Origin of the sequence: Winslowiella toletana, assembly GCF_032164335.1 — a bacterium.
GTDB lineage: Bacteria > Pseudomonadota > Gammaproteobacteria > Enterobacterales > Enterobacteriaceae > Erwinia > Erwinia toletana_A.
In genome coordinates, this window is the sequence record NZ_CP134152.1 from 2,299,618 (window position 1) to 2,414,960 (window position 115,343).

At 51.9% G+C, this 115,343-nt stretch carries 106 protein-coding genes (1 of these 106 running past the window's edge); 59 read left to right on the top strand and 47 right to left on the bottom strand.

Annotated elements, in window-relative coordinates:
• Positions 1 to 22 precede the first annotated feature (22 nt).
• The 6 genes from RIN69_RS10870 to RIN69_RS10895 are packed head-to-tail and all read left to right on the top strand — an operon-like array spanning position 23 to position 6,350.
• Positions 23 to 1,003: a TIM barrel protein gene (locus RIN69_RS10870; RefSeq protein WP_313857377.1), complete on the top strand. Its 981-nt coding sequence runs from the start codon at positions 23 to 25 to the stop codon at positions 1,001 to 1,003.
• A gap of 56 nt (positions 1,004 to 1,059) precedes the next feature.
• The gene (locus tag RIN69_RS10875; RefSeq protein WP_313857379.1) at positions 1,060 to 2,100 is read left to right on the top strand and encodes a sugar ABC transporter substrate-binding protein; all 1,041 of its coding nucleotides are present in this window, start codon (positions 1,060 to 1,062) and stop codon (positions 2,098 to 2,100) included.
• A gap of 19 nt (positions 2,101 to 2,119) precedes the next feature.
• Complete coding sequence (locus tag RIN69_RS10880) at positions 2,120 to 3,613, top strand: sugar ABC transporter ATP-binding protein (protein ID WP_313857380.1); 1,494 nt, start codon at positions 2,120 to 2,122, stop codon at positions 3,611 to 3,613.
• Positions 3,614 to 3,656: 43 nt separating this feature from the next.
• Entirely contained in the window at positions 3,657 to 4,628 is a 972-nt protein-coding gene (locus tag RIN69_RS10885; RefSeq protein WP_313857382.1) for an ABC transporter permease, read from the top strand.
• Positions 4,628 to 5,485: a MurR/RpiR family transcriptional regulator gene (locus RIN69_RS10890; protein ID WP_313857383.1), complete on the top strand. Its 858-nt coding sequence runs from the start codon at positions 4,628 to 4,630 to the stop codon at positions 5,483 to 5,485. The genes RIN69_RS10885 and RIN69_RS10890 overlap by 1 nt, the downstream gene beginning before the upstream one ends.
• A 1-nt stretch (position 5,486) precedes the next feature.
• The gene (locus RIN69_RS10895) at positions 5,487 to 6,350 is read left to right on the top strand and encodes a ribokinase (RefSeq protein WP_313857384.1); all 864 of its coding nucleotides are present in this window, start codon (positions 5,487 to 5,489) and stop codon (positions 6,348 to 6,350) included.
• On the opposite strand, the gene RIN69_RS10900 is transcribed toward RIN69_RS10895, so the two are convergent.
• Entirely contained in the window at positions 6,333 to 8,096 is a 1,764-nt protein-coding gene (locus tag RIN69_RS10900) for a lysophospholipid acyltransferase family protein (RefSeq protein ID WP_313857385.1), read from the bottom strand. The two genes, RIN69_RS10895 and RIN69_RS10900, sit on opposite strands and share 18 nt — an antisense overlap.
• Positions 8,097 to 8,376: 280 nt before the next feature.
• Between RIN69_RS10900 and RIN69_RS10905 the strand changes: the two genes are divergently transcribed.
• On the top strand, positions 8,377 to 8,943 hold the full coding sequence (locus RIN69_RS10905) for an NADPH-dependent FMN reductase (RefSeq protein WP_313857386.1): 567 nt from the start codon (positions 8,377 to 8,379) through the stop codon (positions 8,941 to 8,943).
• A gap of 270 nt (positions 8,944 to 9,213) precedes the next feature.
• Entirely contained in the window at positions 9,214 to 10,725 is a 1,512-nt protein-coding gene (locus RIN69_RS10910) for a sugar porter family MFS transporter (RefSeq protein ID WP_313857387.1), read from the top strand.
• 64 nt (positions 10,726 to 10,789) lie between these two features.
• Here the strand turns inward: RIN69_RS10910 and RIN69_RS10915 are convergent, their stop codons facing one another.
• The 4 genes from RIN69_RS10915 to dtpA all read right to left on the bottom strand — a co-directional run bounded on the left by RIN69_RS10915 (position 10,790) and on the right by dtpA (position 15,211).
• On the bottom strand, positions 10,790 to 11,602 hold the full coding sequence (locus RIN69_RS10915; protein WP_313857389.1) for a Cof-type HAD-IIB family hydrolase: 813 nt from the start codon (positions 11,600 to 11,602) through the stop codon (positions 10,790 to 10,792).
• Positions 11,603 to 11,719: 117 nt separating this feature from the next.
• The gene (gene gstA / locus RIN69_RS10920) at positions 11,720 to 12,325 is read right to left on the bottom strand and encodes a glutathione transferase GstA (protein WP_313857390.1); all 606 of its coding nucleotides are present in this window, start codon (positions 12,323 to 12,325) and stop codon (positions 11,720 to 11,722) included.
• Between the two features lie 93 nt (positions 12,326 to 12,418).
• Positions 12,419 to 13,564: an RHS repeat-associated core domain-containing protein gene (locus tag RIN69_RS10925; RefSeq protein ID WP_313857391.1), complete on the bottom strand. Its 1,146-nt coding sequence runs from the start codon at positions 13,562 to 13,564 to the stop codon at positions 12,419 to 12,421.
• A gap of 177 nt (positions 13,565 to 13,741) precedes the next feature.
• Positions 13,742 to 15,211: a dipeptide/tripeptide permease DtpA gene (dtpA, locus tag RIN69_RS10930; protein ID WP_313857392.1), complete on the bottom strand. Its 1,470-nt coding sequence runs from the start codon at positions 15,209 to 15,211 to the stop codon at positions 13,742 to 13,744.
• 626 nt (positions 15,212 to 15,837) lie between these two features.
• Here dtpA and betI point away from each other — a divergent pair.
• The 3 genes from betI to betA all read left to right on the top strand — a co-directional run bounded on the left by betI (position 15,838) and on the right by betA (position 19,688).
• Positions 15,838 to 16,434, top strand: coding sequence for a transcriptional regulator BetI (betI, locus tag RIN69_RS10935; RefSeq protein WP_313857393.1), 597 nt, complete (start codon positions 15,838 to 15,840; stop codon positions 16,432 to 16,434).
• A 22-nt stretch (positions 16,435 to 16,456) separates the two neighbouring features.
• Positions 16,457 to 17,923 (top strand): betaine-aldehyde dehydrogenase, encoded by a 1,467-nt coding sequence (gene betB / locus RIN69_RS10940; RefSeq protein WP_313857394.1) that lies wholly within the window; start codon positions 16,457 to 16,459, stop codon positions 17,921 to 17,923.
• Between the two features lie 118 nt (positions 17,924 to 18,041).
• On the top strand, positions 18,042 to 19,688 hold the full coding sequence (gene betA, locus RIN69_RS10945) for a choline dehydrogenase (RefSeq protein ID WP_313857395.1): 1,647 nt from the start codon (positions 18,042 to 18,044) through the stop codon (positions 19,686 to 19,688).
• A 53-nt stretch (positions 19,689 to 19,741) separates the two neighbouring features.
• Here the strand turns inward: betA and nth are convergent, their stop codons facing one another.
• The 9 genes from nth to ydgT form a co-directional block, all read right to left on the bottom strand.
• Positions 19,742 to 20,377 (bottom strand): endonuclease III, encoded by a 636-nt coding sequence (nth, locus tag RIN69_RS10950; RefSeq protein WP_313857396.1) that lies wholly within the window; start codon positions 20,375 to 20,377, stop codon positions 19,742 to 19,744.
• Positions 20,374 to 21,075, bottom strand: coding sequence for an electron transport complex subunit E (locus tag RIN69_RS10955; protein ID WP_313857397.1), 702 nt, complete (start codon positions 21,073 to 21,075; stop codon positions 20,374 to 20,376). Before RIN69_RS10955 ends, nth begins: the two co-directional genes overlap by 4 nt.
• Positions 21,068 to 21,700, bottom strand: a complete 633-nt coding sequence (gene rsxG / locus RIN69_RS10960; RefSeq protein WP_313857710.1) for an electron transport complex subunit RsxG — start codon at positions 21,698 to 21,700, stop codon at positions 21,068 to 21,070. Before rsxG ends, RIN69_RS10955 begins: the two co-directional genes overlap by 8 nt.
• Positions 21,701 to 21,702: 2 nt before the next feature.
• The gene (gene rsxD / locus RIN69_RS10965; RefSeq protein WP_313857398.1) at positions 21,703 to 22,761 is read right to left on the bottom strand and encodes an electron transport complex subunit RsxD; all 1,059 of its coding nucleotides are present in this window, start codon (positions 22,759 to 22,761) and stop codon (positions 21,703 to 21,705) included.
• Entirely contained in the window at positions 22,762 to 24,915 is a 2,154-nt protein-coding gene (gene rsxC, locus RIN69_RS10970) for an electron transport complex subunit RsxC (RefSeq protein WP_313857399.1), read from the bottom strand.
• Positions 24,908 to 25,486, bottom strand: coding sequence for an electron transport complex subunit RsxB (gene rsxB, locus RIN69_RS10975; RefSeq protein ID WP_313857401.1), 579 nt, complete (start codon positions 25,484 to 25,486; stop codon positions 24,908 to 24,910). Before rsxB ends, rsxC begins: the two co-directional genes overlap by 8 nt.
• Positions 25,486 to 26,067, bottom strand: a complete 582-nt coding sequence (gene rsxA, locus RIN69_RS10980) for an electron transport complex subunit RsxA (RefSeq protein WP_052898623.1) — start codon at positions 26,065 to 26,067, stop codon at positions 25,486 to 25,488. The genes rsxB and rsxA overlap by 1 nt, the downstream gene beginning before the upstream one ends.
• A 128-nt stretch (positions 26,068 to 26,195) precedes the next feature.
• Positions 26,196 to 26,639 carry a DUF2569 domain-containing protein gene (locus tag RIN69_RS10985; protein ID WP_313857402.1) on the bottom strand — a complete coding sequence of 148 codons (444 nt, stop codon included), beginning with the start codon at positions 26,637 to 26,639 and terminating at the stop codon, positions 26,196 to 26,198.
• Positions 26,640 to 26,756: 117 nt separating this feature from the next.
• Positions 26,757 to 26,972: a transcription modulator YdgT gene (gene ydgT / locus RIN69_RS10990; RefSeq protein WP_313857403.1), complete on the bottom strand. Its 216-nt coding sequence runs from the start codon at positions 26,970 to 26,972 to the stop codon at positions 26,757 to 26,759.
• A 698-nt stretch (positions 26,973 to 27,670) separates the two neighbouring features.
• On the opposite strand from ydgT, the gene ytfQ reads away from it, so the two are divergent.
• The 4 genes from ytfQ (at position 27,671) to yjfF (ending at position 32,227) form a co-directional block, all read left to right on the top strand.
• Complete coding sequence (gene ytfQ, locus RIN69_RS10995) at positions 27,671 to 28,627, top strand: galactofuranose ABC transporter, galactofuranose-binding protein YtfQ (protein WP_313857404.1); 957 nt, start codon at positions 27,671 to 27,673, stop codon at positions 28,625 to 28,627.
• Positions 28,628 to 28,718: 91 nt separating this feature from the next.
• Positions 28,719 to 30,239, top strand: coding sequence for a galactofuranose ABC transporter, ATP-binding protein YtfR (gene ytfR / locus RIN69_RS11000; RefSeq protein WP_313857406.1), 1,521 nt, complete (start codon positions 28,719 to 28,721; stop codon positions 30,237 to 30,239).
• Complete coding sequence (gene ytfT / locus RIN69_RS11005; RefSeq protein ID WP_313857407.1) at positions 30,232 to 31,251, top strand: galactofuranose ABC transporter, ATP-binding protein YtfT; 1,020 nt, start codon at positions 30,232 to 30,234, stop codon at positions 31,249 to 31,251. The genes ytfR and ytfT overlap by 8 nt, the downstream gene beginning before the upstream one ends.
• A complete protein-coding gene (gene yjfF / locus RIN69_RS11010; RefSeq protein WP_313857409.1) occupies positions 31,244 to 32,227 on the top strand; it encodes a galactofuranose ABC transporter, permease protein YjfF in 984 nt (327 codons plus the stop codon). The genes ytfT and yjfF overlap by 8 nt, the downstream gene beginning before the upstream one ends.
• Positions 32,228 to 32,323: 96 nt before the next feature.
• Here the strand turns inward: yjfF and RIN69_RS11015 are convergent, their stop codons facing one another.
• From RIN69_RS11015 to RIN69_RS11025, 3 genes are all read right to left on the bottom strand, one after another.
• Entirely contained in the window at positions 32,324 to 32,764 is a 441-nt protein-coding gene (locus tag RIN69_RS11015) for a hypothetical protein (RefSeq protein WP_313857410.1), read from the bottom strand.
• 348 nt (positions 32,765 to 33,112) lie between these two features.
• Positions 33,113 to 34,618, bottom strand: a complete 1,506-nt coding sequence (gene araA, locus RIN69_RS11020) for an L-arabinose isomerase (protein ID WP_313857411.1) — start codon at positions 34,616 to 34,618, stop codon at positions 33,113 to 33,115.
• Between the two features lie 11 nt (positions 34,619 to 34,629).
• Positions 34,630 to 36,315 carry a ribulokinase gene (locus RIN69_RS11025; RefSeq protein WP_313857413.1) on the bottom strand — a complete coding sequence of 562 codons (1,686 nt, stop codon included), beginning with the start codon at positions 36,313 to 36,315 and terminating at the stop codon, positions 34,630 to 34,632.
• A 372-nt stretch (positions 36,316 to 36,687) separates the two neighbouring features.
• Between RIN69_RS11025 and RIN69_RS11030 the strand changes: the two genes are divergently transcribed.
• From RIN69_RS11030 to RIN69_RS11050, 5 genes are all read left to right on the top strand, one after another.
• The gene (locus tag RIN69_RS11030; RefSeq protein ID WP_313857415.1) at positions 36,688 to 37,671 is read left to right on the top strand and encodes an arabinose ABC transporter substrate-binding protein; all 984 of its coding nucleotides are present in this window, start codon (positions 36,688 to 36,690) and stop codon (positions 37,669 to 37,671) included.
• A gap of 69 nt (positions 37,672 to 37,740) precedes the next feature.
• Positions 37,741 to 39,261 (top strand): L-arabinose ABC transporter ATP-binding protein AraG, encoded by a 1,521-nt coding sequence (gene araG, locus RIN69_RS11035; protein WP_313857416.1) that lies wholly within the window; start codon positions 37,741 to 37,743, stop codon positions 39,259 to 39,261.
• 16 nt (positions 39,262 to 39,277) lie between these two features.
• Positions 39,278 to 40,267 (top strand): L-arabinose ABC transporter permease AraH, encoded by a 990-nt coding sequence (gene araH / locus RIN69_RS11040; RefSeq protein ID WP_313857417.1) that lies wholly within the window; start codon positions 39,278 to 39,280, stop codon positions 40,265 to 40,267.
• 49 nt (positions 40,268 to 40,316) lie between these two features.
• Positions 40,317 to 41,237 (top strand): arabinose operon transcriptional regulator AraC, encoded by a 921-nt coding sequence (gene araC / locus RIN69_RS11045; protein WP_313857419.1) that lies wholly within the window; start codon positions 40,317 to 40,319, stop codon positions 41,235 to 41,237.
• Between the two features lie 117 nt (positions 41,238 to 41,354).
• Complete coding sequence (locus RIN69_RS11050; protein ID WP_313857421.1) at positions 41,355 to 42,392, top strand: oxidoreductase; 1,038 nt, start codon at positions 41,355 to 41,357, stop codon at positions 42,390 to 42,392.
• A 57-nt stretch (positions 42,393 to 42,449) separates the two neighbouring features.
• On the opposite strand, the gene add is transcribed toward RIN69_RS11050, so the two are convergent.
• The 5 genes from add to malX form a co-directional block, all read right to left on the bottom strand.
• A complete protein-coding gene (gene add / locus RIN69_RS11055) occupies positions 42,450 to 43,463 on the bottom strand; it encodes an adenosine deaminase (RefSeq protein ID WP_313857423.1) in 1,014 nt (337 codons plus the stop codon).
• Between the two features lie 139 nt (positions 43,464 to 43,602).
• On the bottom strand, positions 43,603 to 44,688 hold the full coding sequence (locus tag RIN69_RS11060) for an RHS repeat-associated core domain-containing protein (protein ID WP_313857425.1): 1,086 nt from the start codon (positions 44,686 to 44,688) through the stop codon (positions 43,603 to 43,605).
• Between the two features lie 187 nt (positions 44,689 to 44,875).
• Positions 44,876 to 45,976: an RHS repeat-associated core domain-containing protein gene (locus RIN69_RS11065; protein WP_313857427.1), complete on the bottom strand. Its 1,101-nt coding sequence runs from the start codon at positions 45,974 to 45,976 to the stop codon at positions 44,876 to 44,878.
• Between the two features lie 163 nt (positions 45,977 to 46,139).
• Positions 46,140 to 47,315 (bottom strand): MalY/PatB family protein, encoded by a 1,176-nt coding sequence (locus RIN69_RS11070; protein WP_313857428.1) that lies wholly within the window; start codon positions 47,313 to 47,315, stop codon positions 46,140 to 46,142.
• A 43-nt stretch (positions 47,316 to 47,358) separates the two neighbouring features.
• A complete protein-coding gene (gene malX / locus RIN69_RS11075; RefSeq protein ID WP_313857429.1) occupies positions 47,359 to 48,954 on the bottom strand; it encodes a maltose/glucose-specific PTS transporter subunit IIBC in 1,596 nt (531 codons plus the stop codon).
• Positions 48,955 to 49,141: 187 nt separating this feature from the next.
• Here malX and RIN69_RS11080 point away from each other — a divergent pair, with 187 nt between their 5' ends.
• The gene (locus RIN69_RS11080) at positions 49,142 to 50,173 is read left to right on the top strand and encodes a Mal regulon transcriptional regulator MalI (RefSeq protein WP_313857431.1); all 1,032 of its coding nucleotides are present in this window, start codon (positions 49,142 to 49,144) and stop codon (positions 50,171 to 50,173) included.
• 69 nt (positions 50,174 to 50,242) lie between these two features.
• Here RIN69_RS11080 and RIN69_RS11085 read toward each other — a convergent pair whose 3' ends face one another.
• Positions 50,243 to 51,751, bottom strand: a complete 1,509-nt coding sequence (locus RIN69_RS11085; RefSeq protein ID WP_313857432.1) for a YdgA family protein — start codon at positions 51,749 to 51,751, stop codon at positions 50,243 to 50,245.
• Between the two features lie 140 nt (positions 51,752 to 51,891).
• Positions 51,892 to 53,064 (bottom strand): mannose-6-phosphate isomerase, encoded by a 1,173-nt coding sequence (gene manA / locus RIN69_RS11090; RefSeq protein ID WP_313857711.1) that lies wholly within the window; start codon positions 53,062 to 53,064, stop codon positions 51,892 to 51,894.
• Between the two features lie 194 nt (positions 53,065 to 53,258).
• Here manA and fumC point away from each other — a divergent pair, with 194 nt between their 5' ends.
• The 4 genes from fumC to RIN69_RS11110 all read left to right on the top strand — a co-directional run bounded on the left by fumC (position 53,259) and on the right by RIN69_RS11110 (position 58,687).
• Positions 53,259 to 54,656 carry a class II fumarate hydratase gene (fumC, locus tag RIN69_RS11095; protein WP_313857433.1) on the top strand — a complete coding sequence of 466 codons (1,398 nt, stop codon included), beginning with the start codon at positions 53,259 to 53,261 and terminating at the stop codon, positions 54,654 to 54,656.
• A 236-nt stretch (positions 54,657 to 54,892) separates the two neighbouring features.
• Positions 54,893 to 55,501, top strand: coding sequence for a hypothetical protein (locus tag RIN69_RS11100; RefSeq protein WP_313857434.1), 609 nt, complete (start codon positions 54,893 to 54,895; stop codon positions 55,499 to 55,501).
• A 124-nt stretch (positions 55,502 to 55,625) separates the two neighbouring features.
• The gene (locus tag RIN69_RS11105; RefSeq protein ID WP_313857435.1) at positions 55,626 to 56,252 is read left to right on the top strand and encodes a fimbria/pilus periplasmic chaperone; all 627 of its coding nucleotides are present in this window, start codon (positions 55,626 to 55,628) and stop codon (positions 56,250 to 56,252) included.
• Between the two features lie 5 nt (positions 56,253 to 56,257).
• Positions 56,258 to 58,687 carry a fimbria/pilus outer membrane usher protein gene (locus tag RIN69_RS11110; RefSeq protein WP_313857437.1) on the top strand — a complete coding sequence of 810 codons (2,430 nt, stop codon included), beginning with the start codon at positions 56,258 to 56,260 and terminating at the stop codon, positions 58,685 to 58,687.
• Positions 58,688 to 58,718: 31 nt separating this feature from the next.
• Here RIN69_RS11110 and tus read toward each other — a convergent pair whose 3' ends face one another.
• Positions 58,719 to 59,648 (bottom strand): DNA replication terminus site-binding protein, encoded by a 930-nt coding sequence (gene tus, locus RIN69_RS11115; RefSeq protein WP_313857438.1) that lies wholly within the window; start codon positions 59,646 to 59,648, stop codon positions 58,719 to 58,721.
• A gap of 270 nt (positions 59,649 to 59,918) precedes the next feature.
• On the opposite strand from tus, the gene mlc reads away from it, so the two are divergent.
• From mlc to RIN69_RS11135, 4 genes are all read left to right on the top strand, one after another.
• The gene (gene mlc, locus RIN69_RS11120) at positions 59,919 to 61,136 is read left to right on the top strand and encodes a sugar metabolism global transcriptional regulator Mlc (protein ID WP_313857439.1); all 1,218 of its coding nucleotides are present in this window, start codon (positions 59,919 to 59,921) and stop codon (positions 61,134 to 61,136) included.
• 132 nt (positions 61,137 to 61,268) lie between these two features.
• Positions 61,269 to 61,937 carry a dethiobiotin synthase gene (gene bioD / locus RIN69_RS11125; RefSeq protein ID WP_313857441.1) on the top strand — a complete coding sequence of 223 codons (669 nt, stop codon included), beginning with the start codon at positions 61,269 to 61,271 and terminating at the stop codon, positions 61,935 to 61,937.
• Positions 61,938 to 62,064: 127 nt separating this feature from the next.
• Positions 62,065 to 63,150 (top strand): RHS repeat-associated core domain-containing protein, encoded by a 1,086-nt coding sequence (locus RIN69_RS11130; RefSeq protein ID WP_313857442.1) that lies wholly within the window; start codon positions 62,065 to 62,067, stop codon positions 63,148 to 63,150.
• Positions 63,151 to 63,176: 26 nt separating this feature from the next.
• Positions 63,177 to 64,283, top strand: a complete 1,107-nt coding sequence (locus tag RIN69_RS11135; protein ID WP_313857443.1) for an RHS repeat-associated core domain-containing protein — start codon at positions 63,177 to 63,179, stop codon at positions 64,281 to 64,283.
• A gap of 51 nt (positions 64,284 to 64,334) precedes the next feature.
• Here RIN69_RS11135 and osmV read toward each other — a convergent pair whose 3' ends face one another.
• Genes osmV through osmY form a run of 4 tightly spaced genes read right to left on the bottom strand, consistent with a single transcriptional unit; the run spans position 64,335 to position 67,792 of the window.
• Positions 64,335 to 65,474 carry an osmoprotectant ABC transporter ATP-binding protein OsmV gene (gene osmV, locus RIN69_RS11140; protein WP_313857446.1) on the bottom strand — a complete coding sequence of 380 codons (1,140 nt, stop codon included), beginning with the start codon at positions 65,472 to 65,474 and terminating at the stop codon, positions 64,335 to 64,337.
• Positions 65,474 to 66,121 (bottom strand): osmoprotectant ABC transporter permease OsmW, encoded by a 648-nt coding sequence (gene osmW, locus RIN69_RS11145; protein WP_313857448.1) that lies wholly within the window; start codon positions 66,119 to 66,121, stop codon positions 65,474 to 65,476. Before osmW ends, osmV begins: the two co-directional genes overlap by 1 nt.
• A gap of 9 nt (positions 66,122 to 66,130) precedes the next feature.
• Positions 66,131 to 67,054, bottom strand: a complete 924-nt coding sequence (locus tag RIN69_RS11150) for a glycine betaine ABC transporter substrate-binding protein (protein ID WP_313857449.1) — start codon at positions 67,052 to 67,054, stop codon at positions 66,131 to 66,133.
• 21 nt (positions 67,055 to 67,075) lie between these two features.
• Complete coding sequence (gene osmY / locus RIN69_RS11155) at positions 67,076 to 67,792, bottom strand: osmoprotectant ABC transporter permease OsmY (RefSeq protein WP_313857450.1); 717 nt, start codon at positions 67,790 to 67,792, stop codon at positions 67,076 to 67,078.
• Between the two features lie 427 nt (positions 67,793 to 68,219).
• Here osmY and RIN69_RS11160 point away from each other — a divergent pair, with 427 nt between their 5' ends.
• Positions 68,220 to 69,674 (top strand): MDR family MFS transporter, encoded by a 1,455-nt coding sequence (locus RIN69_RS11160; RefSeq protein WP_313857452.1) that lies wholly within the window; start codon positions 68,220 to 68,222, stop codon positions 69,672 to 69,674.
• A gap of 59 nt (positions 69,675 to 69,733) precedes the next feature.
• Here the strand turns inward: RIN69_RS11160 and RIN69_RS11165 are convergent, their stop codons facing one another.
• Both RIN69_RS11165 and RIN69_RS11170 read right to left on the bottom strand, forming a co-directional pair.
• Entirely contained in the window at positions 69,734 to 70,030 is a 297-nt protein-coding gene (locus RIN69_RS11165; RefSeq protein WP_313857455.1) for a DUF1161 domain-containing protein, read from the bottom strand.
• Between the two features lie 51 nt (positions 70,031 to 70,081).
• Positions 70,082 to 70,429 carry a DUF1283 family protein gene (locus RIN69_RS11170; protein ID WP_313857712.1) on the bottom strand — a complete coding sequence of 116 codons (348 nt, stop codon included), beginning with the start codon at positions 70,427 to 70,429 and terminating at the stop codon, positions 70,082 to 70,084.
• A 135-nt stretch (positions 70,430 to 70,564) separates the two neighbouring features.
• On the opposite strand from RIN69_RS11170, the gene RIN69_RS11175 reads away from it, so the two are divergent.
• The gene (locus tag RIN69_RS11175) at positions 70,565 to 70,888 is read left to right on the top strand and encodes a YnfA family protein (protein ID WP_313857456.1); all 324 of its coding nucleotides are present in this window, start codon (positions 70,565 to 70,567) and stop codon (positions 70,886 to 70,888) included.
• Between the two features lie 34 nt (positions 70,889 to 70,922).
• Here RIN69_RS11175 and ydfG read toward each other — a convergent pair whose 3' ends face one another.
• A complete protein-coding gene (gene ydfG / locus RIN69_RS11180; RefSeq protein ID WP_313857457.1) occupies positions 70,923 to 71,669 on the bottom strand; it encodes a bifunctional NADP-dependent 3-hydroxy acid dehydrogenase/3-hydroxypropionate dehydrogenase YdfG in 747 nt (248 codons plus the stop codon).
• 403 nt (positions 71,670 to 72,072) lie between these two features.
• Between ydfG and guaD the strand changes: the two genes are divergently transcribed.
• From guaD to bla, 6 genes are all read left to right on the top strand, one after another.
• Positions 72,073 to 73,404, top strand: coding sequence for a guanine deaminase (gene guaD, locus RIN69_RS11185; RefSeq protein ID WP_313857458.1), 1,332 nt, complete (start codon positions 72,073 to 72,075; stop codon positions 73,402 to 73,404).
• Positions 73,401 to 74,843, top strand: coding sequence for a xanthine dehydrogenase small subunit (gene xdhA / locus RIN69_RS11190; protein ID WP_313857459.1), 1,443 nt, complete (start codon positions 73,401 to 73,403; stop codon positions 74,841 to 74,843). Before guaD ends, xdhA begins: the two co-directional genes overlap by 4 nt.
• Positions 74,833 to 77,199, top strand: a complete 2,367-nt coding sequence (gene xdhB, locus RIN69_RS11195) for a xanthine dehydrogenase molybdopterin binding subunit (protein ID WP_313857461.1) — start codon at positions 74,833 to 74,835, stop codon at positions 77,197 to 77,199. The genes xdhA and xdhB overlap by 11 nt, the downstream gene beginning before the upstream one ends.
• Positions 77,186 to 77,956, top strand: coding sequence for a xanthine dehydrogenase accessory protein XdhC (gene xdhC, locus RIN69_RS11200; protein WP_313857462.1), 771 nt, complete (start codon positions 77,186 to 77,188; stop codon positions 77,954 to 77,956). Before xdhB ends, xdhC begins: the two co-directional genes overlap by 14 nt.
• Before the next feature lie 135 nt (positions 77,957 to 78,091).
• Positions 78,092 to 80,179 carry a peptidyl-dipeptidase Dcp gene (gene dcp, locus RIN69_RS11205; RefSeq protein ID WP_390902538.1) on the top strand — a complete coding sequence of 696 codons (2,088 nt, stop codon included), beginning with the start codon at positions 78,092 to 78,094 and terminating at the stop codon, positions 80,177 to 80,179.
• A gap of 49 nt (positions 80,180 to 80,228) precedes the next feature.
• Positions 80,229 to 81,128, top strand: a complete 900-nt coding sequence (bla, locus tag RIN69_RS11210; protein ID WP_390902516.1) for a class A beta-lactamase — start codon at positions 80,229 to 80,231, stop codon at positions 81,126 to 81,128.
• Positions 81,129 to 81,143: 15 nt separating this feature from the next.
• On the opposite strand, the gene hpxO is transcribed toward bla, so the two are convergent.
• From hpxO to RIN69_RS11225, 3 genes are all read right to left on the bottom strand, one after another.
• Positions 81,144 to 82,301 (bottom strand): FAD-dependent urate hydroxylase HpxO, encoded by a 1,158-nt coding sequence (gene hpxO / locus RIN69_RS11215; protein ID WP_313857464.1) that lies wholly within the window; start codon positions 82,299 to 82,301, stop codon positions 81,144 to 81,146.
• 211 nt (positions 82,302 to 82,512) lie between these two features.
• A complete protein-coding gene (locus RIN69_RS11220; protein WP_313857465.1) occupies positions 82,513 to 82,908 on the bottom strand; it encodes a hypothetical protein in 396 nt (131 codons plus the stop codon).
• Between the two features lie 68 nt (positions 82,909 to 82,976).
• Positions 82,977 to 83,108, bottom strand: a complete 132-nt coding sequence (locus RIN69_RS11225; RefSeq protein ID WP_313857466.1) for a hypothetical protein — start codon at positions 83,106 to 83,108, stop codon at positions 82,977 to 82,979.
• 141 nt (positions 83,109 to 83,249) lie between these two features.
• Here RIN69_RS11225 and RIN69_RS11230 point away from each other — a divergent pair, with 141 nt between their 5' ends.
• The 5 genes from RIN69_RS11230 (at position 83,250) to RIN69_RS11250 (ending at position 87,003) form a co-directional block, all read left to right on the top strand.
• Positions 83,250 to 84,335, top strand: a complete 1,086-nt coding sequence (locus RIN69_RS11230; RefSeq protein WP_313857468.1) for an NAD/NADP-dependent octopine/nopaline dehydrogenase family protein — start codon at positions 83,250 to 83,252, stop codon at positions 84,333 to 84,335.
• Between the two features lie 129 nt (positions 84,336 to 84,464).
• Entirely contained in the window at positions 84,465 to 85,259 is a 795-nt protein-coding gene (locus tag RIN69_RS11235; RefSeq protein ID WP_313857469.1) for a DMT family transporter, read from the top strand.
• Positions 85,260 to 85,431: 172 nt separating this feature from the next.
• Positions 85,432 to 85,710: a VF530 family protein gene (locus RIN69_RS11240; RefSeq protein ID WP_313857470.1), complete on the top strand. Its 279-nt coding sequence runs from the start codon at positions 85,432 to 85,434 to the stop codon at positions 85,708 to 85,710.
• Positions 85,711 to 85,817: 107 nt separating this feature from the next.
• Entirely contained in the window at positions 85,818 to 86,198 is a 381-nt protein-coding gene (locus tag RIN69_RS11245; protein WP_313857471.1) for a DUF4354 family protein, read from the top strand.
• A gap of 160 nt (positions 86,199 to 86,358) precedes the next feature.
• A complete protein-coding gene (locus RIN69_RS11250) occupies positions 86,359 to 87,003 on the top strand; it encodes a glutathione S-transferase family protein (protein ID WP_313857472.1) in 645 nt (214 codons plus the stop codon).
• 168 nt (positions 87,004 to 87,171) lie between these two features.
• On the opposite strand, the gene RIN69_RS11255 is transcribed toward RIN69_RS11250, so the two are convergent.
• Complete coding sequence (locus tag RIN69_RS11255; protein ID WP_313857473.1) at positions 87,172 to 87,636, bottom strand: GNAT family N-acetyltransferase; 465 nt, start codon at positions 87,634 to 87,636, stop codon at positions 87,172 to 87,174.
• A 417-nt stretch (positions 87,637 to 88,053) separates the two neighbouring features.
• On the opposite strand from RIN69_RS11255, the gene RIN69_RS11260 reads away from it, so the two are divergent.
• The 3 genes from RIN69_RS11260 (at position 88,054) to RIN69_RS11270 (ending at position 91,864) form a co-directional block, all read left to right on the top strand.
• Complete coding sequence (locus RIN69_RS11260; RefSeq protein WP_313857715.1) at positions 88,054 to 89,436, top strand: diaminobutyrate--2-oxoglutarate transaminase; 1,383 nt, start codon at positions 88,054 to 88,056, stop codon at positions 89,434 to 89,436.
• A gap of 14 nt (positions 89,437 to 89,450) precedes the next feature.
• Positions 89,451 to 90,923, top strand: a complete 1,473-nt coding sequence (locus tag RIN69_RS11265) for a pyridoxal phosphate-dependent decarboxylase family protein (RefSeq protein ID WP_313857475.1) — start codon at positions 89,451 to 89,453, stop codon at positions 90,921 to 90,923.
• A 269-nt stretch (positions 90,924 to 91,192) separates the two neighbouring features.
• Positions 91,193 to 91,864 carry an HAD-IB family hydrolase gene (locus RIN69_RS11270; RefSeq protein WP_313857476.1) on the top strand — a complete coding sequence of 224 codons (672 nt, stop codon included), beginning with the start codon at positions 91,193 to 91,195 and terminating at the stop codon, positions 91,862 to 91,864.
• A gap of 71 nt (positions 91,865 to 91,935) precedes the next feature.
• Here the strand turns inward: RIN69_RS11270 and RIN69_RS11275 are convergent, their stop codons facing one another.
• From RIN69_RS11275 to RIN69_RS11305, 7 genes are all read right to left on the bottom strand, one after another.
• Positions 91,936 to 93,174, bottom strand: a complete 1,239-nt coding sequence (locus RIN69_RS11275; RefSeq protein ID WP_313857477.1) for a vWA domain-containing protein — start codon at positions 93,172 to 93,174, stop codon at positions 91,936 to 91,938.
• 93 nt (positions 93,175 to 93,267) lie between these two features.
• The gene (locus RIN69_RS11280) at positions 93,268 to 93,843 is read right to left on the bottom strand and encodes a TerD family protein (protein ID WP_313857479.1); all 576 of its coding nucleotides are present in this window, start codon (positions 93,841 to 93,843) and stop codon (positions 93,268 to 93,270) included.
• 75 nt (positions 93,844 to 93,918) lie between these two features.
• Entirely contained in the window at positions 93,919 to 94,497 is a 579-nt protein-coding gene (locus RIN69_RS11285) for a TerD family protein (RefSeq protein WP_313857481.1), read from the bottom strand.
• A 51-nt stretch (positions 94,498 to 94,548) separates the two neighbouring features.
• Complete coding sequence (locus RIN69_RS11290; RefSeq protein ID WP_313857483.1) at positions 94,549 to 95,592, bottom strand: TerC/Alx family metal homeostasis membrane protein; 1,044 nt, start codon at positions 95,590 to 95,592, stop codon at positions 94,549 to 94,551.
• Between the two features lie 23 nt (positions 95,593 to 95,615).
• On the bottom strand, positions 95,616 to 96,071 hold the full coding sequence (locus RIN69_RS11295) for a tellurite resistance TerB family protein (protein WP_313857484.1): 456 nt from the start codon (positions 96,069 to 96,071) through the stop codon (positions 95,616 to 95,618).
• A gap of 21 nt (positions 96,072 to 96,092) precedes the next feature.
• Positions 96,093 to 97,277, bottom strand: coding sequence for a TerD family protein (locus RIN69_RS11300; protein ID WP_313857485.1), 1,185 nt, complete (start codon positions 97,275 to 97,277; stop codon positions 96,093 to 96,095).
• Complete coding sequence (locus tag RIN69_RS11305) at positions 97,277 to 97,861, bottom strand: TerD family protein (RefSeq protein ID WP_313857486.1); 585 nt, start codon at positions 97,859 to 97,861, stop codon at positions 97,277 to 97,279. The genes RIN69_RS11300 and RIN69_RS11305 overlap by 1 nt, the downstream gene beginning before the upstream one ends.
• Positions 97,862 to 98,188: 327 nt before the next feature.
• Between RIN69_RS11305 and RIN69_RS11310 the strand changes: the two genes are divergently transcribed.
• From RIN69_RS11310 to RIN69_RS11355, 10 genes are all read left to right on the top strand, one after another.
• Entirely contained in the window at positions 98,189 to 99,247 is a 1,059-nt protein-coding gene (locus tag RIN69_RS11310) for an ATP-grasp domain-containing protein (RefSeq protein ID WP_313857487.1), read from the top strand.
• Between the two features lie 11 nt (positions 99,248 to 99,258).
• Positions 99,259 to 100,401 carry a phosphoribosyltransferase domain-containing protein gene (locus RIN69_RS11315; protein WP_313857488.1) on the top strand — a complete coding sequence of 381 codons (1,143 nt, stop codon included), beginning with the start codon at positions 99,259 to 99,261 and terminating at the stop codon, positions 100,399 to 100,401.
• Positions 100,394 to 101,167 (top strand): HAD family hydrolase, encoded by a 774-nt coding sequence (locus RIN69_RS11320; protein WP_313857490.1) that lies wholly within the window; start codon positions 100,394 to 100,396, stop codon positions 101,165 to 101,167. The genes RIN69_RS11315 and RIN69_RS11320 overlap by 8 nt, the downstream gene beginning before the upstream one ends.
• 1 nt (position 101,168) lies before the next feature.
• On the top strand, positions 101,169 to 102,248 hold the full coding sequence (locus RIN69_RS11325; protein ID WP_313857491.1) for a cysteine protease StiP family protein: 1,080 nt from the start codon (positions 101,169 to 101,171) through the stop codon (positions 102,246 to 102,248).
• Complete coding sequence (locus RIN69_RS11330; RefSeq protein ID WP_313857492.1) at positions 102,248 to 103,204, top strand: HpcH/HpaI aldolase/citrate lyase family protein; 957 nt, start codon at positions 102,248 to 102,250, stop codon at positions 103,202 to 103,204. The genes RIN69_RS11325 and RIN69_RS11330 overlap by 1 nt, the downstream gene beginning before the upstream one ends.
• 211 nt (positions 103,205 to 103,415) lie before the next feature.
• Positions 103,416 to 103,889, top strand: a complete 474-nt coding sequence (locus RIN69_RS11335; RefSeq protein ID WP_313857495.1) for a tellurium resistance protein TerW — start codon at positions 103,416 to 103,418, stop codon at positions 103,887 to 103,889.
• A gap of 314 nt (positions 103,890 to 104,203) precedes the next feature.
• Positions 104,204 to 105,052, top strand: coding sequence for a hypothetical protein (locus RIN69_RS11340; RefSeq protein ID WP_313857498.1), 849 nt, complete (start codon positions 104,204 to 104,206; stop codon positions 105,050 to 105,052).
• A 183-nt stretch (positions 105,053 to 105,235) separates the two neighbouring features.
• Positions 105,236 to 105,394, top strand: a complete 159-nt coding sequence (locus RIN69_RS11345) for a DUF1330 domain-containing protein (protein ID WP_313857501.1) — start codon at positions 105,236 to 105,238, stop codon at positions 105,392 to 105,394.
• Between the two features lie 189 nt (positions 105,395 to 105,583).
• The gene (locus RIN69_RS11350) at positions 105,584 to 106,579 is read left to right on the top strand and encodes a zinc-dependent alcohol dehydrogenase family protein (RefSeq protein ID WP_313857502.1); all 996 of its coding nucleotides are present in this window, start codon (positions 105,584 to 105,586) and stop codon (positions 106,577 to 106,579) included.
• Positions 106,569 to 107,588, top strand: a complete 1,020-nt coding sequence (locus RIN69_RS11355; protein WP_313857503.1) for a zinc-dependent alcohol dehydrogenase family protein — start codon at positions 106,569 to 106,571, stop codon at positions 107,586 to 107,588. The genes RIN69_RS11350 and RIN69_RS11355 overlap by 11 nt, the downstream gene beginning before the upstream one ends.
• Before the next feature lie 25 nt (positions 107,589 to 107,613).
• On the opposite strand, the gene RIN69_RS11360 is transcribed toward RIN69_RS11355, so the two are convergent.
• Both RIN69_RS11360 and RIN69_RS11365 read right to left on the bottom strand, forming a co-directional pair.
• A complete protein-coding gene (locus RIN69_RS11360) occupies positions 107,614 to 108,513 on the bottom strand; it encodes a LysR family transcriptional regulator (RefSeq protein WP_313857504.1) in 900 nt (299 codons plus the stop codon).
• A gap of 84 nt (positions 108,514 to 108,597) precedes the next feature.
• On the bottom strand, positions 108,598 to 109,248 hold the full coding sequence (locus RIN69_RS11365; RefSeq protein WP_313857505.1) for a hypothetical protein: 651 nt from the start codon (positions 109,246 to 109,248) through the stop codon (positions 108,598 to 108,600).
• Positions 109,249 to 109,423: 175 nt separating this feature from the next.
• On the opposite strand from RIN69_RS11365, the gene RIN69_RS11370 reads away from it, so the two are divergent.
• From RIN69_RS11370 to RIN69_RS11380, 3 genes are all read left to right on the top strand, one after another.
• Positions 109,424 to 109,927: a LysR substrate-binding domain-containing protein gene (locus RIN69_RS11370; RefSeq protein ID WP_313857506.1), complete on the top strand. Its 504-nt coding sequence runs from the start codon at positions 109,424 to 109,426 to the stop codon at positions 109,925 to 109,927.
• A gap of 175 nt (positions 109,928 to 110,102) precedes the next feature.
• The gene (locus tag RIN69_RS11375; RefSeq protein ID WP_313857507.1) at positions 110,103 to 111,119 is read left to right on the top strand and encodes a lipoate--protein ligase A; all 1,017 of its coding nucleotides are present in this window, start codon (positions 110,103 to 110,105) and stop codon (positions 111,117 to 111,119) included.
• Entirely contained in the window at positions 111,119 to 112,027 is a 909-nt protein-coding gene (locus RIN69_RS11380) for an alpha/beta fold hydrolase (RefSeq protein WP_313857508.1), read from the top strand. The genes RIN69_RS11375 and RIN69_RS11380 overlap by 1 nt, the downstream gene beginning before the upstream one ends.
• Before the next feature lie 170 nt (positions 112,028 to 112,197).
• Here RIN69_RS11380 and ampC read toward each other — a convergent pair whose 3' ends face one another.
• Both ampC and RIN69_RS11390 read right to left on the bottom strand, forming a co-directional pair.
• The gene (gene ampC, locus RIN69_RS11385; RefSeq protein ID WP_313857509.1) at positions 112,198 to 113,343 is read right to left on the bottom strand and encodes a CMY2/MIR/ACT/EC family class C beta-lactamase; all 1,146 of its coding nucleotides are present in this window, start codon (positions 113,341 to 113,343) and stop codon (positions 112,198 to 112,200) included.
• A gap of 356 nt (positions 113,344 to 113,699) precedes the next feature.
• Complete coding sequence (locus RIN69_RS11390) at positions 113,700 to 114,491, bottom strand: HNH endonuclease signature motif containing protein (RefSeq protein ID WP_313857510.1); 792 nt, start codon at positions 114,489 to 114,491, stop codon at positions 113,700 to 113,702.
• Between the two features lie 484 nt (positions 114,492 to 114,975).
• Between RIN69_RS11390 and RIN69_RS11395 the strand changes: the two genes are divergently transcribed.
• Positions 114,976 to 115,343 carry the 5' portion of a hypothetical protein gene (locus RIN69_RS11395; protein WP_313857511.1) on the top strand. It continues 190 nt past the right edge of the window, so the window shows 368 of its 558 coding nt (coding positions 1-368); the start codon lies at positions 114,976 to 114,978; the stop codon falls past the right edge of the window.

Below are 115,343 nucleotides of genomic sequence, written 5' to 3' on the forward strand. Positions count from 1 at the left end.
TCGATATCATCAAGGACACCCCATGTCAGAGCTTAAATTTGCCACACGTCTGAACTCATTTGCCTCCGGTGCGCCACTTTACTGGCCGGATCTGCAAGGTAAGCCCTCAGTTCTGCAAATGATCGAGCGCGCCGCCACGGTTAAAGGTTTAACCCATCTGGATCTGAACTATCCTCAGCACATCACCGATGATGTTAACGTCATGCGTCAGAAAATCGAGCAGTCAGGGCTGGCGGTCAACGGTATGCAGATGCGCTGGGATGCGGCGGAATTTAAAATCGGTGCATTCACCAACCCCGATCCAAAAATTCGTCGTAAGGCGATTGAGCTGACTAAACGCGGGATCGATGCCGGACGTGAATTCGGTGCCAGCCTGATGACATTGTGGATGGGGCAGGATGGTTTTGATTACTGCTTCCAGGCGGATTACAAAAAAATTTGGGAGGATGCGGTCAGCGCGGTCCGGGAAGTGGCCGAATATGCCCCGGATGTTGATGTCAGCATCGAATACAAACCTAACGAGCCACGTGCATTCAGTATTTTCCCGAATGTCACCACCTGTTTGATTGCGGTAGAAGAAGCCGGTTGCCCCAATCTTGGCATTACGCTCGATTTTGCCCATGTGCTGTACGCCAATGAGATCCCGGCTTATGCCGCCGCGATGGTGGCGCGCCGTTCGCGGCTGCTGGGTCTGGATCTTAATGACGGCTGGGGCAAACGCGATGATGGCCTGATGGCGGCTTCGGTTAACCCGCGCGCCACGCTGGAGTTCCTCTGGCAGATGCAGCGTGATGGTTATCAGGGCGCTTATTATTTCGATACTTTCCCGGACGCCAGCGGTCTCGATCCGGTGCGTGAAGCGGAAACCAATATCGCCACCGTCACCCGTTTACTGAAGCTTTGCGAAAAACTGAATAACAATCAGCCGCTGGCGGAGGCCATCAGTCGTCAGGACGCGGTCACCTCCCAGCAAATTGTTAATGACATTATGCTGGCCAGATAGTCCCCGTGCCATCGCTGGCTCAGCTATGGCAATAATAAAAAAGAAGAAGGTCTAAAATGAAAAAAACATTACTTTCTGTACTCGCCTCAGGCTTGTTTTGCACCAGCGTTTTTGCCGCCGATTTAACTCCACTGCAGTCTGATACCGAAAAGGATCGTACCGAGTGGACCGAACTGGCGACCAAATACGGACCACTGCCTGCAGCGGACGGTAAACTGAAAATTGGCGGCGTATCGAAAACCCTGACCAATGAATACTGGCGTTCGCTTGGCGACGGCTATAAAGCCTTTGCCGATAAACATGGCTTTACCGTGGCTTACCAGGCCGCCGCCAATGAAGACGATCAGCTCGGACAATTATCCATCGCTGAGACATTGATCGCTCAGGGATTTAATGGCCTGCTGGTTTCACCGCAGACCGACGCCAATTTACAGCCGGCGTATGAGACTGCCAAAAGTAAAGGTATCCCGGTGGTGAACGTCAACGACGCGGTAATGCCCAATGCGGCTTACTACGTTGGTAATGTGCAGAAAGATAACGGCGTCCGGGTGGCTAACTGGTTTATTAAACATAAACCTCAGGGCGGAAAAGTGGCGGTAATCGAAGGCCAGCCTGGCGTTTATGCAGCGGCGCAGCGTACCAAAGGCTTTAAAGAAACCCTTGAAGCCAACGGGAAGTTTCAGGTTGTTGCCAGCGTGCCGGCAAACTGGAGCCGTGAAAATGCCTATAACGCGGCGGCAACTATTTTACAGCAGCACCCGGATTTAATTGGCTTCTACGCCAACAATGACGGCATGGCGCTCGGCGTCGTGGAGGCGGTGAATTCACTGGGTAAAAGCAAGCAGGTAGCGGTGTTTGGCACCGACGGTATTTCTGATGCCTATGCTTCCATCAAGCGCGGTGAACTGACCGGTACCGTCGACAGCTTCCCGGTTCTGACTGGTGAAGTGGCAATGGAAGTGATGGTTCGTCTGGTAAATGGGCAGAAATTATCACGCGTGATCTCTACACCTCAGGCGCTGATCACTAAAGAAAACGCAGAGGCATTCTCGACTAAAGATAATGAGAAACTGCGCCAGCTGCTGTTACAGCAGTAAGTAAAGTGACGGAGGCTGTATGGAACACGATTGTTTGACGATGCGCGGCATCAGCAAAACCTATGGCAATATCGCCGCGGTGCAGGGCGTGGATTTTTCGGTCAGGCATGGCGAAGTACACGCGTTAATTGGTGAAAACGGCGCGGGGAAATCAACTTTGCTTAATATTCTCTCCGGCGTGCGCGCCTCTGATGAGGGTGAAATCAGGGTCGACGGGCAACTGGTGCAGATGAAAAATCCGCTTTCGGCGCGACATGCTGGCATTGCCATGATTCATCAGGAGTTACAGCACGTTCCGGAACTCTCCGTCGCGCAGAATATGTTTCTTGGTCGGCCGTTAACTCGCTTTCGCGGCCTGTTTGTCGATCGTAAAGCGCAGTATAAGAAGGCGGTGGCGATTCTCAGGCGTCTTGACCCGTCGATTAATCCTGATGAGCCGATTAAAAACCTGAAGGTTTCGCAACAGCAGATTGTCGAAATTGCCCGGGCGTTGCTGGATGAGGCAAAAATCATCGCCATGGATGAGCCCACTTCCAGCCTGACGCCAACAGAGTTTGAAAGGCTTGCGGAGTTAATCGCCGATCTGAAATCCATGAATGTGTCATTGATTTACGTCTCACACAAAATGGATGAGATATTTAAAGTCTGTGACCGCGCCACCATTATGCGCGATGGCAAACAGGTGGGGGTGGTTAATATCCGTGATGAGACGGAGGAGACCATTGTCACCAAAATGGTTGGGCGTAAGATTGAAAAGATCCAGCATCAGTCGTTTGTCGGTGATAAGGAGCTGCTGCGGGTTGAAGGCCTTGAGCGTGGTCAGACCGTGTTGCCTGCCAGCTTTAGCGTCAAGGCAGGGGAAGTGCTGGGTATCGCCGGGCTGGTGGGGGCGGGGCGGACTGAACTGCTGAAACTGATTGCCGGTATCGACAGCAAAACCAGTGGTAGAGTGATTGTTGATGGCAAGGCAGTGAACAATCTTAATGTACGTTCGGCGATCCGCGCCGGCATCGGGCTGGTTCCGGAAGACCGTAAAAAAGAGGGCATTATTAAAGAGCGGGCGGTAAAAATGAACGTCGCGCTACCATCATTGGGTAATTTTACCCGCAGTGGCCTGCTGAAAAAAAATAAACTGAATCAGGTGGCGCTGGACGTTATGACCGATCTGAATCTGCGGCCTCTGAATATTGAAAAGCCCATCGGCACATTAAGTGGTGGCAATCAGCAGAAGGTGATTATTGGCCGCTGGGTAGTGGCGGACACCAAGGTGTTTCTTTTTGATGAACCCACCAGGGGTATCGATATTGGTGCCAAGTCTGAAATTTATAATTTAATTGAAAAGTTAGCCCGGCAGGGAAAAGCCATCGTGGTGGTCTCGTCTGAAATGCCGGAAATTATCCGTATATCAGACCGCGTGCTGGTGATGCGCGAAGGTAAGATTACTACCGAGCTTAAAGGTGATGAGATAACAGAAGAAAACATCGCCCGTTATGCGATTAGCGATCGTAAATAAATAACTTGCTCTGCAACCTACATTTATCATTAAGGCACTCGTTATGATGACACAAGGTAAAACTCAGCCTGCAGGACATCCATCTGCGCTGTTTAAATTTAATCTGCGTGATGCAGGAACGGTGATTGGGCTACTGATTATTCTTTTCACTTTTTCGATGCTGTCACCGGTATTTTTTACCCTGCCTAATCTGCTTAATATTCTGCAACAGTCTTCGATTAATGCCATTATTGCGCTGGGAATGACGCTGGTGATTATTTCCGGTGGTATTGATCTCTCGGTCGGGCCGACAGCGGCGTTATCTGCGGTATTAGGCGCTACCCTGATGGTTTCCGGCGTGCCGGTGCCGCTGGCGATTATGGCGACGCTGGGAGTCGGCGCGATGTGCGGTATTTTTAGCGGCACGTTAGTGGCTTATGCCGGACTGCAACCATTTATCGTTACCCTTGGTGGCCTGTCGCTGTTTCGCGCGCTGTCGTTAATTTTTACCGGCGGCAATCCCATCTTCGGCATTCCGATGGAGTTTCGCAGCTTAATCAACAGTACCGTGCTGGGGATTCCCACGCCGATTGTGATTGTGGTGGTGGTGGCAGTCACGCTGTGGGTCATTATGAATAAAACCCCACTTGGTGAGTACATTCTGGCGGTAGGCGGTAATGAGGAAGCCGCCCGGGTGGCTGGCGTGCCGGTAAAAAGAACCAAAGTGACGGTGTTTGTTATCTCGGGTGTATTAGCCTCGCTGGCGTCGCTGATTTTAATCGGTCGTCTCGGCGCGGCTGAGCCGACGATGGGAAATTTATGGGAGCTGGATGCGATTGCGGCGGCGGCGATTGGTGGCGCCTCATTAATGGGTGGCAAAGGCAGTGTGATTGGCACCATTGTTGGCGCAATTATTCTCGGATCGCTGCGTAACGGCCTGACGCTTCTGAATATTCAGGCGTTTTATCAATTGCTTGCTACTGGCCTAATAATTATCATAGCCATGTTGATTGACAGAGCGACTCGAGGCAAGTAATGAATCAGGATCCGAAAGCAATAGGTGCTCAAATTCGTATGCGTTTGCCAATGTTGACGCCACTGGAAAGAAAAGTCGTGGAGTCGATTACAGCCAGAACCGATTTATCCGAGCAGACAACGTTGAAAGAAATTGCTCAGGAAAATAATGTTTCTGATGCCATGATAGTAAAAATAGCCAAAAAGCTTAACTTCTCGGGCTTTCGGGATTTCAGAAGCAGTCTGGTTTACTATAATTACTCTGAAGTGGCAGGGCTGCATGCGGAAATAGAACCTGGTGACTCATCGGAACAATTACTGTCAAAAGTTTTCCGAACATCGATTCAGGCAATTGAAGAAACGCTGTCTATTCTCGATGTTTCTGAATTCAATCGCGCTGCTGATATTCTTTTTAAAGCACGACATATCGACTTATATGCGGTGGGTGGCTCTGCCGCAGTGACGCGCGACCTGTCGCATAAACTGCTTAAAATTGGAATTAAAACCACAGCATACGATGATGCACATATTATGCTGATGTCAGCAGCGATTTTATCGGACGATGATGTAGTAATTGCAATCAGTCATTCCGGTGCTACACGCGCCGTTAATGAGCCGATTAAACTGGCGGCGCGTAACGGTGCCCGGGTTATTGCTATTACTAATTACTCCGAGTCGCCCATTGCGCGCGATGCGCATGTGGTGCTCACTTCAACTTCGCAGGGCTCTCATTTGCTGGGGGAAAACGCAGCGTCACGCATTGCACAGCTGAATATACTGGACGCATTGTTTGTGGCTATTGCGAAAAAGGATCTTAATAAAGCAGAAAGGAATCTGATTAAAACTCAGCAGGCGGTCCAGAATTTAAGAGAATATTAGCATGAGTAAAATAGTAGTCACTGGTAGTCTCCATTACGACATTATGCTCCAGGCACACCATCGCCCTGAAAAAGGCGAAACCGTGATGGGTACTGACTGCGCATATAAATTTGGCGGTAAAGGCGGCAATCAGGCTTTGTCTGCCGCCCGAGCGGGTGCAGAGGTGAGCTTTATCGGTGCAGTGGGCGACGATGACCAGGGAAAATTTTTACTTTCGCAACTTAATCACGCTGGCGTTGATACGCAGCGGGTTGCGGTGCTGGATTCGGTGCCTTCAGGCATGAGTGTGGCAATCCTCGATGCGGAAAATGATTATGGCGCCGTGGTGGTATCCAATGCCAATAACGCTATCGATCCGGCACAGTTTACCGTAGTCAGCGCATGGCAAAATAGTGTCATGCTGTTATTGCAGAATGAAGTACCTGAAAGTGTGAATGTCTGTGCCGCTGCGCAAGCGAAACTGCGCGGCGTTACGGTGTGCCTGAATGCGGCACCGGCCCGTGAAATCAGTGCCGAAATGCGCGCAGCGGTGGATTTGCTGGTGGTCAATGCGGTTGAGGCACGCGATCTTAGCGGGTTGAAAGTGGCTGACTTAGCAAGTGCCTGTCTGGCCGCGGAGTCATTAAGCCGTCAGTTTCCGGCGGTGGTGGTGACAGCCGGAGAATATGGCGTTGCCTGGTGCGAGCAGGGGCAGAGTTGCCAGTCGCTGGCGGCAGAGAAGGTGGTGCTGGTCAGTACTCACGGTGCAGGTGATTGTTTTATGGGGGTTTTAGCCGCAGCCTTATTGCGGCAGCACTCTTTAGCTGAGGCGGTGACTCTGGCTAATCAGGCCGCAGCGGAACATGTTTCACGACAGCCGATCTGACACTGACGGAACACTTGCGCCATGCGGTAGCCGTTCCTGCGACGCCGCAAGGTGAACGGCGATATAGCGCTGATAGCGCGAGGCTTTAAGCTGGGTCAGGTCCACCAGCACCAGCCCGTCAACACAGTGGTTAAAAGCCGGGTCGCTGCCGAAATCAATAAACTGCACGCCACCCGGTTCGCACAGCTCAGAATACTGTTTATACAGCGGCGGGATCGCAGTACCCAGATTATTCAGCAGTTGCTTCAGGCGCTTTAAATCTTCCGCGTAATTGTCACCGGTAAACTGCGCCAGCACCGCAGGGAGCGAGGCTGGCCACGGACGGCGTGAGGTCGCCAGCGGCATCGTTGGCGCGAAGTAGAGACGGTAAAAGGCCACCAGCAGATCGCGAGCCGCTACCGGCATCCCGCCGGAGATCGATACCGGCCCAAACAGATAGCGATATTGCGGATATTTCGCCAGATAAGCGCCTATTCCCAGCCACAAATAATCCAGGCCGCGTTTGCCCCAGTATGCCGGCTGAATAAAACTGCGCCCCAGCTCAATGCCCTGCAACAGCACCGGGTTCATCTGGTTGTCGTAATGAAACAAGCTCTGGCTGTAGATGCCATTCACGCCTTTGCGCGCCAGCTGCTCAGCGGTTGGAAGAAAACGGTAAGCACCGACAATATCCAGCGCCTGTTGATCCCACAGAATCAGATGATAATAGTCGTCGTCATAGTCATCCAGATCGCGCCGTTTGCCGCTGCCTTCACCCACCGCGCGAAAGGCAATTTCACGCAGCCGCCCCAGTTCACGCAGAATGGGCACATAGTCTTCACCGTTGCGACGGTAAAGATAGATCACTTTGCCATCGGCAAGGTGCCCAAGCACTTCACATTCTGCCAGCGCGCGCTTCAGCACCGCGCGATCCTCCGCACGGGCAATCGCCGGTTCGGTCTGAAACAGTGCGGATTTGTTCCGGGCAATGCGATAAAGATGACGTCGGAAACGCTTAGCCAGCTGCTTTGCTGGCGTATGACCGTCATGCCAGCTGGCAAAGGGAATGCATGCGCCAATTTTAAGTTTAAGCCGAGCCCCGCGATGCTTAAACATTTCGCGCACCAGCAGCAACATCGACAGCGGTTGATAAATAATCGAGGTGGCATAAAACAGCATACTGTTACGCCCGCTGACGTGAACCGGCACAATCGGTGCCCGGAATCGTGCGGCGAGGCGAATAAAGCCGTGGCGCCATTTTCCGTCCCTGACGCCTTTACTGCCAAAGCGCGACACTTCACCGGCCGGAAAAAAGATCAGCACCCCGTGATTCTCAAGTTGCTCCTGCATCAGTGCTAACTGCTGGCGGTTGGTGCGATTGCCCATGTTGTCCACCGGCACCATCAGACTGCGCAGTGATTCAAGACAGTTCAGCAGGCGATTAGTGACAATTTTAACATCGCGCCGCACCTGCGACACTGCATGCAGCAGTGCCAGCCCATCCAGCGTGCCGAGTGGATGATTGGCCACGATAACCACCGGACCCTGGCTGGGGATCTGCTCCAGATCGCGCTCGCTCAGTTCACAGCGGATATCGAGATACTCCAGTACCTGTTCTACCCTATCCAGCCCTTTCAGGTGGCGATGATGCTGGTTAAATTGCTGAAACTCTTTTTCATGCAGCAGGATCCGCAGCACCTTTTTTTGCCAGCCCGGCGTTTTGCGCTGCGGATAAAGATCGTCGAGGACGGTTTCGAGTGTGAACACGGTTATCTCTCCGGAGGCTTTTTCGCGACAGTAAACAGCCGGGATGACGATTTGATTACCGTTAAATGATAATCGTGTTAGTCGGACAGACGCGTGCGCAAAAAAACGCTGGGCGGTCGAATGTTAATCGAAATAAACCTACTAACGGTATTGTTTCACTGTTGCAACAATGGGGGCATATCCAACAGAGAATCCAGATTGTTGCTGGATAAAACTTGCAGCTGGCTGTTAACTGGAACATTATTTTTTTCAAACAATCAATGTTGATTAGGAGAAGCCTATGTCTGAAGTGCGTACTGTGAAGTTTGTGACGTTACTGGGAAGCTTACGTAAAGCCTCATTAAATGCCGTAGTGGCGAATAATCTGCCGGCACTGGCACCTGAAGGGGTGGAGATCAGTGCGCTTGGTTCAATCAGTGAGCTGCCACACTACGATGCCGATATTCAGGCAAGCGGATTTCCTCCGGCGGTGCAGGCGATGGGGCAGGCAATTGCTCAGTCAGACGGCGTGATTATCGTGATGCCGGAATATAACTATTCGATTCCGGGCGCGCTGAAAAATGCGCTGGACTGGATTTCACGCTTGCCAGAAACGCCTTTTGCCGGAAAGCCGGTGGCGATTCAGACTGCGTCGCCGGGCATGATTGGCGGCGCGCGCGCCCAGTACCATCTGCGCCAGGTGATGGTGTTCCTGGATGCGCAGGTACTGAATAAACCAGAAATTATGATCGGCCAGGCCGCGGCGCGAATTAATGCTGAATCGGGCGAAATTACCGATGAAAGTACACGGCAGCATCTGACCCAACAAATTGCCGCGCTGGCGGCGCTGGTACGTCAGAAGAACTAGCTTGCCTGAGTTGATGCCGTATCATTCGATGCGGCATCACAGCCACGGTTATTTAGGATGCTCCAGTCTGACTTACTGATTTTCTTCAAATTTCAGTGATGCATTTGTCTCCTTCATTTCCTCTGTATACTGATTTCTTCTGACCAGGAGAAGAGGTTTCTCGCTTACACCCGGTTGAAAAAAAAGTTTTAACTCGCCCACATAAACAGAATGAATGGTTCGATATTTTTGTAATTAGAAAATATATTTCAATGATGATGGCGCATCTGAATGACGCCATCTGCAAGCAAATCTGTCATTGATAAGAACCTGCGTAACGCAGCGATAAGGGCGAGAACGATGGAAACCAGGCAAACGCGTTATAACATGAAGTACGTTATGCTCTGCTGTACGGTCGCGGCATTTGGCGGACTGTTGTTGGGCTACGACTCTTCGATTATATCCGGAGCAATCGAACCGCTCAGTGAGCATTTCCGACTCTCTCCGGCAGAAACCGGTTGGGCAGTGTCCAATATTCTACTGGGAAGTCTGGTCGGCTGTTTTCTGGCACCGAAACTCAGTGACAAACTGGGGCGTAAAAAATCGCTGGCCATTACGGCACTGATTTTTACTCTCTCGGTTGCAGGCACGGCGGTAGCACACAATTTTACCGTATTTGTGGCTGCGCGCATGCTTGGTGGGCTGGCGATTGGTCTGGCGTCGGTGATTTCGCCGATCTATCTCGCTGAACTGTCACCTTCAAAGTTTCGCGGCAGAACCACTGCGCTCTATTCTGTTTGTTGCGTCGGAGGCCAGTCAGTAGTGCTGCTGACTAACTACTACATTCATCAGTCGATGCTGCCGGAGGCGATGGTGGATATCGGCTGGCGCTATATTCTGGCGACTGCGCTGGTTCCCTGCGCGTTATTTATTCTGTTTGTGATTTTTATTCCGGAGTCACCTCGCTGGAACGTGCTGAAAGGGCGTGATAAATCCGCACTGGATACCCTGACTAAAATTTCCAATGGTAAACATGCGCAGACGGTATTCAACGAAATAAAATCGTCCTTACCACAGAATGCCGCGCAGACTCATACTACCCGCTTCAGATTAAATAAAACCACCGTTCCGTTACTGATTGTCGGCATTGGTCTGGCCGTAGGCAACCAAATCAGCGGGATTAACGTGATTCAGTATTTTGGTCCCTCGCTGCTGAAAAATGTCTTTCCTGACGCTGGATCGGCGCTGCTGCAGACCTTCTGGCTTTCTGTCTGTCAGTTCGTCGGGGTGTTAATCGGTATGTCGTTGATTGATAGAGTAGGGCGTCGCAAGCTGCTGTTAATGGGCGCAATTGCTTCCTGCGTGTTTCTTACCTATTCATTTGTGGCTTTCTACTATCATTTGCCGGGTATGCTGGCGGTGATTGGCCTGTTCGCTTATATGATTTTCTTCGGCATCACCTGGGGGCAAATTGTCTGGACAGTACTGGGCGAGCTGTTTCCGACTGAGATTCGTGCGGTCTGCGTCGGTATCTCGATCTGTATGATGTCAGTGGCTAACTTTATTATCAGTACCACTTTCCCGATTATGAACAGCAATCCGTGGCTGCTGGAGATATTTCACGGCGGCTTTCCGCTGCTGCTGTTTGCGGTATTCTCACTGGGGATGTATTTCTTCACCTTCCGTTACCTGCCGGAAACCGCCGGGGTTTCACTGGAAAAAATCCAGCATCTGGTACTGGAGAAATTTCATGTTAACGCGCCAGCGAATAACGTCAGCGTCAGTAAAGTAGAAAATATGTAACTGGAATACGCCATTCAGTCAGTTTCCGGTGGAAACCGGCTGGACGGCGTTTTCCTTAATCTGCTCAGTAAAAAGGGGCACAACCTTCCAGTGCCTGATCAATGATATCCAGCACCGCTTCCTCATTATTATGCCCGGCCTGATAGCGTGCCACCTGTTTAATCTCTTCACTGGCATTAGCCATACTGAAACTGTATCCGGCCATCGTCAGCATTTCCTTGTCATTGGCGCTGTCGCCGAATGCCAGCATCGCCGCATCATCTATATCCCAGTGCTGTTGCAGGATCTTCAGGCCGTTAGCTTTATGAACGCCAGGAATAATCAGGTCAACAAACCCAAACCCGCTGGTGACAGGCGTGACGCTGCCGTTGAGCACGGTGCCCAGATGCGCAGAGAGTTGTGGTATCAGGGAATCGTCCAGCGTCAGGGCAAATTTAAAGATATCGTCCGGCAGCTCTGCCACGTCATGGTAGCGCTGCAGGCGATAATAATGACGCGACATCAGCGCGACCACGGAATCTGGCGCGGTATGGTGCAGCCAGGCACCTTGCTCGCCGCAAACTACCGTGTATACCTGCTCCATTTGCGCCAGTTCAGCCATTATATGACGCACATCAGTAAAGGGGATATGACCACAGAACAGCGGTTTATTTTCACTGAATACGTATGCGCCATTCTCGGCAACAAAGGTAATCTCGCTGGCAATTTCAGGGAAAAAGCGGGTCAGCTGATAAAACTGGTTTCCGCTGGCGACGACAAACTTAATCCCCTGGCGCTGCATTTGCTGGTACTGAAGGTTAAAGCGCGCCCGGTTATAACTTTTGTTGTCACTGAGAAAGGTTCCATCCATATCGACGGCAATTAATTTTACTGACATACCGGCACCTTTAAGTAAGATTAAAAAGCAAAGTTAGTGCCAGTTTATTCGCTTAAAGAAAATTTAAAAGGGGTAAAGCTGACCAGAACTTTCCCCTTTTATGCTACTGATGTGGCGTCAGACCAGTCCTTCAGCTTTTAAAGCCGCAGCGACAGCAGGGCGCTCAGCCACCCGTTCCATCCAGTCATTTAACGCATCAAGACCGTCAAGATTCAGTTTCAGCGCGCGCGCCCAGCGAGTAACGGTAAACAGATAGGCATCGGCGACGGTAAAGCGAAGACCCATCAGCCACTGTTTCTCCTGCAGCTGACTGTTGACGTATTGAAACTTCTTCTCCAGCTGGCTGCGCGTCAGCTGCTTGTACTCTTCCGGCGTCGCCGGGTTAAATAACGGGCTAAAGCCTTTATGCAGTTCAGTGGCGATATAATTCAGCCATTCAATCGTGTGGTAACGCGTCAGGCTACCGGACGGGGCCAACAGCTGGCGATCGGCTTTCAGATCCGCCAGATACTGGACGATAGCAACCCCTTCGGTCAGCAGGCCGCCATCATCCAGCAGCAGCGCCGGAACCTGTCCTTTGGCATTGATTTGCAGATAATCTTCACCGCTTTCGGTTTTCTTGCTGGCCAGATCGACATTAACCTGGGTGAAGTCGAGGCCGCACTCACGCAGCACAATATGTGGCGAGAGTGAACAGGCGCCGGGTTTACTGAACAGTTTCATTTGATGCTCCTGAAGCTCAGAGAAAAAGGATCTCATCATCTTAGTGCCGGAAACGCCGGTTGTCAGTGATGATCTGCGCGATGGTGACAGCCATCAGTAATTTCGGTACATCCGCCTGCCATCTGGAAAATAGGTGACCGGATTATAATTATATAACGGGTCATTTTTGAGAATATGAAATGCCCCGGTGCCTTGGGTAGTAAAATTGGTTCTGAATACATTCAGTTCGGCGACGGTTTCACGATCGGCTGCCTGCAATGATGCAACCACATCGCCTGTCCTCTGAAATGTATCAAGATAGACGTTCTGCATAATATCATCGATACCTTCGGTCTCAACCGAGACCTCACCGAGATAGCCGGTGACAGGGAGTCCGCTGACATAGGCTATCTGTGCGGCAAAGCTGTTCCATCCGCCTTCTGCGGAATGACACATTACGGCTCTTATCGAAGAGTAATGATTAAAATCATAGCCACTTGCGCGCAGTTGATTGGCGAAATCGGTACCGTCGTAAACCATGTCTGCGACATTATCCAGCAGAATACGCGCGGTCCCGCGTTCAAAATGACCATGCGCAACGACAGTCAGTCTGGGCTTCAGACGACCACGGTGGATATCCTCAAACAGATAATTCATAAAGTTATCCTGCTCCTCGGCAAACTCCAGATTAGCGTATCCGAAGACGTTGATGTGTTGGATGGTCTCCCAGCCGAGGGTGGTTGTTCTGGTCAACCGGGCGCTGCTCTGCGCAGTGGAGCTGAGGCCGTGTGCCAGACCGATTACGCCAGCCGCTAAAGAAACCCAGCTCAGGATCTGTGAAGTCAGAGGTTTTTTTGTCTCCAGCACGCCGCTGGCGATGGCGGTCACATCTGACAGCATACCGGCTCCCCCGACCAGCAATGCGCCGGCAGAAGACGATTCAATGGCGGATATCACGCTGCCTGCGGCGATTATCGAACTACCGCCGGTAAACAGCGCCAGCGCCAGTCCGGCGATGCCCATTCCAATACCCAGCCAGCTTTGCCAGCTGCTGTGACCGTCTGGATCGGCACGATTGATCGGATCGCCTGCACACCAGCCATACGGATTAATCCCCCCTGCACCAAACGGACTGTAACTGTCGGGACAGTTAAACCGCAGCAACGCGGGGTTGTACGCACGGTATCCCTTTCCCGGATGATAATTTTCACTGACCGGGTCCTGACGTTCCCCGTTAAATCCCAAAATAAAGCTGTTCATAAATACACTCTGGCTGACTAAAGAAGTTCAGTCATATCATCAGCGCGGGTGAAGTCAGCAGTGAAAAAAACTCAGAAATATCATTGCGGGTGCGCTATCACAACGTGACAGCGACGGTGAAAAGGCAAAAAAAAACCGCCTGCATGCAGGCGGTTGGTGATGAAACGCAGCTCAGGGCTACGCGTCACCCTGAGTCATACGGTTAAGCAGCGGGGCGGTCAGCAGCATCAGCACCGCAATGACGCCGGTCGCAATACCAATTTGCAGGAATACATCACCATAGACGTGCAGCGACTGCAGCGGGTCGGTAACGTTCTCCGGTACCGCCATCAGGTTGGCGATCTTACCGGCAATAATTGCCGCGCCAGCGGTGGTGAGGAACCATGCGCCCATAATAAAGCCCATCAGACGCTGTGGCACCAGCTGAGCGACCATTGCCAGTCCCAGACCAGAGATCATCAGCTCACCAATACTTTGCAGCGCGTAGCTGAGAATCAGCCAGCTTACTGAAACAATACCGAGATCGCTGGCGAATTTGGTGCCGAGCGGCAGAACCAGAAACGCAGCGGAGCAGAGCACCATACCAAAGGCAAACTTGTGCGGCATTGGCAGACGATCACCCATCTTATTGTAAATAGCCGCCAGAATCGGGCTGCCGACCATAATCCAGAACGGGTTCAGCGCCTGATACTGCTCAGGCTGGAAAGTAATGCCCATCAGGCTGTGCTCAACGTTACGGATAGCAAAGAAGTTGAGTGAGGTTGGCATCTGGCTATAAAGCACAAAGAACACTACCGCTTCCAGCATCAGCAGGAAAGCAACGATCATCTTACGGCGTGCCGCGCCCTTCATCGCGAAAGCTTCTTTACCAAACAGCAGCACGATACCCAGCACAATACAGCCTAAAGTAATACGTGCAATCTCCTGATTGTGCAGCAGCCAGGTCGCAATGGTAACCACGACCAGAATACCGACAAGGGTCATCAGTAGTTTACTGATATTGACCGGCGCGAAATCTGGCTTAGAGCCGTGATCTTTTACCCAGCGACGGCAGAACAGGAAGTTAACCAGCGTAATCAGCATACCGACAAATGACAGCGAGAAGGCCACGCTCCAGCCGTAATTCGCTGCCAGCCATGGCGTTGCCATAATGGAGAACAACGAACCGATATTAATCGCCATGTAATACATGGTGAAAGCACCGTCGAGGCGCGGATCATCTTTGGCGTAGCAGGTTGACAGCAGCGAAGAAGGGTTAGCTTTAAACAGACCGTTACCGACGGCGATGGTCGCCATGCCGATATAGACCATACTTTGATCGTGTCCTGACCAGGCAACCAGACCATAACCGGTCGCCAGCACCAGAATACCCAGCACGATAACGCGCTTAGTACCCAGCACTTTATCACCCAGCCAGCCGCCGACCGCAACCAGACCATACACCAGTGCACTGAACGAAGAGAACAGGGTAATGGAGTCGGCTTCGGACATCCCCAGCATTTTGACCAGGTAAACCGCCATGATGGCTTGCAGGCCGTAGTAACCAAAACGTTCCCATAATTCGATCGAAAAAATCAGATAGAACGATTTTGGCTGTTTGAACGCATTGAGGCTAACCTCATCAGTGTGTTTGTTTGCAGTTGACACTTGTACCTCTGGATAGATGCCAATTTCGCATCGGGAATTAAGCACGCGTAATACCGGCAGTGTATTCGGTGCGTTGTTATAAGAAGTGAAAAACGGCGGTTAATTTCGCTGATCCTGCGGCATCAGGCAAGCCTTTTTTCATCTTCTGGTACACCTGATGATTGTAGTGTTAATTAAGGTAATAATGGCTGTTAAACGGTGTTAAATGTCGGTAGTGGTAATTAGGCAGAAATATTACTCTGGAGTGTCGGGTGATTTTTGTGCAAAAGTGATATAAAGCTCGGTAAGACGCCAGTGCAAAATTTACGGCGGTTATAGTTAATTTTTATGGATTAAAAAACTGTTAATGCCTGATTTGCTGATTTTTTATTCGAGTTGCTGCTTTTTTAGCTGAAGAATTGAGACTGACGTCTTTAGGTGTGATGTAGATCACGAATTAAAACAATATTTTAGCCAGCGAAACAAGCTCATAGTATTGGCATTATCAGGCGGTTTTTAGGCTATTTATCCCTATAAGTAACATGGCTTTGTTGCCCGATTGTTATTAAAACTGGTTTTTATTGATTGAACGTTCAATATAAAAAGGCTAGTATTAGCCTTATTCAATAGTCGGAACCGATGAAACGATGCCAAAAGTTGGAATGAAAGCCATCCGTCAGGCACAGCTGATTAACGCAACATTGACGGTTATTGACCGCGTCGGACTGGCAGAAGCCAGCATTGCGGTTATCGCGAAAGAGGCCGGCGTATCGACCGGCATTGTCAGCCATTACTTTGGCGACAAGAACGGCCTGCTGGATGCCTGCATGCGGCAGATTCTGACCGATCTTTACCTTGCGGTAGAGCGTCATCGTTTTCAGGCTGAGGATACGCCGCAGGCGCAGATCCGGGCGATTATCGACGGCAACTTCGATTTAACGCAGGTAGCGGCACCGGTGCTGAAAACCTGGCTGGTGTTCTGGACCAACAGTCTGCATCAGAAAAATTTACAGCGTTTGCAGCGCGTCAACGATCGCCGGCTGCACTCCAATATCACCGCACAGTTTGCTCGCGTGTTACCGCGCGAACAGGCACGTCAGGCCGGTAGTAGCCTGGCAGCGTTAGTTGATGGTCTCTGGCTGCGTATGACGCTGGCACCACAACCGATGGCCCACGGTCTGGAAGAGGCCCGTGAACTGTGTTACCAGAATCTTGCGCTCTGGCTGAACAGGCCAGCTCGCTAAATCCCTCAGTAAAGGAGGAGTTATGGCAGAACTCAACCGTCGTGGTTTATATATCAATGGTCGTGAAGAAGCAGGCCAGGGTGAGGTATTCACCAGCGTCAATCCGGCTAATGGTGAAGTTATCGCAGAAATCACTGCCGCCACTCGTCAGGACGTCGATCGTGCCGTTGCCTCATCACTGGCAGGCCAGCGCATCTGGCGCAGCTATACTCCGGTTGAACGCAGCCGCGTCCTGCTGAAAGCCGTAGCGCTGTTACGTGAGCGCAATCAGCAGCTGGCAGAGCTGGAAACCGCCGATACCGGTAAACCGATTAGCGAAACCGCAGCGGTAGATATTGTCACCGGGGCTGATGTACTGGAGTACTACGCCGGTCTGGCACCCGCGATACAGGGCGAACAGATTCCGCTGCGCGACAGTGCGCTGGTCTATACTCGTCGTGAGCCGCTGGGTGTTTGTGCGGGTATCGGGGCCTGGAACTATCCGATCCAAATCGCGCTGTGGAAAAGCGCTCCGGCGCTGGCTGCCGGCAATGCGATGATCTTTAAACCGAGCGAAGTGACGCCACTCAGCGCGCTGGAACTGGCAAAAATCTTCAGCGAAGCGGGTCTGCCGGATGGCGTATTTAACGTGGTGCAGGGCGCGGGCGAAGTGGGTAAAGCGCTGAGCCAGCATCCGGATATCGCTAAAGTATCCTTCACCGGTCAGGTAGAAACCGGTAAACGCGTGGTGGCGGATGCGGCACTCTCTAACCTCAAAGAGGTCACGATGGAGTTGGGCGGCAAGTCACCGCTGATCGTTTTTGACGATGCCGATCTTGAGCGTGCAGTAGATGGCGCAATGATGGCGAACTTCTACAGCAGCGGCCAGGTTTGTACTAACGGCACGCGGGTATTTGTGCATCGTTCGCTGCTGAATGCGTTTGAACGTCGCCTGCTGCAAAAAATTGAGAACATCAAAAGCGGTGACCCGCGCGACCCTGAGGTTAACTTCGGTCCGTTGGTCAGTGAAGAGCACTGCGAGAAAGTGGTCTCTTATCTCAAGTTGGGCAAAGAAGAGGGCGCACGCTTGCTGACCGGTGGTCACCGTGTAACGCATGGCCCACTGGCAAAAGGTTACTACGTCGAGCCAACGGTATTTACCGATTGTCACGATGAGATGCGTATCGTGCGTGAAGAGATTTTTGGCCCGGTAATGAGCATTCTGGTGTTTGATGACGAGCAGGAAGTGATTGAACGCGCGAATCATACCGAGCTGGGGCTGGCAGCAGGACTGTTTACCCGTTCACTTGATCGTGCGCATCGGGTGATTCATCAGCTGGAAGCGGGTATCTGCTGGGTTAACACCTGGGGTGAATCACCGGCTCCAATGCCGGTCGGCGGCTACAAGCAGTCTGGTCTGGGACGTGAAAACGGTCTGGAGACGCTGCAACACTATACGCGGACCAAATCGATTCTGATTGAGATGGGTGAGTACCCATCGGCGTTTTAATCCTGTTTTAATACTGTTTTTCTGGCCGACAGCGGATGTTGTCGGCACTGGATTTGATACCCGCCCTGTTTTATGCAGCGCGACTGACTGCAGTATGGCGGGTTAAGCTGGAGGTTTAATGCAGAAATTTGACTATATCATTATTGGCGCGGGTTCCGCAGGCAATGTACTGGCGACCCGATTAACTGAGGATGCTGACGTATCGGTACTTTTACTGGAGGCAGGCGGCCGCGATCATCGCCTGGATTTCCGTACCCAAATGCCAGCCGCTTTGGCGTATCCTTTGCAGGGCAAGCGTTATAACTGGGCATTTGAAACCGATCCGGAACCTCATATGGACAATCGTCGTATGGAGTGTGGTCGGGGTAAAGGTCTGGGCGGCTCATCGCTGATTAACGGGATGTGTTACATCCGTGGCAACGCGATGGATTACGATAACTGGGCGAAAAAGACCGGTTTTGATGACTGGTCATATCTCAACTGCCTGCCTTATTTCCGCAAAGCGGAGAAACGCGATATCGGTGAAAACGATTATCACGGTGGCGAAGGCTATCTGAGCGTGACTACGCCGAAAAGCGGCAATAATCCGCTGTACCGTGCGTTTATCGATGCGGCAACCGAGGCTGGTCATTATGAAACCGACGATCTGAATGGCTATCGTCAGGACGGTTTTGGCCCGATGGACCGTACTGTTACGCCACATGGTCGCCGTTCCAGCACCGCGCGCGGTTATCTGGACGTGGCGCGTCAGCGTCCGAATCTGACCATTGTCACTCATGCGCAGACCGATCGCATCCTGTTCGACGGCAAAACCGCCAGCGGCGTGAAATGGCTGGTGAAAGGTCAGTCACATCAGGCGCAGGCCACCCGTGAGGTGCTGCTGTGTGCTGGTGCGATTGCGTCTCCGCAGATCCTGCAACGTTCCGGCGTTGGGCCGGAAGAGTGGCTGCGTGAGCTGGATATTGATGTGGTACATCCGCTGCCGGGCGTGGGCCGCAATTTGCAGGACCACCTGGAAGTGTATATGCAGTTCCGTTGCAAACAGCCGGTCAGCCTTTATCCGTCGCTGAAATGGTGGAATCAACCGGCAATTGGTGCCGAGTGGCTGTTTAAGGGCACCGGTATCGGCGCCAGTAATCAGTTTGAAGCTGGTGGCTTTATTCGCAGTGACGACCAGCCAGACTGGCCAGATCTGCAATACCACTTTCTGCCGGTGGCGATTAACTATAACGGCAGCAGCCCGGTTAAAGAGCATGGCTTCCAGGCTCACGTTGGTCCGATGCGCTCAATGAGCCGTGGACGGATCAAACTGAAATCGAAAGATCCGTATGACGCGCCGTCGATCTTCTTCAACTATATGTCGGAAGAGCGTGACTGGCAGGAGTTCCGTTCAGCGGTTCGCCTGACGCGTGAAATTATGCGCCAGCCTGCGCTGGCTGAGTATTGCGGCGACGAAATTCAGCCGGGTATCGAGGTACAGAGCGACGAGCAGATCGACGCCTTTATCCGCGAGCATGCTGAGACCGCCTATCACCCTTGTGGTAGCTGCGCGATGGGCAGCGATGAAATGGCGGTGGTCGACGCACAAGGGCGCGTGCATGGGATGCAGCAGCTGCGTGTGGTCGATGCGTCAATTATGCCGCAGATTGTCACCGGTAACCTGAATGCGCCTACCGTGATGCTGGCGGAAAAAATTGCCGATGCGATTCGCGGTAAAGCGCCATTAGCGCGTTCAACGGCAGACTATTATCAGTTACAGCGCTAAATTGTGATCAAGGGCGGTGTTCTCACCGCCCTTACTGATCGCCTGAAACTAACTTAAATCTCAACCTTCTCATTATACTCGCATAAATCTTCAATCAGGCAGGATCCGCAGCGCGGTTTACGTGCCACGCAGGTATAACGCCCGTGCAGAATCAGCCAGTGATGGCAATCCACTTTAAACTCTGCCGGCACGACTTTTAACAGCTTCTCTTCCACCTGCTCGACATTCTTACCTGGCGCAAATCGCGTGCGATTACTGACGCGAAAAATATGGGTATCCACGGCAATGGTTGGCCAGCCAAAAGCGGTATTCAACACCACGTTGGCGGTTTTGCGCCCGACGCCCGGCAGCGCTTCCAGCGCGGCGCGATCTTCCGGCACCTCGCCCTGATGCTGCTCCAGCAGAATGCGGCAGGTCTTAATCACATTCTCTGCTTTGCTGTTAAACAGACCGATGGTCTTTATATACTCTTTGATGCCGTCAACGCCCAGCGCCAGCATGGCGGCCGGGGTATTGGCCACCGGATAGAGTTTTGCCGTGGCTTTATTGACGCTGACGTCTGTTGCCTGGGCAGAGAGCAGCACGGCAATCAGCAACTCAAAAGAGGAGCTGAATGCCAGTTCGGTAGTAGGGTGAGGATTGTTATCACGCAAACGGCTCAGAATCTGATGACGTTTTTCCTTGTTCACATCGCTTTCCCGGTATGGCCCTCAGGTGCGGCCTGGTTTTCAGCAGCACGTGCCGCAGCACGCTCTTTCATCTTTTTGTCGATCATATATTTACCGGCCAGCATCATGCCAAGACCAATAAACGCGCCGGGTGGCAGCATCGCCAGCAGCATCGGTGAATCAAAGTGGACGACTTCAACACGCAGTGCTTTTGCCCAAGGGCCAAGCAGCTGGTCAGCACCATTAAAGATGGTGCCATTACCAATAATTTCACGGATTGAACCAAGCACAAACATCGCGCTGGTTGCGCCCATCCCGGTGGCAAAGCCGTCGAGCGCTGACAGCGGTACGCTGCTTTTTGACGCTACGGCTTCAGCACGACCCACCACAATACAGTTGGTGACGATCAGCGGGATAAAGATCCCCAGCGACTGATACAAGCCGTAAGCGTAGGCGTTGATCAACATCTGCACACAGCTCACGACCGCAGCAATGATCATGACGTAAATCGGAATACGAATTTCCGGTTTTACCCAGCGCCGCGAAGCGGAGATCGCGCTATTGGTGCAGGTCAGCACCAGGGTGGTTGCCAGACCGAGACCCAGCGCATTGGTGGCGGTAGAGGTCACCGCCAGCAGAGGGCAGAGGCCCAGCAGCTGGACCAGCGCGGAGTTATTCTTCCACAGGCCGTTTACCAGTAAAGTTTTCGCTTCACTCATTGTTGTCTCCACACGCGGGCAGCGATGAAAGTTGCGCTGGCAGCGTTTCTACATACAGGGTGGTGCGTTTGACCGCATTGACCACCGCTCGTGGCGTGATGGTTGCGCCGGTAAACTGGTCGAAATCACCGCCATCTTTCTTCACTGCAAAATGGCGATCGTCGGGGCCAGAAATCTGCTTGCCATTAAAACTGTTGATCCAGTCGGAGATGCGCAGTTCGATTTTATCGCCAAGGCCCGGCGTCTCATGATGCTCAACGACCCGGGTACCGTAGACTTTGCCAGAAAAATCGGCACCGACCAGCAGCTGAATCTCACCGGAATAGCCGTCCGGCGCGGTGCTCTCAATCGCCACCGCAACCGGTTTATCGTTCATTCGCGCAAGGTAAAGATGGTGCGGTTTGCTATTACCCAGCGCTTTATCCGTGACAACGTAACATTCCTGCTGAATGGCATTGTCATAAACCTCGGGCGGAACCACCTGATCCAACAGCAGTTTCTGCTGTACCGCAGTCTGATGTTCAATCGTTGGTTTGGTCACCGCGTTAATTACTGCGGTGACGCCTGTGGTGACCGCGGCAAACAGCGCCAGCGTGACACCATTTTTTCTGATCGAATCGAGCATACTCATTCTTTACGATGTCCGTAAACGCGCGGCTTAGTATAGTAATCAATAAGCGGCACGGTAATGTTTGCCAGCAGTACCGCAAATGCCACGCCATCAGGATAGCCGCCAAAGCTGCGGATCAGCCACACCAGCAGACCAATTAAAGCACCAAACAGCAACCGGCCTTTATTTGTCGTGGAGGCGGTGACCGGATCGGTGGCAATAAAGAACGCCCCCAGCATGGTGGCACCGGAAAACAGGTGGATCATCGGTGACGCCAGGCTTTCCGGCGAAATCAGCCAGCCGAGAGTGGAACAGAAGGCCAGCGACAGCAGAAAACTGACCGGAATTTGCCAACGAATGCTGTTGGTCCATAGCAGGAACAGCCCCCCCAGCAAGAAGCCAATGTTGACCCACTGCCAGCCAATGCCCGCCAGCACGCCGGTGTAGATCGGCTGGGCCATCAGCTGTTCGGCACTGTGGCCGGCGCGTAAACCGGTTTTAAAGTTATCCAGCGGCGTCGCCTGACTGATACCGTCGACACCCACCTGCAGATGCTGCATGGTTTCTCCCGCCAGAGTATGGTTGCTGAAAATCATACTCAGCGAATCCATCAGGCCAGGCGTGACCGACTGCAATGACTCCGGCGGTAGCCAGCTGGTCATCTGCACCGGGAAAGAGATCAGCAGTACCACATATCCAATCATCGCCGGATTAAACGGGTTCTGACCGAGGCCGCCATACAGTTGTTTGGCAATCACCACCGCAAAGGCAGTACCCAGCACAATCATCCACCACGGGGCAAGCGGTGGAATACTGATGCCGAGCAGCAACGCGGTCAACAGTGCGGAATGATCAGCGAGATTGGCGACGATTGGCTGCTGGCGCAACCTGAGGATAATTCCCTCAGTTGACCAGGCGGTAATCGCAGCCAGCGCGACCTGAATCAGGTTGCCATAGCCAAAGTAATACCACTGGGCGAACATGCCCGGAATGGCTGCCAGCAACACCAGTAGCATAATAGTACCGGTGCTGCGTCGGTTATGAGTATAAGGCGAACTTGCAATACGAAAAGCCATTTAGTCCTCTTGCGTAACATGCTGCTGCGCGCTTTTGCGCGCTTTTACGCGAGCGATGGCCGCCGCCACTGCCGCTTTGCGGGGATCGTCTGATTCTGTCTCTTCAGCCATCGGTTCTGACTGTGCGGCTTTTTCGGCCTTTTTCGCTTTAGCGCGGGCAATCGCGGCTTCCACAGCGGCCTTGCGCGGGTCAACCGGTTCAGCCTCAGCTTTTGGCTCAGCCGACTCGCTGTTCTGCGCGGCCTTTTTCGCCTTAGCGCGGGCAATCGCGGCTTCCACCGCTGCCTTGCGCGGATCAACCGGTTCAGCCTCAGCTTTTGGCTCAGCCGACTCGTTGTTCTGCGCGGCCTTTTTCGCCTTAGCGCGGGCAATCGCGGCTTCCACCGCCGCCTTGCGCGGATCAACCGCATCCACCTCAGCAGACTGTTCCGCCTCGGCTTTCCTGGCTTTAGCGCGGGCAATGGCTGCTTCTACCGCCGCTTTACGCGGATCGCCAGACTGGCGGGTCAACGGCTCGGTTTCTGACTGCTTCTCTGCCTGATGCGCCCGCGCCTGCGCGATGCGCGCTTCACGCTGTGCGTTCACCATGGTGTTATCAGGCTGTTGCGCTTGCGGTATGTCAGTAGTCTCACTATCGCTGCTGTTTTTCGCCTTCAGGCGATCCCGCGCGGCGGCGATTTCGCCCTGATCGCTGGCGCTGACTTTACGCTTCGCCTGCTCGTGGCGGGCTTCACGCGCTTGCTTCTCTCGCTCCAGACGTTCCTGACGCGCCTCGAAACGCGCTTTAGCCTGAGCAGTACGCTGCGCTTCGAGGTCGATAGCGCGCAGCTCGGCTTTTTCCTGGCGATAATACTGCACCAGGGGAATATTACTGGGGCAGACATAGGCACAGGCGCCGCATTCGATGCAGTCATCAATATGATGTGAGCGCGCTTTTTCGTGATCGGCACCCTGGCTAAACCAGTAAAGCTGCTGTGGCAGCAAATTCGCCGGGCACGCATCGGCACAGGCGCTACAGCGAATGCAGGACTGCTCCGCTTCGTTATTACCCATCTCGCTGGCCGAAGGGGCCAGAATGCAGTTGGTGATTTTCACCATCGGCACGTCAAGCGCGGGCAGGGTAAAGCCCATTAAGGGGCCACCCATAATCACCATTTGTCCGGCGGCTGGCGCAAAACCAACCTGGCGCAGCAGATGGCTGACCGGCGTGCCGAGACGCCCCCACAGATTACAGGGCTGTGCGACTGACTCACCGGTCAGGGTTACTACGCGCTCGGTCAGGGGTTCGCCATCAATAATCGCGCGCTTAACCGCATAAGCCGTCCCGACGTTTTGCATCAGCACGCCGATATCCGATGAGCGTCCACCGTGCGGCACTTCGCGGCCGGTAAGTATTTTGGTCAGCTGTTTGGCACCGCCAGAAGGGTATTTGGTCGGAATCACCCGCAGCTGTAAATCAGTGCTGTCGCCCAGTGCGCGTTTCAGCGCGGCAATCGCTTCGGGTTTATTATCTTCCACCCCGATCAGCACTTTTTCTGACTGTAGAATCCACGCCAGAATGCGGCTACCTTCAAGGATCTCGTCGGCACAGTCCTGCATCAGACGGTCATCGGCGGTGATATAGGGTTCGCATTCGGCGGCGTTAATGATCAGGGTATTAACCCCGCTTAACCCGCCGCGCAGTTTGGTTCCGGTCGGGAATCCTGCGCCGCCAAGGCCCGCGACGCCAGCCTGATGAATGCGGCTGACCAGTTCGGCACGCTCCAGCTGGCGATAGTCGCTGACGGTTTGCCGTTCAATCCAGCGATCTTCACCATCGGGAGTGATAAAAATGCACATTTCGGACAGCGCTGAAGGGTGCGCGGTCATATGCGGTGCAATCGCTTCGACCGTACCTGAGGTTGGTGCATGTACCGGCAGCATCCGGCCACGACCAAAGGTCAGCGGCTGGCCGCGCAGTACCACGTCACCTGGCGCAACGCAGATTTCGCCTTCATGACCAATATGCTGTTTCAGCGGAATAATAAACCGCTCTGGCAGCGGAATCTGACGCAGCGGCGTGCCGTTCGACTGGGTTTTCATCTCCGGAGGATGGATGCCGCCGTCGAAATCCCAAATTTTGTCTTTCTTGAAGAAATTAAACAGATTACGCATGACTTTCCACGGGAATAACCCTGACAGGAATCGTGTTGAGATCCCACTTCCAGTTGGCAGTGGTGGTCGCAACCGGACGCATTTCAATGCAGTCGGTCGGGCAGGGAGCAACACAGAGATCGCAGCCGGTACACACGTCGCTCAGTACGGTGTGCATTGCACGAGTTGCGCCGACGATGGCATCAACCGGGCAGGCCTGGATACATTTGGTGCAGCCGATACAGTTAGCTTCGTCAATCCATGCCACGGTGCGCACCGGCTCTTTGGCCGCGATGTCGCCGTCAATCGGCTGCGGATCGACGTTTAGCAAACCGGCCAGCTTAAGCATGGTTTGTTCGCCGCCCGGGGCGCATTTATTGATCGCTTCACCGTTGTTACCGACCGCCTCCGCATAGGGGCGACAGCCGGGATAACCGCACTGGCCGCACTGACTCTGCGGCAGGATTTCATCGATTTGCTCGACAATCGGGTCGGCTTCTACTTTAAAACGACGTGAGGCGTAACCCAGCAGGCCACCGAACACCAGACTGAGGGCGCTTAACGCAATAATTGCTATCCAGATTGCTGACATTAGAATTTCACCAGACCGGAGAAGCCCATAAAGGCCAGAGACATCAGGCCAGCAGTGACCAGCGCAATTGACGAGCCCTTAAACGGTAACGGCACATCGGCCAGTACCAGGCGTTCACGCATTGCAGCAAACAGCACCATCACCAGCGAGAAGCCGACTGACGCACTGAAGCCGTACATTGCCGCTTGTAAAAAGGTGTGATTCAGGTTGACGCTCAGCAATGGCACCGCCAGCACCGCACAGTTGGTGGTGATCAGGGGCAAAAAGATGCCCAGCAGGCGATAGAGCGCCGGGCTGGTTTTCCGCACCACCATTTCGGTGAACTGCACGGTGACCGCAATCACCAGGATGTAGGCCAGCGTGCGCAGGTAAACCAGATCCAGCGGAACCAGAATCAGATGGTTAACCACCCACGCGCAAATTGAGGCGAGGGTGATAACAAAGGTGGTGGCGAGTCCCATGCCAATTGCCGTCTCCAGTTTTTTGGAAACGCCCATAAAGGGACAGAGGCCGAGAAACTTCACTAATACGAAGTTGTTCACCAGCACTGTGCCAACGAAAAGAAGCAGGTATTCGGTCATTGTTACGCCTGGGGAAAAAAATAAAAGCCGCTTATTATCGGGCATTAGCGGCTGTATCACAACATACCAACCCTGGGGTTATTATCTGATAGCACTCAGGATTAAATTATTGACGTTTATAGCAGCGGTTATGGCTCAATAAATGTCGTCTTAACCCGTTGAGAACGTTTGAAGTAGGGCACCAGCAGCGAGGCGGCTAACAGCGCGATCAGCAAAGTCTTAATTGCCGCGCCGTCTGTGACCGGCGAGAAGGCAAAGGTCTTAATCGCCAGCAGTACCGTCACCAGCAGCCAGATGATGTAGTGGCGCGGCAGACGTCGCGAACGCTTGCAGAATATCCAGGTGACCCAGGCGCTGTAGACCCACACCACCAGCGAGGTGGCCAGTGACAGCGTCCATTGCAGGGTAAAAGCGTGTTCCTGACTGAGTAACGCCTGGCGCATATCCGGGCTTAGAAACGCGCTGAGATACATAGCCACCACCAGCGTGCTGGTCAGCAGCGTCATAATCAGCCACGCCAGCGGCACGAAAAGCCAGCCGCCGATACGTGGCGCAGAAGATTGCACAGTCATGATAGGTTTCCTGACAGAGAGTAAACAGCAATGACAGCACTGGCAAAAGGCAAGGCTGTCATCATTAAACTGGAGGGGGATTATACAGAAAAATGCGCGGTGCAGTGAGTCAGGTGCTTATATCACATAGCGCCAGACAGATTTTGGCACGCAGCCTAAATCAAACAGGCGTCCGCCTGATACCAATTCAGCGCGGCGATGATCGGCAGCGCGGTACATATTCAGTAGTTCTTTATCATCGCTCAGCGAATAGTTGAGGTGATCGAAAAGTTTTTCCAGCGTCTCTAAATTACTCACTTTACGAAACTTCAGCAGGTAGTCTTGTGCTGTCATGGTGGCCGTCAGGTCAGGTAGGGTGATAGTGAGTTATCAAGTATAGGGAGACGGGAAGCGCTGTCTATACCCCCAGCATTAAAAAAAAGAGAAAATCAGATTAATACGTAATTACAGCTGACAAAATGGTTTCTTTTAAGATTTGTCTGTAGGAGATGTTGTTACCCTTAGCTTTTTTTAAAATGAAAAATAAATTTTAAATGCAATTATTACTCGCTGAAACGTTTACAGCATTATTATCTGTGGCGTCCCGCTACCGCTATTACTGGGGATTATGGTTTTATCTATTTTAAGAAAATGCTGCCGTGTAAAAGGCTCGTTTCTGACCTTCAACTATTTAACTCTACTGTTACCGGTTAAAGTTGGCGTAATCCTGTCAGTGTGCGGACAATCACAGTTCAGATAATTATTTAAATGCTGGCCCTCATCGACAAAATGGCAGAACTTTACGTGGTGCTGTAATCGCTTCCAAACCCTGCGTAGATAACCTGTTATCTTTATTACAGTTATTTAACTGGCCTGATATTAACCGCAGGAAAAAACTCCATATCATCGGCGGTTGTTAGCGGGTGATATTTACGTAACCCATTTAATTCGTAGCATTTTGTGAACTATGTCGAAAATGTTTCCACCTGATTAGTCCAGGCTTTAGAGGCCTTGTACTCATACAGCAATCTCCCATCAGAGGAAAAAAGATTATGTGGAAGCGTTTACTCTTAACCACCATGGTGAGTGCCGCACTCTCCGGTTCAGCGCTGGCGGCCGATATGACAGTCGGATTTTCTCAGGTTGGCTCAGAATCGGGCTGGCGCGCGGCTGAGACCAGCGTGGCGAAAAGCGAAGCCGCTAAACGCGGTATCACGCTGAAAATCGCCGATGGTCAGCAAAAACAAGAGAATCAGATTAAAGCGGTGCGTTCGTTTATTGCGCAGGGCGTGGATGCAATTTTTATCGCGCCAGTAGTACAGACCGGCTGGGAGCCGGTGCTGGAAGAAGCTAAAGACGCAGAAATTCCGGTATTCCTGCTGGATCGCGCCATCGTGGTTAAAGACAAATCGCTGTATATGGCAGTGGTCACCGCCGATAACGTGCTGGAAGGAAAGCTGATAGGCGACTGGCTGGTCAAAGAGGTCGCGGGTAAACCTTGCAACGTGGTAGAGCTGCAGGGCACCGTCGGGGCCAGCGTGGCCATCGATCGTAAAAAAGGCTTTGCTGAAGCCATTGCCGGCTCACCAAATATTAAAGTAATCCGATCGCAGTCCGGCGACTTTACCCGCAGTAAGGGTAAAGAGGTGATGGAAAGCTTTATCAAGGCGGAAAATAACGGCAAAAATATCTGCATGGTCTACGCGCACAATGATGATATGGCCATCGGCGCCATTCAGGCGATTAAAGAGGCAGGACTGAAACCCGGTAAAGATATTTTGACCGGATCGATTGATGGCGTGCCGGATATTTATAAGGCAATGCTGGCGGGCGAGGCCAATGCCAACGTCGAGCTGACGCCAAATATGGCTGGCCCGGCGTTTGATGCGCTGGAGAAATTCAAAAAAGATGGCACTCAACCACCAAAAATTATCAAAACCAAATCACGTCTGTTCCTGCCCGCTGATGCACAAACCGAATTAGATAAGAAAAAAGGCATGGGTTACTAAGCACAACACCGCTTGATCCACAGTCACCCCGTAATAGAGCGGGACAGGCTTTGCGATCCGGCGGTTTTTTTTACCCTGAGAGGCGAAGTTTATGACCACGCAGACAGAGGAAGCGCTGTTAACGATTCACGGCGTCAGCAAATTTTTCCCCGGTGTGAAGGCGTTGGATAATGTCTCTTTTAGCATCAGGCGCGGTGAGATTATGGCGCTGCTGGGGGAGAACGGGGCCGGTAAGTCAACGATGATTAAAGTGCTGACCGGGGTTTATCAGCGTGATGCCGGCAGCGTGACGCTGAATGGCCAGCCGATCAATCCCCGCAATACCGCTCAGGCACAGGAAATTGGCATTGGTACGGTGTATCAGGAAGTTAACCTGCTGCCCAATATGTCGGTGGCCGACAACTTGTTTATCGGTCGCGAGCCTAAACGCTTCGGCCTGATCGATCGTAAAACGATGGTGCGAAACGCCACCCGGCTGATGCGGGAGTACGGCTTTGAGCTGGATGTTACCCGCTCGCTCGGCCAGTATTCGGTGGCGATGCAGCAGATTATTGCCATTTGCCGCGCGGTGGATCTCTCCGCGCAGGTACTGATCCTCGATGAACCTACCGCCAGCCTTGATGCCAGCGAGGTAGAGATGCTGTTCACGCTGATGAATCAGCTGAAAGCGCAGGGCATGAGCTTAATCTTTGTTACCCACTTTCTTGACCAGGTATACCGCGTCAGCGATCGGATTACCGTGCTGCGTAACGGACAGTTTATCGCCACCCGCGATACCCACAGCCTGCCGCAGATTGAGCTAATTAAACTGATGCTGGGGCGCGAGCTGCTGGAAACTGCACTGCAGCGCGCCGGCAGTACTTTGCGCAGCAACCAGCCGGTGGTGGAGTTTAAAGATTATGGTAAGAAGGGCACCATTGAGCCGTTCAGCCTGCGGGTCAGGCCGGGGGAAGCGGTCGGGCTGGCCGGGCTGCTGGGTTCCGGGCGGACCGAAACCGCCGAACTGCTGTTTGGCATCCGCCGTGCCGACAGCGGTACGGCGCTGATTAAAGGTAAAAAACGCACTATCCGCACTCCGGCGCAAGCGTCGCGGCTGGGGATGGGATTCTGTCCGGAAGATCGTAAAACAGACGGTATTATCGGTGCCGCCTCGGTGCGTGAGAATATCATTCTGGCGTTACAGGCCCAGCGTGGCTGGTTGCGGCCGATTAAGCGCCGCGAGCAGCAGCAGATTGCCGAGCGTTTTATTAAAAGCCTCGGTATCCGCACGCCGCATGCAGAGCAGCCGGTCGAGCTGTTATCCGGTGGTAACCAGCAGAAAGTGCTGCTGTCGCGCTGGCTGGTCACCCGTCCGCAGTTTCTGATTCTCGACGAGCCGACGCGCGGAATTGATGTGGGTGCCCACGCCGAGATTATCCGCCTGATTGAATCACTCTGCGCCGATGGCCTCGCGCTGCTGGTGATTTCATCGGAGCTGGAAGAACTGGTGGGTTATGCCGATCGGGTTCTGATCCTGCGCGATCGTCAGCAGGTAGCGGAAATTCCACTGGAGCAGCTTTCCGTTGCGGCGATTGTGAAGGCGATTGCTGACGGAGGATCGCAGCATGCTTGAGTCACAGGTATCTCCGGAGAAAAAGCGCATGTTGAAAGGTAAATTCCCGCCGGGAATGCCGCAGATAGCCGCATTAGTGCTGGTTTTGCTGGTGGACAGCCTGGTGGCCAATAACTTTTTCGCCATTCATTTACAGGATGGCCGCCTGTTCGGTAGCCCGATTGATATTCTTAACCGCGCGGCGCCGGTCGCGCTGCTGGCTATTGGTATGACGCTGGTCATCGCTACCGGCGGAATTGATCTGTCGGTCGGAGCGGTGATGGCGATTGCCGGTGCCACGGCGGCGACCATGACGGTCGCCGGTTACAGCTTGTGGCTGGTAATTATGGCAACGCTGGGTGCCGGATTGCTGTGTGGCCTGTGGAATGGCGTGCTGGTGGCACTGCTGAAAATCCAGCCGTTTGTTGCCACGCTGATACTGATGGTGGCCGGGCGCGGTATCGCACAGTTAATTACCGAAGGCCAGATTGTGACCTTTGACAGTGATGCGCTGGCGCGTATCGGCAGCGGCACGCTCTGGCTGTTTCCGGTGCCGGTATGGATCACGCTGCTGGTCGCGGCGCTGATCTGGCTGTTAACCCGCAAAACCGCGCTGGGATTATTTATTGAAGCGGTGGGGATTAACCTGCGTGCGGCGCGTAACGCAGGCGTTAACGGCTGGCTGGTGGTGATGTCGACCTATGCCATCAGCGGACTGTGTGCCGCGGTGGCCGGTCTGATTGTTGCGGCGGATATTCGCGGTGCGGATGCCAATAACGCCGGATTATGGCTGGAACTGGACGCGATCCTGGCGGTGGTGATTGGCGGTGCGTCGCTGATGGGCGGACGTTTTAACCTGGTGCTGTCACTGATTGGCGCACTGATTATCCAGGCGATGAACACCGGCATTTTGCTGTCCGGTTTTGCACCGGAACTGAATCAGGTAGTTAAAGCGGTGGTGGTGATGTGCGTACTGCTGTTGCAGTCGCCGCGCTTTATTCAGCTGTTTAAACGAGGAGGCGGTCGTGGTTAAACGTCATTTGCCATTAATGATTACGCTGCTGGTGTTTGTCGCGGGTTATCTGTTCTGTCTGAGCCAGTTTCCCGGCTTTGCCTCCACGCGGGTGATTTGCAATATTCTCACTGACAACGCCTTTCTCGGCATCATTGCCGTCGGGATGACTTTTGTGATTCTTTCCGGCGGCATCGATCTGTCGGTCGGTGCGGTGATCGCCTTTACCGGCGTGTTCCTGGCGCGCGCGATTGGCGATCTGAATTTGTCACCCTGGCTGGCCTTTGCGATTATTATGGTGGCCGGTTCGGCGTTTGGCGCCATGATGGGCTGGCTGATTGATGCGTTAAAAATCCCGGCGTTTATTATCACTCTCGCCGGCATGTTTTTCCTGCGCGGCTGTAGCTATCTGGTGGCGGAAAGTTCGATTCCCATCGATCATCCGCTGTACAGCAGCTTATCCAGTATGGCGTGGAAGATCCCCGGCGGCGGTCGGTTAAGCCTGCTGGCGCTGATCATGCTGCTGGTGGTGGTACTGGGAATTATCCTGGCGCACCGCACGCGTTTTGGTAATCAGGTGTATGCCATCGGCGGTAATGTGACCTCGGCCCAGCTGATGGGCATTTCCACCCGCGCCACTACCGTGAAGATCTATATGTTGTCTTCCGGGCTGGCAACGCTGGCCGGGATTGTCTTCTCGCTGTATACCTCGGCAGGCTATGCGCTGGCGGGAATGGGCGTGGAACTGGATGCCATTGCGTCGGTGGTGATTGGCGGTACGCTGTTGTCCGGCGGCGTGGGAACGGTGCTGGGTACGCTGTTTGGCGTCCTGATCCAGGGGCTGATTCAGACCTGGATTAATTTCGACGGCACCCTGAGTTCATGGTGGACCAAAATCGCGATTGGGATTTTGCTGTTTGGTTTTATTGCGCTGCAACGGCTGCTGACGGTGATGTGGGATCGTCAGCAGAATGCACCGGTAAAAAGATTGTCCTGAGGCGGGTAACGAAAGGGCTTCGTCAGGAGCCTTGATCGTTGCTGCGCGCAGCAATATCAGCAGGGCGATAACCTCGCCCTGGGTGGAAACGGCGGATTAACGCCAGTTATTGATGCCGCTGGCATAAAGGTCGACTACCGGCATAACTGCGATATTGTCATCATAAAAAAATACCGAGTTACTGAATGAGTAAATCTTTCCGGTTATTCTGACGGTTACTTTATTAGCGAGAGCATTAACCGTGGCATCGGGCCGATCGGCTGTCATAAATGGAGCCGTTTTGGTTAACGTTTCCAGCGGATCGCCAGTAATATTGTGGTTAAGATAATAACGATATACCTCGGTATCGGTCGCAGCGGCATGTTGATATTGCGTGATATACAGCCAAAGGCTGCTGGTAAGCTGCTGCTTATGGTATATCCGATCGTTATAGGGTTGGTGGGTGAGGCAGAAGTTTACTGCCACTGCAGTAATTATAATAACAAGAATCGCGGTGAAACTTCGGTGCGCCCATTTAATAACCATGGCGGTTTGCATAATCTATTCCTTGCTGAATCCAGAACGTGTCTGGGGATCATCTTTCTCCAATGGGGCCATTCGGCTCTTAAAGTGCGTGCTGCATAAACTGAGATAAAATAAATAGCATTATTCTGTTGTTGTTAAAATAGTTTAATTTCTTATTTTCAATATAATTAAATTTTAAATTATTTATATGCTATCAATTAGGTTTCCACCGCGCTTTCTGGCTTTTACCGAATCTAACCTTGTTCAACGAATACGAAAGGCATTGAGTGAGGATTCGGCGTAAAAAAAGGGCGATAAAATCGCCCCGATAGCCTGTTTGCAAGTTAGCGCAGATTGAGGCGGTGATAGCCTGTTTGCAAGTTAGCGCAGATTCAGGCGGTAATAGGCCTCATTCCAGCGCAGCGCATCGCGGAATGAGGGAAGAGTGGTGTCGTTATCGATTACCACGATTTCAATACCGTGCATTTCGGCATAAAGACGCATATCGTCAACATCAAGCGCCTGGCTGAATACCGTATGGTGCGCACCGCCACCGAGGATCCACGCTTCAGCGGCGGTCGCCAGTGATGGCTGGGCGCGCCAGATCGCGCGTGCCACCGGCAATTTTGGCAACGGTTGCGGTTGCTCAATAGCCTCCACCACGTTAACCAGCAGACGGAATCGATCGCCGATATCAATCACGCTGGCGTTAACTGCGCGTCCGGCCGGGGCAGAGAAAATCAGGCGTGCCGGATCGGCTTTGTCACCAATACCAAGGAACTGCACATCGACCAGTGGTTTCTCTTCACGCGCAATCGACGGGCAGACTTCCAGCATATGCGAGCCAAGCACCAGGTCGTTATCCGGCGAGAAGTGGTAGGTATAGTCTTCCATAAACGAGGTGCCGCCCGGCTGGCCTTGCGCCATTACTTTGAAAATATGCAGCAGCGCGGCGGTTTTCCAGTCGCCTTCACCGGCAAAACCATAGCCTTGTGCCATCAGACGCTGTACCGCAAGCCCAGGTAACTGGGTCATACCGTGCAGCGTCTGGAAATTGGTGGTGAACGCTTTGCACCCCTCGGCTTCAAGAAAGCGTTTTAAGCCCAGTTCAATGCGTGCGGCGTCCAGCACATTCTGTCGCTTCTCACCGTTCACCGCGGCGGCAGCGGTAAATTCATACTGGCTTTCATATTCGTCAATCAGTGCATTCAGATCGCCCTCGCTGACCTGGTTAATCACTTCCACCAAATCACCGACACCCCAGCCGTTAACCGCATAGCCAAACTGGATTTGTGCACCGACTTTATCCCCTTCGGTTACCGCCACTTCGCGCATGTTGTCACCAAAACGCGCCACTTTAAGCTGCTGGCTGGCCTGTTTTGCCGCCGCGCCGCGCATCCATTTACCGATACGCTGCTGGCTGACCGGATCCTGCCAGTGACCGGCGATCACACTGTGTTGCAGATTCATCCGCGCGCCAATAAAGCCGAACTCACGACCGCCGTGCGCGGTCTGATTCAGGTTCATAAAGTCCATGTCCATGCTGTTCCACGGGATCTCCGCGTTGAACTGGGTATGAAACTGCATCAGTGGTTTATTCAGAATCGACAGGCCGCCAATCCACATTTTGGCCGGAGAAAAAGTATGCAGCCAGGTAATAATCCCAAGGCAACTCTGGTCATAATTGGCCTGACGGCACAGTGCCAGCGCTTCATCAGGGCTTTTCACCAGTGGCTTCAGCTGTAATGTAAACGGTAATCTGGCTTGGCGATTTAACCCGTCAACCACCTGCTGCGCATGCTGCTCAACCTGGCGCAATGTCTCGGCACCGTAGAGATGCTGCGTGCCAATCACAAACCACACGCTGAGCGCGTTTAGCTGTTCCATAAAACCACTCCTTACTTAACGGATAAAGTGCGCGGGGCATACTGCGGTTCAGCAGCCTCACACCAGTGTTGATAGCGTTGATAAAGTTGCTGAAAACGTGCCACGCGCGCGGCATCCGGTTGCAGGGTTTCGGCTACCGGACTGGCCATCTGCTGTTGCGCTTGCGGGATATCGCGGTAAACGCCGGCGGCGACCGCGGCGAAAATCGCCGCGCCCAGCGCGCAGCATTCGTCGGAGGCGACGATATCCAGTGGACGATTCATTACGTCGCAGCACACCTGCATAATCGCCGGTGATTTACGGGCGATACCGCCAAGTGCCAGAATATGTTCAACCGGAATCTGTTGCTGTTCGAAGCACTCCATAATTGCGCGTGCGCCAAATGCGGTGGCGGCGATAAATCCACCAAACAGCGTCGGTGCATCGGTACCCAAATTCACATCGGTAATCACGCCTTTCAGCCGCTGGTTGGCGAACGGGGTTCGACGGCCATTAAACCAGTCCAGCACCACCGGCAGATGATCCAGCTGCGGATTGGCGACCCAGGCATCGGTCAGCTGACGCAGCAGATCCTGCTGGATCCCGGCAATCTGTGCTTTCAGCTGTGGATGCTGAGCAGAGGCCTGAATCAGCGGCCAGCTCAGCAGGCGGCTGAACCAGGCATACATATCACCAAACGCCGACTGACCGGCCTCAAGACCGATCATGCCCGGCATCACGCTGCCATCAACCTGGCCGCAAATTCCCTTGATATCGCGCTGGCCGACGCGTTCGGCATCAGCGATTAAGATGTCGCAGGTTGAAGTACCAATCACTTTGACCAGCGTATAAGGCTGCGCACCGGCACCGACCGCGCCCATATGGCAGTCAAATGCGCCGCCGGACAGCGTGACGCTGGTGGATAAACCAAACCGCTCCGCCCATTCTGCGGTCAGGGTGCCGACCGGGACATCCGCAGTCCAGGTTTCAGTAAACAGCGGGAAGTCGAGATCGCGTGTCAGCAGGGGATCGAGCGCATTGAGGAAATCGGCAGCGGGTAAACCTTGCCACTGTGGATGCCACAGAGATTTATGGCCCGCCGCGCAACGGCCACGGCGAATTTCGTGCGGGGCAGTGGTGCCACTCAGTAGCGCCGGTACCCAGTCGCACAGCTCTATCCAGGAGACGGCGGCTTCGCGTACCGCCGCATCTTCGCGCGAGACGTGTAAAATTTTCGCCCAGAACCACTCTGAGGAGTAAACGCCGCCGATAAAGCGCGAGTAGTCCGGGAAGTCACCGCTGCGGCATAGCTGAGTGATGGCTTCGGCCTCTTCAATTGCCGTATGATCTTTCCATAATACAAACATCGCGTTCGGGTTATCGGCAAACTCCGGGCGCAGTGCCAGTATCCGGCCCTGACGGTCAATCGGTGCCGGTGTCGAGCCGGTAGAGTCAACGCCAATGCCAACCACGCTGGCACGCTGCTGTTCGCTTAAGCGCGAGACCACTGCGCTAATCGCCTGCTCCAGCGCATCAATATAATCCTGCGGGTGATGACGAAAGCGGCTGGCGCTGGGATCGCAATATTTTCCCTCCTGCCAGCGCGCGTAGGCGACTACCTGTTTCTGTAATTCGGCACCGCTGTGACAATCTACCGCCAGCGCGCGAACCGAATCACTTCCAAAATCTAAGCCAATTGTAATGGCACCAGCACGCATAAGGCTCTCCTGTTAATCGCCGATCGCTGCTGTATACCCTAAGAAGCTGGCGCAAAAGCGGTTAGTCATCTGCGGCTGCATATATGCACTTTCCTGTCATCGTGGGGCTTTCTGTGACTGACCTCAAAAGTTAACAGACGGTTAAATTGGCTGAATGTATGGACATTTCTGCTGTAATTTCACGATGTGATAGCGCTCTACAAATGTTGCTCGCTTTCCCGCTACAACTAGCCCTGCGGTTGTACAGCTATCAGTCAATTACGGTTCTAATTAGCTGATTTAACGCTACTGACTGAACTTGTTAGATGACTGGTAACGTTTACACCGCTTCGCTTACCTCATGCAAAAAACATTATCGAGCCGGAGAGCATCATGCATAAATTCACTAAAGCGTTAGCCGTCGTTGGGCTGGCAGCCGTTATGTCACAATCAGCTATCGCCGAGACCATGAAACTGGGCTTTCTGGTAAAGCAGCCTGAGGAACCCTGGTTCCAGACCGAATGGAAATTTGCCGATAAAGCCGGTAAAGACCTGGGTTTTGAAGTGATCAAAATTGCCGTGCCGGACGGCGAGAAAACCCTCAATGCCATCGACAGCCTGGCGGCCAGTGGCGCGAAAGGGTTTGTTATCTGTACGCCGGATCCAAAACTGGGCGCGGCAATCGTTGCCAAGGCGCGCAGTTATGACCTGAAAGTGATTGCGGTGGACGATCAGTTTGTTACCGCGAAGGGCAAACCGATGGACAGTGTGCCGCTGGTGATGATGGCGGCGACCAAAATCGGCGAGCGTCAGGGCGACGAGCTGTACAAAGAGATGCAGAAACGCGGCTGGGATGTGAAAGAGACCGGCGTGATGGCCATTACCGCTGATGAACTGGATACCGCCCGTCGCCGCACCGGCGGTTCAATGGCGGCGCTGAAAGCGGCCGGTTTCCCGGAAAAACAGATTTATCAGGTGCCAACCAAATCCAATGATATTCCCGGCGCGTTTGATGCCGGTAACTCGCTGCTGGTGCAGCATCCGGAAGTGAAAAACTGGTTAATCGTTGGCATGAACGATAACACCGTGCTGGGTGGGGTGCGTGCCACCGAAGGTCAGGGCTTTAAAGCGCCGAATGTGATTGGTATTGGTATCAACGGCGTGGATGCGGTCAGCGAGCTGTCGAAAGGTTCGGCGACCGGCTTCTACGGTTCACTGCTGCCAAGCCCGGATGTGCACGGCTACAAGAGCAGCCAGATGCTGTATGAGTGGGTTACTAAAGGCGTGGAGCCGGCGAAATTCACTGAGGTGACCGATGTGGTGCTGATTACCCGTGACAACTTTAAAACCGAACTGGCGAAAAAAGGGCTGATGTAATTCCACTGTTGTCATCAGGGCCTGACCGTCAGGCCCTTTGTTATCCGCTTTCTTTACAGGGGGAACCCCATGAACACTGAACCCGCATTTCTGTCGTTTCATGGCATCAGCAAAACCTTTCCCGGCGTAAAAGCGCTACAGGAGATCGGTTTCGAGTGTCATGCCGGGCAGGTCCACGCGCTAATGGGGGAAAACGGCGCCGGTAAATCGACATTACTGAAAATTCTCAGCGGCAGTTATCAACCTGACAGCGGAGAAATTCGCATCAAAGGCCAGCCGGTGAATTTCAGCCATACCACCGAAGCGCTTGATGCCGGGGTCGCGATTATCTATCAGGAACTGCATCTGGTGCCGGAGATGAGCATTGCTGAAAATATCTACCTCGGTCAGCTGCCGCAGCGTGCAGGCTGGGTGAATCGTAAGTTGCTGCGCTATGAGGCCGGGCAACAGCTGAAAAATCTGGGTATGGACATTGACCCGGATACGCCGCTGAAATATCTGTCGCTGGGGCAGTGGCAAATGGTGGAAATTGCCAAAGCGCTGGCGCGTAACGCCAAAATTATTGCGTTTGATGAGCCGACCAGTTCGCTGTCGGCGCGCGAGATTGAACAGCTGTTTCTCGTTATCCGCAATCTGCGCGAACAGGGGCGGGTGGTGCTGTATGTTTCGCACCGCATGGAGGAGATTTTCGCGCTCAGCGATGCAATTACGGTGTTTAAAGATGGCCGCTATGTGCGCACCTTTACTGATGTGGCAAATACCAATCACGATCAGCTGGTGCAGGCGATGGTCGGTCGCGAAATCGGTGATATCTATGGCTACCGGGCGCGGGCTACCGGAGCAGTGCGTCTGCAACTGAATCAGGTGCATGCCAAAGGCGTCCGTACGCCAATTTCACTCAGCGTGCGCGCCGGGGAAATTGTCGGCTTATTTGGTCTGGTCGGCGCCGGGCGCAGTGAGCTGATGAAAGGGCTGTTTGGTGCCACCCGGCTGATATCGGGCGAGGTCAGTCTTGATGGTGAAACGCTGAGAATCAGTGAACCGTCTGACGCGATCCGTGCTGGCATGATGTTATGCCCGGAAGATCGTAAAGCCGACGGCATCATTCCGGTTCATTCGGTGCGCGATAATATCAATATCAGCGCCCGTCGCCATAATCTCACCGCCGGTTGTCTGATTGACCGCGCATGGGAGACAAAAAACGCTGAGCAGCATATCCGCTCGCTGAATATCAAAACGCCGTCCGCCGATCAGTTGATTATGAATCTTTCCGGCGGCAATCAGCAGAAGGCCATTCTGGGCCGCTGGCTGTCGGAAGAGATGAAAGTCATTCTGCTCGATGAACCGACGCGCGGCATTGACGTCGGCGCCAAACATGAAATTTATAATCTGATTTATGCGCTGGCTGAGAAGGGGATTGCGGTGCTGTTTGCCTCCAGCGATCTGCCGGAAGTGATGGGGCTGGCTGACCGCATTATTGTGATGCGTGAAGGTGAAATTGCCGGTGAACTTCGCCATGACGAAGCGACCGAGCAGAAAACCCTGCATCTGGCGATGCCGAAAATCTCTCAAGTGGCCGCTGTGGCCTGAATCCAGGAGTGCTGTTATGTCTTCTTCAACCACCTCAAACACCACGCCACCGGTCTCGCGTTCCGGCACCAATCTCGCACGCATCTGGGATAACTTCGGCATGCTGGTGGTATTTGCCGTGCTGTTTATCGGCTGCATGATTTTCGTGCCGAATTTTGGCAGTTTTATCAATATGAAAGGCCTGGGCCTGGCGATGTCAATGTCCGGTATGGTGGCCTGCGGCATGTTGTTCTGCCTGGCTTCCGGTGATTTTGACCTCTCGGTTGCGTCGGTAATTGCCTGTGCCGGAGTGACGACGGCGGTGGTGATTAATCTCAGCGAAAGCTTGTGGATTGGTATCACTGCCGGTCTGCTGCTCGGGGTTGCCTGCGGCTTCGTGAACGGTTTCGTGATTGCGAAACTGAAAATTAACGCGCTGATTACCACGCTGGCGACGATGCAAATTGTGCGCGGTCTGGCCTATATTTTTTCTGACGGTAAGGCAGTCGGTATTGAAGATGAGCGCTTCTTCGCGCTGGGTTATACCAACTGGCTGGGCATTCCGGCACCGATCTGGCTGACTATCGCCACCATGATCGTGTTTGGTTTTCTGCTGAACAAAACCACCTTTGGCCGCAATACGCTGGCCATCGGCGGTAATGAAGAGGCGGCGCGGCTGGCGGGCGTACCGGTGGTGCGTACCCGCATCATTATTTTTATTCTGTCCGGGCTGGTTTCCGCTGCCGCGGGGATTATTCTCGCTTCGCGAATGACCAGCGGCCAGCCGATGACGTCACTGGGTTATGAACTGATTGTTATCTCAGCCTGCGTGTTGGGCGGCGTCTCGCTGAAAGGCGGCATCGGCAAAATTTCTTATGTAGTGGCTGGGGTGCTGATCCTCGGTACGGTAGAGAATGCGATGAATTTATTGAATATCTCGCCGTTCTCACAGTATGTGGTGCGTGGCCTGATATTGTTAGCGGCGGTGATTTTCGACCGCTATAAACAAAAAGCCAAAACCCACTAGCTCACGCCGGTGGATTAACAGGCCGAAAAATATGTCAACCGGAGGGGTTATGTATCACCGTCTGCCTGGAACCGTTCAGTCGAACCCATTGCTGCCGGGCTATCCGTTTAATGCCTGGCTGGTGGCAGGGCTGACGCCGATTACCGCCAATGGGCCGCTGGACTTTTTTATTGATCGTCCGCTCGGCATGAAAGGCTATATTCTCAATCTGACGATCAAAGGCAGCGGACGGGTATTTGACGGTGAAGCGGCATTTGACTGCGAGCCGGGCGACCTGCTGCTGTTTCAGCCCAAAACGCCGCACTACTATGGCCGCTCATCCGACAGCGATTGCTGGTTCCACCGCTGGATTTACTTCCGCCCGCGTGCCTACTGGAGTGACTGGTTGCAGTGGCAGGATCAGAACCAGGGCGTTGGCCGGCTGCGGTTGCCGGAGGCGCTGCGCGGAGAGTTTGATCGCCTGATGGCCAATATTGAGCAGACCCATAACTCCGGGCGGCGCTTTGCCGAAGAGCTGGCGATGAATTTGTTGGAGCGGCTGTTGCTGCGGGCGGTGGAAGAAGATCCTCGTTCTCATCAGCAGGTGCGCGATCCGCGGGTTATTGAAGCCTGTCAGTACGTTACCGGCAATCTGGCGGGCGAGGTTAAAATTGAAGAGGTAGCAAAATTCGTCTGCCTGTCGCCGTCGCGGCTGGCGCATCTGTTCCGTGAGCAGATGGGAGTGAATCTGCTACGCTGGCGTGAGGATCAGCGAGTAATACGCGCCAAACTGCTGTTACAGACCACTCAGGAGCCGATCGCCAGCGTGGGGCGGGAAGTCGGTTATGACGATCAGCTCTATTTCTCACGCGTATTTCGTAAACGGGTCGGTGTCAGCCCGAGTGACTTTCGTCGTCGCAGTCAGGATGCCCATGATGCGCTGGTAGCCGAGGAGAGCTGGCAGATGCCGCGATCGGGGACAAACAGCTAATTCAGCTCAATCTGGCTTGTTCTCTGAGACTTAATGGTTTTAAATCATTAGGTAAAGTTTTGCCGGTGAATGCATATTGCTTCACCGGCAGGCTTAGGCTGAACAAGAGGAATGCTAATGAGTGATAAAGTCCGTGTCGGTCTGGTGGGTTATGGCTTCGCCAGCAAAACGTTTCATGCTCCGCTAATTGCCGGTACCTCAGAAATGGAGCTGGCTGCGGTCTCCAGCAGCGACGCAGCGAAAGTTCATGCCGACTGGCCTGCCATGCAGGTGGTTGCCGATCCACAAACGCTGTTTGACGATCCGACCATTCAGGTCATTGTTATTCCTACGCCAAATGATACCCATTTCCCGCTGGCTAAAGCGGCGCTCAATGCGGGCAAACACGTAGTAGTCGATAAACCGTTCACCGTGACTCAGGCAGAGGCCCGCGAGCTGGATGCGCTGGCTAAAACCAAAGGCTTGTTGCTTTCGGTATTCCATAACCGCCGCTGGGACAGTGATTTCCTGACGCTGAAAGCGCTGCTGGCCGATGGCACGCTCGGTGAGGTGCGTTACCTTGAATCGCATTTCGATCGCTTCCGTCCGGAAGTCCGTCAGCGCTGGCGCGAAATGAAAGGAGCCGGTAGCGGTATCTGGTTTGATCTTGGTCCGCATGTGATCGATCAGGCGCTGCAACTGTTTGGCAAGCCGGATGCCATCAATGTTGATATGGCCGAGCTGCGTCCGGGTGCGCAAACCACTGACTATTTTCACGCGGTACTGACGTATCCACAGCGTCGGGTGGTACTGCACGGCAGTATGCTGGTGGCGGCGGAGTCGGCTCGCTTCCAGGTGCACGGCACGCGCGGCAGCTATATAAAATATGGTCTGGATCCGCAGGAAGATCGGCTGAAGGATGGTGCGCGCCCGCCGCAGGAAGACTGGGGTTATGATATGCGTGATGGCGTACTGACGCTGGCTGAAGGTGAGGTGATGGTGGAGAAAACGCTGCTGACGATCCCGGGCAATTATCCGGCTTACTATGCAGCGATCCGCGATGCGGTAAATGGCACAGGCAGTAACCCGGTCACTGCCGAAGAGGCGATTCAGGTTATGGAACTGATCGAGCTGGGCCTGCAATCAGCAGAGAAAGGACAGACGCTGTCGCTGTAGGGGCGGCTAATCCTTCTCGCCGCCCATGCACATTGCCTGCGATGATAACGGGAGCCGTTAACGGCTCCCCTGCAGGGCGACAACCTTCGCGCGTAGCGCCTGTTTCTCGGCTTCACTGATAAACGCAATCTTCAGGCCATTTTCCTGCGCGGTACGGATCTGCTGCGCGCTCAGGCCCGCTGCGGGTGCCGCTACCTGATATTCATGCGCCAGTTCAATACCCTGAACCGCCGGATCGTCAGTATTAATGGTGGCCAGCACCCCATGTTCGAGGAAGGTTGCCAGCGGATGATGGTGTAACTGTGCGACGGTGCTGGTCTGAATATTGGATGTCAGACAGGATTCGATACCAATCTGCTGTTCAGCCAGGAAATCCATCAGCGCCGGATCTTCTACTGCTTTCACGCCGTGGCCGATTCGCTCGGCACCCAGCTCTCGAATGGCCTGCCAGATGCTTTCCGGACCGGCGGCTTCACCGGCATGCACCGTGATGCGCAGTCCGGCATCGCGTGCGCGGTTAAAGTGGCTCAGGAACTGACTGCCAGGGAATCCCAGCTCATCACCGGCCAAATCAAGCGCGGTAATGCTGTCGCGATGGGCCAGTAAGCCCTCCAGCTCGCGCAGGCAGGCTTCTTCACCAAAGGTACGGCTCATAATGCCAATCAGCCGCACCTCGATATCATGCTGCTGACAACCGGCTTTAATACCGTCGATCACCGCTTCAACCACACCCGCTACCGGCAACTGGTGGTTCATCGCCATATAACCCGGAGAGAAGCGCAGTTCGGTATAGTGAATACCGGCGCGCGCCGCATCCTCAACGTTTTCCTGCGCAATGCGGCGGCAGGCATCCAGAGAACCGAGCACTTTAACGCCCCAGTCCAGTTTTTGCAGGAAGCTGACCAGATCCGGCTCATTTTTCGTCACCTGCACGTGCGGACGCAGCGCGTCCAGCGTGCTGGCAGGCAGTGAGAGATTAAATTCGCGACCTAAATCAAGGATGGTTTGCGCACGAATATTACCGTCAAGGTGACGATGAATATCGGTGAGGGGAAGCTGGGTATCGATCATTTCGCACTCTCTGGATTGTATAAGGTGAAGTGCAGAGCAGTATAAAAACATCTTGCGCAAATACGCCAGAGAATTGCGCAACGCGACCGCTTAACTGCTGGTTAATTGGTCGCGCCTGTGACGGGGTACAGATTGACATCTAATCAAATAAGTCAAACATTTCATGCTCTTCTTTTATTATTCTTATTTCTGCGGCAGTCATGACGCGGATGCGGTCTGGCGTCACCTGCTGATGATAAAGATGCGCTTCATGGAAGTAACTGGCGCGATTGGTATAGAGATTGATATCCAGTGAATCGGCATTCTCCAGCGCTGCTGCGGTGGCGGCCGGATGCGACAAATGTTCAGCCAGCCCAGCTTTATTAATCGCCAGATTTTTCAACAGTGAAACGCCTTTCATTCCCCGGGCATCTATCTCATAAATATGAGCCGCGTTGCTTCCCCATTGCCGATAGCGTAATGCGCCAACCGCATTTTCAGCGACGATTAAGGCAGCACTTTCCTGTGAGGTCATTTTAGCCACGCCTCTGAAGGTGTTCGATGGCCTGAAACCAGTGCTTAAAATAATCGACGGCGGTGTTCTGTCTGCGCGATAAACTGGGGTAGTAAACATCTCTTCATGCAGCCCCTGGTCATTAAGATTTAACCCTGCGCGATTCATTTGCTGTGCCGCCTGCGCCGAATCCCCGCTTAGCCCTTGATGCATCACAGCCCCAAGACGCTGACGCAAGCCTTTAGTGGTGTTATTCAGCAGACGCCAGCCGCCCGCCGCCAAACCAATACCCAGCGACAGCATCCCGGCGGCAAATGACGCCCAACCCAGCCCCGCAGAGGCACGAGGATGCCGCTGGGCTATGGCGATACTGGCGATGCCGGTAACATCTGCGACCAGCGTTGAAGACTCCGCCAGCGCGGCACTGAAACTAAAGCTGGCGGCAATCGAGGTTCCGGCGCTAAATATCGCTCCCAGTATGCCAAGCAGGCCCAGCCCGATGCCAAGACCCGTCTGCCAGCTGAAATGGCCGGAGGGATCGGCGCGATTGATCGGGTCGCCTGCACAGTATGTATAAGGGTTGATGCCGCCCGCATCAAACGGGCTGTAGTTGTCCGGGGTCGTAAAGCGTCTCAGTTGTGGATGGTAAGCCCGGTAGCCGTTACCCAGATGATAAACACCGCCGATCGGATCTGCACGTTCGCCATTAAAAGCCATCAGATGAGTATTCATAATCGCCTCCTGTAGTGAGAAAGCGCATTAATATCTGAGAAAATTCGTCAGGAATAATCATTAATCATCAATAAAATCGGTTTGTTATTGTTGTTTCAGCTCCGCGTTAACATGATGACATCACCGTCACTCTGTCAGGGGTGGACGGGCAGGGGCAGGCCAGATGATGACCTGCCACGATTAGCGGTTAAAAGATGCGATTATTGATTTCTAAAGTTCTGACCTCTTCGGCAGACATTACCCGGATGCGGTCTGGCGTAATTTGCTGGTGATAAAGATGTACCTCATAAAATTCACTGGCTCGGTTAAAAACGCGATTAAACTCATCTTCATCAGCGGTGGCAAAAGCCAATCTGGCAGGCTCATCGTTGCGAATAAGCTGGGCAAGGCCGCTGCGGTTGAAGATATAGTTTTTCCAGAGTGAAACGCCTTTTACTCCCATTGCATCAATTTCATACACATACGACATCTCGCCTCTGAGACGGAATAGTGCTCTGAATTTCAGCGCACCCAACACCCTTTCTGAGGCGATTAAAGCAGGTGTGTATTCGGGAATCATTTTCGGCACGCCTCTGAATATTTTGGAGGGGTCGAATCCGTCATTTAAGATGACTTCTGGCGGTAACCGGTCGACCCGATACACCTTCGAATTAAAAATGTTCTCGCGTAATCCCAGTCCGTTTAGCTCGGTGCCACCTGAATGAGATAATCCGGCGCGGTTCATTTGCCGCGCTGCCTGCGCGGCATCTCCGCTTAGCCCGGTATGCAGAACATTTCCCAGCCGCTGGCGCAGGCCTCTGGTTTCATTATTCAACATGCGCCAGCCACCTGCCGCCAGACCGGTGCCCAGCGACAGCATGCCGGCAGCCAGTGACAGCCAACCCAGCACCGTTGAGGCGCGGGAGTTGTGCTGGCCGGTGGCGATACTGGCGATGCCGGTGACATCCGCGACCAGCGCTGCAGACTCGGTCAGCGCGGCACTGAGACTGAGGGTGGCGGCAATCGACGTTCCGGCGCTAAATATCGCGCCGAGAATGCCCAGCAACCCCAGACCGATGCCGAGACCGGCCTGCCAGCTGAAATGGCCGGAGGGGTCGGCACGGTTGATTGGGTCGCCAGCACAGTATGCATAAGGATGAATACCGCCGGCGGCAAACGGGCTCAAGTTGTCCGGGGTAGTAAAGCGCATCAGTTGTGGATGGTAAGCCCGATAGCCGTTGCCAAGGTGGTAAGCACCACTGACGGGATCGGTACGCTCACCGTTAAAACTTAACATAGTATTATTCATTGTATTTACGATCTCCGGTGTGAAAGAACGCGATTTATACCCCGGAAAAAGCAGAAAAAATAATCATTTATTATGAATAAAATCAATGCATTAAACTATTCACACTATGATGATGCACTCTGATGCTGATGAAGTGATACGCCCGCCAGAAACCAGCAGTTAATCAGCGACGGCAGTCATTAATCGCACGTATCAGCCCCTGAACACCGAGCTCAAGTTTACTGCGCGGGCAGCCCACGTTAAGCCGGATAAAACCCTTGCCCTCGGTGCCATAGGTATAACCGGGCATAATCGCCACTTTTTGCTGTTCAATCAGATTTTGCTGCAACCGCTGATCATCCAGCTGTAAAGCACGCAAATCGATCCAGGCCAGATAGCTGGCCTGAGGCGGCTGCCAGTCAAGTTCAGGAAAATGGCGCTGCAACTGTTGGGCAAGATAGTGCAGATTGCTGCGCAGGTATGCGCGCAGCGCGTCAAGCCAGTCAGCGCCCTGTCGGTAAGCGGCAATATGTGCGGCAATCGTCATCACTGGTGGGGAGGAGAGACCGTCGGCATTTTTCAGCGCATCAAACCAGCGAGCGCGATCGTCTGGCTGGGTGATAAAACCATATGCGCCACCCAGCGCCGGAATATTGAAGCTTTTGGACGCGGAGGTAAACAGCGCACAGGGCTGAGATGCCACGCTTATCCAGGGGGTATGCGGTACATCACCGATGATCATATCCATATGAATCTCGTCGCTGATCACCTTAACCTGATAACGGGCGCACAGTTCGGCCATTTGTTCCAGTTCGCTGCGTAACCACACTTTGCCGGTCGGATTATGCGGACTGCACAGCAGCATAATTTTACAGCGCTGGCGTTTCAGCGCGTTTTCCAGCGCGGTCATATCACATTGCCAGTGATTGCCCTGTTTCTCCAGCGGGGCAGCCAGCACCTGACGATGATTACTTTCAATGGTTTTGTAAAAGGCATCATAAGCCGGGGTATGGATCAGCACGCTGTCACCTGGCTCTGACCACAGACGAATCATCTGTGCGACCATATAGATCACCGACGGGCCATAGACGAGGTGCTGTTGCTCGATATTCAGCCGAAATCGCTGCTGATACCACTGGCTGATAGCGCCCAGAAAGTCATCATGTTGCCAGCGGCTGTAACCAAACACGCCGTGAGTGACCCGCTGCTGTAGCGCGTCGATAATTACCGGCGCGGTAGCAAAGTCCATATCAGAGATGGTAAACGGCAGCAGATCCGGATGACCAAAACGGTCAGCGACAAAATCCCATTGGGTACACCAGCTTCCGCGCCGGTCGATCGTCCGATCAAAGTTAAACATCGCAACCTCACATAAAGCGGCAGCGGCTGCTGCCGTAAACCGGTTAATTCGCCGCGGTTTGCATCAGAAGAGTGATTTCATCTTTCACCGACTGCACCTGGGGGCCAATCACCACCTGCAGACTGTGAGCGTTAAGATGTACCACGCCGATAACGCGATAAGCCTTTAATGCGGCGTCGTCCACTTTGCTCATATCACTGACGGTGAGGCGCAGGCGCGTCAGGCAGTTGTCGAGTGAGGTGATATTGTCGACGCCGCCAAGCGCAGCCAGAATGCCCGGCGCATTGTAGCCAGACTTGCCAATACCGGCACTGGAAAAGGTTTTGGCAATCGCCTCGCTGTTGTTATCGATTTCCCGACCTGGCGTTTTGATGTTGAAGCGGGTAATGGCGAAACGGAAAATCAGGTAGTAACTGACAAACCAGACAGCGGCAATCACCGGCACCCAGTACCATTTAGTCGAGAGTCCGTGCAGGATGCCGAACACGACGAAATCAATCACATTGCCGTCGGTGTTACCGATGGTAACGCCGAGGACTGCCATCACGGTAAAACCGAGGCCGGTCAGCAGCGCATGGACCAGATACAGCAGCGGCGCGATAAACAGGAACAGAAATTCAATCGGCTCGGTCGTACCGCCTACCACGCAGGCCACCACGCCTGAAATCAGCAGTCCCTTAATCTTAGGCCGGTTTTCCGGGCGGGCGCAGTGATAGATTGCCAGTGCGGCACCCGGTAAGCCACCCAGAAACGCGGGCATCTTACCCTGAGAGAGAAAGCGGGTTGCGCTCTCTGCAAAGGCACTGGAGGTTGGACAGGAGAGCTGGGCCTGAAAAATGGTCAGGGCACCACTGACGCTGTGACCGCACACCTCCATGGTGCCACCGGCATCGGTAAAGCGAATAATCGCCACCAGAATATGCTGCAGCCCAAATGGCAGCAGCAGTCGTTCCCCGGTGCCGAAAATCATCGGTCCAAAGTCACCGGCACCGTTAATTATCCAACCGAGACCACGGATCCCCGCCGCAAACACCGGCCAGATTAGTGGCACGGTCAGGCCTACAAGACCCATTACCAGCGTCGTAACGATCGGCACAAAGCGCGTACCGCCAAAGAAGGCCAGCGCATCGGGCAGGCGAATGGTGTGAAAGCGCTCGTGGAGCCAGAACACCACAATACCGACAATTACCGCACCCAGAATGCCAGTGTCGATCGACTGAATGCCGATAATATTCTGAATGTTATTGGCTTTCAGCACCGCAGCATCGCTGGTGGGCAAAATGCCTTTGGCAGTCAGCCAGAAGTTAACCGCCAGATTCATCACGGCGAAACCCACGAAGCCGGAAAATGCCGCAACGCCTTTATTCTCACGCGCCATGCCTAATGGAATGGCGATGGCAAACATCACGGGCAGGTAGCTGAAGGCGAAAGAGCCAATTTTGCTCATCCAGGTGAAGATCAGCTGTAGGACAGAATGGTCAAGAAACGGCAGTAAAGTGATCACATCGTGACTGCTCAAGGAGCTGCCGATGCCGAGCATAATCCCGCAAAAGGAGAGTAGCGCAACCGGCAACATAAAGGTTTTCCCCAGACTCTGGAAAAATTCCCACACGGATATTTTTGGTTTTTGGGTGGACATACACTCTCCTGGCAAAAAACTCAGCCACTGCTGAGGTAAAACAAGATAAAACGTTTTACCAGGATTTAATGCGAGTCTGCTCACATATTGATTGCCGCTAAGGGTTTTCATAAGTTGACTGACGGTGTAACGTTTTATCTGTCCGGTTGACTGACTAACCGACCTCTTGCGGCAAAACTGGCGAACTATGTCTCAGAAAAAAATAACTATTACCGATGTTGCTGATGAAGCGGGCATTTCGGTGACCACCGTCTCTCTGGTGTTGTCCGGAAAGGGACGAATTTCTCCCGCTACTGCTGAACGTGTGAATCGGGCGATTGAAAAGCTGGGCTATATCCCTAATCGTTCGGCGGCAATGCTTCGCGGTGGCGACAGCGGCGTTATTGGATTGATCGTGCGTGATATCTGTAATCCGTTTTATGCTGAAATGACCGCCGGACTGAGTGAGGCGCTGGAAAAGCAGGGCAAAGTCCTGTTTCTGACGCAGAGTGGCGCTCAGGGGCAAAATCTTAACCGCTGTTTTGATTCGCTGGTGGCACAGGGCGTTGATGCCATCGTGCTGGGCGGAGGAGCGGAGAATGCCGGTGAGATTGCTGTCAGAGCGCGTGATGCAGGGATTGCACTGATTTGCGCTTCGCGTGCCAGTTCGCTGGATGCAACCGACTCGATTCGCCCGGATAATATGCACGCGGCAAAACTGGCAACTGAATATTTGATTAAACGTGGGCATCACTGCATCGCATGGCTTGGGGGCTCCGGTTCCTCGTTAACCCGGGCTGAGCGTATTGGTGGTTACTGCTCTTCGCTGATGCAATACGGCTTACCGTTTCGCAGCGAATGGATTATTGAATGTGGCAGCCATCAGCGCGACGCGGCAGAGCTGACCGCCCAGCTGATTCAACAGCATCCGACGATTACCGCGATTCTGTGTCATAACGCCTCAGTTGCACTCGGCTGCTATTTTGGTCTGCAACGCAGCGGTCGCAGTATTGGTAAAGGTGGGCTGGACAGCTATTACAGCCAGCAGATGGCGCTGGTGGGATTCGGTGATGTGCCGGAAGCGCAACTGACCGATCCGCCGCTGACCTTTATCACCAGTTCTGCACGTGAAATTGGTCGCAGCGCCGCCGCACGTCTGTTACAGCGTATGGCCGATCCACAGGGAGATATTCAGAATGTGATTATGCCTTCGACGTTAATTGAGCGCGGGTCGGCATAAAGCAGAGGGTAATGTTTTTGCGGCATCATCCTAAGAAAGGGCGGCAGAGCGCCGCCCGGAAGAAAAGTATTACTCGGCAGGCAACCCTTCCGGCATCGCCGTCATGCCGCCCAGCATATAGCGAGCCAGGAACTGATCGAGCGGCATTTTCTCGCCGTTCATCGTCACCTGACCGTTGCCGTATTGCAGGCTGGTAACGATATTATCATCCTGTTGCGTGGTCAGTTTAAACATCTGGCCCATAGCCGCGATGCCTTTGACCTGCTGCTCAGCCAGTTTCGCTGCCTGTTCCTGCGGATGGCCTTCTGCCATCGCCACATGGGTCATCAGCTCGGTTGCCATATCCATCGAGATCACCAGCTTACCGTCCAGCGTTTTCAGCACGCGATCGGCAGCCTGGTTGATGTTCTGCGCCTGGCCGGTAGCGGTGGAAGGATCGTTAAAGTGTACTGACAGATTAAAGCTGCTCTCACCCTTATCGTTCTTCCAGCTTAGCGGTGCCACGGTAATCACCGGACCACCTTCCAGCAGAGTCGGCAGATTAGCCACCAGAATCTGATTCACCTGTTCCTGATAACGCTGCGGATCTTCTGCAATGCCCGGCTGATTCAGCAGCGCCTGCATCTCAGTATTGTAATTTTCAGAGAAGGTTTTCAGCGCTTTACCATCAAGTTGTGACAGTTTCATCGACAGCTTGCCCTGACCAAACGACTGATTCTGCATCATCAGATTGTCGAGGGTGTAATCGATGGTGCCTGATACCACGTTATCTTTGGAATCAAAGCTGGAAGTGCCTTGTAAACCTTCCAGCGTTAACGCTTCCTTGCCATTGACGCTGGCGGTCAGTTTTTTCAGGTTGATACCCTGATCGCCAATTCGCACACCTTGCGGGCTAAGATGGGTATTGGCATTGGCTTTCACGCCGTTCAGCGTAAACAGCACGGGCATATCCAGCTGATTTTTTGTGGTGATGGCGATGCTGTCGATATCACCATCAAAACTGACTTTATCGCCTTTATCATCGGCATCAATATTCAGGGTGCCGCCATTCCAGGCGAAACGGTGGCCGCTTTCGGCATTCTGATAATCAACCGGTAACAGTTTGATCGCCGACGAGGTGGCACCGCTGTAACTGACGCGGGTATCAGCCTGCACCAGAGATTCACCTTTCGTCAGTTCAAACAGCGGCTTCACCGCATCGGTGTTTTCCAGCTCGCTATGTACTGAGGCCATCGACGGCAGCAGATTAAACTTCTTCAACTGGGCAAACGGGAAGGGACCATGATCGATCTTTTCATTGAAGACAATGCTCTGACCCGGCTTAAGCAGTGAGTTATCTTCGGTTTGTGAGCTGGCCTGCACCACCAGTTTGGCGCTACTGCTGAACAGGCCGCGCTGGTAATCCTGATAGCTCACCTTCAGGCGGCTGTCCGGGGCAATATTATTCAGCTGTGCATTGGCGTTCTGAACCAGGGTGTCCATATGGGTTTCGAGCTGCTTACCAGTGAACCAGGCACCGCCGGTCCAGATAACACCTAATGCAACCACTACGCCTACTGCAATCTTGGTCTTTTTCATCTTCTGTCGTCGTCCTTTCACTGATTTCAAGCGCTACCTGAGCAATCCTCTCACCGGCAGCGCAGAAAAACGCCCGGCGGGCGTTTTTGTTAATAGCTTGAATAATAATAGCAATTGATGCGGCTGGCGTCAGCCCAATGTCACAATGCGTTATACACCCGGGCAAGGCGTCCGCTGCCGCTGACGGTTGGCGACGGCTCATTGGCGGCAATAAAACAGCTTTCTCCCGGCTGTAGTACCAGTTGCTGCTGAGCAGTAGCGATGGTCGCCTCGCCATCGATACAGAACAGGATAGCTGCACTTGATTGAGAAATCGAAACTGGCGTATCACTCAGGGTATGAATCGAGAACGCAAAGTCAGCCACAGGGATCGGGAAGTTCAGCGTGTTGCCATCAACCTGAGGCTGGGTTAGCAGCTGGTGGTAGGGGCTTGGGGTAAATTTAACGTTGGCCAGCAACTCAGCGATATCAATGTATTTCGGCGTCAGTCCGGCGCGCAGCACGTTATCTGAGTTAGCCATCACCTCCAGCGCAACCCCTTGCAGATAAGCATGCGGTGTTTCGGCAAACAGAAACATCGCTTCGCCAGGTTGTAACTCAATCACGTTCAACAGCAACGGCGAAAATAAACCGTTGTCATCCGGATAGTGACTGGAGATAGATCGGATGGTTTCCCAAGGCTGACCTTGCTGACTGTTAAGTGCCGCCTTCAGTACGCCGAGCGCCCGGGACTTGGTTTCACCTGCGGATGACAGCAAGCTGGCAAACAGCTGCGCCAGGCCTTCGCTGTCGGCGTGCTGCAAAAATTGAGCAATCGCCGGATGCGCGCCCGCGACCGGTTGCAGCAGGGAAATAATCTCATGCATTTCCCTAAAACCGTTAATCGCAAGGAACGGGGTCAGGGCATACACCAGCTCTGGCTTATGATTGGCATCTTTATAATTGCGTTCGGCGGCGGTGAGCTCGATACCGGCGGCATTCTCTTTGGCAAAACCGGCTTCGGCTGCCGACTTGCTTGGATGAACCTGAATTGACAATGGCTGATCGGCGCAGAGAACTTTAAACAGAAAAGGCAATTCACCAAAGCGTTCAGCCACCGGTTTTCCCAGTAACTGCGCTTTATCCGCATCAATCAGCTCACGCAGGCTGTGCTTTTCGCCATTAATTTCCACCCACGAGGGGCTTTTCGGGTGCGCGCCCATCCACATCTCTGCCATCGGTAAATGTTGCGGATTGGCAATACCATACAGTTCAGTGAGTGCAGTTTTGCTGCCCCATGCATAGTTTTGCAGTGAATTGATCAATTTCTGCATCATAGATTCCTGTTAAGCTCAATTTAACTCGGCACATTAAAGCAGAATCCGTAATTAAAAGAACAGCAGATGTGCAATAAGGACGATTAAGTCTCATAATGTTAAATTACGATGTGTCAGACTATCGCGCGCCCTTGTTAGCCAACCCGGATGTAAGGGCCATTAAACCAAAAGTACGTGCTAAGGAGACAGGAATGCCAGCCAACCGCATTGAAAAAGACTCAATGGGACCTATTGATGTTCCGGCTGATAAACTTTGGGGCGCCCAGACTCAGCGCTCACTTGAACACTTTCGCATTTCCACCGAAAAGATGCCGACTGCGCTGGTACATGCGCTGGCGCTGACCAAACGGGCAGCGGCTAAAGTGAACAGTGATTTAGGCTTGCTGGCTAATGAGCGCGCTGTCGCCATTATCAAAGCGGCAGACGAAGTCCTCGACGATCAACATAGCAACGAATTCCCGCTGGCAATCTGGCAGACCGGTTCCGGTACCCAGACCAATATGAACATGAACGAAGTACTGGCAAACCGCGCAAGTGAAATTCTTGGCGGCGAGCGCGGTATGTCGCGTCTGGTTCACCCTAATGATGACGTCAACAAGAGCCAGAGCTCCAATGACGTGTTCCCGACTGCCATGCATGTTGCAGCAGTTATCGCGGTAAGTGAGCAACTGATTCCACAGTTGAAGACGCTGAAGCAAACGCTGCAAGAGAAGGCTGAAGCTTACAAAGACATCGTTAAAATTGGCCGTACGCACCTGCAGGATGCGACGCCATTGACGCTGGGTCAGGCGATTTCTGGCTGGGTGGCTGCGCTGGAGCACAGCCTGAAACATGTTGAGCAGAGTATTCCGCATGTGGCAGAACTGGCGCTCGGCGGTACCGCAGTCGGCACTGGTCTGAACACCCATCCGGAATATGCGGTGCGTGTCGCCAAAGAGCTGGCGGAACTGACCAAACAACCTTTCGTTACCGCGCCGAATAAGTTTGAAGCACTGGCGGCTTGTGATGCATTGGTTCACGCTCACGGCGCGCTGAAAGGTCTGGCGGCCTCGCTGATGAAGATTGCCAACGATGTGCGCTGGCTCTCTTCTGGTCCGCGTTGCGGCATCGGGGAAATTGCTATTCCTGAGAACGAGCCAGGCAGCTCTATTATGCCAGGTAAAGTTAACCCGACGCAGTGTGAAGCATTGACCATGCTGTGCTGTCAGGTAATGGGTAACGATGTTGCCATCAATATCGGTGGCGCATCCGGTAACTTTGAACTGAACGTATACCGTCCGATGATTATTCATAACTTCCTGCAATCTGTGCGCCTGCTGGCAGACGGTATGGACAGCTTTAATCATCACTGTGCGGTTGGTATTGAGCCAAATCGCGACCGTATTACGCAGCTGCTCAATGAGTCACTGATGCTGGTTACCGCGCTGAATACCCACATTGGTTATGATAAAGCGGCTGAGATTGCCAAAAAAGCGCATAAAGAAGGGCTGACGCTGAAAGGTTCCGCTCTGAAACTGGGATATCTGACTGAAGAAGAGTTCGATGCCTGGGTTCGTCCGGAAGATATGGTTGGCAGTATGAAATCATAATTAGTTGAATTATTTTATTAGGGCGACATTAATGTCGCCCTTTTTTATTTCTTTTCAAGTAATGTCGCCCTCCATTATATTAAATAAGCGCTTTTTGGTAGTGCGTGAATTTAATAAGCATACAATCTCCCCCGGTTATTGATGTTCAATCCAATCTACATTAATATGCGTCAGCGTCTTGTAATAGGGCGTGCAGGAGAAAATTTTTTTGTTAAATATAAAGGAGTTTTATTTTTATGGAAAATAATAAGCGTTACATGTTTTCTTTGTGTCTGATGATGGCACCGCTATTCTCTTATGCGGCGACCACAATTGATGACTTACAATATATTGCAACAGGCACTGCGGGTACCCCCGTATCCGGAGACTGTACAGCAAGTTTAGATCACACCACCGGTGACCTTGGCCAGATCAACCTCAGCCAGACGCTGCTGCTCGCGAATCCTTTTACCCTTCAGGTTAACTGTGATTCACCGCAGTTAGTAAAGTTTAAATTTGTCGATAACTCAGCGACGGTCAACCCCGAGAATGGTGCCTATGTGCTTAACGACACTGATGGCGGCGTGATCTCTAAGCTGGTTGAGTTTAAGGGTGTTACCGCTAAAGCTGATAATAACAATGTAACGCTCTACCATGATGCTTTCGACAATGGGAGTAATTTTAATCCAGTCACTTATTTAGTGAAAATAGGTGCGGTCTATTTCGGTGACCGCACCACGCCGAGAAAAGATTATCAGGTTAAAGTAGGACAGATTGCTTTCCGTAATTTAACCGACATCGTTGCTCCGGTAACAGAAAAAAATGTTATCGTAAGCGGTAACTTTATTATTCAATACGGCTTCTGATAAATAACAATTTTAATAATAACTTCCGGCTCGGTTTTTTTATCGAGCCTTTTAAACGCCGGTAAATATCATGATAATCTCACGCTTACTTTGCCTAAGTGCATTGCTATTACCTTTATCTGCCATGAGTACTAATTTTAAACTGGAAAGTATGCAGGCGCTATTAACGCCTGACATACGTGAATTTCGTATGGAGGTGACCAATGTCGATAAAGTGCCGATGTTGTTAGTCACCAAAGTAGAAGACCAGGTTGGGGAAACCCGCTACGCCAGCCAGATAATGGTGTTTCCGCCGGTGATCCGCATTGATGCGGGAGCGACCCAATTTATTCGTTTACGGTTAAAACAAGATGCCCCAGCATTGCCGCAGGATGTCCTGCTGCGCCTCAATCTGACCGGAGTAGGGCAGATGTCGCAGGGAAACTATCTTGGGGTGGGTCTGAGCCAGGTGATTCCCTTAGTGGTGCGTTCCGCAAGTTATGCCACAGGCTCAAGCGTCTGGAGCGATCTGCGCTGGCAACAACATACTAATCAGCTGGTGGTAACGAATACCGGAGATCGGCTGGTGCGCCTGCAACCTGCCGTGACGCTGATGCCTGCCGCAGAAAAGCTGACGTTAAGCCGCGCTTATTTACGTCCGCATGAGACACTGACACTACCGATCAGCAGCAGTAATATCAGCGATGTAAAAATCAGTCCCTTCGACAGTAAAGGCTTGCTGAGCAAGCCTGTCAGCATTACGCCACGCTGAGATGCATGATGAGAGCTTATCGGGCTATGGTGGCCGGTCTGTTAACCGTTGTGTTCATTTCACCGCTTAATATCGCTTATGCGCAAGATTTTGATATCACACAGCTACGGGCGCTCGGCTATGGTGAGGATATTGCGCAGTTCTTTTCGACCGGCACGCGCTTTTTACCGGGTAAGCAGTGGGTCTCACTGTCGGTAAACGGCCAGCGAGCGCAACCCCAGGAAGTTGAATTTACCGCTGACGGTGAGCTGTGTCTGGATCGGGTGATGGCCAGCAGGCTAACGCTTAAGTCGGAATGGTTCCCGGCGCAGGGCTGCGTCAGCCTCGTTCAGCACATTCCTTTATCTACGGTCACGCTGCTACCGGCACAGGGCGGGGTACAAATAACCGTACCGCAGAGCGCGTTTACATCACAAGCGGAGGGCTTCCGCTATGGCGGTAATGGGCTAATGATGAACTACGATATTTATCATTATTCCACCCGTGGTGGTCGTTCAGCCGCCACCGATGCCAGCCAGCTGAGCGTCGAATACGGCGCTAACTTTTCCAACTGGGTACTGCGCAGCGTTGATGATTTCACCCATAACAGTCGCTATGGCAGTGAGACACGGCATCAACAAGCCTGGCTGGCACGTGGGGTACCGCTGTTAGCGGCTGTTTTTCAGGCGGGTGAACTGCTTACCCAGACGCAGCGTTTTTCTGGATTGCCAATTAATGGCGTGCAGCTGGTGAGTGACAGCGCGTTGACCAGCGCGCTGAATAACAATAATACCCCGATCATTGGCAGTGCCAACGATAATGCCACCGTTGAGATCTGGCAAAATGGCAGAATGCTCTACCGCACCCGGGTAGCGTCGGGACCATTCGCACTGAATAACGTATCGGGCCTGTCACCGCTGTCAGAGGTTGAGGTGCTGGTGCGTGAAGAGAGTGGCAGTGAAAAACGGTTTATCACCCGAGTGGATCCGCTGGCGAGTGGCCGTCTCTCGGTCGCACCTGAATATGCACTGGCCATTGGCAGCTGGCGTAACCAGCCCGGGATGAACAGTGAAAATCATGCTGCGCCGTTATTAACCGGTGCCTGGGGGCAGGGCATCGGGCAGCGCAGCCGTGTCGACAGCTCATTGCTAATGGCTGAAGCGGCACAGGGAAGCGCGCTGCGTTTAAGCCATAAGCCACTACCGGCATTGAATCTTGATACAGAAGTTGCACTGAGCCGTACTACCGTCAAAAGCGATAACCAGCAGAGCCATATCCAGCAGGGACAACTCTATAGCCTGGCGGGCAGTTATCAGTTTGCACCCTGGTTAAATTTCACTGCCAGTGGCAACTGGCAATCGGCGGGTTTTTTCTCTCCTTATACGGCTTTAGTCAGTCAGCCCTATAGCCAGAGTGAAGACAGCCTCGGCTATTACCTTGCCAGTCAGCTTTCCAGTGAGGATTTTGGCTCGTTAAGCACCTGGTACTCGGCCAGCCGGGGCAATGGTATCAGTAATACTTACGGCGTCAGCTGGCGAAAAAATATTGCCCGTGCCACGTTAAATCTGAGCTGGCAACACTCTGAAAGTCAATACTGGTCTGCCGACCAGCCAAAAGGCTCTGGCCTGGTTGATCGCGACAGAATCATGCTTAACACCACCATTCCCTTTGGCAAAGCGCAGTCAATCGGCTTCAGCGCCAGTCGGGATAGTCAGACCGGTAGTCAGTCTTCGATAGTGTACGACCATCGCGTCGATGATCGGTTCGCTTACAGCCTCAGTCGCAGCAACTCCCGCAATACCAGCAATTCACGCGCGTATCTGAGGGGGAAAACTGATTTTGCACGCTACAACCTCAGCTATCAGCAGCAGGATGAGGGGCGTAAAAATGTCACTCTCGGCACCAAGGGATCGCTGGCGCTGGCGAAGGGGCAATGGCTGGCGCACTCTCAATCAATTGACGATACCTGGGGAGTGTTACTGGTGCCGGAACTGGCCGGAGTGAAAGTGAGTGGGGCCGGAAGCGGGCGTACCAGTAACAGTGGAAGCGTGCTGTTACCCTCGCTTTCGCCGTGGCAGGAGTCTGAAATCAGGCTGGATACGCAGAATATTCCTTTCGATGTTCAGGTTGGCAGCGTCAGGGAAAAAGTGCGCCCGGCTCGTGGATCGATGTTAAGTCTGGAAATCCCGACCAAAATTAATCGCGCACTGTTACTCACCGTACGCGATCAAAACCAGCAATTTATAGCTTATGGATCATCGGTGTTAAATATGAGCGGACAGCTAACGGGCATCATCAGCGATCGGGGAGGCCTGCTGCTGACCGATGTTAATGAGAAACAAGCCTTGCAGATCAAACTGGTTAACGGTGGGCGTTGCCAGCTTGATTACGCTTTGCCTGCACGCTGGCACCCCGGGCGCGAATATGAACAAGGCGAAGCACGATGCCTGCTCTGATTTGCCTGTGAACAGGGCATGTCAATAACGTTTACACCAGTCGATCGCTAAACAGATGCAGGCGCGGAATAACAGCAAACAGCTTTTCCGCCTGCGGTTTATAACGGTGTTTAATCCGTTCGGCATCGTAATTAAGCAGTTCACCCAGGGTCGGCACCTGATTTTTATCCGCGCACAGCACCAGCAGTGGAGACGAGCAGGCGAGTTGGGTCTGTTTTTGCTGCTGGCTATTCCAGATGCGGGCGATGGGCTGCACTTTTACCGGGCGTTTGATTTTCAAGCGCGCATCGGCGGGCAGATCGTTAATCATTGCGATCTCCTCCTGCACCTTTTCTGCCCATTGTTCACGCGTCCAGGGAGCGATAGCTCGCCCGGACTTCAGGCTGCGCTCCAGTTTTTCCAGCACTTCGCTCCGCGTCAGGTTCTTAATGATATGTTTATTGGCCCAGCCAAAGCGCACGCTGTCGGGTGCATCCAGCAGGGTTATAGCACGATAGGCATTCAGCGTGATAAACCCACGCAGATGGGTATGCACAAACTCAAAGCGTTCCTCACTTTCAACGCCTGACTCAACCGTAACAATCTGTTCCAGTCGCTGCTTCAGGTTATTAACCCGCGCGACCTGCTGCTGGAGCAGGGCAGACTGTTCGTCATCCGCCTGAAAACAGAGCGCGCCGGGCAGGCGAACCGCAGCTTTCGTGCTTAGCTGCTCCGACTGATGCTGCATAAACAGCCGGCAATAGTGTTCAAGCCCTGAACGAAGTGCTTCCGCGCCGAGTTGTTGGGTCACCTCAATCCTGGTAACGGCATCATGTTCCTTTCCCTTCACTACGGGAGGCAAGTTAAACACCCGTGCAGTCAACAAGCGCAGTGATTGTAGCTGCTGCTGTAACTGACTCAGTTCAGCTTCCAGCTGATTCACGCATTGATGCAGCGCTGCTACAGCATCGTAATGATTCATCGCATACCCCATTAGTTACAACATACAAGACACCATGTTTATTTTGCCACAACTTCAGCTTCTGAGAACAATTCATTTCTGTAGTAATAACCGGAAAATTTATCTCAGGTCAGCAGGCTTGACTCTTTCTGCTCTTTTTTCACGCGTTGCGCGGGGATTTGTGTGCAGTAAATCACATATCGAATCAAATATTTGACGACACCGATTAAGTGTTTCACCATAGCGAAAGTAGTTTATTTTGAAGCGCGAAAATAAGCGGGAGCAGGGTTAGTGATAGCGGATAGTCAGCCCGGTCATATCGATCAAATTAAGCAAACTAATGCTGGCGTAGTGTATCGCCTGATAGATCAATTTGGCCCGATTTCGCGCATCGAACTCTCGAGGCTGGCACAGCTGGCACCGGCCAGCATTACCAAAATTGTGCGTGAAATGCTGGAAGCACATCTGGTACAGGAAACCGAGTTTCAGGATATCGGCAGCCGGGGTCGTCCGGCAATCGGGCTGATTCTCGATACCGCTGCCTGGCACTACCTTTCTGTACGCATCAGCGAGGGTGAGATCACTTTGGCACTGCGTGATTTAAGCAGTGCGCTCGTGACTGAAGAACAACGTCCGTTGCCGTCAGAAGCCAGTGAACCACTGTTAGAGCGTATCATCGGCGAAATAGACCAGTTTTTCATTCGTCACCAGCGCAAGCTTGAGCGCTTAACTGCTATTGCCATTACGCTGCCAGGAATTATCAATACCCAGTCCGGCATTGTGCACCGTATGCCGTTTTATCCGGTAATCGATATGCCGCTGGGGCCAGCGCTGGAACAACGCACCGGCTTGCCGATTTATATTCAGCATGATATTTGTGCCTGGACGATGGCAGAGTCGCTGTTTGGTGCTTCCCGTGGTGCCCGTGATGTAATCCATGTCGTGATTGACCATAATGTGGGTGCCGGAGTGATTACCGGTGGCCGCCTGTTGCACAATGGCAGCAGTACACTGGTTGAGATTGGGCATACTCAGCTCGATCCTTATGGTAAACAGTGCTATTGCGGCAACCATGGCTGCCTGGAAACCGTGGCCAGCATCAGCAGCATCCTGACGCTGGCGGAACAGCGAATGCAGGCTTCTCCCAGTTCGCTGCTGCATAATCAGCCATTAACCATCGAATGGCTGTGCGACGCCGCACGACAGGGCGATCAGCTGGCAAAAGATTTAATTACCGGCGTCGGCAACAGCGTAGGCCGCATTGTTGCAGTGATGGTCAATCTGTTTAATCCGCAAAAAATTTTAATCGGCTCACCGTTAAATCGCGCCTCTGAGATTCTCTATCCGGTCATTACCGCCTGTATTCGCCAACAATCACTGCCTGCGTACAGCGCACAAATTGATGTTGAACCCACGCAGTTCGTTAATCTCGGCACCATGCCGGGCGCGGCGCTGGTAAAAGATGCGCTTTACAATGGCTCATTACTGCTGAAACTTTTACAGGGCTAATCAAACCTCGCTTTTCGCTGAAAGCTTGCGCTAACGCAAACCCGTGGTGAACAGGCTCCTTTACAATTTCCCGACAGAATACATTAATCAAAATCATTAATTTCAGGTTGTTGACCTGTCGGAGATGCACGCATGTTGAGTCGTCTATTTGTAACCGGAACCGATACTTCTGTCGGTAAAACCGTGGTTTCACGCGCACTGTTGCAAAAGCTGGCGATCGCGTATCCCCGTGTTGCCGGCTATAAGCCGGTCGCTAAAAGCTGCCAGCAAACAGAAGAGGGATTACGCAATAAAGATGCGCTTATTTTGCAGGCATCTTCAACCGTTGAATTACCCTATCAGGCCATTAACCCAGTCACCTTGCAGGAAGATGAGATCAGCATCCATCGCGAACATCCGATCAGTTACAGCCAGCTCAGTGCCGGTTTACACTATTTATGCGACCAGGCGGATGTGGTGGTGGTTGAAGGCACTGGCGGCTGGCGCAGTTTAATGAATGATTTGCGTCCACTTTCAGCATGGGTAGTGCAGGAAAAACTGCCGGTGGTGATGGTTGTAGGGATACAGTCCGGCTGCATCAGTCAGGCGCTGCTGACCGCCGAAGCGATAATAAATGATGGCTTACCCTTATTAGGCTGGGTAGCAAACCGTATCAATCCTGGCCTGGCTCACTATGCCGAAATTATTGATGTTCTGGGCGATAAAATCCCGGCACCGTTACTGGGTGAGTTGCCTTATTTGCCGCGTGCCGAGCAGCGCGAGCTGGCGAAATATATCGATCTCTCGGTGGTGAAAAGCTGATGGCCGCTTCAGCAGGACGCAATATCACGGTGTGACTTTTATATCGTACTGATTTTTATAATTTTATTTAACTATACTTCAGTGATTTACCGGGTTATTGCTTATCTCCTGTCTGATGGAGGTAAGCGTGGCATACAGCATTACAGGATTTAATCGCCAGAGAACCGATCCGGTCAGCGGCTGTTACCATCCAGGTAACGGCTATCGTGCGTATCATCCACGGCTGATGCGCTTTAACACGCCGGACGGCTGGAGCCCGTTTAATGCGGGCGGAATCAATTCTTATAGCTATTGCGCAGGTGACCCGATTAACCGCAGCGATCCTTCCGGTCATTTCAGCTGGCAGGTTGCACTCGGTATGAGCATGGGCATTCTGGGGATTATCGGTACGCTGTTTACCGGCGGCGCATCGTTGATTGCCGCTGGCGGTATTGACGCCGCCATGATCAGCGCCTCCGCTACCGCTCTACTGGCCGGAACCTCAGGAACGACAGCCGATATCAGCGGTATTCTTAGTTTCACCACTGCCGCGAATAATCCACGCGCGTCGGCGGCACTCGGTTGGCTCTCTTTTGCCAGCGGGCTGTTATCGCTGGGGGCCGGCTTGCTAAGTAGCGGAGCCAGAATGCCGGGGCGGAGTATGGCTGATACGGCGAGGGTTTCTGACATACGGCATTTTGAGTTTTGCTACGCTGAATCAGCTGAAAGGTTATCAGCCGCTGATAATGCCGCTGCCAGCTATCGCCAGTCCTGGCAACAGGCGCGCAGCTGGATTGCTGATGATAAAAATTTCAGGCATTACATCATTAATAATCGAATACATTCGCAAGACCTTCATAATAAGTCTAATTTTTTTGGTAATAAGTTTAAATCAAAACAATGGACGTTTATCAACAATGCCAGATTAGTCAAAGAAGTCCCTTACTACGCCAGTGATGTGGCAAGATATCAGTTTGAAATAATCGCCGGAGAAAAAAATTTCATTGGCATACTTCCTGAAATAATTATAAGAAAATCAGTTTCTAATGAATTTACCCTGGCAACAACAAAAGGAAAGGAGGGGCGGGAATTATTCGCGGCTTTTTTCACTACGCCAAATGGCAAATCAACTCAGCATATCATGAATGCGTTTGGCTTAACCGCATTTCAGGTTGAGCGTCTGGAATCAGAACAGTCTGTCGATTTTATTATCAAACTTAATCCACAGTCGTAGCATCATATTTTACAACGGAGGTAAATATGAACGGCAATATTTCAGGTTTTAATGGTCTGCGCATCGATCCCGTCAGCGGAAATTATCATCCGGGCAATGGCTATCGCAGTTACAGTCCAATACTTATGCGCTTTAGCGCACCGGATAGCTGGAGCCCGTTTGGTGCAGGTGGAATCAATACTTACAGTTATTGCGCCGGTGACCCGATCAACCGTAGCGATCCATCAGGCCATTTCAGCTGGCAATCCGCACTCGGTATTGGCATGGGCATTCTGGGAATTATCGGCACGCTGTTTACCGGTGGTGCTGCGCTGATTGCCGCCGGGGGGCTGGAGGCTGCAATGATCAGTGCCTCCGCCAGCGCCATGCTGGTCGGCACCTCAGGGACAGTAGCCGATATCAGCGGTATTCTCAGTATCACCAGTGCCGGAACTCATCCACGTGCCGCATCGGCGCTGGGCTGGCTCAGTTTTGCCAGTGGTTTGCTCTCGCTTGGGGCGGGTTTGCTGGCCGGGGTTGGCCGCTCAGCAACGCGTGCTGAGGATGAGGGGGTATCAACAGCACTACATTATTCTCTGGCCTGGACAGAGCCTGGTGAGAATCTATTGGAAGCCGATTCGGCATCTGCCAGTCAAAGGCTGTCGAAGGAACAGGCCCGAGCATGGATTGATGACGGAAAAAACTTTGCGCATAAAATAACCGGATACAAGATAACGTCACGAGACCTTAATAACAGGCGTAATTTATTTGGCAATAAATTCAAACCCAATAAATGGACCTTTGTAAACAATTACAGGCGAGAGCAAAATGTACCTTATTATGCCAGTGATGTAACAAGATACCAGTATGAAAGAATAGCAACAGAAAATAACTTTATCGGCAGGATGCCTGAAACTATTGTCCGAAGTGGAGTTTCTAACCAAATAACTCTGGAAATGACGGAGGGCAAAGCAGGGCGGGAATTATTTGATGTTTTTTTTAAAACGCCAAATGGAAAATCAACTCAGCATATTATGAAAGATTTCGGCTTAACCGCTTATGCAGTTGAACGCCTCGAAATACCAGATGATGATGCGGGTCATGAAGCAGGAAGCACTTTCGATTTTATTATCAGACTGAACCCGTTGAGTTAGCATCAAGTTATTAATCAGGAGAGCGTAAGTTCACGCTCTCCTGAAGACTGATTATCCCTGATTCAGCGCCCGACGCGTACGGCCGGAACTGAGATAGTCGGCAATATAATCTTGCGAAATCTCACCGCTATAGCGTCCATCTTCGTCAACGATCGGCATCCATACCGAGTTATGTTCATACAACTTAGATAACACCACGCGCAGATTCTCTTCTGCCCGCCCGGTGACACTAAACTGATGTAACATATCTGCACATACCCCGGTGGCACCACGCGCTTCACGGCGTTTAACAAATCCCAACGGTTTACCGTCGTCGTCCACCACGGTAATCGAACGCATATCATTGTCATCCATGGTGCCGAAAGCCTGTGACAGCGGCGTCGATTTCTGCGCGGTAATGGTCGGCTGCTGATCGGTGACATCACCGGCCTGCACCAGCAACAGGCGCTTCAGCGTGCGGTCCTGACCAACAAAGGAACCGACAAATTCATTGGCGGGTTTTGCCAGCAATTCGTCCGGGCTGGCGCACTGTACGATTTTGCCCTGGCCAAACACCGCGATGCGGTCACCCAGTTTCAATGCCTCATCAATATCGTGACTGACCAGCATCACGGTTTTCTTCAGCTGGCGCTGCATTTCAAGAAACTCATTCTGAATCACTTCACGGTTTATCGGGTCGACGGCTCCGAAAGGCTCATCCATCAGCAGCACCGGCGGATCGGCCGCCAGTGCGCGAATCACGCCAATGCGCTGCTGCTGGCCACCGGACATCTCTTTTGGATAGCGATGCAGGAACTTCTTCGGGTCGAGCGCCACCATGCTCATCAGGTCGGTGGCCCGCTGCTGACAACGCTTTTTATCCCAGCCGAGCATGCGCGGCACCACGGTAATATTCTCTTCGATGGTCATATTGGGAAACAGACCAATTTGCTGAATCACATAACCGATATTGCGGCGCAGGGTGGTGGTATCAAGATTGCTGGTATCTTCACCGTTAATCAAAATTTTACCACTGGTCGACGGAATCAGACGGTTGATCATTTTGAGCGTGGTAGTTTTACCGCAGCCAGAAGGGCCGAGCAGCACGCACATTTCACCTTCCGGTACATTCAGGCTGACATTATCCACGGCGTTAAACGTCGTACCGTTTTTCTGGGTAAATTGTTTAGTGAGATTTTCCAGTTTTATCATTATCGAATCCCCTTAGGAGTCAGCGCCAGCTGCAGTCTGTGGAGCAGCCAGTCAAGAATAATAGCCAACAGGCATATCATTAATGCGCCTGAAATTAACATCCGAATATCACTGCCGCTGATGCCATCCAGCAGCAGCAGGCCAAGCCCGCCCGCGCCAATTACAGCGGCGATGGCCATTACCCCAACATTCATCACTACAGCGGTACGAATACCACCAAAAATAACCGGCAACGCCATCGGGATTTCCACCCAGCGCAGTCGCTGCCAGAAGGTCATGCCAATGCCACGACCGGCTTCGCGTAAACCCGGTGGAATATTCTCCAGTGCGGTATGAGTGTTACGGACTATCGGCAACAGCGAGTATAGGAATACTGCAGTAATCGCCGGTAAAGCACCAATACCCTGACCGATCATTGAAAAAAGCGGAATCATCAGGCCAAACAGCGCGATTGAAGGGATCGTCAGGATCAGCGTCGCCAGGCCTAAAATCGGCGTCGCCAGCCATTTAAAGCGTACAATCAGAATTCCAAGCGGTACGCCAATGATAATCGCCAGTCCGACGGCCAGCCCCACCAGCCACAGATGCTGTAACGTCAGGTCAAGCAGGTGTTCCCAGTTGTTGAAAATATAGTGAAGGGTATCCATAAGTTCTCCTTAAAGCAGGCCGTTGGATTTCAGAAAATCGCGCGCAACTTGCTGCGGAGATTGATGGTCGATATCAACACGCTTATTCATTTCGGTAATGGCATCATCAGTGATCAGCGGTGACAGCTGATTAAGTGCCTCCGCCAGACCCGGATGCGCATCCAGCGTCTCTTTACGCACCACCGGCGTCAGGGCATAGCTTGGGAAATAGCCTTTATCGTCCTTCAGTACTTTCAGCTCGAAACCCTTAACCCGGCCATCAGTGGTATACACCAGACCGGCATCGACAAAGCCATCGCGAATGGCGTTATATACCAGTCCGGGGTCCATCTGACGGATCTGCGGACGATCCAGCTCCAGTCCATAGGCTTTTTGCAGCGGTTTCAGGCCGTCAGAGCGTCCGGCAAATTCCAGATCCAGCCCCAGCATCCAGTTGTTTTCCGGATCGGTTTTGCGCACCTGCTCAACTTTCGCCACCAGCTGCGATATCGTTTCAATCTGCTCTTTTTCCGCACGGTCGCGCTTCATCGCGAAGGCGTAGGTATTATTCATTGGCGCCGGATTCAGCCAGATCAGTCCTTTCTCGCCGTCCAGTTTTTTCACCGTTTGCCAGGCCTCTTCAGGAGACATGCGCTGTTCAATATGATTGAAAATAATCAGTGAAGTGCCGGTATATTCCCAGGTCATATCAACCTGTTTACTCAGCATCGCATTACGCGTAATAGTGGTCGCAATATTGGTTTTTGGCTCAATATCAAAGCCCTTCTTCTTCAGCCACATCGTCGCCAACGCCGATACAATGTGCTGTTCGGTAAAGCTTTTAGTAGCCATAACGATAGGCGCGGCTGACGCAGCGCTGCTTATTGCCAGCGAAGCGCCAAGGGCGAGGGCGGTATGACGGACCCAGCGGGTTAATCTGTTGGCATTTGCCATAACAGGACTCCAAAAATTGTGTTAAACCGCGGTATGTGGGCTTAATAAACGTCCCAAACCGGCCAGTAACATATCCAGAATCAGCGCGAACAACGCCGTTGCCGCGGCACCTAAAATCAGCGTCGGGAAATCATTCAGATAGATACCGGGGAAAATCAGCTCGCCGTAGCTGCTGGCACCAATCAGGAATGCCAGCGGAGCGGTACCGACGTTGATTGCGGTGGCGATACGGATGCCGGACAGCATCACCGGCCACGCGGCAGGCAGCTCGACCTGGCGCAAACGCTGCATTTTGGTCATGCCAATGCCGTTTGCCGCCTCCAGCAGTGACGGTTGCACGGCACACAGGCCGGCATAGGTGTTACGCACAATCGGCAGCAAAGAGGCGAGAAACAGCGCGACAATTGCCGGACGGTCGCCGATACCGATAATCACCATTGCCAGCGCCAGTACCGCCAATGGCGGCAGGGTGTTACCGACGTTAAAGATTTGCATCACGTACTCCGCCCAGCGACGGGCGAACGGACGGCTAAGAATGATGCCGCTGGGAATACCGACGCCAAGCGCGAACAGCATCGACCAGAACACCAGATACATATGTTGCTTACCGAGATAGATCAAATCCACCTGGCGTGACTTGATGGTCTCGAAGCCCAGGCCATAAACCAGTAACCCGAGCACCACAATAATGAACAGCACCGCAAGGGCTGCACGCTTAATCAGCGCTAAGTTTTGCATGAGGATGATTCTCCCTGATACCGCATTCATTGGGACGCGCTTCCAGTGGGAGCCGGAAGGTTGCCCTTGTTATTAAACCGGGAGGTGAAACGACAGAAACGGCAAAAAACGCAGCGCCATATCCAAAACCGAATTCACCGCTTGAAGCAGAGAAAAAACTCTTCTTAACGCATTAAATGGGTCAAAGGTTAAAAAGGACCTTTAAAGCTATAGCAGCGTGTTGAGGTTACAGGCAACTTTTACGGGCAAAATCAGCAGGATAGTTTTCAAGCGGATTGCGTGCCGTGCCGCGTAGTCACTGGGGAAAGCAGAGAAAAGAAAAAAAAGCAGATTATTATGTGACGGTGTCACTTATCCAGCGCACAATAGGAAAACTGTCGGTTACAGGGATGAGCTAGCCTTAATCCTGGACAACCTAAGGGATACTATGACGGAAAATATTCAACATCAGGTCGCGCATCGTCGCTGGATTTTATTCGCCGCTATGCTGGCAATGTTTATGGCGGCAATTGAAGTAACCATTGTTGCAACGGCAATGCCGACCATTATTGCTGAGCTGGGCGGCTTTTCTCAGTTTGGCTGGGTATTCTCTATTTATCTGCTGACGCAGGCGGTCAGCGTACCCATTTATGGTCGTCTGGCAGATTTATGGGGCAGAAAACGGGTGTTTTTTATTGGCACCTCGCTGTTTCTGCTCGGCTCGGTGCTGTGTGGCTTCGCCAATAATATGGGCTGGCTGATACTGTTTCGCGCTTTTCAGGGGCTGGGTGCCGGGGCCATAATGCCGCTGACTTCAACCATTGTCGCGGATATCTACTCGCCTAAAGAACGCGCCGGCATTCAGGGCTGGCTCTCCAGCGTCTGGGGGATTGCGGCAATCATCGGCCCCCTGACCGGCGCGTGGATCGTCCAGCACTTTAGCTGGGCGCTGATTTTTTGGGTTAATGTGCCGATTGGCATTATCTCAATGCTGATGCTGGCGCGTTTGCTGCCGGAAATCAAACCGCAGCATCAACATCGTCTGGATTTGGGCGGCAGTTTCTGGCTGATGATCTGCGTCTCTTCGCTGCTGGTCGCTTTACTTCAGGCTGAAGCATTGGGTTACTGGTCGCTGCTGTTCTTTGCAATGGCGCTGATCGGCGGATACGCACTGGTCAGGCACGAAAAGCAGGCTAAGGAACCGCTGTTTCCGCTGGCGATCTGGCGCAGCCGGATTATTGTCGCGGGCAATGCCGGTAATCTGGTGATTGGCGCGGCGATGATGGGCATCAGCGCTTTTCTGCCAACCTGGATTCAGGGGGTGAATGGCGGCACGCCTTTACAGGCCGGCAGTGCGCTGGCAATGATGTCGATCGGCTGGCCAATCGCCAGCACCCTGAGTGGTCGCCTGATGCTGCGTACCTCGTATCGCTTTACCGCACAGCTTGGCGCGCTGTTACTGATTATCGGTACTGCGCTGCTGTTAACCTTGCAGCGTGACAGCTCGCTGATTTACGCCGGTTGTGCCGCATTTGTGATTGGCACCGGAATGGGAATGACCAGCACGACCTTTCTGGTTTCGGTGCAGAACAGTGCTGAATTTCATATTCGCGGTATCTGTACCGCATCAATCATGTTCAGCCGCATGCTGGGCTCGGCGCTGGGCACGGCGTTAATGGGAGCAGTACTCAATTATAATCTGATGTTGCGCCTGCCCGATCAGCACGATCCGGTGCAGCAAATTATGTCGGAAGGCGAGCGGCAAACGTTACACCATGACACGCTGCAGCAGGTCGTTGCGCAGGTTGCGGCGTCACTGCACTGGGTGTTTGTCGCATCGTTGCTGATTGCTCTGATGAGTATGGTGATTGCGCGGGCAATGCCGCAGAGAAGGCCGGAATAGTCGAATAAAAGAAACGTTACGAGAGCCGAATTTCGGCTCTCGTCGTCGTGGTTATCGCGTTAACTTGCCGGCGCATCCTGAGTGGTACCGGCATCGGACGGCACATTCACATCGGCATTATTACCATTGCGCTTATAAACGATTTTTTGCGTATCGTTTTCACAGTGGCCAACTACCTGACCACCCGCTTGATCGGCCTGATCGTTGGGGACAATATCCAGAGAGAAGCCTGATTCAGGCACTCCATTATTGATAATTTTTTGACTGATATCGGCTTTAACGGTTTCACAGGAAGCCTGAACCGCCAGTGGGGCGGCAAAGCACAGCGCAGTTAAGATCATCGCAGACGTTTTCATCACATTATCCTTTTGTTAAAAACTGTCTTAAGCATAGCAGCTGTTATTCGCTTATGGAGCAACCGGACGACCGGTGCGGCGATCAAGACAGCGCAGGGTATTAGGTTCCCAGTATGCATTCACATTAAAACTTTTGTCACAGGCATCACGGGTATCAAATGCGCGGTCAGCTTTATCAAACTCCTTCTCGACGCGAGTGTTGACCTTTTTGCGCAACATGCGGGTGTCATCCCACTGTTGCTGGTCCTGACGCGCCTGCTCAGTACTGAGCGCATTATTCCCGCTCTCAATAATCACACGGTCAGTTTTCGCCAGTGCGACCGGTTGGAAAGCCAGCATGCTGCCAAGCAAAGTCATTGGCAGAAGGGCAGAAAACAGGCGTTTATGCAGAATTTTCATCATTAGTTCCTTTGGTTAATACCCCAGTCAGCCAGCGCTGCTGGGGTCAGGATCGGTTTTATTATATCATTGGGGTTCAATTGCTCACCAGCCACACAACCGACTTGTTTACACTTCTGAGAGATCTTTTACCCAATGCTTAAAACCTCTTTACTGTTTTTTATAACCGCAATTGCTGAAATCGTCGGCTGCTTTCTCCCGTGGTTGTGGTTAAAAAAGGGCGGTTCTGTACTGTTGCTGATCCCGGCGGCTGTTAGCCTGGCGCTTTTTGTCTGGTTACTGACCTTACATCCCGCGGCCAGTGGACGGGTCTATGCCGCTTACGGCGGCGTGTATGTGATGACGGCTCTGTTGTGGTTGCGCTGGGTCAATGGAGTACGTCTGAGCGGTTATGACTGGCTGGGTGCGGCGGTGGCATTGAGTGGAATGCTGATCATTGTTGCTGGCTGGAGCAAATAGCCCGGTGTAACCGCATCACACCGGGTCAGGGCAATTAAGGCTTATGGATTTTAAGACCGGCCAGCGTCTGGCTGACTGGCATCATTTCTAAGGTATTGATATTGACATGTTTTGGCAGCGTCGCGACCCAGTAAACCGCTTCGGTGACGTCTTCAGCGGTCAATGCGGTGGTGCCGTCATAAACCTTATCCGCTTTGTCATCATCACCCTTGAAGCGCACGTTGGAGAATTCGGTGCCGCCAACCAGTCCCGGCTCGATATCCGTTACGCGCAGCGCAGTGCCGTGCAGGTCGGTGCGCAGATTAAGGCTGAACTGACGCACAAAGGCTTTGGTCGCACCATAAACATTGCCACCAGCATAAGGCCAGCTACCGGCAATCGAACCAATATTGATGATATGACCGACATTACGCTCTACCATCGCTGGCAGCACCGCGCGGGTCATATACACCAGGCCTTTATTATTGGTGTCGATCATATTTTCCCAATCTTCAATACTGGCTTTGTGCGCCGGTTCAATACCCAACGCCAGCCCGGCGTTATTCACCAGCACATCAATTTCACGCCATTCGACCGGTAAGCTTGCCAGCGCTTCTTCAATACCGGCGCGATTGCGCACGTCGAATTGCAGGGTGTAGAGATTATCGCCCAACTCATCTTTCAGCGTTTGTAAACGCCCGGAACGACGGCCGGTGGCGATCACTTTGTGACCATCAGCAATAAACCGGCGAGCAATACTTTGACCAAAACCGGCGGTCGCACCAGTAACAAGAATTATCATCTCACTGTTCCTCAACACATTTTAGGTTTCAGACACCATATCACTTAGGGCAGCAGCAGGTAAGAGCAGAATCAGTTTCAGCGTAAGCAAATATCTGCACATCAATGGTGCAAAAAACGCATAACGCGCATTGCTGTGGTGCAGATAAATGGTGGCTTTAGCGCAATTTATTATTAAAACCTTTTTTAAACCGCAGGCAAACGATTGCAAAGCTAAAGGCAACCGTTTGCGCAGTAATTATTTTGTGCTGATAAGTTTGTTTGCGTGTATTTATTGTAATTTATTGATTATTAACGGGTAAAGTTAATTAAATAACTGGCATGCCTTTTGCAATTTCTGGTTAACGAGATCTTAGTCTGCTATTAATTAGAGAGAGCTAATCCTTTCTCAAAAGGGAATTGCCATGTCAGTGAAATATACCCAAGCCATACGCGGCAGCTTTTTTGATATAACGGCGACGGTGACTCAACCGGAGCAACTCCCGCAACAGGCACGCCATATTGCCGATGGACTGCTGCTGATTAACGGCGGCCGAATTGTCAGTTTGCAGCCGTGGGAAGAGGGCCGCGCACAGCTGACGGACCAACATCCGCTGACAGATTATCGCGGCAAGCTGATCGTACCTGGCTTTGTCGACAGCCATATTCATTATCCACAGACCGAAATGATCGGTGCTTTTGGCGAACAGCTACTGGAATGGCTACAGCAGTATACTTTTCCGGTCGAAAGTCAGTATCACTGCCCGCAGCATGCGGAAAAAATGTCGGCTTTTTTCCTTCATCAGCTACTCAGTAATGGCACCACGACCGCACTGGTGTTTGGCACCGTCCATCCGCAATCCGTCGATGCTTTATTTAGTGCCGCAGAGCAGCTGGGGATGCGCCTGATTGCCGGCAAAGTGATGATGGACCGTAATGCGCCGGACTACCTCACCGAAAGCGCCGAACAGAGTTATCAGCAGACGCGAACGCTGATCGAGCGCTGGCATAATCGTGGCCGCCTCAGCTACGCCATTACCCCGCGTTTTGCGCCGACCTCGTCGCCAGAACTGCTCGCCTGCGTGCGCAGGCTCAGGCAGGAATTTCCGGACAGCTGGCTGCACACCCATTTAAGTGAAAATCCCCAGGAAGTTGAGTGGGTTAAATCGCTGTTTCCGGAAAACAGCAGCTATCTTGATGTTTATCATCACTACCAGCTTACCGGCCGCCGCAGCGTATTTGCGCACTGTCTGCATCTTGAAGATCAGGAGTGGGACTGCCTGCATCAAACCGATTCCTCCATCGCTTTTTGCCCAACCTCAAATTTGTTTCTGGGCAGCGGGCTGTTTGATGTGAAAAAGAGCTGGGACAAACAGGTGAAAATTGGCATCGGCACCGACGTCGGCGCAGGCACTACCTTTAATCTGCTGCAAACCCTGGGTGAAGCCTACAAAGTGTCGCAGCTGCAAGGTTACAAACTGGCAGCCTGTGAAGCTTTCTATCACGCGACGCTCGGCGGCGCGCAGGCGCTGGATCTCGACCACTGTATTGGTAATTTCAATGCCGGAAAAGAGGCGGATTTTGTGGTGCTGGATCCGGCGGTTTCGGCATTGCAGCAGCTGCGTCACGGCAACAGTCGCGATATCTGGGAGCAGCTTTTTGTACTGATGACATTGGGTGATGACCGCAATATTGCCGCCACCTGGGTTAACGGGAATAGCGTCTGGCAGCGCGTTGATGGGGAGAAAGCAGCATGATTCAATTTTTGCTTAACCAGACGCTGATCACCGAACAGCATATTGATCCCAATCTGACGGTACTGAATTATCTGCGTCAACATCAACGCCGCAGTGGTACTAAAGAGGGCTGCGCATCAGGCGATTGCGGTGCCTGTACCGTGACGCTGGGTAATGAAGTTAACGGCGAGATGCGCTATGAAACCATTAACAGCTGCCTGACGCTGGTCAGCACGCTGCAAGGAAAACAGCTGATAACCGTTGAAGATGTTAAACAGGGTAATCAGTTACATAGCGTGCAGCAGGCGATGGTAGACTGCCATGCCTCGCAATGCGGCTTCTGTACACCCGGTTTTGTTATGTCGCTATTCACTCTGCAAAAAAACAGCAGCAGCTGGGATCGTCATCAGACTGAACAGGCGCTGGCAGGCAATCTTTGTCGCTGTACCGGCTATCGTCCGATTGTCGATGCCGCACGTCAGGCCTGTGAAAGCTCCGAAGATGACACTTTTGATCGCCAGCAGGCCAGCGTAGCGCAGCAATTGCAGGCGCTGAAAAATCCTCAGCTACAGCAAATTGAGTGGCAGGGCCATCGCTGTCTGCTACCGAAAACCGTAGCTCAGCTGACAGAACTGTATCTGCAATATCCGGATGCTCGTCTGCTGGCTGGCGGTACTGACCTGGTGTTACAGATCAGCCAGCAATATAAAAGCTTGCCGCTGCTGATAGCGCTGGAACAGATTGACGAGCTGCAACAGTGTGAAATTAATGCTCAGGAGATCGTTCTGGGAGCCGCAGCCTCACTGACCGCCTGTTATCACTTTTTGACGGATAAGCTTCCCGGTTTTTCAGAAGTGTTGCAGCGTTTCGCCTCATTACAGATCCGCAATCAGGGCACGCTGGGTGGCAATATTGCCAATGCCTCGCCGATAGGCGATACGCCGCCGATGCTGCTGGCGCTGGATGCCAAATTAATTCTGCAATCTGGCGAGCAGCAGCGCCGCCTGCCGCTGTCACAGTTTTTCCTGAGCTACCGCAAAACTGCCTTACAACCGGGGGAGTTTATTCGCGCGATTGTGATTCCAAACGTGACAACGTCACATAACTTCCATGCCTGGAAAGTGTCGAAACGGCTTGATGACGATATTTCCACCGTTTTTGCCGCCTTTAATCTGCAAATTGTTGACGGCGTGATTGTTGAGGCGCGGGTGGCATTTGGCGGCATGGCAGAGATAGCGAAACGCGCCAGCGCCTGTGAACAGCAGCTGTCCGGTCAACAATTCGATCTGCGCACACTGGAGAACGCCTGCCGGGCGCTGGCGATCGATTTTCAGCCATTAAGCGATTTTCGCGCCAGCGCCGACTATCGCCTTCAGGTGGCGAAAAATCTGTTACGCCGTTACTACCATCTGTTATCCGGTGAGCTGACCATTACGGAGGTGGCGCGTTATGTCTCGTAATCGTCCTGCACTTAATGAAACATTGACTGAACAGCAGTATCTGGCGGCCATGCAAACTGGCGTTGGTCGCAGCAATAAGCATGAAAGTGCAGAAAAACACGTCTGCGGCGCAGCAGCTTATATCGACGATCGGCTGGAGTTTCCCGGCCAGTTGCATATCTGTCCACGGCTCAGTGAGCATGCCCACGCGCGCATCATCAGCATTGATACCGCCCCCTGTTATGCCATTCCCGGCGTGGTGCGGGTGCTTGGCTGGCAGGATGTGCCGGGCGATGGCGATATCGGCCCGCTGGAGCCGGGCGACCCGCTGCTGGCTAAAGATCGGGTGGATTATTTTGGTCAGGTGATTCTGGCGGTGGTGGCCGAAACCCCGCAGGCGGCACGTAAGGCGGCGCAGGCCGCGATTATTGAGTATCAGGAGCTGACGCCGCTGCTGGATGTCCGGCAGGCACTGGAGCAGCGCAGTTATGTTCAGCAGCCGCATATTCACCAGCGCGGCGATGCAGAGGCGGCACTGGCCCGTGCACCACATCGTCTCAGCGGTGAGTTTCATATTGGCGGTCAGGAGCATTTTTATCTGGAAACCCAGATTGCCATGGTGGTGCCCGGCGAAGATCGCGCACTGCGGGTGTTTTCATCCACGCAGAACCCGACCGAAGTGCAGAAACTGGTGGCCTCAGTGATGGGCATCAGCATGAACAAAGTTACCATCGATATGCGGCGAATGGGTGGAGGATTTGGCGGTAAAGAGACGCAGGCGGCGGGCGTTGCCTGCCTGTGTGCCGTCGCGGCAGCGTTAACCGGTCGGCCGGTTAAAATGCGCCTGGCGCGCCGCGATGATATGCAGATTACCGGCAAGCGTCATCCGTTCTATGTTCGTTACGACGTCGGATATGACGACGCTGGCCGATTCTGCGGGGTAAAAATTGATTTGGCGGCAAACTGCGGCTATTCGCTCGATCTCTCCGGCTCGATTGTTGACCGCGCGATGTTTCATGCCGATAACGCCTATTACCTCGGTGATGCGCTAATCACCGGCTACCGCTGCCGCACCAATACCGCCTCCAATACTGCCTATCGTGGTTTTGGCGGCCCACAAGGCATGGTGGCGATTGAGCAGATTATGGATCATATTGCCCGTGAGCGCGGTCTTGATCCGCTGGATATTCGCAAGCGTAACTATTACGGCAAACTACAGCGCAATATTACCCATTATCACCAGCAGGTTGAGGATAATCTGCTGGAAGAGATCACCGCACAACTGGAGCAGAGTGCCGGTTATCAGGCGCGTCGCGCCGAAATCAGTGCTTTTAACGCCAGCAGTCGCTTTATTAAGCGCGGTCTGGCGCTAACGCCGGTTAAATTCGGCATCTCTTTTACCTCCAGCTTTCTTAACCAGGCTGGGGCGTTGATCCTGATCTACAGCGACGGCACGGTACAGCTCAATCATGGCGGTACTGAAATGGGCCAGGGGCTGAATACTAAAGTGGCGCAAATTGTTGCTGAGGTGCTGCAAATCGATATCGACCAGATTGAAATCACCGCCACTGATACCGGTAAAGTGCCGAACACCTCACCGACTGCCGCCTCAAGCGGTACTGATCTGAATGGAAAAGCGGCGCAAAATGCGGCAGAAATTCTGCGCGAACGCATGACTTCGATGCTGTGTCAGTTACATCACTGCACGCCTGACGCGGTCAGCTTCCGCAACGGCATTGTCAAAGTTGCTGATAAGCACTTTAGCTTCGCAGAGGTGTCGCAGATGGCGTGGCTGAATCAGGTGCCGCTGTCGGCCACCGGTTATTATAAGGTGCCGGGTATTCACTACGATCGAGAGGCCGGACGCGGAAAGCCCTTTTACTACTTTGCTTATGGCGCTGCCTGTGCGGAAGTGGTGATCGACACGCTGACCGGTGAATATCGCCTGTTGCGCGCCGATATCCTGCATGACGTTGGCGCTTCGCTGAATCCGGCAATTGATATCGGGCAGATTGAGGGCGGATTTGTGCAGGGGATGGGCTGGCTGACCTGTGAAGAACTGGTCTGGAATGACCAGGGCAGGCTGATGACCGATGGGCCAGCCAGTTATAAGATTCCGGCGATTACTGATGTTCCGGCTGATATGCGCGTGACGCTGCTGGAAAACCGTAAGAATCCGCAAGATACCGTTTTTCATTCCAAAGCGGTGGGCGAACCTCCGTTTATGCTGGGAATCTCTGTGTGGTGCGCGCTACAGGACGCCGTTGCCAGTGTGGCCGGGTATCGCCAGCATCCGTTAATGGATTCGCCAGCCACGCCGGAGCGGGTATGGCGCGCCGCCAGTCAGCTGGCAGGAGGCGCAGATGATCTACCATGACTGGATCGCTGTTCTTGGTGAGCTGCGGGAAAAGCGCGAACCCTGCGTGCTGATTACCGTACTGGATGAGAAAGGCTCAGTACCGCGCGATCGCGGCAGCAAAATGGTGGTGACGCGTGAACGCAGTTATCTCACCATCGGCGGCGGGCATCTTGAATTCAGCTGCATCGGGCAGGCACGTGACCTGTTGAGCCGCGGCCAGCAAACGCCACACACCGAGCAGTTTGCCCTCGGTGCACGGCTTGGGCAATGCTGCGGCGGAATGACTACCATTCTGTTCGAACCGCTAATGCAGCAACAGCCGCAAATCGCGGTTTTTGGCGCAGGGCACGTCGGACAAGCGCTGGTTAGCTTGCTGTCGACGTTACCCTGTCACATTCACTGGATAGATGAACGCGAAGGGCAGTTTAATCTGGTGCCGCCCGGTGTTACTGTTTGTCAGGCAGAAGATCCGCGCGATCAGGTGCAGGCGATGCCAGTCGGCAGTTATTTTATTGTTATGACCCATCATCATCCGCGCGATCTGGAGCTGTGCGAAGCCATTTTACGCCGTGGTGACTATCGCTACTTCGGCGTAATCGGTTCGGCCACCAAGCGTCAGCGCTTTGAATACCGGCTGGAGGGTAAAGGTTTCAGTCGCCAGCAGCTGAACACCATGCGCTGTCCAATGGGGCTACCGGATGTAAAAGGAAAACTGCCAGCAGAGATTGCCGTCGCGGTAGCTGCAGAAATTATTGCGGTGTATCAGCAAAATTAGCCTGTAAAATCAAATGGCACTGCTATCTATTGCCACCTATGCTTTCTGCTTAACTGGTAAGGAGAGGAAGGTAAGGATATGCGTTTATCAACGGTTTTTCTGGCCACCAGTCTGGCTTTAAGCAGCAGCGCAGTCATGGCGCAGGCGGTGGAAGAGAGTAAAAAGGAGCAAACGGCAATGCCCGGCGAACAAAATCCATTCAGTCAACCCAGTGATTTAGCGTTTCAGACCCCTAATTTTAACCGTATTAACGACCAGGATTACCTGCCAGCAATAGAAGCCGGCATCAGGCAAAAGCGCGAGGAAGTACAGCGCATTGCAGATAATCCGGCAGCGCCAACCTTTGAGAATACCTATGAAGCGCTGGAGAAGAGTGGCCTGATGTTAAGGCGCGTAACCAACGTTTTCAGCGCCATGACTGCCGCCAATACTAACGATCGGCTGCAAAAAATTGATGAACAGACTGCACCGCTGTTGGCGGCGCTGGATGATGAGATCAAGCTCAACAGCAAACTGTTCGCCCGACTCGATCGGGTTTACCAGCAGCGCGATACGCTTCAGCTGTCAGCCGAGGCGCGTCGCCTGGTAGAGGTCAGCTGGCAGGCTTTTAAGCTGTCCGGCGCCACACTCTCCGAACAGCAAAAGACCCAGCTGAAAGCACTGAATCAGGAAGCCGCCACGCTCAGCACCCGCTTTACCAACCGTCTGCTGGCGGCGACCAAATCCGGCGCGTTAGTGCTGGCCGATAAAGCTCAGCTGGAGGGGTTAAGCGCCGGTGAACTGGCTGCGGCATCTGAGGCGGCCAGCCAGCGTGGCCTGCAGGATCGCTGGTTACTGGCGCTGCAAAACACCACGCAACAGCCCGACCTACAAATCCTCAGCCAGCGTGCGACGCGGGAAGCGTTGTTTAACGCCTCGTGGTTACGGGCAGAAAAGGGCGATGATAACGATACGCGTCAGCTGATTGCTCGCCTGGCGAAGGTGCGCGCCGGGCAGGCGCAACTGCTGGGCTTCAAAACCTACGCCGAGTGGAAATTACAGGATCAAATGGCGAAAACGCCGGATGCCGCGCTGAGTTTTATGCGTGAGATTGTGCCAGCAGCTACCGCCCGCGCCAGGCGTGAAGCGGCGGATATTCAGGCGGTGATCGATAAACAGCAGGGCAATTTTAAACTTGCTCCGTGGGACTGGGCTTTCTACGCCGAACAGGTGCGCCGCACCAAATACGATCTGGATGAATCGCAAATTAAGCCGTATTTCGAGCTGAATAACGTGCTGCAAAACGGTGTGTTCTATGCGGCGACCCAACTTTACGGCATCACCTTTAAACAGCGCGACGATCTGCCGGTTTATCATCCGGACGTCAAAGTGTATGAGGTGTTTGACGAAGATGGCCGCTCTATTGCGCTGTTCTATGCCGATTTCTTTAAGCGCGATAATAAAGGCGGCGGTGCCTGGATGGGCAATTTTGTCGAGCAGTCAAAACTGTTGGGCAGCAAACCGGTGATTTATAATGTCTCCAATATCAGCAAACCGGTCGCTGGCCAGCCTGCGCTGCTGTCATGGGATGAAGTGATCACACTTTTCCACGAATTTGGCCATGCGCTGCACGGCATCTTTGCCGATCAGCAATACCCGGGCCTATCCGGTACGGAAACCCCGCGTGATTTCGTTGAGTTTCCCTCTCAGTTTAATGAACACTGGGCCAGTGACGAGCAGGTGTTTAAACACTTCGCTCGCCATTATCAGAGTAATGAACCGATGCCGCAGGCGCTGCACGACAAGATCATCAAAGCCAATAAATTTAATAAAGGCTATGATATGACCGAACTGCTGTCGGCCGCGCTACTGGATATGCACTGGCACAGCCTGACGGCGAATGAACCATTGCAGGATGTTGATAACTTTGAGCAAAGCGCCCTGAAACAGGATAATATCGATCTGTCAGAGGTTCCGCCACGCTATCGTTCCAGTTACTTCCAGCATATCTGGGGCAATGGTTACGCCGCCGGATATTACGCCTATTTATGGACTCAGATGCTGGCCGATGATGGCTTTGAATGGTTCCGCGAGCACGGTGGGCTGACACGCGAAAACGGCCAGCGCTTCCGCGATATGATCCTCTCGCGCGGTAACAGCAGTGATTTGCGCCAGCTGTATCACGACTGGCGTGGGCAGGAGCCGCAAATCGAGCCAATGCTGATTAATCGCGGACTAAAGTAATATCAATAAGGGCGGCCTGCGCCGCCCGGACCACAGGATGGTTGGCTTAATGATCACAATTTTTACCGTATCCCGACGCAAATATTTACTGGCCGCCGCCGGGCTGGCTATCGTCTCGCTGTTCTCATCCACAGCAGTGTTGGCCGCTCAGCCGGAAACGCTGGCTGCTCAGCTCAGTGCTCTGGAGTCATCGGCCAACGGCCGTCTCGGTGTGGCACTGATTGACAGTGGATCATCGCGTCAGCTCAGCTATCGCGGCGACGAACGCTTCGCCATGACCAGTACCTTTAAAGCGCTTGCCGCTGCCGCTGTGCTGCAACGCAGCGTGCAACAGCCCGATTTACTGGATAAGCGCATTCATTATCAACAGAGCGATCTGGTGACCTATTCGCCGGTGACGGAAAAGCATCTGCAACAGGGAATGACCGTTGCTGAACTCGGCGCAGCGGCGGTTGAGCTGAGTGATAACTCGGCGGGCAACTTTCTGCTGCGCGAAATCGGCGGTCCGCAGGGTATTACCGCACTGGCACGCAGTTTAGGGGATAATCAGACCCGTCTGGACCGCTGGGAAACCGCGTTAAACAGTGCCATCCCTGGTGATCTGCGTGATACCTCAACGCCCAAAGCAATGGCGACAAATTTACATCAGCTGGCGTTGGGCAAGGCATTGCCCGCTGCTCAGCAGCAAATGCTGATTCAGTGGTTAAAGCAGAGTAAAACCGGCGCACAAAGCATTCGCGCGGGCGTGCCGGCAGGCTGGCAAGTGGGCGATAAAACCGGAGCGGGTGACTACGGCACCACCAACGATCTGGCGATCCTCTGGCCACCACAGGGCGAACCGCTGGTACTGGCTGTCTACTTTACTCAGCAGCAGCCGCAGGCTGAAGCGCGCCGCGATGTGCTGGCCAGCGCCACCAGGCTGGTGCTGGCGGCGTGGGAAAAACAGTAATCTGACTGGGCCAGCTTATTCCAGTGGCCCACCGAGAATGGTTTCACACATGCCGGAAAGAATGCGTTCGCCGGTTTCCTGTTTCAGCTCCTGATACCACTGTTCGGTAACTGCCATCTCTTTACCGTGGGTTACGTCACAGCGTTTGCGCGCCTTAAGCACCAGATCTTTTACCCGCCATGCGCGTTTTTCCTGATAACGCAGCAGCGCATCTTCAATTCCCAGCGAGTTGGTCTGCAACGCTGTCGCCAGTACAATCGCATCTTCCATTGCCGCACAGCCGCCCTGACCAATATCCGGCGTGGTGCTGTGGCCCGCATCGCCGAGCAGTGCGACCCGGCCTTTCACCAGTTGCATAAAAGGTTCGATATCATGAATTTCAATCCGGTTAGTGGTTTCCGGATTAATACTGGCAATCAGCTTTTGCACCGGCGCGGCCCAGCCAGCGAAATAACGCTGTAAGTCGTCACGAACCGTGCTGCGATCTTCCTTCAGTCCTGTTGGCAACGGCACATCAAAGAAGAAGTAGAAGCGATTGCCGCTGACCGGCATCAGGGAGACACGCTTGCCTTCACCGACAAAGGTAGTCCATTGATCGGCGGGGGCAATTGAGGAGTCAATCTCAACCAGCCCGTTCCAGTTAACGTAACCGGCATAGCGGCGTTCGGTACGATAACCCAGAACGTGCTGGCGGATAACCGAGTGGGTGCCATCTGCCGCAATCAGCAGATCGCCGTGGGCTTCAGTGCCATCATCAAACCAGGCAGTCACCCCAGCGGCTGATTCTTCGATATGGGTCACGCGTTTACCGAATTGCACCGCATCGCGACCATAGGTATCCAGCAGCATCGCCTGTAATTCCGCGCGTGCTACCGGATAAGGGCGTTCGCCAACGCTTTCGATTAGCGGATTGATACTGAAGCGCGTCATCGTCTGGCCATGCAGATAGTCGTGATAGGCCATGTAATGCATCGGTCCGCCCAGCGCGCGCAGTGGCTCTTTCATACCCAGCCAGTTAAGGCATTTCACGCCATTTGGCCAGATTGAAATCGCGGCGCCGACCGGTTTGATCTCTTTCACTGCCTCGTATACAGCAGTTTCAATACCAAAACGCTTCAGCGCTATCGCTGCGCACATACCGCCAATTCCGCCACCAATCACGATTGCTTTCATTACATTCTCCTTAAAGTCTGTAATCTGAAAAGCAATTTTTGTACCAGTTTGCCGGGCCAGCGTCAGGGGCTTGTATACAATGTCCGGCGTGCCGTTTGCGCGATGCTGGGGCGCTACGCTGGCGCAATGAGCTATGTTGGTGCGATATTCCGGCAGATTGTTTTCACTGGCCTAATTCGGCAGACTTTTTACTGCGCAAACCAGCATAAGCCTATCCGGCAGCTGTATCGTGGCACTGGCTTTCCAGCAAGCCGGGAAACATCTTTTGTACCGTTTGTTTATCAATTCTGAGCTGTAAGCTATCGGTATTTAATACAGCACGAATGACCGAGGTACTGATTTTTATATTATTAATGTACATCGTCATATTCTGGTTTAAATATTCGCGAGAAAGCTGAGTTAGCCGGCTGCTGGCCTCTGACTGTAATGTAATATCCAGCCTGACGGTAGCTGGATTATCCTCATCTTCCTCTTTAACTTTCAGCGTTAGCTGTTTGAAATCACAGGAAGAGTTGAAATTAATTTCAGCGCCATGCGTACCGGCAAAACTCGGTGAGGAGAGCAGTAAGGTGGCCAAAAGCACAGCGCCTCGCATCATTTTCATCATGATAAACTCCATTTATCAATAGGTTATAGGGTAATGTATCGCAGCTAAGTTCACCGCTGATGGGACGGTCAATACTCACATGAATATCTGGTTTTATCATTATGCAGTGGGTTTATGCAATATCGTTCAGGCAATAATAATGTTAACTCATCTTCAATAAGGTCTTCAGCTGACAATAAAGTGACTTTTGCTTTACTCATCTTTTCATCCTGATCTATTGATTCTGGAGTCGGCTCCAGAGTTTATAATCAGTGCAAATTAAAACAACGCAGGAAAAATTTAACGTCTTATCCGATATTTATTATTGTCGATGGATACTGCTTTACCAAAAAGGAGTTGGTATGAATATCACTATTATTGGCTGTGGTCACGGGGGCCAGGCGCTGGCGGCTCATCTGTCGCTTGCCCGCCACCGGGTAACACTGTATGCCGATGAAGCCCATCCGGGTTTTATCGATGGTATCTGCAATAATACTATTACTCTGAAAGGAAAAATCGACGGTGAGGCCACCATTGCTCATCTGACTAAAGATATTGCTGCTGCTTTAGCCGACGCCGAAGTAATTTATCTCTCATTGCCGACCAATGCGCATCTGGATCAGTTCAGAAAAATGCTGCCATGGCTTAAATCAGGCCAGATGGTGATTACACTGGCCGGGAACTTTAGCGGGTTATATTTCTATCGAGAGCTGGTTCTGACGGGCAGAAAAGATGATATTTATCTGGCTGATATCGCCTCATTACCCTATGCCTGTCGCACGCTGTATGCAGGAAAAATAGATGTTATTGATATCAAACGTTCTGTTGATATTGCAGCAATGCCATCAAAGCACACCGGCATTATTGTAAACAAGATTTGTGGACATTTCCCCAGCGAATTAACCGTCAGTGAAAGTCTGTTAGAATCAGGCCTGAATATTACCAGCGCTATTAGCCATCCGGCAATTATGCTGATGAATGCCGGCAGAATAGGAGAGGGCGAAGACGAGTTTTATTTCTATAAACAAGGTATTAGCCGCGAAATAGCCAACATTATCGAGCAACTGGATAACGAGCGGCGAAAAATAGGCCGACTGCTGGGATTTTCGCTACCAGGCTATCTGGACATTATGGAGAAATTTTACGCCGTCAAGCACGCGTCTTATTATGATTTTTTTACCCAATCTCGGGTGCATAATCAACAAAAGCTTTGCCCAACCGCCGTCAGCAACCGCTATCTGTCTCAGGATGTTCCTTACGTGATGGTTCCCTGGCACAGCCTGGGTTTACATCTGGGCTACGAATCGACAGTGATGCGCTCAATTATTGATTTAACGTCGGTTTTAAATAATAGCTGTTATTACCGTAATGGCCGATTGCTTAGTGAAGATTTCTTCTGCCATATGAGCAGCAGCGATATCACGCAATATATGAAGACCGGCGATTAAAGTTGAAAGGAAAGCCGCCATTTAAAGGGAGCAGGGATTAATATGGCTGAGAAAAGCCCGCCCGCCAGTAATCAGCAGTATCATAAAGCGGTTTTATTTATGATTATCTCTTATCTGAGCATCGCCATTATGGGAGTATTTGTTAAACTCGCCGCAGAGACTATTCCGTCGAGTGAAGTTCTTTTCTTCAGGTTTTTTATCGGTCTATTGTTTATCTTACCACTGATCGTAATGGATAAAGGCTTCAGTTTCAGCATCACACAGCCCGTTTATTTTGCCATAAGAAATATTGCCGGGCTGATGAGTATGTTGCTGATGTTTTATAGCCTGAAAGCACTCTCAGTCTCAACCGCCATGCTTTTAATGAATACCTCAACTTTTTTTGTGCCACTGTTTGTCTTTCTGCTGTTCGGAGAAAAAACCACGTTTAAAGTCGTGTTCTTAACCATCTCAGGATTTATCGGGGTATATATTATTGCGTTATCACCTCAGGAGGAGATGTCACCAACTTATATCCTGATCGGGCTGGCCGGCGCGGCATTTGCTGCGCTGGCCTATACCGGGATAAATCAACTCAGTAAACATCACTCGGCATTACAGATAGTGTTCTGGTTCTATCTGATGAGCAGCATGATATTGCCGGTGGTAAGTGGCTATCATTGGGTTATACCATCATGGTATGAGCTATGGCTGTTGCTTATGGTGGGGTTATCCGGCCTTATCTTTCAGCTATTTATAACCCGGGCACTAAACTGTAGAAATCTCACCGCCGTAACACCTTTTATCTTCACCGGTGTTATTTTTGCGACCTTACTGGACTGGGCGATCTGGAACAATATACCGGCGGTGCAATTTTGGCTGGGCGCGGCGGTAATTATTACTTCAGTCAGCCTGCTGGCGCTAAGCAAAAAGCGGCAGATTTAAACTGTCTGAAGCCGTATAGCTACGTGAAATCTGCAAGGTCAGGGTAGGGGAAAGCGCTCAGATTTCACGTAGCGCAACCAAAACAAACGGCGCTTTAACCGATTCCGCATTGCATAACCGCGCCATGGACAGTAAGGTGGGCGCAATTTCTCAGATTCACCGGACATTCACTATGAACACACACGCCTCAAAAGATCCGTTACATGGCATCACGCTGGAAGCGTTGCTCAACGCCTTAGTGGCACGTTATGGCTGGGCCGAGCTGGCGCAGCGTATCAATATCAACTGCTTCAAAAGCGATCCCAGCATCAAGTCCAGCCTGAAATTTCTTCGCCGTACGCCATGGGCACGTAAAGAAGTGGAAGAACTTTATATTGATTCACTGAACGAGCCTGAAGCAAAAACTGAGATCCCGGCCGATAGTCCATGGGCAAACTGGAAGACTAAATAGTAAAGTCACGGTAATCAGGGTTTGGTTTAAGCAGCGTATTATTATCAGTGTGTAGTATCTCGTTTGATTCAGTGCTTAACACGTTCAACCTACGGAAAGGATTTGATATGAAAATGACAACCATTGCTGCATCTCTGGCTGTAGCTGGTTTCTTCTCCGCTGCGAATGCTGCTACCACAGATAATATTGCGGTGTATTCTACAGTTAAATCGAATGGCTCGATGTCGATCGCCGGTAAAACTGCCTACACCAAAACCTTTGAGGTCATGTTGGCTAAGTTATCAGGTGATGATATTGATTTATCAAAGCTATGCTTAAAAGCTTACTCGCCAGATAACAAAGAGTTCAAACTCGACACGGTTGATGAAGGCCTGAGTTCCGGCTTGTTGAAAGAAGGAAAGCCGGTTAAAGGTATCGCTATGTTTGCATCTGAAAGCGATGCGGTTTCCCAGGCCGCGCTGGTAAAAATCTCTGACGATTGTAAGTGATCTGATTAAGCAGCCTGAGGGCTGCTTTTTTTATAACTTGCTATTACGACTGTCCCGGTCAGGGCAAGGTTAAAATGTCCGCCTTTCAGCAAAGTTGTCATGTCCTTATTCATACCTGTATTATTAATGAATATGTCGGATTATCTTCTGGAGAAATACATTGTTAACGGTCTGGGGTCGTAAAACGTCATCTAATGTACAAGCTCTCATGTGGTGCATTGGAGAGTTAGGTTTACCTTATCAGAGGCATAATGTTGGGCATCGTTATGGTGGGACTGATACTGACGAATTTTATCGTTTGAATCCAAACCGTACTGTTCCTGTTCTACAAGATGGTTGCAATCCTCCATTATGGGAAACAGGGGCTATATTGCGATATCTTGCAAATCAATATGCAACAGGGCATTTTTGGCCTGATGATTTACTGGCGAGAACCGAAGTTGATCGTTGGATGGAATGGTCAAAGTTAAATATCGCACTGACATTTACAGCCCCCATCTTTTGGCGGGTTGCTCGTACACCAAATGAATTGCAGGATGTAGAAGCTATCAGATTGGCAATAGACCAATTTGAAAATAACTTAATGATTGCCGAAGAGATATTCACTGTCAGAGATTACCTGGCGAGTGAACATTTTTCATTAGCTGATATCCAATTTGGGCATGTCTTATATCGTTATTATGATATTGATATAAAGAGAAGATCACTTCCTTACATAGAAGCCTATTATAAACGCCTCCTTAAGAGACCTGCATATCGTGAGCATGTCGCTATTTCCTATGATGAACTCCGTCCAATAACTTAGCGTGCAACCTAACAGACATTTTAGTTTAGTCCAGAGCGGAACATGAACCGCCGATAAATCATAGTTTTCGCGTACCGCTACGTTGGTGCGCATAATGTATATTATGTTAAATTGAATATGGACAACCAATAATCACTCCTCAGCTCACGTCACCTGATGCTGTTGCGGTTAATGACCTCCCTTACCCCTTGATCCCTGACAGCGGCTTTTTTCAAGTCGGATATCATTTTCTCCAATTGCAATTTCCTTTCCCCATCCCAGCCGCCGGTAGAATTCAGCCGCGCGCGTTGTTTTTCCTGTTTCCAGCCTGATAACGGCGTTGGTAATAAACAGCGCTTTTTCAGCAGCCAACACCAACTGTTTACCAATTCCGCGACCTTCGTATTCTGGCAGCACAAAGGCAGCGAACAGATAGCCTTCCTCGTGCACAACCATGGTGAAACCAACAATTGCCTCACCGTCAGTGGCGACCCAGGCGCAACGCGAAGCAACAATCATCGCTTCGACTGACTCTTCAGTAATCCCCAATGCTTCCAGCTCTGCCCGCGTCAGCGCGTTTTCTTTAACGGTAATGCGGACGTCAAAAATTCCTTTAACATCTGATGGCAAAGCATCTCTGATTTGTATCGCCATAACTCTATTTCTCTTCCTGAAGGTGGTTGGAGTTCATCAGTGACCAGGATCATTACTAACATCTTGAATTTTAGCTGTATTTTACAATTGATCGCGCTACGTGAATTCTGAAGATTTAGCAGTAGACCAGTGAGCAAGAATTTACACAGCAGCGCCAAAAAACACCTTCACCCTGCCCTTTAATTAAACTTTTATTACTTTTTCTTTGCTGAAAATAGCAGCAATAGTGCCAACGCTCACTAAATCAACAACATATTGATTCATAGGCAAAAACGTAAACAAATCTAAACAAAATTAATTATTGAGTCGGGAAGTAAAAAGCCCTATATTGGCCGCGTTTTTCATACTGTAGTTACCTTAAACTTAATTTAATACAACGGTGGCGTCACTGACAGCCTAAGTTGTGGGAGTGATATGATGACGGATAAAGTCCGTATTGATACTTTAGGTGCAGATTCATTAAACAGAAACAATGAAGCCTATTTAGCGCGCCAAGCTGAATTTGAATCAAATGTCAGAAGCTATCCACGTAAATTGCCGTTCGCGATTGCGAAAGCCCAGGGCGTCTGGATTACCGACGTAGAAAACAATCAATATCTTGATTGCCTGGCTGGTGCCGGAACGCTGGCGCTTGGACACAACCATCCTGACATGCTGCAGAGCATCCAAAATGTCATTACCAGCGGCTTGCCGTTACATACTCTCGATCTGACAACGCCATTGAAAGATGAGTTCTCAGCTTACCTGCTCTCTTTGCTGCCGGGACAAGGTCAGGATTATTGCCTGCAGTTCTGTGGTCCATCGGGTGCCGATGCGGTTGAAGCTGCACTGAAGCTGGCTAAAAAACATACCGGCCGTAGCGGTGTGATCAGCTTCTCCGGCGGCTACCATGGCATGACCCACGGCGCGCTTTCGGTCACCGGCAACCTGTCGCCGAAAGAAGCGATCAATGGCATGATGCCAGAAGTCCAGTTTATGCCTTATCCGCATCAGTACCGTTGCCCGCTGGGTATCGGCGGCGAAGCTGGCGTTAAAGCACTGACTTACTACTTCGATAACCTGATCAATGACGTTGAAAGCGGCGTTCGCAAACCTGCGGCAGTGATCCTTGAAGCGGTTCAGGGCGAAGGCGGTGTTAACCCGGCTCCGGTCGAATGGCTGCAGCGCATCCGCAAAGTGACTCAGGAACATGGCATTCTGCTGATTCTTGATGAAGTTCAGGCTGGTTTTGCCCGTACCGGTAAATTCTTTGCCTTTGAACACGCCGGCATTGAGCCAGACATCATTGTTATGTCTAAAGCAGTCGGCGGTGGTTTACCGCTGGCGGTATTGGGCATCAAAAAGCAGTTTGACGCATGGGAACCCGGCCATCATACCGGTACTTTCCGTGGCAACCAGCTGGCGATGGCCACCGGCCTGACGACTCTGAAATATCTTAAAGATAATCAGGTTGCAGATAAAGTCGCCGCGCAGGGTGAATGGCTGAAAGCTCAGCTGGCTGAAATGCAAAAACGTTATCCGGTGATCGGTCATATTCGCGGTCTGGGCCTGATGATTGGCATCGAGATTGTGAAACCGGATCAGGCTCAGGATCATATGGGCTGCTATCCGGCTGATGCTGAGTTATCTGCCCTGTTGCAGAAAAAATGCTTTGAGAACGGCTTGATTCTTGAGCGCGGCGGCCGTAATGGTTGCGTGCTGCGCCTGCTGCCATCACTGCTGATCTCCAATGACGAACTGGCTATTTTCCTGGATAAATTTGAAAACGCCCTGCTCGCCGCTGGCGTCAAACCTGTCTGAGTGGAGTGAATTTGATGTCCAGGCCAAACCCAATTCTGGCGGCCTCAGCGCAAAGCACTGAGGCATACCAGCAAGCCATCGCTCAGAGTAGTGAAGCGGTGGTGCAGTGGCTGCAACAACCTGAGATGTATCAGGGTAAAAGCGTTGCGGAACTGCGTGAGCGTATTACGCTGGATTTCAATCCTCAGGGCCTGGGTAACCAGGCCGCGATTGAACGTGCGATTGAATACTTTTTAAAAGACAGCCTGTCAGTGCATCATCCACAGTGCGTGGCACACTTGCACTGCCCAAGCCTGGTGGTAAGCCAGGCTGCTGAGGTCTTGATCAACGCCACTAACCAAAGTATGGATTCATGGGATCAAAGCCCATCAGCCACTATCATCGAAATGAAGTTGATTGAGTGGTTGCGTACTCAGGTGGGTTATCAGCCTGGCGATGCTGGCGTGTTCACCAGTGGTGGCACCCAAAGTAACCTGATGGGTCTGATGCTGGCGCGTGATGCCTTCTTTGCTCGTCAGGGGCATTCGATTCAGCAAGATGGTCTGATTGGTAATCTGCGTAAGATTAAAGTGTTATGTTCTGAAAACGCGCACTTCTCGGTCCAGAAGAACATGGCGTTGCTGGGTCTGGGTTATCAATCCGTCACGCTGGTAAAAACCGATAAGTTCGCGCGTATGGATCTGAACGATTTAGCTGAAAAAGTGGCGCAGGCCCAGGCTAATGACGAACAGATTCTGGCGATTGTCGCCACTGCCGGCACCACTGATGCTGGCGCAATCGACCCACTGCGTGCGATTGCCGGGCTGGCTGCCGAGCACAACATCTGGCTGCATGTGGATGCTGCCTGGGGCGGCGCGCTACTGCTGTCTGAGAAATACCGCGATTATCTGGATGGCATTGAATTAGTGGACTCCATTACCCTGGACTTCCACAAACAGTTCTTTCAGACCATTAGCTGCGGCGCGTTTCTGTTAAAAGAAGCCCGTCACTATGAGCTGATGCGCTATCAGGCGGCCTACCTGAACTCTGAGTTCGATGAAGCGCAGGGTGTGCCAAACCTGGTATCGAAATCGTTGCAGACCACTCGCCGTTTTGATGCTTTAAAACTGTGGATGGGCCTCGAGGCATTAGGGCAAAAACAATACGCTGAGATCATCGATCATGGTGTGACTCTGGCACAGCAGGTTGCGGAGTACGTTGAGCAGCAAGACGCGCTGGAACTGGTTATGCAGCCACAACTGGCAAGCGTGCTGTTCCGTTATCGCCCGCAGCAACTGGCAGACCAGGGTGATGCGGCCGTGGCGCTGCTGAACCAAAAGATTGGTGATGCATTGCTGGATTCCGGCCGCGCTAATGTTGGCGTGACGGAGTTTAATGGTGTCACCTGCCTGAAAGTGACATTGTTAAACCCAACGGTTAGCCTGGATGATATTAAACTGTTGCTGGATCTGGTTGAGCACACTGCTCAGCAACTGCTGACTGCGTAATTTTCTAAACTGGTTCTGCTACGTGAAAAAGCTGATAGCTTATGGTTATCGGCTTTTTTTTTTGAAGCTATTCGGGTGTCTTAAGACTTCTTGCAATGTAGCACAAAGCTCGCAACTCCCTCAGTTCCCTGCCTTTTATCAGACAATGACCACAAAGCTTTACCTAATGCATGCAGAGACTTCGCTCAGCGTGTAGTATGTCAGGCATGAGTAGTGTGCCGTACCGACGGTAGTGGATATTTTCAAAAGACATAATGAGAGATTTACCGATGGATTCATCGACTGGACGTCCCGTTAAGATCCTGTCCGTTTTTGATTTTGATGGAACACTGACCCACCACGACAGCTTTATTCCATTTCTGCGCTTCGCTTTTGGCAGGCGTTTTTTTGCCCGCCGCGTGGTGCGTCTTGCCCTGCCAACTTTGCGTTGCATGCGCAGAAAACTCACCCGTGATGAGCTGAAAGAAGTGCTGATCAAAACATTCCTTACAGGGGTTGATGAGCACTGGGTCCGAGAGCAGGCTGAGGCCTTCTGCCAGGCAAACTGGAGTAAACTGATGCGCCCTGCCGGTTTGCTGGCGGTGGCGGCGGAAGTCAGTTCCGCTGCCGAAGTGACGATTTGCTCCGCTTCACCGGCGCTGGTTTTACAGCCTTTCGCCGATCGCCTGGGGATCAAACTGATTGGCACCCAGTTGGAAGTGAAAGACGGCGTGCTCACCGGTCGTATCACCGGCCACAATTGCCGCTGCGGGCAAAAGGTGAAACGACTGGAAAGCGTCTATGGTCAGCTGAGTGATTATCATTTACGGGCCTGGGGCGACACCCGTGGTGATTACGAACTGCTGGCCGCTGCTCAGGATCCCCACTGGCGTCATTTCCATCCGGCATGGTCAAAACGACGTTCACCACTGGCAAAGCTGCGGATGAGCACCATTTCCTGACGGTAGCCTGGCGCACAGCCTTTGTCATGGGCGGCGAAAACGCCGCCGCTACAGCAGTGAGAATGTCTTTTCTATCTCAGAATTCGCTTCTGTCTGGCAACATCCAGCCAGTCGCGAAACTCAGTTAACAGCATATCGTAGAGATGTTCGTCGGTAATACTGTCATAGTTGTCGATGGGGAAAAAATGGGTATTATCGACCAGCCGATCGGTAAAGGAATCCAGTTTTTCCAGGATGCCGTAGTTGCTGCCACCCAGCCCGACATACTTCCAAAAAATCGGTAACTGCGCGGACTCGCGGATAGCTTCTTTAATCTGGCGAGTTTTACTGATTCCACCGTCGGTGATAAACACCACAAATACCGGTTGCGGCGAATCACGGAAGCTATCAATAATATCCTGCATCACCGGCGGTTCATTATTGGTGCCACCGAGCCCCGGCAGGATCTCCCACGCACCCTTGTTACCGCTGTTTTGCAACCCCTGCACATAGCCATCCAGATTATCCAGCGTCACGTCCCGATACTTTTTAAATTCAGTGGCGAAACCCCAAATATCCATTGAGCCGTCGTCGTCAAACTGCACCGCCAGCGCAGCGATGCGCTCCAGCACTTTCTGAACATTGCCCTTTCTGAACTGAGCGGTCATTGAACCTGACGCGTCCAGCACAAAGGCCACCCTGGCTTTAACATCGCTAAGCCGGTGTTTTTCCAGACTGACGCGGATCGGTTTAGCCAGGCTGACCAGATGTGGGGCCTTCTCCAGTTTCTTTTCAAGACTGACCGTTGAATGTGCCGGAGCTGACACCGGCTGAGCGACATCAACGCCATAATTTAACGCCAGCGGCTCCAGCCCGCCAGTGAATCCCTGCCCCAACGCCCGTAATTTCCATTTGCCGGCATGACGATAAATCTCGGCGACAATCAGTGCTTTTTCCGCACGCCCTGCCGTTTCAACGGTGAATTCGGCAATATCCTGTGCCGTAAAGGTTAGTTGTTGTAATCCGGCAAGGGAATCCGCACCGTCAATAACCAGCGTAATGGCAATTTTCCCGATCGCGGCATCGATGTTGTTTAAATCCAGCGTGATGCTGCTGCCTTGCGCGGCGGTTTGCAGTACCACACTTCTGTTGGCGCTGGCTGGCTGATTAAAGAAAATAAAATCCGCATCGCCGCGTACTTTACCTGATTCATTCAGCATAAAAACGGCGCTATCGGCTTCGCTGTTAAAGCCTGGCTTAGCGGAATACTGTAAGGTCAAAGTGAGCTGTGTTCTCTCAATGACCAGGTTCTGACCGGATTGCAGAATCATTAATGTCATCTCCTTTAGCCAGAAAGCAGCATATTATGAAGAACGGACATAAAAAACCCCGGTCAGGCCGGGGTTTTGCGCTTGCAGCGAATATCAGACATTCACGCCATGCTGAGAGGCCAGTGCAGACAGTCCACCAGCAAAACCCTGGCCAACCGCTTTAAATTTCCATTCAGAGCCGTGACGATACAGCTCACCGAACACCATCGCGGTTTCGGTGGAGGCATCTTCTGACAGATCGAAACGAGCGATTTCTGCGCCGTTGTCGTTGTTATAGATGCGCATATAGCTGTTGCTGACCATGCCGAAGTTCTGCTTACGTGTTTCTGCGTCATAAATGGTGACGGAGAACACCAGTTTCTTCACTTCTGCCGGCACTTTAGCCAGATCAATTTTGACCTGCTCATCATCGCCATCGCCTTCGCCAGTGCGGTTATCGCCCTGGTGCTCAACAGAACCACAGCTGCTCAGCTTGTTGTTAAAGAAGATAAAGCTGCTGTCGCTCAGCACTTTACCATCTTCACCCACCATAAAGACGGATGCGTCGAGATCGAACGCCTGTCCGTCGGTGACACGTGCATCCCAGCCCAGACCCGCCATGGCGATATTCATGGTTGGTGCTTCTTTAGTGAGGGATACGTTACCGCCTTTAACCAGAGAAACTGCCATTGTAAAGCTCCTGCTTATATTGATGGGATTCGGGCAGCGTGACGCTGCCCGTCTTGCGATAAAGCGCTGTTGTTATCAGGATGCGTTAATGCCGTACTGCGCACAAACGGAACCGAGGCCACCAGCATAACCCTGGCCTACCGCACGGAATTTCCATTCGGTATTGTGACGATACAGTTCGCCGAACAGCATCGCGGTTTCGGTTGAAGCATCTTCAGTCAGGTCATAACGAGCAACTTCAGATTTGTTGTCGTCATTGACCAGACGGATAAACGCGCCGGAAACCTGGCCGAAGCTCTGACGACGTGACTGCGCATCATGGATGGTGACCACGAAGACGATTTTGTCGACGTCAGCTGGAATCAGATCCAGTTTGATTTTCAGTGATTCGTCATCGCCATCACCCTCACCGGTACGGTTATCGCCAGTGTGGGTAACGGATCCTTCAGCAGAGGTCAGGTTATTATAGAAAATGAAGTCCGCATCACCGCGAACTTTACCGCTTGCCGACAGCAGGAAAGCAGACGCGTCCAGGTCAAAGTCCTGACCATCGGTAGAACGTGCATCCCAGCCGAGGCCAACCAGAACATTTTTCATGGTTGGAGCCGCTTTGCTCAGGGAAACATTACCGCCTTTGGATAGAGAAACGCTCATTGTAATCACCTCTTAATTAAAGATTTTTCGAATTTATCGTCAGAAATGAGATTAGTTCTCTTTCTTCTCTTCGGCATCGGCTTTACCCGGGAACATCACGCTTAAGATAATCCCCACCGCCAGCACGCCAAGCACGACAAACAGACTCGCTGTCGCTGAAATGCTGTAGCCATGATGCCAGATATGATCGGTGGCATTAAGTCCCAGTTTCACCGCGATAAAGAACAGCAGCACGATAACCGCTTTCTCCAGGTGAACCAGATACTGTTTCAGCGCTTCCAGCACGAAGTAAAGGGTACGCAGGCCGAGGATCGCGAACATCATCGCACTGTATACAATCAGTGGCTCACGGCTGACGGCGATAATCGCCGGAACCGAGTCAAAGGCGAACATCACATCGGATAATTCGACCACCGCCACACACAGCATCAGCGGCGTAGCGTACAGCGCTGCTTTAGTACCACGACCCACGGTGACATCTTTGTTTTCCGGTTTCGCCAGCTCTTCGTCAACTTCTTTCTGGTTAATCAGAAAGGCATTGCCCTTCAGTTTCGGCCAGATCGGGAAGAAGCGTTTCACCATTCGATAGGCAAGGTGCTGAGAGTAATCTTCGATTTCATCACTGTCGTCGCCGCTTTTCAGCATCATTACCGCGGTCCAGGCGACGATCAGCGCAAACACGATTTCGACGTAAGGGCCGAGGCTCAGTAGCCCGGTACCAATCGCCACGAAGATCCCCCTGAACACGATGGCACCGATAATCCCCCAGTAGAGAACACGGTGACGATAGCGATCCGGTACGGCAAACCATGAGAAGATCGCCATCATGACGAACAGGTTATCGACTGACAGCACTTTTTCCAGCGCGTAACCGGTAACAAACAGACTTGCCACCTCAGCACCGTGGTGTATATAGAGGAAACCGGCGAATGCCATCGCCACAAACACCCAGAACAGCGACCACAGTGCTGCACTTTTCAGTGAGATCGGTTTATCACCGCGGTGCATAAACAGATCGATAAAGATGGCTCCGACAGCCAGTGCAACGAAGACAATGACTGTTTCAGTCGGAAAGCCGATATGCGTGGATACCATAGTTAACCCTTAAGGATATTACATCAAAGGCCGAATTCAGCCGGTTCAAAGCCCAGAGCAATAGCGATTTCACGTGCGGCTTTTTGTTCATCCGGGTCGAAGTTGCCATCACTTTTCGCTACTGCGATACCTACCCTGACAGCAAGCTGAGCCGCTTCAGGTTGATCTTTAAGGGCCAGAATGTACTTCATGGTCTCGCCCTTACCGATTTCAATGTCGAAATCAAAGCTGGTGACAAGTTTATTGAAGAACTCAATCACCTCATTGGTTTCAAACACTTTTAACTCTTCAGATGATTTTAAAAAGCCAATCATCTTCTGTTTTTCTTCCGCGCTGACGCCATCACTGGAGACCGCAATACGCGCGCAGACCGCTACCGTACCCTGCATAAACTTTTTGTTTTTATAGCGGCTAACCTGTTTGGTCAGTTCTTCACGGCTGGCGGTAAATGCGCCTTTAACTCTGTTGAAAAAACTCATGGTGAAATCCTCTGTCAGTCATTACTTGGAGCCCGCTTTCCAGCGGAATCCCCAGCCGAAGGCTTGATCCATCTCGGCATGGCCATTAAAGAACTGGTTGATACGTTCGACTTTAATATTGCCGTTCTCATTAACCAGTCGCGCGATAGCACACAAATTGCGGCGGTCCTGTCCTTCGGTCATTCGCGTTTCAATCGGTGGCTGATCCGGCATATGAATGGTGACGACGCCATCGGTCTTATCCCAGCTGGCGACACCTTCATAAATAAAGGCATATATCAGCACTTCGCGAATGTGTTTCCACTCGCGACCGTTGATATGCAGCCACTCACCGCTGGTCACTTCACCGGTGCGGTCATCACCCTGCAATTCGACGAAGGGTTCGCTGTTCAGGCGGCCAAAGTTGTTGCCTAACGCCTGAATCACACCTTTCGAACCGTCGCTCAGTTCAACAAAAGCACCAAGATCGAGATCGATGCCTTTACTGCCGCCACCAAACAGCGAGCGCAGTCCACCCTGTGGAGCACTGCCACGTTGCCAGTTAAGGTTGATGCGGATTTCGCCAAAGTTGTCGCGTTTCGTCAGGCTGATCGCCGGCTTTTCTTTGGTCAGGGAAACCTTACTCAAATTAATCTTTTGCGCAGCAGGCGCTGGCGCGGGTGACGGTGACGGTGACGGTGACGGTGACGGTGCGGCAGAAGGCGCAGGCGCATCAGCAATGTCCACACCAAAATGCTCAGCCAATGGCTTGAGTCCACCGTTAAATCCTTGCGCCACAAAACGGAATTTCCAGTCGTTATTGCGACGATAAAACTCACCGAGGATCAGCGCGGCTTCCTGGCGGCCATTCAGCTCGACGGTACCGCTCAGCTGCACCTGGTTAGCCGATTCAATCTGGATCACCAGGCGTTGCAGACCGGCAACGGTCTGATTGCCGTCGCAGGTGACGGTAAACGCGACTTTTTGCACTTCCGGCTTAAGACGGCTGAGATCGACGGCAAACGCTGAATTGTGGCCTTCTGTCGTCAGGCTGATGGTACGGTCATCGTTTACCGGCTGACCATAAAACACCATATCCGCATCACCGTTCACTTTACCGCTGGCAAACAGACGAAAAGCAGAGGCGTCAACCTGCGCACCCGACAGTACGCGTACGGTCAGCGGCCCGGATGAAACAGGGGCATTGCCCCCCGGCGTCATATTCATTAGCGCACCACTGCGGCAACGATATCGCTGTGCATGTCGTCAATAGTCCGACCGCTACAGGCTTTACCCAGCGCGGTGAAATCCCACTGACCGTTGTTACGTTGTAATGCCGCGATCACGATCCCGGTATGGGCACCCTGCTCCGTCAGCTGATAACGGGCCAGCTCTTTACCGGCCTGGTCGACCACGCGGCAAAATGCATTTTCAACGTCATTAAAAGTCTGACCACGGAAACTGTTAACCGTGAAAGCCAGATACTCAACCTGAGGCGCCAGTCGTGCCAGCTCGACGTTGATCACTTCGTCATCACCGTCGCCTTCACCGGTGAGGTTGTCACCGCTATGGATCACCGCACCACAGGAGGATTTAAGTTTACGAAACCAGATGGTATCGATTTGATTGCCTGACTTATCCAGCAACACACAGCCAGCATCAAGGTCAATTGAATCACTGCCGCCGCCGAACAGCTTACCCATAAATCCTTTCTTTTTGATTGGATCCCAGCCTAAACCAAAATGCAGTTTGTTAAGCGCAGAAGATTGCTTGCTGAGTGATACTGTCTGGTTCTTGGTTAATGAAACCATTGTCTTATATCCTTCAAAGTGGTATTGAAAAAAGTAGCGTTCTTTTACACCATAATCCATGAGCTGAAAATCATATCATGATGAAGTAGTTGAACAAGTCAATTTTTGATGAGTATTTTATATTTTATGTATAGATGGTTGTTTTTGCTCAATTATTTAAGTTTAATTCCTGTTAAAAATATTAAGAAAAAGGCGTTTTTTACCCATTATCTTCACTGATTTTAGCCAGGTAATCATAAATCATATTATGATTGACATGGTTATTTGCTCTACATACACTCGTCACTATTCGCTGCTTCACCATGCCCACTACGGAAATCATCAGAAATGACAGCTAGAATCTGGCTTATGGAAGGCTTGTCCTCCCAGCGGGATATTATTCAGGGCATCAACGCATTCACGACCCGTCTTCAGGCCGACGTTGAGGTTTTCGCCTCTCACCGCCATCAACGTAACGAAATTCTCTCGCAGGCTGATTTTGCACTGCTGGAGCCAGCGGATGAGCAGCAGCGTCTGGCTTTCATTATTGACACCGTAAAAAAACACGCCATCCAGGCCATCCACACCGGGCGTAATACTCAGTGGTTTGAAACTCAGCGCACCGCTATTGAAGCCTGTGGCGTCACTCTGGTAACCGGCGCAACCGGTGCGGACTTACTGGCGCTGGCCGATGACAAAGTGGCCTTTGCTCAGCTGATGGAAAAGCATGGTTTACCGGTGGTGCCATCGATAGCCGTTACCTCTATCGCAGAACTCCGTCAGCTGATCACCGCTTCCCCTTTTTCCGCGCAGCCACTGTGTATTAAGCCGGTAAAGGGTATTTATGGCATGGGATTCTGGCGTTTTGATGACAGCGTCTCGCCAATGGCGGGTTTTACTCATCCGGAAAGCCGCAAGGTTAATACCCATCGTTATCTGAATGCGCTGGAAGAGTCAGGCAGCTTTGAACCGCTGGTGCTGATGCCGTATTTGCCCGGGCCGGAGTACTCGGTCGATATTCTGGCGGAACAAGGCAAGGTGCTGGCGGCGGTGGCGCGTCGCAAAGAGGGCGCGCTCCAGTATCTGGAAAACAGCGGCGAAGCCTTTGAGCTTGCCAGGCACTGCGCGCAGCTGATGGGGGCTGATGGGCTGGTGAATGTCCAGACCCGTCACGACAGCAGTGGCAAACCGCTGCTGCTGGAAATCAATATGCGACCTTCCGGCGGCATTGGCTACACCCGCTTCAGCGGCGTCAATCTGTCGGGACTGTTTGCGTTCCGTCAGCTTGGGCTGATGAGTCAGCAAGCGGTTTCCGATGAAGCCAGCCGGGCGTTCTCACCCGCTACGGTGCGCTCCGTCACCGACGTGATCAACTACAGCACGGCGTTGCCTAATTTCATTCAGTAAGGATCACCATCTTGAACCATCTCCATGGGCCGACGCCTTATTGCCGGACGCTTTCCTGCGGTACGCTGAGCGTCACCCCGCGCGGCGACGCGGCGGCACTCGATCAGTTGTTCGACATTGCCGAGCGGCGTAATCCAAAACGTGCCTTTCTGTTTGTCAGCAAAGTACTGGGCCGACACATTCCGGTCAGCCCTGGCGTCATGCGCGCGGTCTATCGTCAACTGGCCGAACGGTTTCCCTCGGTTTCACCTGGCCCGGTGCTGTTTATCGGTATGGCGGAAACCGCCGTCGGACTGGGTGCAGGCGTCTTCGACGAAATGCGTCAACAGCTTGATGAATCAGTTTATCTGACCTCGACGCGTCATCCGGTGGCCGGTGAACTGCTGTGCGAGTTCAAAGAAAATCACAGCCATGCGACCGATCACCTGCTTTATCTGCCGCAGGATGCGGAACTGCGCCGCCGGGTACTGGAAGCACGCACCCTGGTGCTGATTGATGATGAAGCGACCACCGGCAACACCTTTATTAATCTGCTCGAAGCACTGAAGAATGATGGCGGATTACAGCATATCGCCGAGGTGATTACCGTCACTCTCACCGACTGGAGCGGGGACGCTGTCGCGCAGCGCTGCCCGTTGCCGGTGCAGAGCGTTTCGCTGGTGCAAGGCGACTGGCACTGGCAGCAAAAACCCGATGCGCCAGTACCGGTCATGCCTGATGTTAATGTCTCCTCAAGCGGCAGCGTGGCAATCAGCGGCAAACAGAGCTGGGGACGCCTGGGTATGGCCCAGCCAGCCGCCGATCTCGGCATCGGGATTCAGCCAAAGTCAGGAGAAAAAATTCTGGTGCTCGGCAGCGGCGAATTCGTCTGGGAACCGTTTCTGCTGGCAGAGCGGCTGGAAAAACTCGGCGCAGAGGTTAAATACAGTTCCACTACCCGTTCACCGATTGCCATCGGTTTCGCCATTCAGTCGGCAATTGCCTTTACCGATAACTATGGGCTGGGAATTGCTAACTATGTCTATAACGTGGCCGATCAACAGTTTGACCGTATTTTACTCTGTACTGAAACCCCGGCAGACAGCGTTGACCCCCTTTTAATCGCAGCCCTGAGAAAAGTGGCTCCCGACGTTGAGATTATTTGCTATGAGTAAACCGGTTATTTTTTCAGATCTGGACGATACTTTGTTTCAGACCCGACGCAAAATGGTCGATGAACTGAACCTCGAGCCGTTCCGTACTGGCGCCCTTGACCGCAGCCTGCAGCCGCGCAGTTTTATGACTGAAGAGCAGGCGATGCTGGTTGACTGGATGCTGGAACACGGCGAGCTGATTCCGGTAACGGCCAGGGGTACAGAAGAGATAAGTCGGGTCAAAATCCCCTTTCACTCCTGGGCAGTCACCACTCACGGTGCGGTGATCCTTAATCCGCAAGGGGAACCTGATCCACAGTGGCAAGCGATAATGCTGGCAGCGCTGCAACCCTATGCCGCTGAATTGCTGGCGATGCAGCAAGCCATCACCGACTTAATGGCGGCACGTAATATTGATGGCTGGGCGCGAATTAATTACGAATACGCTGAGACGCCGGTTTATCTGGTAATGAAGCACTGCGACAGTACTCGTCTTGATGAGCTGTACGCCATTGCGGATGAGATTGAACAGCTGTTTCCGACCGAAGGCTATTACATCCATCGCAACAGTAATAACGTTGCCTGGCTGCCGGTGGTGGTAGAAAAAGGGCTGGCAGTGAGTTACCTGCTGGAAAAACTGCGTAACGAGCGCGGGGTCTTTCCGGTGATTGGCCTCGGTGACAGCCTGAGCGATCACCGCTTTATGAAACTCTGTAGCTGGTATGGCTTGCCGCGTCAGAGTCAGTTTGCTGAGAAGATAAGTCGTACCCTTTTCGGAGAACAATAATATGCAGGACTTCACTCCTTTTTCCGGTTCCTACCTGCCGCAGGATGTGCACTTTCTGCTGCAACCGGTTGAGATGGAAATGACACCGGTTGAACAAAAAGAGCAGCTTATTCAGTCTGGCACCCGCCATTATTCCGAAATGCTCAGTCAGGAACCGGAACCCACCGCCTGGCATCTGGATCTGTTTTCTCAGGCGCTGGATCAGGGTGCCGGGCGTCTGGCCAGAGAAGTGATTATGCTGGCAAAAGCGCTGATTGAGCGCTTCCCGCAGACGCCAGTGGTGCTGACCAGCCTGGTACGCGCCGGCGTGCCGCTCGGCGTGATGCTGCAACAAACTCTGCGCGCGCTGGGTAAGGAATCGTATCACTACGGCATCAGTATTATTCGCGATCGTGGCATCGACAGCGTCGCGCTGGAGTGGATCGAAGCACGTCATGGTACCGAAGGGATTGTTTTCGTCGACGGCTGGACCGGTAAAGGTGCAATTACCGGCGAACTGACGCGCTCGCTAAAGCATCGTGCTGGCTACCCTGCCCAGCCCCGACTGGTGGTTCTCGCCGATCCCTGTGGTCGTTCGTGGCTGGCCGCAAGTGATGATGACTGGCTAATTCCTTTTGGCATTATGGGCGCGCCGGTATCCGGCATGATTTCCCGATCTATCTGGTCAGAAACCGGGCTGCATGGCTGCGTCAAATGCGATCATCTGGCGCAGTTTGAATGCAGCCGTCAACTGGTCGATACCGTTGCCGAATACCGTCATACCCTGAATATCGACGTAATCCCCGCTTGTGACTGGCAGCCTGAGCAAAAAGCCCCTTTGAAACTGAAAAGTGAACAGGTCATCAGCGAAATGGCTGAACAATTCAACATTTCCAGTATTAACCGGATTAAGCCCGGCATTGCTGAAGCGACGCGTGCGGTGCTGCGCCGCGTTCCTGACCATGTGTTTGTTCGCTCAGTTGACGATCCGGACGTGGCGTTACTGGTGTATCTGGCGCGAGAAAAAGGCTTAACCATCACTGAAGCCGGTGATGCGCTCGGGCAGTACCGCGCGGTGACTATTATCAAGAAGGTACTCTGATGGACAATCGGCTCTCTCCCTGGCGTCTGGGCGCAACGCTGTATATGCCTGCGGTGCGAAGTGATATTGCGGACGCGATTGTAAATAACAAGATCGCCGGGCTGCGTTCGCTGGTGATCTGTCTGGAAGATGCAGTCTGCGATGCTGATGTACCGCTGGCGCTGAGTAATTTACAGCTGCTGCTGACACGGCTGACCGACGCTAAAAATGCCGCCGGCCGCGACCACTGGCCACTGGTATTTATCCGGCCGCGTCATGCCGAAATGGGTGAACTGCTGATTAACAGCATGGACTTAAGCGCGGTAGATGGACTGGTATTGCCCAAGTTTACGCAACAGTCGCTGCCGGTGTGGTGGCGAATTATGCAGGATACCCACCTGTGCATGATGCCGACGCTGGAAACTGAAGAAGTGTTCGACGTGCTGCAAATGCGTGAGCTGGCAGTTACGTTACAACGTCACGCATGTTATGAACGTATCATCGCGTTACGCATCGGTGGTAATGACCTGATGAACGTGGTCTCGCTGCGACGCTCACGCAACTATACCCTGTATGACAGCCCGATGGGCTACGTGATTAAAATGCTGGTAGCGGTATTTTCCTCGCGAGATTTCGCGTTGACCGCACCGGTTTGTGAACATATTGACGATCACCAGATTATGGATCAGGAACTGGCGCTGGATATTGCTCATGGCCTGGTGGGTAAAACCGCTATCCATCCCAATCAAATCAGTAAAATCGAACAGGCATTGATGGTTACCGCCACCGATCATGCTGACGCCCTGCGGATTCTCAACTCAACGCAGGCGGTATTTAAGTCACAGGGAGCGATGTGCGAACCGGCAACGCACCGACGCTGGGCATCCGGCATTCTTGCCAGAGCGCAGGTCTACGGCATTGCAGCAGATAAATCTCAGGAAGGTGTCCGCCTGATACAGGCAACACCGAATAACTAATTGGGTGTCCGGCAGTAAAAAGATTCGCGTGCTAATTATTATTTGTTGATTTAGCTTAGGTTTATGATATTGCTGATAAGGTCTGTGCCCTCAATGGCAAAAAAAGACATATTGTTGTGCAGCCGTTTAGCCAGGATGGCGATCAGAAATGTGGATCCGGACGAGATTCGTCCCATTGAACCTTCGACTATGAATGCAGGCGTTAACTAATATGCAGCTTAATACGCGACAAGCCCGAATCTATACTCTGGCGAATATTCTTGGCTCAGGGAAGCCGGTGTCTGCTGCACGAATCATCTCCTCACTGGAGTGTTCAGAACCGACGTTAACCCGCGCGCTGAAAGAGCTGCGGGAATTATGGGGAGCTGAAATTAAGTACAGTAAGGCCACCCACTCTTATCAGCTGACTCAACCCGGACAACTGGATAAAAAAACGCTGCGCCGGATGACCGAAGCGCTGGCGGCCCATGCCGAGCTGAAAACGACCGAAGCGGTCAGCCGGGTATTCCTCGATAAAGAAAAGAAAAAAGCGGTTTCGCTGTCGCTGAGAATGTCGATACTGCGCAAAATTGACAAACTGGCACGGGTCAGTGAAACCTCGCGCAGTGAAGCGGTCGAAATGCTGGTCGGGCGCTGTCTTGATGAGCTGGTAGTTAAACTGCAGGCACAAAACAAAACCGCCTGATCTCCCCTTCCCCTGAATTACGCCAGTACCGAATTATGAAATACAGCCGTGCTGGCGGCTCCCCTTATGGCATAAATTTAATCTCACCTGACATCAGATACTCGACTGTTAAATATCAACATGATAAATAAAATAGCTGCAATGCCCATTCGGAAAATAATATTTGCACTTTTTTACGGGGATGTCGTACATAGTGAATCAGCAAATAAAGCTTAAGGCTGATGCGCGTTTATTATCTTAACTGGATAAAGAAGAGGTTAACGTGCGCAAATAGCAACAATTCCCGGATATTATTTTAAATATGAGGATTTAACATGAAAGTGAAAATCACGGTCTGTGTATTTATGGCATTATTCATTCCGGCTATTTGTACAGCAACATCGTATGGCGGCTATCCGGAGATTCCTGAAGAGGCTTCAGGATTTATTACCAGCGTTGAGAGTTACCAACCAGGCGCTGGTGTTTCTCCTCCCTATAATGATGTCTCAAATATGCTTGGCATGCCTGATCAAGCTTACACCTCACTGGGAAGAAAAGGCAGCACGACGTTAGGGATATTTCCGCTGCGTATCAATCCGACAGCGGATGGACAGCCAGTTTTCTATATTTATGAAAAAGGTGAGTTCGCCGGGATGGATGTGTATGTTTCATCTGACAACGTTAACTGGCATCAGGCGACGTTGAAGGAACAGAAGAATAACAGTGTAGGTCATGTTCTTGGTTATGCTGTCGGTGGCGTAGCCGACAGTAATTACTCATTTATAAAAATTGATGATACCAGTTCTGAGCCGGGTTCAGAATATGCGGGTGCTGATATCTCTGGCGTGGCGATTATTGGTTGCGAAAATAATCTGATATTAAATAACGACATTATTGTTGATACCGATGTTGACGCAGGCAATGTATATAATTTATCCAGGGATAAAGATAACGGAAGCGTGCGAATAAGAGTGGTCAAAAGTAATAATCAAGTCAGTTATATCGACGTGTCTGATGATGACTCTCTGCTGCCGGTTGCATTATCTTCTCAAATGGATTTTGATAATGACGGAATCAATGACATCGATGTATTAGTGGAAAATAAATCGACAGGAAAGTATTTCAACATCATAAAAGCGCCAGACGGAAAAACCATCAAAGTAATCGATAACACCTACAACTAAAAATCAAGCCAGAGGTTAGCATTTAACCTCTGGTTGCTTCTCTGTCCGATGCCACATCCTCAATGATAAAAACCCGATTTTATCTCCCTGTCTCTTTAAGTCGCGCCCGTCCATTGCTGACAATTTTGTCATTAGTGTTGTCAACCGCACGACGATTCCTGACCAGCCGGGAGCGGCTCCGTTTTGGAAGGGTCTCCGGTGGATGGCGCAGTTATCCTTGAGTTTCCGACTCTGGCTGATGCCAAAGCATCGTATGAAAGTCCTCTCTATCAGCAAGCCCTGAAGCACCGTCTGAAAGGTGCTGATTATCGAGTGTTTATCGTTGAAGGTGTGCAGAGCTAAGCGCTGGTTAATGGATACAGCTTTGATGCTGTTGGCTGTACCTGATTCTGTCCTGACCATCAGCATCATTTCCGCCACGCCAGCTGATTAATGCCATTTTATGGAATTCTTAAATCCGGAGAGTTTCATTATCTGCAATCATCATGGCTGATATATTGAATCCCATACTTCTTCTCAGGGATTAACGTTATGAAAACCATGATGACTGCACTGCTGCTGGAAAATTTTGCTGATGAACAATTTTCTCCCGTTCAACTGCCGGTACCAACTGCGGCAGCTGGCCAGGTACTGGTAGAGATACACGCCAGTGGAGTCAATCCTATCGATTACAAAATTCGCCTCGGGGAAGCGCCTTACGCCATGCCGGAGTTACCGGCTGTGCTGGGTACTGATATGGCGGGCGTCATTGTTGCCGTGGGTGAAGGCGTTGAACGATTTAACGTCGGCGATGAAGTTTATGGCCTGACCGGCGGTGTTCGCGGACTTCAGGGCACTCTTGCACAATATGCTGCGGTCGATGTCGATTTACTGGCGCTCAAACCGCGTAATTTATCCATGCGCGAAGCCGCTGCCATTCCGTTAACCTTATTAACCGCCTGGGAAGGCCTGGTTGATAATGCGCGGGTAAAGCCGGGGCAAAATATACTGGTTCAGGGCGGCGCAGGAGGCGTTGGCAGTATGGTTGTGCAACTGGCAAAAGCGCTCGGTGCCAATGTCTGGGCCACCGGCTCAACGGCTAAACAATCACTGATTGCTCAATTAGGTGCCACGCCGCTGGATTACCGCGCACTTTCAGCGCAAGAGATTGTCAACAACTGTACCGCTGGCGCGGGCTTCGACATTGTATATGACACCGTGGGTGGCAAGGTTTTGCAAGATTCACTGGGCATGACCCGACACTACGGGCATATCACCAGCTGTGCAGCATTTGGTGAACATAATCTGGCGGTGTCGTCGTTACGTTGTGCCACGCTGTCTGGCGTATTTGTCCTGATGCCGATGCTATCCGGAAATGCTCGCGCTCATCATGGTGAGATACTGGACGCCGCGACCCGTCTGATTGAAGAAGGTAAAATCCGCCCTGTCGTCGACGCCCGTCATTTCAATCTCGATCAGGCCATCGATGCGCATCACGCAGTGCAGCAGGGTTCGGCATCGATTAAGGTGGTCATTGATGTTAAATAAACCCTTACAGGCACGCACTTGGCGCTTCCATCGAACGGGCGATGCTGATGTTCTTGAACTGGAAAATCTTCCCCTGGCTCAGCCAGCCGGGAACGACGTGTTGGTTCAGATGAAAACCATCGGTCTTAACCGGGCCGATGCTATGTTTCGTCGCGGCACTTACATTGAGAAAGCAGAATTTCCTTCACGTCTCGGTTACGAAGGTGCAGGCGTGGTTATCTCGGCTGGAAAAGATGTCAGGCAATTCTCACCCGGTGATCACGTTTCTATCCTGCCCTCATCCAGTCTTGCCCGCTTTGGCACCTATGCCGACCAACTGATTGTCCCTGAATCGCTGCTGGTCGCTAAACCTGCCAGTCTCAGCTGGGAGCAATCCGCATCCATCTGGATGCAGTATCTCACCGCCTATGGCGGGATAATCCATGCTGCCGGGTTGAAAAAAGGCGAGACGCTATTAGTGACGGCGGCATCCAGTAGCGTCGGTTTGGCTGCGATTCAGATCGCACAATCTGCCGGTGCCAGAGTGATTGCCAGCACACTCACCGTAGCGAAAAAACAGCATTTATCTGCGCTTGGCGTCGAAGATGTTATCGCCAGTGAAGAGGAACCTGATCTGTATCAGGCGATTGTCTCGAGACTGGGGGGAGAACATCTTAACGCCGCATTTGATGCGGTCGGCGGGCCGCAGGTTGAACAGATTGCCAGCGCATTGGCGGTGAAGGGGCGACTGGTGATACATGGTGCCCTGAGTCCGGAAGCGACGCCGTTTCCGCTCAAGCTTGCACTGCGTAAAAGTCTGACGATGTCGGGATTCCTGTTCCTCGAAGTGTTGCACGATCCCGTCATTCGGAAACGGGCAAAACGTTTCATCCTGAGCGGCATTGAGGCAGGCTATCTTAAACCTCAACTGGATAAGATATTTAGCTTCGAACAGATGCCGGACGCTCACCGATATCTGGAATCAAACCGGCAAATTGGTAAGATCATCGTTCGCGTTGCGACCCCTTAACCTGCCCCACCTGACCTGCATAAGGTCAGGTCTCAATATCCGCTAAAACCTCTGCCAGATAATCGTACAGCACCCTGATCCGCATTGATGTTGGCCCGCGTTGTGGCCGGTAAAGATAGAGCCCCCAGCTTGCGGCGGTATTGTCTTCCAGAACCTGAATCAGGCGGCCACTTTTTAAGTAAGGCAGTGCCAGAAAGCCCGGCATAAATCCAAAACCGATGCCATCGAGCACCGCGTGAAACTCTGCTTCCAGATCATCGGTAATAAAGCGTGGGTTCGACGGCGTAAAGCTTCGCGCATTGTTGAAACTCCATGGCCAGTAACGTCCGGTTTTATGATCAACCAATGCCGTCAGTGGAAATGAGTCCAGCTGATCAATGCGCGTTGGCATGCCTGTCTGGCCAATCAACTCAGGCGTGCCGACTGAAAAAAATTGAATTTTAGTCAGTTCACGCGCCACATAACGGTTATCGGGTAAAAAACCGAAGCGGATGCCGATGTCTATTCGCTCATCAATCACATCGCTGTGGGTATCCGTCAGGATGCAGTCCACCACAATATCCGGATAACGCCGTGAAAATTGAGTTAACGCCGGAATAACAAACTTACGCCCAAACACGGAAGATACCGTCAACCGGACGGGGCCGCGCATCTCATCTGACGCTGGCTGCTGATGTGCCGTCAATAATTTGTCGACAGCGTTAACTGCTTGCCGGGCATATTGCGCCAGACGTTCACCATCGGCGGTAATTTTCATCTGCCGGGTGCTGCGATAAAACAGAATCTCCCCGCGCTGCTGTTCGAGTTCCTTAACCGCGCGGGTTACCGCCTGAGGTGAAATGCCGAGAAGTATCGCAGCATCTTTAAAGTTTCTTGACTCTGCGACGGTACAAAATATGCGCAGCATTTCCAGTTTATTTTGCATCGCGGGCCCGATGTGTTGACAGAATCAGTTCCATAATCAGGCATTCTGCAGGTGAACATATATCCATTATTCTAACAGTCCCTTTTAGCTAAAGAAGGACTTAGAGGATTTAGTTATCTGATCAATCAGCTGATGCTGACGCAGCGCATCCTCAAATGTGGTCGCTTCACAAGAGCCGGACGCCTTATCACCGGCGTAAGCGGCATATAAATAGGCGACGTCCTGGGTACTGGCTTCGAGATGCGAGACGGGTAAATACGCGTATTCAGCAGGTACCGGCAGCCCAGTAAACACTTCTGAGCCATCGCGCATAGCCGAAATTTTATTATCATGCCTATTCTGGAATGCACGTTCATTGGTAATGCGCAACACGCCTTCAGTGCCGGTAATGTCAATCTGCAGCCCGGTGCGTAATGTCTGTGCCCCCTCAAGCTGGACCGAGAATAATCCGCCACCGGTCAGCGTCCCTATGACCATCACTTCATTAGCACTGATATAGGGCACTTTTTCACCGGTTTCCGCCAGCGTCGTCAGCGGAAAGTGGTTTTCAGTGATGGCCACCAGCTTTTGTGGGAAACCTACGCCATGGAACAGCATGTCATGGAAGTGGCCGCCGTAGACGGACAGCAACTCGGTAAAGTTGGCTGCGTCCAGCGCCCATCTGACGAATTCTGGCATCACCTGGCCGAAGGCGTCGACGCCAACCGACATCCGCACCGATCTGATGTTCCCCACGTAGCCCTGCTTTATCAGATCATGCCAGTAGCGTGAGCTCGGTGAAAAGCGGCGCTGAAGCCCGACCACGTGCCTGACGCCCTGCTTTTCAGCCAGGGCAAGGATCGCTTCTGACTCTGCCGTATTACTTGATCTCGATTTTTCAGATCGCCTGGCCGATGTTATTGAAGATGGTATGGATGTGGTTATCCGCGGGGGAAAATTAAGCGATTCGCGCTTGATTTCCCGTCCGTTGGGAAAATATCGCCTGTGCCTGGTAGGCTCTCCTGATTATTTCAAACGACGTGGAACACCTTCCCGGCCTGAGGATCTCAGTGAGCATGCTTGCTTACATTATCGATATCCCAGTAGCGGGATAAAAGCCCACTGGCCTCTGCGTTATCCGGCTCAATCCGGTAACAGCCAGTCGCTTCCCGTCACCATGATCTGCAGCAGCCTGGAAGCATTGCTGTTTACCGTAAAACAAGGATGCGGAATTGCCTGCTTGCCAGATTATTCAGTGGGAACGGCACTTGCTAAGGGTGAGCTACAGACGGTATTAGAAACCTCTCTAAAACAGACAGATACTACATTTCATTTGCTCTGGCCCAGTGCAAGACAAATGACGCCGAAAGTGCGTGTATTCGTGGATTTTATGACCAGTGAGTTTAACGATTTATTAAAAACCAGAAAGAAATAGACGCAATGGGAGCAAGCCTGAGCAATGCCACTCGGCATCAAACGCAGAATGGATCAGCTTTAATCGCGTCGCCAGGAGTAAATCGCGCTTCTGGCTAATTGGTATCTCTCTGTCCGGGATAGTATTATTGCCATGCCATATGCCCGGCACCCCTCTCACGGAACTGGAGTGATCAATGTCCACACTGCGTTTGCTGTTATCCGAGTCTAACGACCCTTGGTTCAATCTGGCGGTTGAAGACTGTATTTTTCGCCAGATGCCCGCCACTCAGCGCGTGCTGTTTTTGTGGCGTAATGCAGACACGGTGGTCATTGGCCGGGCCCAGAATCCGTGGAAAGAGTGTAATACCCGACGCATGGCGGAGGATGGCATCAAACTGGCACGCCGCAGCAGCGGTGGCGGCGCGGTGTTTCACGATCTGGGTAACTGCTGCTTTACCTTTATGGCGGGCAAACCGGAGTACGATAAAAGCGTCTCAACCGGAATCATTCTGCGTGCGCTCGAAACTCTTGGCATTCCGGCGGAAGCTTCCGGACGCAATGACCTGGTGGTCAACACCGCTGACGGCAGCCGTAAAATCTCGGGTTCTGCCTATCGCGAAACGCCGGATCGCGGCTTCCACCACGGGACAATCCTGCTGAATGCCGATCTTTCTCGCCTCGCCGATTATCTCAATCCGGACGTGAAAAAGTTACAGGCCAAAGGCATCACCTCGGTGCGTTCGCGGGTAGCGAATCTTGAAGAACTGGTGTCTGGCGTCAGTTTTGAGCGGCTGTGTGAAGCCATCACCGAGTCGTTCTTCAGCCATTTTAATACCCGCTGTGAACCGGAGCGTATTTCTCCCGACGCATTACCCGACTTACCCGGATTTGAGCAGCAGTTTGCTAAACAGAGCAGCTGGGAGTGGAACTTCGGCCAGGCGCCGGACTTCTCACATCTCCTCGACCAGCGATTTAGCTGGGGCGGCGTCGAAATTCATTTTGACGTCGAGCGCGGCATTATCAGCCGCTGCCAGATTTTCACCGACAGTCTTAATCCGGCCCCGCTGGAGGCGCTGGCGCAAAAACTGCAAGGTGCTGAATATCGACCTGACGTTGTGGCAAATCATATGCAGCAATTAGTCGCGGATTTTCCGCAACAGGCAGTCGAACTTAAACAGCTGGAGCAGTGGCTGACGGAGACGTTGCGATAATGAAAAGCCAACGACGATTGCTGAAAGCCTGTGCCACCGCAATCACTATCGCCTGCTGTTTACCGGCTTTCGCCTACGCAGAGCCTGTCGTCCAGTCTGCAGCCGCAGCAGAACGCATTTCCGTGGTGGTCGAAGGCCAGGGGCCGGATATCATCCTGATTCCAGGGCTGGCTTCCTCGCGTGAAGTCTGGGCCGGACTGGCAAAAAAGCTGAGCGCAACGCACCGGCTGCATTTGGTGCAAATTGCCGGATTTGCCGGTCAACCGGCAATTACCGATCGGGATAACCTGGTGGCGGCACCCGCGGCAGAGGCGATTGGTGATTATATTCAACGCCAGCGGCTGACAGCGCCGGCGATTATTGGTCACTCGCTTGGCGGCGAAGTGGCGCTGATGATTGCCGCGCGCCACCCCGAACGTGTCGGTCGTGTCATGGTGGTCGACGCCCTGCCTTTTTACAGCCTGCTGTTTTCGCCAGATGCCACGGTTGAAGCAGTAAAACCGCGCGCTGACGCTTTTCGTGCGGCGATAATGGCAGCACCTGACGAACAGTCTGAAGCGATGCAGACTGCGGCCATTGCCCGGCTGGTCAAAGATCAGGCCGCACGCCCGGCACTGATTAAAGCGGGCTTGCAGTCCGATAAACAAACCGTTGCCGATGCAACAAGGGAATTGATGATCACCGATTTGCGCCCGGAACTGCACAACATCACCGCACCGGTTGAAGTGGTTTATGCCTGGGATGCCCTGTACGGTTTTCCGGCGGCAAACACCGATGCCACCTACCGTAACGCCTATGCTTCACTACCGGAGATAAAACTGCGCCGCATCGATGACAGTTTCCATTTTATTATGCTGGACCAACCGCAACAGTTTGCGGATGCAGTAAGCGAATTTATCGGCCAGTGAGTGCATAACCGCTGTTGTTTTAATGATGTCTTCGCCATTTTATGAGCCACTGGCGAATGACATTATTGAGCGACAAACCATTCCCAGGGTAAAAGCGGCGCATTCGTAATTACGATGCGCCGCTGTATTTCAAAAATGGCACCGGTTATTGACGCCTGACAGCCAGCTGTTTACTGCAAAGCTGAAAGAATATGATAAGCCGCTTCCACGCGCGCAGGGTTAGGATAACTTTTGTTCGCCAGCATCACGATGCCGAGATGCTTCTCGGAAATAAATGCCACGTAGCTGCCAAATCCGCCGGTTGAGCCAGTTTTATGTACCCATGAAGCTTTTAATGCTGGTGCTGGCGGATTTATTTCTACCGCACTTTGCCGTGCAAGTGCGACTTTATTATCGCTACCATCGACCGCGATGGCTGCTTTCATCGGCCAGTTCAGCATCTCCCAGCCCAGCCCCTGATACATATCCCCTACCTGCAAGTATCGCGACTGTGCGAGCAAAATCCCTTTTTGCAACGAGGCATCTTTTACTTCAGAAGGTGTCATGTTGGCCTGCACCCAGCTTGCCATATCCTCTATTGATGATTTTACGCCGTAGGCTTCAGCATCCAGCATACCCGGAGAAACATGAACGGCCTTTCCATCGCGATAGCCCCACGCATAGTGTTTTTCTTCACCTTGTGGAATATGTATCCAGGTATGCGTTAGCTGCAATGGCTGGAACACGCGCTTGCTCATCGCCTGCGCAAAGCTCATACCTGAAGGTTTAACCGCCAGTTTGCCAAACAGCCCAATACTGGCGTTCGAATAAAGGCGCGTTGTGCCCGGTGCCCACTGCGGCTGCCAGGTTTCATAGTAATTCTGTAATGACACTTCATCGGTAACACTATCCGGCACCTGGAGCGGCAAGCCACCGGCGGTATAGGTTGCCAAATTCAGCAAACTGATCCCTTCCCATTGTTTCCCGGACAGTGCTGGCCAGTATTTATTCACGGGATCGCGAAGCGTAATTTCACCCCGCGCTATAGCATCGCCACCCAATACGCCAGTGAAGGTTTTACTCACGGAGCCGAGTTCGAATAAGGTCTGCTGCGTGACGGGCTGTTTACCTGCGACGTCTGCCATTCCCCAGGTAAAGTAATAAGGCTGACCGTGATAGATAACCGCCACCGCCATGCCGGGAATGGCCTGTTCTTTCATCAAAGGAATAACCACGTTATCAACAATTCCACTGAGTTGTTTTTCCGTTTGAGTGGTTGCCAGCGCGGAACCTGACGCGATAAGCAGCAGCGCACAGGAAAGAGTTTTATGCATCATATCTATTTTCCATAATTAAAAATTGGAGCGATGTCCACGTTCAATCTGATGAGTTTTTCAGTGATTTGCAAATGAAAAAATAAGGATCTGCTTGAAATTTCTATAAAAACACAGAGATGTTCGCAGATATCGAATCACCACGAGTAGTCTCGACAAGTCCAGGCCATTTCTTTCCTGGTATAATGTCCTTTACTTCCCCAAAGCTTTCCGTTAACTCCCATCCGCTCCAAAAATAGACTTGACCTGGGATAGGTTGATTCTTAAAAAAATGTACTGAAATATTGAGTAAATAAATCCCGCTAAACATTGGGGTACTGCCAGTGCCCGAATAATCTGAGTTTGCAAAGATAAGTAGATTAGATACTTGAATAAATATTTACTTCAGGATAGTAAGTTCTTAGATAAGTAATGAGAGAATTGTAGGCGGATACAAGGTTGTGCTTGGCTAATGTCAACTCATTCACAATTATGTTTGCTTTATCAACAGGCAGATGATCAAAGTTTAGAAAGCATTTAAGGTTATAATTTGCACCATTATATACTTCGACATCCTCGCACTCTGAAATACTCACCCGGCCGAATAAATATTTATCCACACAATAATAACGCTCAATGAAATCATTGAATTTATCCTGAAGCAAATTATCATTCAAAGGATAACTAGCGGGTAAACATTTCACTATAATCTCAAACTGGTCACCAAGAATACTCAGATCTATATGGTAACTATTTGGCAACGAATCAATTAAAGAAAGTACTCGCCCGAATGGGGTGTAGAGAAAATAAGTATTAAGAAAATCTATGTCAGATCTTTTGTTGTTAATTGCATTAGAATTAAAATTTGTAGCATTAAATATATATAATTCATGTTCATTTTTGATTTCATGAAGCCTTTGTATCGTATATTCGAAGGGATCATTATCAACATAGGTGTGATGATTGGAACATAATAGTATAAGATTTTCATAACTATTATCATTAGGTAACATTTCATCACCTCTCGGTCCCTTTGGGCTTTTCGCGATGACATGAGCCATTTCACCTATATGCACATTCCCCTCAAAAAGAGATTCCTTACAAATATTGCATCTTCCGGCAGACAATGCATATAACTTCTTTATGGAAATGGTAGCAATAGAGTTACTCATTTAAAATCCCTCTTGTAAGTTATGATTGAACATATCATAAAATTTTTGAGAAGACTATATCAACCACCATCAACCATTATCAAAAATAATGCAAGAACTGCCCCAAGGCTACCAGGATGACAACATGCAGTACTAGAAAAATTATCCAGTTGTAGACGATGTTCAATTCAATGACAATTCCAGGAGTCTTACGCCAGTGGAATAAAACTCCCTCAATCACTTCAATGTTTACTTTTGACTGAACCTCTGCATCTCTCAACTAACTGTTACCTCAACTGTATTTCTTATTATAAAGTAGTGTATTCCAGTTTAAACTAATTTCAACAATGTATTAATAATTACATAATGCCTGCGCAATATTTCCAAGTAAGCATCCCCCTGACAAAAGCTCTGTTACCAACCATGCCCACCCATTCTTGATTAAAGTGTTAACATAACCATCTGATAATGTTATGATATTATCATCTGAAATAAGGATCAATCAATGACATTGAAAGCAGACTCAAATTTGGTCAAGGAAATAATGGAACAATTCCTGAAGGACAGAATCATCAGGAAAAAAATACGTTATATTTGTACTAATCAGATATATGATTGGGAAAAATGGTTGCAATTTGAACTACAACATTTCATATCTAATCTGGATGGTGTTTTAGTTAGTAGGGAAATAGAGGCCTTTCCTGATGGAAGGATGTTGAAGGACCGATATAACATGTTTATAGATATTGCATTCAAGGAGGAGAAGCCTGGAAATGATGCATATGTTTTCTTAGAGCTCAAGTGTGCTAAAGATGCACAATCCCTGATCAACGGTTTTAAAAAAGACTTCGCAAAAATAACTTCAATCAAGCA

Coding starts and splice junctions, on each gene's coding strand:
- RIN69_RS10870 (WP_313857377.1), top strand. CDS start 23: ATGTCAGAGCTTAAATTTGCCACACGTCTGAACTCATTTGCCTCCGGT.
- RIN69_RS10875 (WP_313857379.1), top strand. CDS start 1,060: ATGAAAAAAACATTACTTTCTGTACTCGCCTCAGGCTTGTTTTGCACC.
- RIN69_RS10880 (WP_313857380.1), top strand. CDS start 2,120: ATGGAACACGATTGTTTGACGATGCGCGGCATCAGCAAAACCTATGGC.
- RIN69_RS10885 (WP_313857382.1), top strand. CDS start 3,657: ATGATGACACAAGGTAAAACTCAGCCTGCAGGACATCCATCTGCGCTG.
- RIN69_RS10890 (WP_313857383.1), top strand. CDS start 4,628: ATGAATCAGGATCCGAAAGCAATAGGTGCTCAAATTCGTATGCGTTTG.
- RIN69_RS10895 (WP_313857384.1), top strand. CDS start 5,487: ATGAGTAAAATAGTAGTCACTGGTAGTCTCCATTACGACATTATGCTC.
- RIN69_RS10905 (WP_313857386.1), top strand. CDS start 8,377: ATGTCTGAAGTGCGTACTGTGAAGTTTGTGACGTTACTGGGAAGCTTA.
- RIN69_RS10910 (WP_313857387.1), top strand. CDS start 9,214: ATGACGCCATCTGCAAGCAAATCTGTCATTGATAAGAACCTGCGTAAC.
- RIN69_RS10915 (WP_313857389.1), bottom strand. CDS start 11,602: ATGTCAGTAAAATTAATTGCCGTCGATATGGATGGAACCTTTCTCAGT.
- gstA (WP_313857390.1), bottom strand. CDS start 12,325: ATGAAACTGTTCAGTAAACCCGGCGCCTGTTCACTCTCGCCACATATT.
- RIN69_RS10925 (WP_313857391.1), bottom strand. CDS start 13,564: ATGAACAGCTTTATTTTGGGATTTAACGGGGAACGTCAGGACCCGGTC.
- betI (WP_313857393.1), top strand. CDS start 15,838: ATGCCAAAAGTTGGAATGAAAGCCATCCGTCAGGCACAGCTGATTAAC.
- betB (WP_313857394.1), top strand. CDS start 16,457: ATGGCAGAACTCAACCGTCGTGGTTTATATATCAATGGTCGTGAAGAA.
- betA (WP_313857395.1), top strand. CDS start 18,042: ATGCAGAAATTTGACTATATCATTATTGGCGCGGGTTCCGCAGGCAAT.
- RIN69_RS10955 (WP_313857397.1), bottom strand. CDS start 21,075: ATGAGTGAAGCGAAAACTTTACTGGTAAACGGCCTGTGGAAGAATAAC.
- rsxG (WP_313857710.1), bottom strand. CDS start 21,700: ATGCTCGATTCGATCAGAAAAAATGGTGTCACGCTGGCGCTGTTTGCC.
- rsxD (WP_313857398.1), bottom strand. CDS start 22,761: ATGGCTTTTCGTATTGCAAGTTCGCCTTATACTCATAACCGACGCAGC.
- rsxC (WP_313857399.1), bottom strand. CDS start 24,915: ATGCGTAATCTGTTTAATTTCTTCAAGAAAGACAAAATTTGGGATTTC.
- rsxB (WP_313857401.1), bottom strand. CDS start 25,486: ATGTCAGCAATCTGGATAGCAATTATTGCGTTAAGCGCCCTCAGTCTG.
- rsxA (WP_052898623.1), bottom strand. CDS start 26,067: ATGACCGAATACCTGCTTCTTTTCGTTGGCACAGTGCTGGTGAACAAC.
- RIN69_RS10985 (WP_313857402.1), bottom strand. CDS start 26,639: ATGACTGTGCAATCTTCTGCGCCACGTATCGGCGGCTGGCTTTTCGTG.
- ydgT (WP_313857403.1), bottom strand. CDS start 26,972: ATGACAGCACAAGACTACCTGCTGAAGTTTCGTAAAGTGAGTAATTTA.
- ytfQ (WP_313857404.1), top strand. CDS start 27,671: ATGTGGAAGCGTTTACTCTTAACCACCATGGTGAGTGCCGCACTCTCC.
- ytfR (WP_313857406.1), top strand. CDS start 28,719: ATGACCACGCAGACAGAGGAAGCGCTGTTAACGATTCACGGCGTCAGC.
- ytfT (WP_313857407.1), top strand. CDS start 30,232: ATGCTTGAGTCACAGGTATCTCCGGAGAAAAAGCGCATGTTGAAAGGT.
- RIN69_RS11015 (WP_313857410.1), bottom strand. CDS start 32,764: ATGCAAACCGCCATGGTTATTAAATGGGCGCACCGAAGTTTCACCGCG.
- araA (WP_313857411.1), bottom strand. CDS start 34,618: ATGGAACAGCTAAACGCGCTCAGCGTGTGGTTTGTGATTGGCACGCAG.
- RIN69_RS11025 (WP_313857413.1), bottom strand. CDS start 36,315: ATGCGTGCTGGTGCCATTACAATTGGCTTAGATTTTGGAAGTGATTCG.
- RIN69_RS11030 (WP_313857415.1), top strand. CDS start 36,688: ATGCATAAATTCACTAAAGCGTTAGCCGTCGTTGGGCTGGCAGCCGTT.
- araG (WP_313857416.1), top strand. CDS start 37,741: ATGAACACTGAACCCGCATTTCTGTCGTTTCATGGCATCAGCAAAACC.
- araH (WP_313857417.1), top strand. CDS start 39,278: ATGTCTTCTTCAACCACCTCAAACACCACGCCACCGGTCTCGCGTTCC.
- araC (WP_313857419.1), top strand. CDS start 40,317: ATGTATCACCGTCTGCCTGGAACCGTTCAGTCGAACCCATTGCTGCCG.
- RIN69_RS11050 (WP_313857421.1), top strand. CDS start 41,355: ATGAGTGATAAAGTCCGTGTCGGTCTGGTGGGTTATGGCTTCGCCAGC.
- add (WP_313857423.1), bottom strand. CDS start 43,463: ATGATCGATACCCAGCTTCCCCTCACCGATATTCATCGTCACCTTGAC.
- RIN69_RS11060 (WP_313857425.1), bottom strand. CDS start 44,688: ATGAATACTCATCTGATGGCTTTTAATGGCGAACGTGCAGATCCGATC.
- RIN69_RS11065 (WP_313857427.1), bottom strand. CDS start 45,976: ATGAATAATACTATGTTAAGTTTTAACGGTGAGCGTACCGATCCCGTC.
- RIN69_RS11070 (WP_313857428.1), bottom strand. CDS start 47,315: ATGTTTAACTTTGATCGGACGATCGACCGGCGCGGAAGCTGGTGTACC.
- malX (WP_313857429.1), bottom strand. CDS start 48,954: ATGTCCACCCAAAAACCAAAAATATCCGTGTGGGAATTTTTCCAGAGT.
- RIN69_RS11080 (WP_313857431.1), top strand. CDS start 49,142: ATGTCTCAGAAAAAAATAACTATTACCGATGTTGCTGATGAAGCGGGC.
- RIN69_RS11085 (WP_313857432.1), bottom strand. CDS start 51,751: ATGAAAAAGACCAAGATTGCAGTAGGCGTAGTGGTTGCATTAGGTGTT.
- manA (WP_313857711.1), bottom strand. CDS start 53,064: ATGCAGAAATTGATCAATTCACTGCAAAACTATGCATGGGGCAGCAAA.
- fumC (WP_313857433.1), top strand. CDS start 53,259: ATGCCAGCCAACCGCATTGAAAAAGACTCAATGGGACCTATTGATGTT.
- RIN69_RS11100 (WP_313857434.1), top strand. CDS start 54,893: ATGGAAAATAATAAGCGTTACATGTTTTCTTTGTGTCTGATGATGGCA.
- RIN69_RS11105 (WP_313857435.1), top strand. CDS start 55,626: ATGAGTACTAATTTTAAACTGGAAAGTATGCAGGCGCTATTAACGCCT.
- RIN69_RS11110 (WP_313857437.1), top strand. CDS start 56,258: ATGATGAGAGCTTATCGGGCTATGGTGGCCGGTCTGTTAACCGTTGTG.
- tus (WP_313857438.1), bottom strand. CDS start 59,648: ATGAATCATTACGATGCTGTAGCAGCGCTGCATCAATGCGTGAATCAG.
- bioD (WP_313857441.1), top strand. CDS start 61,269: ATGTTGAGTCGTCTATTTGTAACCGGAACCGATACTTCTGTCGGTAAA.
- RIN69_RS11135 (WP_313857443.1), top strand. CDS start 63,177: ATGAACGGCAATATTTCAGGTTTTAATGGTCTGCGCATCGATCCCGTC.
- osmV (WP_313857446.1), bottom strand. CDS start 65,474: ATGATAAAACTGGAAAATCTCACTAAACAATTTACCCAGAAAAACGGT.
- osmW (WP_313857448.1), bottom strand. CDS start 66,121: ATGGATACCCTTCACTATATTTTCAACAACTGGGAACACCTGCTTGAC.
- RIN69_RS11150 (WP_313857449.1), bottom strand. CDS start 67,054: ATGGCAAATGCCAACAGATTAACCCGCTGGGTCCGTCATACCGCCCTC.
- osmY (WP_313857450.1), bottom strand. CDS start 67,792: ATGCAAAACTTAGCGCTGATTAAGCGTGCAGCCCTTGCGGTGCTGTTC.
- RIN69_RS11160 (WP_313857452.1), top strand. CDS start 68,220: ATGACGGAAAATATTCAACATCAGGTCGCGCATCGTCGCTGGATTTTA.
- RIN69_RS11165 (WP_313857455.1), bottom strand. CDS start 70,030: ATGAAAACGTCTGCGATGATCTTAACTGCGCTGTGCTTTGCCGCCCCA.
- RIN69_RS11170 (WP_313857712.1), bottom strand. CDS start 70,429: ATGAAAATTCTGCATAAACGCCTGTTTTCTGCCCTTCTGCCAATGACT.
- RIN69_RS11175 (WP_313857456.1), top strand. CDS start 70,565: ATGCTTAAAACCTCTTTACTGTTTTTTATAACCGCAATTGCTGAAATC.
- ydfG (WP_313857457.1), bottom strand. CDS start 71,669: ATGATAATTCTTGTTACTGGTGCGACCGCCGGTTTTGGTCAAAGTATT.
- guaD (WP_313857458.1), top strand. CDS start 72,073: ATGTCAGTGAAATATACCCAAGCCATACGCGGCAGCTTTTTTGATATA.
- xdhA (WP_313857459.1), top strand. CDS start 73,401: ATGATTCAATTTTTGCTTAACCAGACGCTGATCACCGAACAGCATATT.
- xdhB (WP_313857461.1), top strand. CDS start 74,833: ATGTCTCGTAATCGTCCTGCACTTAATGAAACATTGACTGAACAGCAG.
- xdhC (WP_313857462.1), top strand. CDS start 77,186: ATGATCTACCATGACTGGATCGCTGTTCTTGGTGAGCTGCGGGAAAAG.
- dcp (WP_390902538.1), top strand. CDS start 78,092: ATGGCGCAGGCGGTGGAAGAGAGTAAAAAGGAGCAAACGGCAATGCCC.
- bla (WP_390902516.1), top strand. CDS start 80,229: ATGATCACAATTTTTACCGTATCCCGACGCAAATATTTACTGGCCGCC.
- hpxO (WP_313857464.1), bottom strand. CDS start 82,301: ATGAAAGCAATCGTGATTGGTGGCGGAATTGGCGGTATGTGCGCAGCG.
- RIN69_RS11220 (WP_313857465.1), bottom strand. CDS start 82,908: ATGATGAAAATGATGCGAGGCGCTGTGCTTTTGGCCACCTTACTGCTC.
- RIN69_RS11225 (WP_313857466.1), bottom strand. CDS start 83,108: ATGAGTAAAGCAAAAGTCACTTTATTGTCAGCTGAAGACCTTATTGAA.
- RIN69_RS11230 (WP_313857468.1), top strand. CDS start 83,250: ATGAATATCACTATTATTGGCTGTGGTCACGGGGGCCAGGCGCTGGCG.
- RIN69_RS11235 (WP_313857469.1), top strand. CDS start 84,465: ATGGGAGTATTTGTTAAACTCGCCGCAGAGACTATTCCGTCGAGTGAA.
- RIN69_RS11240 (WP_313857470.1), top strand. CDS start 85,432: ATGAACACACACGCCTCAAAAGATCCGTTACATGGCATCACGCTGGAA.
- RIN69_RS11245 (WP_313857471.1), top strand. CDS start 85,818: ATGAAAATGACAACCATTGCTGCATCTCTGGCTGTAGCTGGTTTCTTC.
- RIN69_RS11255 (WP_313857473.1), bottom strand. CDS start 87,636: ATGGCGATACAAATCAGAGATGCTTTGCCATCAGATGTTAAAGGAATT.
- RIN69_RS11260 (WP_313857715.1), top strand. CDS start 88,054: ATGACGGATAAAGTCCGTATTGATACTTTAGGTGCAGATTCATTAAAC.
- RIN69_RS11265 (WP_313857475.1), top strand. CDS start 89,451: ATGTCCAGGCCAAACCCAATTCTGGCGGCCTCAGCGCAAAGCACTGAG.
- RIN69_RS11270 (WP_313857476.1), top strand. CDS start 91,193: ATGGATTCATCGACTGGACGTCCCGTTAAGATCCTGTCCGTTTTTGAT.
- RIN69_RS11275 (WP_313857477.1), bottom strand. CDS start 93,174: ATGATTCTGCAATCCGGTCAGAACCTGGTCATTGAGAGAACACAGCTC.
- RIN69_RS11280 (WP_313857479.1), bottom strand. CDS start 93,843: ATGGCAGTTTCTCTGGTTAAAGGCGGTAACGTATCCCTCACTAAAGAA.
- RIN69_RS11285 (WP_313857481.1), bottom strand. CDS start 94,497: ATGAGCGTTTCTCTATCCAAAGGCGGTAATGTTTCCCTGAGCAAAGCG.
- RIN69_RS11290 (WP_313857483.1), bottom strand. CDS start 95,592: ATGGTATCCACGCATATCGGCTTTCCGACTGAAACAGTCATTGTCTTC.
- RIN69_RS11295 (WP_313857484.1), bottom strand. CDS start 96,071: ATGAGTTTTTTCAACAGAGTTAAAGGCGCATTTACCGCCAGCCGTGAA.
- RIN69_RS11300 (WP_313857485.1), bottom strand. CDS start 97,277: ATGAATATGACGCCGGGGGGCAATGCCCCTGTTTCATCCGGGCCGCTG.
- RIN69_RS11305 (WP_313857486.1), bottom strand. CDS start 97,861: ATGGTTTCATTAACCAAGAACCAGACAGTATCACTCAGCAAGCAATCT.
- RIN69_RS11310 (WP_313857487.1), top strand. CDS start 98,189: ATGACAGCTAGAATCTGGCTTATGGAAGGCTTGTCCTCCCAGCGGGAT.
- RIN69_RS11320 (WP_313857490.1), top strand. CDS start 100,394: ATGAGTAAACCGGTTATTTTTTCAGATCTGGACGATACTTTGTTTCAG.
- RIN69_RS11325 (WP_313857491.1), top strand. CDS start 101,169: ATGCAGGACTTCACTCCTTTTTCCGGTTCCTACCTGCCGCAGGATGTG.
- RIN69_RS11330 (WP_313857492.1), top strand. CDS start 102,248: ATGGACAATCGGCTCTCTCCCTGGCGTCTGGGCGCAACGCTGTATATG.
- RIN69_RS11335 (WP_313857495.1), top strand. CDS start 103,416: ATGCAGCTTAATACGCGACAAGCCCGAATCTATACTCTGGCGAATATT.
- RIN69_RS11340 (WP_313857498.1), top strand. CDS start 104,204: ATGAAAGTGAAAATCACGGTCTGTGTATTTATGGCATTATTCATTCCG.
- RIN69_RS11350 (WP_313857502.1), top strand. CDS start 105,584: ATGAAAACCATGATGACTGCACTGCTGCTGGAAAATTTTGCTGATGAA.
- RIN69_RS11355 (WP_313857503.1), top strand. CDS start 106,569: ATGTTAAATAAACCCTTACAGGCACGCACTTGGCGCTTCCATCGAACG.
- RIN69_RS11360 (WP_313857504.1), bottom strand. CDS start 108,513: ATGCAAAATAAACTGGAAATGCTGCGCATATTTTGTACCGTCGCAGAG.
- RIN69_RS11370 (WP_313857506.1), top strand. CDS start 109,424: ATGGATGTGGTTATCCGCGGGGGAAAATTAAGCGATTCGCGCTTGATT.
- RIN69_RS11375 (WP_313857507.1), top strand. CDS start 110,103: ATGTCCACACTGCGTTTGCTGTTATCCGAGTCTAACGACCCTTGGTTC.
- RIN69_RS11380 (WP_313857508.1), top strand. CDS start 111,119: ATGAAAAGCCAACGACGATTGCTGAAAGCCTGTGCCACCGCAATCACT.
- ampC (WP_313857509.1), bottom strand. CDS start 113,343: ATGATGCATAAAACTCTTTCCTGTGCGCTGCTGCTTATCGCGTCAGGT.
- RIN69_RS11390 (WP_313857510.1), bottom strand. CDS start 114,491: ATGAGTAACTCTATTGCTACCATTTCCATAAAGAAGTTATATGCATTG.